Source organism: Streptomyces cyslabdanicus (genome assembly GCF_052663305.1).
In genome coordinates this window covers 1-101,719 of record NZ_JBQRUW010000019.1, presented here as the reverse complement: position 1 = coordinate 101,719, position 101,719 = coordinate 1, and the positions used below count along the sequence as shown (strand labels likewise).

Here is a 101,719-nt window from a genome sequence, read left to right as displayed (position 1 = left end):
CTGCCCCGCGACGCCATGCACGCACTCTCGCCGCACCGGGCCCTGACCCAAGTACATCCAGTACGAGGGCCAGGGCCCGGCACGCCGAGAGCACGCACCTGACGCCGCGAGGCCCGCCCTCCGGGCGGACGACGGGAGTTTGACGACAGGACCTAGGGCCGGCGGTTGACGGCACGGGTTCGTGCCCTTCGCTGCCATCACAGCCGCCGGTGTCGCGGGCCGCGCGCGGCCCGGCCCCATTCGCGGCACACCGGCGACCTATCGGGTGACCGCTCCCGTTCGGGCGGCGCCGCCGACCCGAAGACCCTGCCCGATCAGCGCTCCCGAACACCCCGCCGCTGCGCGGCAGGACACCGGCCGCCCCGGGTGTCATCCCTTCCGGGAAAACCGGTGTCGGCTCCCCGCGCACGGGTACGCGGTGGCCACCCCCGACGATCTGGAGCAAGACATGCAGCGAGGCAGTGACCGGCTGAGTGTCCACCGTGACGACGAGATGAAGCACGAGCTGAAGGGGCTGCTCAGGTCCGGCCATCCCACGCGGAGCGAGGAGTGGCACGACCCGGAGCCGACCGCCGAGGACGACCCTGAGGTGTGGGGCGGCCCGGTGGCGCCGGGCGGTTCCCGGGCGTCCCTGGAGACCGTCCGCCTGGAGCTGGCCAGGATCCTGGGCCGCAGCGCCTTTCCCGCGGGTCCGGGCGAGCTGACCCGCGAACTGCGGCGCAAGAACGCGCCCGACGCGCTGATCGAGGCGCTCGAGCGGCTGCCGCACAAGGCGCGCTACGTCAATGTGCAGGAGCTGGCCCGGGAACTGACACACACCGAGCGGCCCGTGAGGGAGGAGCGCCCCTAGGCCCGCGCCCGGGGGCGCCGCGGACGACCTCTCACGGTACGGCCGCGACGCCCCCGCCGGGGCGGGGTCGGTGCCCGGCGTGACGGCCGAATCGGTGAAGGGCGACGAAAGGACGTTGACGCATCATGCGCATTGCATTTCTGACCGCGCCCGAGGGCGTGGAACAGGTCGAGCTCACCGAGCCGTGGAAGGCGGTGAAGGGTGCCGGTCACGAGCCCGTGCTCGTCTCGACGAAGTCCGGCCTCGTCCAGGCCTTCGACCACCTGGACAAGGCCGACACGTTCCCCGTGGGCGCGGTCGTCGGCGAGTCGTCCCCGGACTCCTACGACGCACTGGTCCTGCCGGGCGGCGTGGCCAACCCGGACTTCCTGCGGCTGGACGAGAAGGCGGTGGCTTTCGCGGGGGCGTTCTTCGAGCAGGGGCGTCCGGTGGCCGCGATCTGCCACGCGCCGTGGACGCTGATCGAGGCGGACGTGGTACGGGGCCGGGTGCTGACCTCGTGGCCGAGTCTGCGCACGGACATCCGCAACGCGGGCGGCATCTGGGTCGACGAGCAGGTGAAGATCTGCGACCACGGCCCGAACCAGCTGATCACCAGCCGCAAGCCGGACGATCTGAAGGCGTTCTGCGCGGCGCTCCTCGACGTCCTCACCCAGAAGGCGGACTGAGCCTCCGGCGTCCGGAAGGTCCGCGTGAGGATGCTCGCGTGAGAGTGCTCAGGTGCGGGGAGTCGCCGACGCCCCGCATCCGCGTTCCCGGGCTCCCTCGCGGGTGCGGCCGGCGGCGACCGGGCGGCGCGGGTTGCGGCGCAGATACTCGCCCTCGAGTTTCGCCATGCGCTCGTTGTGGGCGCGCAGCGCGTCGTTCGAGCCGTACAGCAGCGTGTCGTGGCGCGTGCGGTGGATCGTCTCCAGCTCCTTCATCAGCTGCTGGTCGTCCAGCCGTCCCGGGTCGACTCCGGTCATCGTGGTGCCCCGTTCGTCGTGTTCGTACCTGCGGTCCGGGTACCCGCCCGGCGTGCGGCACCACCGAACGGTCTCTGGGGAGGGAGCCATGGATCTCGCCTTTCTCCATCCACTGTACGAACAGCCCGGTCCCTGGGCCTCCGTGTACGTCGACACCTCGCGGCACGCGGAGGACACGGCCCACCGGCTGGAGCTGACGGCCCGGGCCCTGGGGCGCGAGCTGGCGCGGCACGGCGCGGACGAGGCGACCTGCCGGGCGGTGGAGGAGGCCGTGAAGGAGCTCGGCCACGTCCCCGGTCCGCACGGGCGGGTGCTGTTCGCGCGGAATGGGTCCGTCGTGCTCGACCCGCTGCTGGCCCGTCCGCCGCAGGACGGCAGCCGGGCACAGTGGGCGCCGCTGCCGCGCGTGGCGCCGCTGCTGGATCTGGCGGGCGAGGATCCGATCGCGATCGTCGCGTACGTCGACCGGCGGGGCGCGGACTTCGAGCTGCGCAGCTCGCTGGGCGGGGAGGACGCGGGGACGGTGGTGGGGCTGGAGTGGCCCGTCCACCGGACGGTGAGCACGGACTGGGCGGAGCGGCAGTTCCAGCTGAAGGTGGAGAACACCTGGGAGCACAACGCGGTGGAGATCGCCGACGCGCTCAGCGTCTGCCAGGAGGAGACGGATGCCGACCTGCTGATCCTGGTGGGGGACGAACGGGAGCGGCGCGAGGTGCGCGGGCGGCTGCCGAAACGGCTGCACGACCGCGTGGCGCAGGCCGCCCACGGCACCGGCGGCAGACTGCCGGACGAGGACGTGGAGCGGATCCGCGCCCAGCACGTGCACCAGCGCGTCGAGAGCGGCCTTGACCGGTTCCGGGCGGCCCGGACACCGGACGACGAGGGCCGCTCCGGGGCCGCCGAGGGGGTGTCCGCGCTGGTGGAGGCGGCCCGCGAGCACCGTCTTGAGGAACTGCTGATCCGCCCGGACGGCGCCGACGCCCACCGCGAGGTGTGGATCGGCGAGGACGCCGACCAGCTGGCCGTGCGGCGTACGGAGCTGAGGACCCTCGGCGAGGGGAACTCCTGGCCCGCCCGGGCGGACGACGCCCTGCTCCGCTCGGCGGTCTGCCAGGGCGCGAGGGCCCTGTCCCTGGTGCCGGCGGCCCCCGCCGGTGACGACGTGCCGAGGGGCGGACTGGGCGCCGTCCTGCGCTGGAAGTGAGCGGGATCCGGCGGCGAGCGGGCGTTACCGCGCCCGCCGCACCCGCCGTTCGTCCCACACCGGCTCGGGGGTCTCGCGGACCCTGCCGTCACTGCCGAAGACCAGGTAGCGATCGAAGGAGCGGGCGAACCAGCGGTCGTGGGTGACCGCGAGGACCGTGCCCTCGAAGGCCTCCAGGCCTTCCTGGAGGGCCTCGGCGGAGTCCAGGTCCAGGTTGTCGGTCGGCTCGTCCAGGAGCAGGGCGGTGGCGCCCGCCAGCTCGAGCAGCAGGATCTGGAACCGGGCCTGCTGCCCGCCGGAGAGCCGGTCGAAGGTCTGTTCCGCCTGCCCGGTCAGTTCGTAGCGGCGCAGCCGGGACATGGCCGCGCCACGGTCCTGGGAGTGCTCCTTCCACAGGATGTCCAGCAGGGTGCGGCCCACCAGTTCGGGGTGTGCGTGGGTCTGGGCGAAGTGCCCGGGAACCACCCGCGCGCCGAGCTTCCACGCGCCGGTGTGCGCCACGTCCTCGCCGGCCAGCAACCGCAGAAAGTGGGACTTGCCGGAGCCGTTGGAGCCGAGCACGGCGACGCGTTCGCCGTAAAAGACCTCCAGGTCAAAGGGTTTCATCAGGCCGGTCAGCTCCAGGCCCTGGCAGGTGACGGCCCGGACGCCGGTGCGTCCGCCCTTCAGGCGCATCCGGATGTCCTGCTCGCGCGGCGGCTCCGGCGGCGGGCCGGCCTCCTCGAACTTGCGCAGCCGGGTCTGCGCGGCCTGGTAGCGAGAGGCCAGTTCATGGCTGACGGTGGCGGCCTGCCGCAGGTTCAGCACCAGCTTCCTCAGCTGCGCGTGCTTCTCGTCCCAGCGCCTGCGCAGCTCCTCGAAGCGGGCGAAGCGCTCACGCCGGGCCTCGTGGTAGGTGGCGAAACCGCCGCCGTGCACCCAGGCGTCGGCACCGGCCGGACCGGGTTCGAGGGAGACCATCCGGTCGGCGGCGCGGGCGAGGAGTTCACGGTCGTGGGAGACGAACAGCACCGTCTTGCGGGTCTCCCTCAGCCGCTCCTCGAGCCAGCGCTTGCCGGGCACGTCGAGGTAGTTGTCCGGTTCGTCGAGCAGCAGTACCTCGTCCGTGCCGCGCAGCAGCGCCTCCAGCACCAGCCGCTTCTGCTCGCCGCCGGACAGGGTGTGCACCTGCCGCCACTGCGCCCTGTCGTAGGGCACGCCGAGCGCGGCCATGGTGCACATGTCCCACAGCGTCTCGGCCTCGTAGCCGCGTGCCTCCGCCCAGTCGGCCAGCGCCTGCGCGTACTGCAGCTGGGCGGCCTCGTCGTCGACGGTCATGATGGCGTGCTCGGCCGTGTCGACGGCCCGCGCGGCCTGTCTCACCCGCGGGGGCGCGACCGACACGAGCAGGTCGCGCACGGTCGTCTCGTCCCGCACCGACCCCACGAACTGCCGCATCACACCGAGGCCGCCGCTGACGGTCACGGTGCCACCGTGCGGCTTCAGCTCGCCGGAGGCCAGGCGGAGCAGGGTGGTCTTGCCGGTGCCGTTGGGTCCGACGAGGGCCACGGCGGCCCCCTCGCCCACCCGGAAGGACACATCGCCGAGCAGCGGTCTCCCGTCGGGGAGGTCGTACTCGAGGTGCGCGGCTTCCAGATGTCCCATGGTCAGGCATTGTGGCGGCCGCCGCACGAGCTGGGCAAACCCTTATCCGAAGTCCACGGGCCGTCCCGCCGGGCCGCTCTCCCGCGCCGGGGTGACGACCGCGTCCGCCCACGTCAGGGCCGTCCATCCGGTGCCGACCGAACCCTGGAGGACCACCACGCCGGTGTTCTCCAGGGGGTGGGTGGCGGCGAACTCCGCGTCGAGGTTGCGGGCGCGGACCGCGGTCCACAGGCGGATGGCCGCGCCGTGACTGACCAGGGCGACGGTTCCGGCGCGGTCCGCGGCGGCCTCGGCGACGACGGCGTTGTAGCGGGCCAGCACCTCGGTGCCGCTCTCGCCGCCGGGCATGCGCGTGCGGGTGTCACCGTCGGCCCAGGACAGCAGCGTACGCATGTAGAGCTGTCCACGCTCGGAGTCGCCCGGCTCCGTCTCCAGGTCGCCCGCGGACACTTCGCGGATGCCGTCGCGGACGATCACGTCGAGTCCCTGGGCGGCGGCCAGGGGCCCGGCGGTGAGCTGGGTGCGGACCAGCGTGGAGGCGTAGAGCGCTTCGATGTCCTCGCCGGCCAGGGCCCGCGGCAGCGCCGCGGCCTGCCGCTCGCCGAGCCCGGTCAGACCCGGCCCGGGGATCCGCGTGTCCAGCAGGTGGCCCACGTTGGAGGGGGTCTGGGCGTGGCGGATGAGGAGCAGACGCATGCGAAGGGTCCCTACGACGGCCGGTGCCGCCCCGCGCGCACAAGAAACGGCGAGTTCAGGGTAGCGGCCCCGGCATGAGCCCCGGCCACGGGCCCGGCACCCGGATGTCCACATTCTGAAACCGGGGTCTCACCATACGGCATGAAGGCGTACCGTGATCCTCACCGCCCGGGGCCGCGGGCCCGCGGGCTCAGGGGACGAGAAGGGGTACCGCCATGCCGAAGCAGGAGACGGCCGTCTACACGCACGGGCACCACGAGTCCGTGCTGCGTTCGCACACGTGGCGCACCGCCGCCAACTCCGCGGCCTACCTCCTCGGCTCCCTCCAACCGCACATGAGGATCCTCGACATCGGCTGCGGGCCCGGCACCATCACCGCCGATCTGGCGGAGCTGGTCCCGCAGGGGCACGTCACGGGTGTCGACCGGGCGCCCGGCGTCCTGGAGCAGGCACGGGCCACGGCCGCCGGGCGGGGCCTGACCAACGTCGACTTCGCGGTGGCCGACGTCCACGCCCTCGACCACCCCGACGACACGTTCTGCGTCGTCCACGCCCACCAGGTGCTCCAGCACGTGGGCGACCCCGTGCAGGCGCTGCGCGAGATGCGGCGGGTGACGAGGCCGGGCGGGTACGTCGCCGTCCGCGACGCGGACTACGCGGCGATGACCTGGTACCCGAACGTGCCGGGTCTTGACGACTGGCTGGACCTCTACCGGCGGGTCGCCCGTGCCAACGGCGGCGAACCGGACGCCGGACGCCGGCTGCGGTCCTGGGCACTGGCGGCCGGCTTCACCGACGTCACGGCCACCTCCGGCACCTGGACCTACGCCACCGAGGAGGAGCGCGCCTGGTGGAGCGGGCTCTGGGCCGACCGCACCCTGGCCTCGGCGTACGCCGAGCGCGCCGTCGCGGTCGGACACGCGACCGAGGAGCGGCTGCGGGCCGTGTCGGCGGCATGGCGGGAGTGGGGCGAGCGGCCCGACGGATGGTTCGCCGTCCTGCACGGAGAGGTCCTGTGCCGCAAGGAAGCCTGATCCCCGCTGCCCGGCTTCCGGTCCGGGATCCCTTCGGGACCGCCGTGCCTCACTCGCGGGGAAGCAGGGGTCCCAGCGGTCCGAGGTCCAGGTTCAGGTCCTCGGGCCGCAGTCCGTAGCGGTCGCGCAGCTCGCCCATGCGGTCCTCCAGGAGCATGAGCGTGAGGCCGATCCGCTCCTCCTGCTCCTCGCTCAGGTCCCCCTCGTCGAAGCGGCGCAGCGCCTGCCGCTCCATGAGCTGGCGCAGCAGCTCCACCACGGTGAGCACGAGTTTCACCAGGTCCCGCTCGACGGTGTCGGGTTCCAGATCCAGGTGCTTGCGCCGGGCCACGGCTATTCCTCGAAGGGCGAGGGCACGTGCGTGTTCACCGAGCTGATCAGCGCGTTCAGGTCGATGCGGACGAGGTCCACGTCGGCGATGCGCAGGGTGACGTCCCCGGTGATGACGACACCGCCGGCGAGCAGCCGGTCGAGCAGGTCGACCAGGGCGATCTCACGGCGTTCGACGACCGTCATGTCTCCTCCCCCGCGAAGGAGTACGCCGCCCAGGGCCCGGTGAGTTCCACGCGCAGCCCCGGCACGTCGTCCTTCGTACGGTCGACGAGCTCCACGAACTCCTCGGAGTCGCCGCGCGGCACCAGGTAGGCGGCGTTGAGCACGTTCCGCCCCGCCGCGGCGGCGAGGGAGGGGTGCTGCGGGGCGTGCAGCCGGGACTCCTCGGCGAAGCCGGAGAGCTGCTCGTGCAGCCGGGTCGCGAAGGTCTCCGCCTTCTGCCACAGGTCCTCGCCCGCCCGGGTCTCCTGCCGCCGCTGCCGCAGGTAGTCCCGGCCCGAGGCGGCCCTGGGCACGGGCTGCGGGGTCTGCTGGGGCTGCTCGGTCTCGGCGTAGATCTTCACGCCCCACTCCACGCGCCCCTCCAGCCGGTCCAGGGTGCGGCGGATGTGGTCCTCGCGGGCCTCGATCATCGAGCGGACGGCGCTGTCGTCCCGGAAGACGGTGGCCAGCCTGAGCGGCAGCGGTGTGGTGACGACGGTCAGCGCGTCGATGACACCCTGGTGGGCTCGGGCGGTGGCGGCGAGCCAGTCGAGGTCCTCCAGATGGGCGCGCAGCGGCTCCTCCGCGAAGTCACGCTCGGGCACCTCGCTGACGACGGCGACCAGACCGTGGTGGTTGAGCTGCTTGGCCGGGGCACCCCCCACCCCGGTCAGCTGCGCCTGGAGGGGCGCGCCGAGTGGCCGGCAGACGGCGTAGACGTACCGCAGTCCGGTCATGGTGCCTCCTTGCGAGCGCGGTCCTCACCCACGCGGTCCTCATCCACACGGTCCTCATCCACGCGGTCCTGGTCCACGCGGCCCCGGTCCAGGCGTTCCGGCTCCGGGCGGCCACGATCCAGCTCCAGCTCCTCCAGTCGCGCCAGCCGCTCGCGCAGCTCCGCGTTCTCCCGGGCGAGTTCGTCGCGGCGGGCACGGGAGGAGAGTGCCGGGTCGCTCTCCCACCAGTCGATACCCATCTCCTTGGCCTTGTCGACCGAGGCGACGACGAGCCGGAGCTTGACGGTGAGCAGCTCGATGTCGAGCAGGTTGATGCGGATGTCGCCCGCGATGACGATGCCCTTGTCGAGCACGCGCTCGAGGATGTCGGCGAGGTTGGCCCCGCCGCTCGGGCCGTACGGTTCGGGCAGCCGGCTGGGCGTCGTCATCGGCGGCCCCCGCCCTCGGCGTACTCGTGGTCGGGTTCCTCTTCCTCTTCCTCCTCGCCCTCGGGCTCTTCCTCGTCCCGGGGCTCGTACTCCTCGTCCTGCTCGTCCTCCCCGTCTTCTTCCTCTTCCTCCTCGTCCTCGTACTCGCCGTTCTCCTCCTCGGCGTACGGGCCCTCCTCCTCGTCCTCGTGGCCGGCCTCCTCCTCGGCCACCGCGTCCTCGTGGCTGCGGACGACCTCGCCGTCCTGGATCTCACCGCGCCAGCTGTCCTCGGCCTCTCCCTTGAGAGTGATGAAGCGGACGTAGTTCTTCAGGTCCAGCCGGGTGCGGCGGCCCTGGGCCCGCCAGATGTTGCCGGTCTTCTCGAAGAATCCGCTCGGGTAGTACTCCATGACCAGCAGGATCCGGGTGAGGTTCTCGTCGAGCCGGTGGAAGGAGACGACGCCCTTCGTGGTGCCCTTCGCGCCCTCCGACGTCCACCGGATGCGGTCGTCGGGCAGCTGCTCGGTGGTGTGGGCCTTCCAGCTGCGGCTGGACCACAGCACCTTCAGCTGCCAGTCGGAGGTGGTGTCGTCGGCGCGGCTCGCGCTCTTGACGCCCTTGGCGAAGGTGCTGAAGTCCTGGAACTGGGTCCACTGGTCGTAGGCGGTGCGCAGCGGCACGCCGACGTCGACGGACTCGATGATGACGGTGGGCTTGTTGCCCCCGCCGCGCTTGCGCTTGGCCCCACCACCGCCGCCGAGGTTCTTCAGCACGCCCATGACGCTGTCCTTGGCGCGGGAGGCGCCCAGCTCCAGGACCGAGCGCACCGGGCCCTTGCCCTCGGCGAGCTTGCGACCGGCGTCGAGGGCGAGCCTGGCGAATCCCGGGGTGTTGCCCTCGGCGATGTCGTTGAGCATGCCGGTGGTCTCGCCGAGCTTGTGGCCGAAGCCGACCAGCAGCCGCTGGGCCTGGGCGGCGAGGTAGTCCTGGGCCTCGGCCTTGAGCCGGTCGGCGGCCTCGCTGTGGGCCAGGTCCCCCAGCGGGGTGTCCTTCGCCGCGCCGCGCGCCGCGCCGCCGGCCGCGGAGGTCGCGGTCCCGAGGGTCTCGGTCATCGGTCACCACCGCCCTTCGGCCGCCGGGAGCGGGCAGCGCGGTGCGTGTCGCCGGCGGCGGCCGTCTTCTTCGTGGCCGTCCCGCGGGTCGCGGTCTTCTCCGCCGCCGCCTTCTTGCCGGGAGCCTTCTTGGCGGGGGCCTTCCTCGCGGGAGCCGTCCTCCCGGGGGCCTTCCTCGTGGGGGCCTTCCTCGCCGCCTCCTTCCGGGCCGGCCCGCGCCGGTCCCCTGCCGCCTCCCCTTGACCCTCCTCGGCCTCGCGGCCTTCCCGGTCCTCGTAGTCGTCCTCGTACTCGTCCTCGCGTTCGCGCTCGTCCTCGCGCTCGTCCGGGTGAGCGTCCTCCCCCTCGGCCTCCTCGTCCGTGCCCGGCTGCGGCACGACGCCGGCGAGTTCGTCGCGGATCTGCGCGGTCCGCCCGTGCAGCCGGTCGGCGAGCGCGTTCATCTGCCGTTCGGCCACGGCCCCCGAGGCCGCCTTGCCCACACCCTTCAGATCCTCACGCAACTGGTCGCCGATCTCCTTGAGCTGCGGGTTGTTCGCCAGTTGCTGCTCGACGAGCTGTGCGATCCCGCCCGGACCGAGGTTCAGCTTCTTGCCGGCCACCAGGCTGCCCACCGTGAGGGCGAGTTTCGCCTTCTTGGTCCGTCCCAGGAGGTAGCCGGCCCCTATCGCGAGACCCAGTCCCACTTTGTTCATGGTGCCGTCCCCTCGCCTGTCCCCCCGCCTGTCCACTCACCCGTCCCCTCGCCCGTCCCGGCGGCTGAGCGCAGGCCGGTCTCCAGCCGGTCCAGCAGTTCGTCCTCCCGGCGGTCGAACTCCTCGCCGCTGATCTCGCCCGCCTCCAGCTTCTCCTCGAGTCGGGCCAGTTCGGCCTGTATCGCCGCCGGGTCGTAGTAGATGCGCTCGGCTTCGCGCAGTACCTGCCGGATCGCCCAGGCGCTTCCGCGCGCCGGTGCGAACGGCAGCAGCAGCACTTCGGAGATGAGTCCCATGACGTCACCCCGTTCCTGTGTCGGCTCCGGCCGTGGTGCTCGCGGGCTCGGCGGGGCCGGGTTCGACGAAGCTGTACGGCGGGAGCGGGCCGTTGATGCGCAGTTCGAGGTGGGGCAGGTCCTTGCGGGCCTGTTCGGCGGCGGTCACGAAGTCCTCGGTCGCTTCCCGGTCCACCAGGAACGAGGCGTTGACCAGCCAGCCGGTGGACGGGGGGCCGTCGCTGACCGCGGCCGCGTACGGTTCGAGGGCGTGCACGATCGCGCGGGCGTCGTCGGCCTCGCGGGTCTGCACGGCGGCCGCGACCAGCTCCCCGAGCCGGAGTTTGGCGTCGTAACCTCCGCCGCCGGAGCGCCGGTTGGCCTCCGCCAGCGACCGGATCTCGGGGTTCTCGGCCATCACGCGGTGCAGTACCGCGTCCTCGACGTGGTGACCCTTGACGTTGTACTCGACCTTGCCCTCCAGCGCCCGCAGCCGCTCGCGGTAGTGCTCGGCACGCTCGGTGAGCACGCCGGTGACGGCGGCGTCGTCCGGGGCGACGCTGCCGAACCGCATCGGCAGCACGCAGCCGGTCGCACCGGCCTCGCTGAGCACGGCCTGGTGGGCGAGCAGGTCCCGCCGTTTGGGCCGCAGCCCCTCGGGCGCGTCGCTGACGACCGCGGCCAGTTCGCCCGCCTCCAGCACGCGCACCGGGCGGGCCGGCTCGCCCACCCCGCCCAGATCCCGCGGCAGGGACGGGTGCGAGGCCGCGGTGATCGCGTAGACGTACGTGCTCACTCCCGCTCCTCCTTCCGCCGGGCCGGCCCGGTCCTACGGGGCCTCGGCCGCTCCCCGGCCTCACCCGCGCGCTCGCCCGCGTGCTCCTGGCGGCCCTGCTGGAAGGCGTCGGAGACGGTCTGCGCGGCGCCGGACAACGCCCCCTTCGCCTTGCCGCGCGCGCCGGACTCGGTGACCTCTCCGACCAGGTCGGGCAGGCCCGGCGCCCGGTGCGGGCCGGCCTCCAGGTCCAGCCGGTTGCAGGCCTCGGCGAAGCGCAGGTAGGTGTCGACGCTGGCGACGACGACCCGCACGTCGATCTTCAGGATCTCGATGCCGACCAGGGAGACCCGCACGAACGCGTCGATCACCAGCCCCCGGTCGAGGACGAGTTCCAGTACGTCGTACAGGCCGCTGCTGCCGCCTGCGCCGCCGGACGTCTGTGCCGGGACAACGGTCATGCCACCGGGCCTCCTCACCCGCATAAGTCTGTGTAGGTGTGCGTAGGTCTGTGCCCTGCGGGCCGCGTCCGCGCACGGGGTCTGCGGGTGCCTCCCGTGCCCGGGGCCGTGGCCGCTCTAGCCGCCGCCGGGGCGGCGGGCGTCGGCGCGGCCGCGTTCGTAGCGGTGCAGGCGCCGGTAGCCGGTCAGCTGCCCCCGCGGGTCGAGCGCGACCCGGTAGCTCGCCATGAGGCTCATGGTGTCCGGCACCCGGGCCAGCTCCACGACCTCGACCTCCAGCGACCAGCCGTCCTCCGTCTGCTCGAAGGACGTCACGGACTCCGCGGTCAGCCCGGTCAGCTCGGCGAACTGGGCCCGCGCCTCACGCAGCACCTCCGCGGTGTTGTCTTGCTCCACCATGGCCACCTCTTCCCCCTCGGGTGGCCGCAGGCTCCACGGCCAAACCTGGGCATAAACGGGCATCACTCACACATCGCTTCGAACCTCCTGGAACCCGCCGGTGCGCACCGTGCGCGCCTCGTCGCTCACCGCACGACCGCTTCCTCCACCAGCAGCCGCGCCGCGGCCACGATCGACTCGGCGTCGATGCCCGCGGCATGCAACTGCTCGGCGGGTGAGGCGGAGCCCGGCATCACCCGCACGGCCAGCCGCACCAGGCGCGGCACCGGGCGTCCGTCGGTGAACGCGTCGAGCACGGCGTCGCCGAGGCCGCCCTCGGCGTGATGGTCCTCCACGGTGAGCAGGCAGCCGGTGTCCTCGGCGGCCTTGCGGAGCGTGTCCCGGTCGACCGGCTTGATGGAGTACAGGTCGATCACGCGGACCGCGACGCCGTCCCGGCCGAGGGTGGCGGCGGCGGCGAGCGCCTCGTGCAGGGTGACGCCCGCGGCGACGACGGTCAGCCGGTCCTGTGCTGAGGAGCGCGGCACCTTGCTGCCGCCGACGGGGAAGTCCTCCCCGGGCCCGTAGAGCACCGGGCTCTCCCCGCGCGAGGTGCGCAGGTAGCGGACGCCCTCCAGGTCGGCCATCCGCGCGACGAGCTGCGCGGTCTGGTTGGCGTCGCACGGGTAGAGCACGGTCGAGCCGTGGACGGCGCGCATCATCGCCAGGTCCTCCAGGCCCATCTGGCTGGGCCCGTCCTGTCCGATCGCCGTGCCCGCGTGGGAGCCGTTGAGGTTGATCCCGGAGCCGCTGACGGAGGCCATCCGCACGAAGTCGTGCGCGCGGGTCAGGAAGGCCGCGAACGTCGACGCGTACGGCACCCAGCCGCGCCGGGCCATTCCGACGGCGGCGGCGACCATCTGCTGTTCGGCGATATAGCACTCGAAGTAGCGCTCGGGGTGTTCCTTGGCGAAGAACTCCGAGCGGGTGGAGTCGCCGACCTCACCGTCGAGGGCCACGACGTCGCCGCGCGCGGTGCCGAGCGCGGCGAGCGCCTGGCCGTAGGCGTCGCGGGTGGCGGCCTTTTCGCCCCGGGCCCAGCGGGGCAGTTCGAGGTTGCCGTCGCCCACGGCGTGCAGCGAACGGGCGGAGCGCGGCTCGTGCACGTGGACGCGGATGTCGCGGACGCCGCCGAGTTCCTCGACCGCCTCGTCGGGGTGCTTCAGTGGCTTGCCGTGCAGTCCCTCACGGTTCTCGGCCTCCTTGACGCCTTTGCCCTTGAGGGTGCGGGCGATGATCGCGGTGGGCTGCCCCTTGGTGGAGACCGCCTCGCCGTAGGCGCGGTCGACGGCGTCCAGGTCGTGGCCGTCGATCTCGATCGTGTGCCAGTCGAAGGCGCGGAAGCGGCGGGCGTAGGCGTCCAGGTCGTGGCCGTGGCGGGTGGGGCCGCGCTGGCCGAGCCGGTTGATGTCGAGGATCACGGTCAGGTTGTCCAGGTGCTCGTACCCGGCGTGCTCGGCGGCCTCCCAGATCGAGCCCTCGGCCAGCTCGCTGTCCCCGCACAGCACCCACACGCGGTAGTCGGCGTGGTCCAGCCGCTTGCCGGTGAGCGCGATCCCGACGCCGATGGGCAGGCCCTGTCCGAGGGATCCGGTGGCGGTCTCCACCCACGGCAGCCGTCGCGGGGTGGGGTGCCCTTCCAGGCGGCTGCCCAGCTTGCGGAAGGTGAGCAGTTCCTCGTCGTCGATGGCGCCCGCCGCCTTGTAGGCGGAGTACAGCAGCGGGGAGGCGTGTCCCTTGGACAGGACGAAGCGGTCGTTGCCGGGGTGCTCGGGTCGGCCGAAGTCGTAGCGGAGGTGGTTCGCGAGCAGGACCGCCATGAGGTCGGCGGCGGACATGGAGGACGTGGGGTGCCCGGAGCCCGCCGCGGCGGCGGCGCGCACACTGTCGACGCGCAACTGCTGGCCGAGTTCGACGAGTTCGTCGGTGTTCATGAGTCTCCCTCCGCGGGTATGTCGTCCGCCTTGACCGGACCGGGGGCGGGATGGGACCCGCCGCGCCCGGCGTCGGTCCGCGCTGCCGGTCCGGACGCGGCCGTCGTCCTCGCCTGCGGCTCGGGTCCGCCCGGTACGCGGGCCAGCTCCGGGGAGGCCGTGTCCAGGGGCACGGACCAGGACCGTACGAGGCCCAGCTGGACGGACTGGCGCGGCAGTACCGCGTCCAGCAGCCAGTCCGCGGCCACCCGGACGCGGTTTCCGGGCATCGCCGCGAGGTGGTAGGCGCGGGTGACCGCGCCGGCCACCGGCCCGGACAGTGGGACACCGAACGGGTCGGCGGCGGCCTGCGCACCGCCCAGGTCCACGACGAAACCCAGATCGCGGTGGCGGTAGGGGCGGCGCTCGCCGACGCCGAGCGAGGCGGCGACGTTGACCGCGGCCGCCTTGCCCTGCCGCCAGGCGTGCTGGGCGGTCATCGGGGTGCACCGGCCGGGTTTGTCCAGGTCGGGGACGGCGGCCGCGTCCCCGCACGCGAACACCTCCGGCCGCCCCGGCACCTGGAGGAAGGGGTCGACGACGAGCCGGCCCCGCTCCAGCGGCTGCCCGGTGTTCTCCACCAGCGGGTCGGGCCGTACGCCGACGCACCACACGAGGGTGCGGCTGCGGACGAACTCGCCGTCCGTCAGCAGCACCCCTTCGTGCGTGGCCTCCTGCACGGAGGTGCCCATGCGCACCTCGACGCCCCGCCGCCGCAGCACGCGGTCGGCGGTGGCCGAGAGCCGTTCGTCCAGCTCGGGCAGCACACGGGGCGCGATGTCCAGCAGCAGCCAGCGCGGCCGGATCCCCCGCCGGGGCGGGTGCCGGCGCACCAGCGAGTCGGTGAACATCTTCCCGTGCGCGGCGACCTCGGTGCCGGTGTAGCCGGCGCCCACGACGACGAACGTGCAGCGGTCCGTGCAGGTCTCGGGGTCGTCGTCGGCGCCGGCCAGTTCGATCTGGCGGGTCACGTGGTCCCGCAGGTACAGGGCCTCGGGCAGGCCGCGGAAACCGTGCGCGTGCTCGGTGACTCCGGGGATCGGCAGCAGTTTGTTGACACTGCCGACGGCGAGCACCAGCCGGTCGTAGGCCAGCGTGCCCTCGCCGCCCTCGGGGTCGGTGTAGCGCACGGTGCGCCCGTCCAGGTCGATGCCGTCGGCCTCGCCGAGGACCAGCCTTACGTGGCGCAGCGCGCCGGCGAGGGAGACGGCGGCCCGGCGCGGCTCCAGGAGGCCCACGGCGACCTGGGGCAGCAGAGGCAGGTACAGGAAGTAGTCGGTCGGGTTCAGCAGGGTGATGTCGGCCTTGCCCCGGGACATCCTCGACAGGGTCCGGGCCGCGCGGTAGCCGGCGAATCCGGCACCGACGATCACGATGCGGGGTCGACTCACGGTTCGCCTCCGGCGCGGTCGTGTACGTCGTATTCCTGGTACAGGTGGTGGGGGTGGTGCGGGACTTCCCGCGTCCCCTCGGCCTGCTCACCCAAACTTCCGCCGACACCGGATCGGCCGCCGCGCCCGCCGTGACGGCACCAGGCGGGGACGAGGACAGGGGCGGGCGCCCGCCGCCCGGGAGGGCGAGCGGACGCCCGGTGTCATGTCACGCTCCAGCAGCAGAGGACACGGAGTTCCGGCAGCGCGGAACGTGGAGTTCCGGCTGCGGGATCGCGGCGGGGTGTCAGGCCCGGCGGTCCGTTCCGGGGTCGGTCTCCCCGGGATGTTCCGGCCCGGCGGCCGGAGGCGGGGGCGGCACCGGCGGTACGGGAGGGTACGCCGCATCCGCCGCCCTGCCGGTCGCGCCCGCCGCCCGGCCCGCGGCACCCGACGACGTGCCGGTGCCGCCCGCCGGCGGGACGCCCCTGCCCTGTCCGGGCGCGAGGCCCGTGCCGTGCTCCGGCACGTGCCGCGTGTGCCGCGACGCCGACGGCCGGGCCGCCTCGCGCAGCGCGTAGGCCGCCGCGCCCAGGATGACCGCGGTGACCAGTGCGGCGGCCCAGCCGGGCAGGCCGATCGCGAGGGCCAGCCCCACGGTGAGTGCGAGGGCCGCGCCCGCGTACAGGGCGACGGCGCCGGACGCGGCGTACAGCGCGGCGGTGCGACGCTGCCTGCGGGTCTGCTCGCGCAGTTCGTCGCGCACCGTCTCACGCGCCACCTGCGCCAGCTCGTCGACCAGTTCCTTGTCCAAGTGCTCCAGGTGATCCAAGCCCTTCATGCGGCGCGGGTACCCGCGCAGGCGTACGCATAACACCGTCCGAGGATGTGGCGGAGGGGGTGGGCGTCACGGGCGATCCGGTGAAACGATCTCCTCGCCAGGCGGCCCCAACTACGCTCGTGCGCATGGAGATTCTGGGAACCACCCTGCGCGTCTGCGTCAACGATCTGGACACCGCCGTCCCGTTCTACGAAGGTCTCGCGGGTGCCAGAGCTCTCCGCTTCGAGCAGGGCGGCGTCCAGGTGGCCGCGGTCGGCTGCTTCCTGCTGATGAGCGGCCCCGAGTCGCAGCTGGAGGTGCTGCGCAAGGTCACGGCGACGATAGCCGTGGAGGACGTCGACGAGGCGCACCGGGTGCTGACCGGGCTCGGCGCGCACATCGTCGCCGGGCCGGTCCCGACACCGGTGGGCCGCAACCTGATCGCCCTGCACCCGGACGGGACGGTGTACGAGTACATGGACCGCCGGGGCTGAGCGGGCCCGGCGCTGTGCGGGCACGGCGATATTCCGTGGTCGGCGCGTCGCGGGCGCCGTAGAGTCGGCCGGTCACCCCCTGTGGCCCCTGGCCGAGCACGGAGAAGTACGGAGAGCCGATGAGCGAGCAGCACACCTACCGGGTGATCGTCCGGGGCACCTGGGACGCACTGACCGACGAGGCACGGGAACGGCTGCGCGCGCAGGCGGGCGAGCACGGCATGCTCAGCATGCGGTTCACCGAGGAGGGCTCGCTGTCGTACGAGCCGTCCCCGCTGAAGCACTTCTCGATGCGCTACGTCGTGGTATGCGACGCGGAGGACGGCGAGGAGATGGCGGCCGCGATCGCCGAGGACCGCGCGGAGAGCGCCCTGCGCGGCCTCGGATACGGCTTTCGTGACCTGCGGTCGACGGTGACGGACCTGGACACCATGAAGGTCAACTTCAAGCGCGCGTCTCGGCGGTGAGCGCCCACCGCTCGTGGTCGCGCCAGGCCCCGTCGATGAAGAGCATGTCCGGCGAGAAGCCCTCCAGGCGGAAGCCGCAGGCGCGGGCCAGCGCGATCGAGGCGGTGTTGAGCGGCTGGACGTTGATCTCCAGCCGGTGCAGCCGCATCGGGCCGAAGGCGTAGCCGATGACGAGGTCGAGGCCCTCGCGCATCAGGCCGCGCCCGGCGGCGTGCGCGAAGGCGCCGTAGCCGAGCGCGCCACACCGGAACGCGCCGTGCACGATGTTGTTGATGTTGACGAACCCGGCGAGGGCACCGGTGTCCCTCTCGCAGACCAGGAAGCCTGCCTTAGCCGGGTCCTCGATCAGCCGCCGGGCGTAGGTGGTGTACGCCTCGGCCGTGGCCGGCGGGAAGAGCCACGGGCGGTGCAGCTCCTCGCTCTCGCGGACCCGGGCGGTGAACTCGGCGCCGTCCTCCTGGGTGAAGGGCCGGATCCCCACGCGGGGCCCTTCGGCGACGTAGTGGACTGCGGTGTGCGGCATGCCGTCACCCTACGCGCGGCGCGCGCCCGGCCACCCCGCGGTCGGCGCAGGACGGTCAGCGCAGGGCGGGTTCGTCGAGCGTCAGCGTGCCCGCGTCGGCGTCGAGTTCGGCCATGACACCGAAGGGGACGGTCACCGCGCCCTCGCAGTGCCCGAAGCCGAACTCCTCGGCGACGGGCACCCCGAGTCCGCCGAGCCGGTCGGCGAGCAGGGCCCGCACCCGGTCGGGGGTCTCGCAGTCCTTCCAGGACCCGAGCAGCACCCCGCGCACCCCGTCGAACCAACCGGCGCGCAGCAGCTGGGTGAGGTACCGGTCCAGACGGTAGGCCTCCTCGCCCACGTCCTCCAGGCACAGCAGCCCCCCGGCCGCGCCGGGCCGCGCGTGCGGCGTGCCGAGGTCGGCGGCGAGCAGGGCCAGACAGCCGCCGAGGGTGACGCCGCGGGCCCGCCCGGGGACCAGGGCCGGGCCGCCGGAGACGAGGGAGCGGACCGTCTCGGGCGCGAACAGGGTCGCCCGCAGGTGCCGCTGCGCCCGGTCGTTCTTGACGAAGTCGACCCCGGCGGCCATCGGCCCGTGCAGCGTGACCAGGCCCAGCCTGGTGGCGAACGCCTCGTGCAGCGCGGTGATGTCGCTGAAGCCGACGAACACCTTCGGTCTGGCCGCCCGCATGGCCTCCCAGTCGAGCAGGTCCACCATGCGCTGGGCGCCGTAGCCGCCGCGGGCGCACAGCACCGCGTCCACCGACGGATCGCACCAGGCGCCCTGAAGGTCGGCGGCGCGGTCGCGGTCCGTGCCCGCCAGGTAGTCGAACGTGCCGTGCCGGGCCGTCACGTGCGGCGCCACCACCGGATCCAGGTCCCAGCCGCGCAGCACGTCCAGGCCGGCCTGCAACCGCTCCTCGGGCACGGGCCCGCTGGGCGCGACGACGGCCACGCGCGCGCCGGGAGCGAGCCGGGTGGGGCGGGCGAGTTCCTTCACGTGCCGAGCTCCAGGGTCGGGATGCCGGCCGGGTCCAGGCCGAAGACCTGAGCGTACAGCGACAGCTCCGCCTCGAGGGCCCGCACCATGGTGTCGGCCCGGCGGAAGCCGTGCCCCTCACCCTCGAACGCGAGGTACGCGTGCGGCAGCCGCCGACCGGCCAGCCGGGCGAGGAACCGCTCGCACTGGGCCGGCGGGCAGATCACGTCGTCCAGGCCCTGGAGCAGCAGGAACGGAGCCGTGATTTGGTCCGCGTGCTCGGCGGGCGAGCGCTCCGCGTACCGGCCGGGCACCTCGGCGAGCGGTCCGACCAGGGACTCCAGGTACTGCGACTCGAAGTCGTGGGTCTCCCCCGTGCCCCAGCCGGTCAGGTCGAGGATCGGGTAGATGATCGTGCCGCAGGCGTAGACGTCGGTCGTGGCCAGGGAGGCCGCAGTGGTCCAGCCGCCCGCACTGCCGCCCCGGATCGCCAGCCGCGAGCGGTCGGCGGTGCCCTCGTCGGCGAGGGCGAGCGCGACCGCCGCGCAGTCCTCGACGTCGACGACGCCCCACTGCTCGCGCAGCCGGTCGCGGTACTCGCGGCCGTACCCGGTGGATCCGCCGTAATTGACCTCGGCGACGCCGATGCCCCGCGAGGTGAAGTAGGCGATCTCCAGGTCGAGCACGAGGGGCGCACGGCTGGTGGGTCCGCCGTGCGCCCACACGACGTACGGCGGCAGTTCGCCGTCGGGCGCCGCGCATTCGGGGTGGTGCGGCGGATAGATGTGGGCGTGGATCTCCCGGCCGTCCGGCCCCGTGAAGGTGCGGGTCCGGGGCTCGGGGTAGTACGCGGGGTCGACCGGGTCCTCGTGCGCGGCGCCGATCACCCGTGTCCGGCCCGTCCGGGTGTCCAGCTCGACGACCTCGTACGCGCTGCGGGGGCCTGCGGCCACCGCGACGACCCGGTCGCCGTGCACCGCCGGCGACGCGTCGAACTCGGTCCAGGGGCCCGCCGCGTCGACGACCTCGCCCGTCTCCGGGTCGAGCACGCCGAGGGCGGTGGCGCCACGCCCGTGCACGACCGCGACCAGACCGCAGTCCAGCGGCGCGAACCAGCGCTGGCCCAGCTTCCACAGCGGGCCGCCGAACTCCTCCTCGCGGACGCACAGCGGCTTACCGTCGCGGTAGAGGTTCCACCAGCCGCCGCGGTCGCTCGCGTACAGCAGCGAGCCGTCGGCGGCCCAGTCCGCCTGGGCGATGGACTCCTCGGGGCCGCCGGCCACCGTCCGGGGCGTGCCGAGTGAGCCGTCCGCGCGCACCTGGGCCACCAGCAGTTCCGTGCCGTCCCAGGGCATCCGCGGATGGTCCCAGGCCAGCCAGGCCGCTTGCCGCCCGTCGGGCGAGAGCCGGGGGCCAGTCACGAACCGGTGCCGGTCGTCGGTGAGTTCGCGTACCGCGGCCCGGTCGTCGGCGGCCGAGCCGTCCAACGGCACGGCGGCGAGAACACGCCGCACGTCGGTGGGGGCCTCCCCGGTGAACTCCTCGAGCACGCACCACACCTCGCCGTGTTCCAGGCGCAGTTGGGGTTCGGCCCAGCGCAGTCCGCCGCCCACCGCCGAGAGCGGGCTGAGCGGGCGCGGCTCGCCGCCGGGCTCGTACCGGTACAGGCGCTGGTCGGCGAAGTTCACGAACACCAGCAGCGGCACGCCGTCCACGACGGCTCCGGCCCAGGGACGGCCGCCGTACTCGATGACGCGGCTGCGCACGTTCCACGGTGCGGGCAGCACCGTGGACCGCGAGCCGTCGGCGAGCCGCCGTACCAGCGCCCGGCGTCCGCCCTCGGCGGGCCGCGGCTCGGTCCACCACACCTCGTCGCCGACGAATTCCGGGAACTCCGGCCTGCCGTCGTGTGCGGCGGCGAGGGCCGCGTCGACGGGCGAGGGCCAGGAGCCGCAGGGCAGGATGCGCACGTTTTCCCCCATGGGTTCAGGCGGTCCGCAGGAAGCGGTCCAGGACGCGGACGCCGAAGTGCAGCGCCTCGACGGGGACACGCTCGTCGACTCCGTGGAACAGGGCGTTGTAGTCGAAGCCCTCGGGCAGCTTCAGCGGCGAGAAGCCGTACCCGGTGATGCCCAGCCGGGAGAACTGCTTGGCGTCGGTGCCGCCCCCCATGCAGAACGGCACGACGTGGCCTTCGGGCGCGAACTCCTTCACGGCGGCCCGCATCGCCGCGAAGGACGGCGAGTCGACCGGCGCCTGCAGCGCCACCTCGCGGTGCTCGAACTCCCAGTCGACGTCCGGGCCGGTCAGCCGGTCGAGGGTGGCGCGGAACTCCTCCTCGCCGCCGGGCAGATACCGCCCGTCGACGTGGGCGACGGCCTCCCCCGGGATCACGTTGATCTTGTAGCCGGCCTCCAGCATGGTGGGGTTGGCGCTGTTCCGCAGCGTCGCCTCGACCAGGTGGCCCGCCGGGCCGAGCTTGTCCAGCAGCGCGTCGACGTCCCGCAGATCCGCCTCGACGCCGTACACGGCGGCGAGTTCGGTGAGGGCCGCGCGTACGGTCGGGGTGAGCCGCACGGGCCATTCGTGGCTGCCGATCCGGGTGATCGCGGCGGCGAGCCGGGTCACCGCGTTCTCCCGGTTCACCTTGGAGCCGTGGCCCGCCCTGCCCCGGGCGGTCAGCTTCAGCCAGGCGGTGCCGCGCTCACCGGCCGCGATCGGGTAGATCTCGCGGCCGGCGCCGTCGTGGAAGGTGTACGCCCCCGACTCGCTGACGCCCTCGGTGCACCCCTCGAACAGCCCGGCGTGCTGGTCGGCAAGGAAGCCGGAGCCGTCCTCGGCGCTCGCCTCCTCGTCCGCGGTGAAGGCGATCACCACGTCCCGCCGCGGCCGGACGCCCTGCCGGGCCCAGGAGCGGACCACGGCGAGGATCATCGCGTCCATGTTCTTCATGTCGACCGCGCCGCGGCCCCACACGACCCCGTCGCGGACCTCGCCGGAGAACGGGTGCACGCTCCAGTCCTCGGCCTGCGCGGGTACGACGTCCAGGTGACCGTGCACGAGCAGCGCGTCCGCCGACGGGTCGGTGCCCTCGATCCGGGCCACGACGTTGGTCCGGCCCGGGGTGCGCTCCAGGAGCACGGGCTCCAGGCCCGCCCCGGCCAGCCGTTCGGCCGCGTACTCGGCCGCCGGGCGCTCCCGGCAGTCGCCGCCGCCCCGGTTGGTGGTGTCGATGCGGATCAGGTCGGAGGTGAACCCGACGACCTCGTCCAGCGCCTGCGCGTCAGCCATACTGCTCCTCGATCGCGGCCGAGGCGATCGTGGTGACCGCCTTGAAGGTGCGGATTGCCTCGTACATGGTCGCGCCGGTGTAGGCGACCTTGCGCTCCCCGATCCGGCTCACTCCGGGGACGACGGTGCAGGCCATGGCGAGGTGTTCGGCGTCGAACTCGACCGCGATGGTGAACGGGCCACGCTGGAACGGTTCGTGACGGACCGCCAGCTCGGCCGCCTGCTTCGCGGCCGCGCGGATGTCGGCGGCGGTGCGGGTCGGCGTACGGCACACGGCCGCGTACCGGGACACGTGGTCCTTCACGGCGACCTTCAGCGCCCCGGGCGCGTATCCGAGGGCGTCCTCGCAGGCCACGTCGTCCCCGGTGACCAGCACGACCGGCACCCCGTACTCGGCGACCACATGGGCGTTGAGCAGCCCCTCGCTGGCCCGTACGTCGTTCAGCCAGACCCCCGTGATGGAGTTGGCGAGGAAGGTGTGGGCGAGGACGCCCTCCATGCCGGCGCCCGCGTGGTAGCCGACGAAGGCGATCCCGTCCACGTCACCGTGCTGCACGCCCTCCACCATGGACAGCGACTTGTGCCGCCCGGTGATCATCCGCACCCGCTCGTCCATCTGCTCGAGGAGCAGGTTGCGCATGGTCCAGTGCGCCTCGTTGACGAGGACCTCGTCGGCTCCCCCGTCGAAGAAGCCGCGCACGGCCGCGTCGACGTCCGAGGTGAACATCGCCCGGCACCGCTCCCACTGCGGCGTCCCCGGCAGCACGTCGGCAGGCCAGGTCACACCGGTGGCACCCTCCATGTCGGCACTGATGAGGATCTTCATGGAGCGTCACGTTACGCGCCGATCAGCGAACCGGCTACGGAGAGGCGGTGAAAGTCGGCAGGTCCGGTCCTCAGCGCTCCAGGAAGTCGAACAGGTCCTCCCAGCGTCCGGTGATGACGTCCGGGTCGAAGCGCCGCACACTGCGCAGGGCCTGGTCGCCCATCGTGTCGCGCAGCTGCTCGTCGGACATCAACCGGACGAGGTGGCGGGCGAGTTCGGAGGTGTTGCCGGGGCGGGCGAGCAGGCCGTTCTCCTCGTGGGCGACGATCTCGCGGACGCCGGGCGCGCAGTCGAACGCCACACAGGGCACGCCGGTCGCCATGGCCTCCAGCAGGACCAGCGGGAAGCCCTCGCCGCGGGAGGACTGGACGAAGACGCAGGAGGCGCGCAGCGCGCCGGGCACGTCGTCGGTCTGCCCGGCGAAGTCGACGGAGTCCTCCAGGCCGAGTTCCGCGCACTGCTGCCGGAGCTGCGCCTCGGCCTCTCCGCTGCCGTAGACGCGCAGGGTCCAGCCGGGCTGCTTCGGCGCGGCCTCGGCCCAGGCGTCCAGGAGCATGTCGACGCCCTTCTCGTGGGACAGCCGGCCGACGCTCACCACCACCTTCTCGGTGCGCGGCGACGGTGTGCCGGGCGCGATGGGCAGCGGGTTGGGCATGAAGCCGACGTTGTTCATGCCCTCGACCCCCCAGCGGTCGGCGTCCTCCTGGGTGAGCGCCAGCAGCCGGTCGACGTCCTTGTAGTACCGCTTCACCCGCCCGAACCGCGACGACTTGCGGGCCGTCTCGAAGGACTCGTGGGTCATGCCGACGACGCGGTGCCCGGCGGTGTCCGCGAGGGCCACCCACTCCATCGCCCACACCTGGGGGACGACGATCATCGCGCCGGGCCGGGCGGCCTGGAACAGCGCGGAGAGCCGGCTCGCGGCGGACCGCATGTGGGTGTCGTGGCGGCGCACGGCCGGGTCGAGGCGGCCGAGCGGGCGACGCGGCCTGGGACGGCCGGGCGGGCGGCGGGCGTAGAGCGTCACGGTCCGGAACGGCGGCCGGTCGGCGAGAGCCATCGGGTGGTGGGGCGGGGCGATGCCGACGACGGTGACCCGGTGGCCGCGCTCGGCCAGCAGCCCGGCCAGCTGGATCTGCCAGCGGCCCACACCGCCGAGTTCGTTGACCTCGTTGCCCACGAAGAAGATGTCGCGCTCGGTCATCGGGTCTCTCCTGCGGCACCGAAGAAGCGGTCCACGATCTGCGCCGCGGCGTCCCCGCGGTCGTACTCGCCGTACTTGTCCACGAACTCCTTCAGCCGCGCCTCGTACTTCGACTGTACGGTGCCCAGGTCACGGATCACGGCGAACAGTTCGTCCTCGGTGCGGGGTACGGGGCCCGGTGCCTCGGTGAGCAGGTCGAAGTACGTGCCGCGGCTGTCCTGGGCGTACTCCTCCCAGTCGTGGGCGTAGAACACGAGGGGGCGCCGGAGCAGGGCGTAGTCGAACATCACCGACGAGTAGTCCGTGATCAGGCAGTCGGCGAGCAGCAGCAGCGGGGTGATGTCCGGTTCGGCGCTGACGTCGATCACACGTCCCGCGACCGACGGCGGCAGGGTGATCCGGTTCAGGTAGTGCGCGCGCACGAGGAGGGTGTGGTCGTCGCCGAAGCGGGCGGCGAAGTCCTCGACGTCGAAGGGGAACGCGAAGTCCCGTACGCGGCCGTCGGGATGGGCGCGGAACGTCGGCGCGTACAGCAGCACGCGCCGGTCCGGGGCGAGGCCGAGCCGGTCGGCCAGCCGCTGTACGTCGGCGGGCGGCGGCGCCCCCTCGCGGACCCGCACCAGGGCGTCGTTGCGCGGGTAGCCGGTGCGCAGCAGCTTCTCCTCGGGGATGCGGTAGGCGCGGGCGAGGGTGCGCACGTCGTGCTCGCCGCGGACCACGAAGTGGTCGAAGCGGTCCAGCGCCTGCTGGTAGGAGCGCTGGTCCGGCTCGGACATCATCCGGTGGGTGGGCTCGTCGAAGCCCATCCGCTTCAGCGCCGAGCCGTGCCAGGTCTGGATGTACGTCGTCTCCGGGCGTTTGGCCAGCCGCAGCGGGTAGCCCTGGTTGTCGATCCAGAACTCCGCCTGGGCGAGGGCCTTGAGGTAGCGCCAGGACCAGCGGCGCACGAGTTCCACGTCCTGTGGGAAGCCCGTGGGGCGTTCGCCGGCGTACGACCAGATCGGGGTGATCGGCGTCTTGCGGCGGCGCAGTTCCTCGAAGACGGCCCGCGGGCTGTCGCTGTACTGCTTGCCGAGGTGGCTCTCGAAGACGACCGTGCCCTTGCGGACGGGCAGCCTGCGCAGCATACGGTCGTAGACCTGGATTTTGCGGGCACCGGAATTCAGGTCGCGACGCACGGCCCGCAGCGTGCGGTAGGCGCGCTTGGCGGCCCGCGCGGGGCGCCCGTGCAGGTTGCGCTCCACGGCGGCGCGGCCGGTGCGGGCGAGGCGGCCGTGCTGGGTGAGCCGGAAGGCCAGGTGGCCCTTGGCGGACACCTGCGCCTCGAGTCGGTCGGCCATGAGCCGGGTCAGGCGGGGCCTGACGGGCAGGGACCCGGCGTGTTCCAGGTCGACGGCGCCGACGGTGAGCCGGCTGGTGGTGCGCTTGCCGTCGGCGGTGAGGTGCAGCCGCACGTCCCAGACGTCATCGACGATGCCGAGTGGTCTGAGCCGCCGGGCCAGCGGCACCTCGGCCCGCCAGGCGATCGTGTCGCCCTCGTGGCGGGGGGCGGGCACCGGGAAGCGGAAGGTCTGGAGGCTGCGGCGGCGGGCCCGGAACTCCAGCTCGGCACCGAGTTCGGCGCCGGGGGCGATGATGCGCAGCGGGTTGACGAGCTCGCCGGCGAGCACCAGGTCGCCACCGTGCACCGCGTACGCGGTGAGCCGGTTGCGCAGGGCCATCCGGTTCAGCGGTCTGGCGTGGTAGCCAAGGGTGGTGACGTCCAGGAGCTCGCGCATCTCGGGGTTGTCGAGGTAGCGGTCGGTCCAGTAGATCCGGCCGCCCCGCTCGGTCAGCGGCGCGGAGATCTTGTGCCGGTTGATGAGCGTGTCGATGGCCGGCATCAGGTCGGTCCAGTCCTCGCGCAGCAGCAGCTGGGCACAGATGGCGTGGACGCGGTCGAGCTCGGCGTACGCCGCCTCGGGGAAGTCCTGGACGTAGCCGCGGGCCAGTTCGGCGAAGCGGTGGCGGTACTCGTCGTCGAGGAAGGGGAGTTCCCGCAGGTACAGCACCAAGTCGTGCTTGAGGAACTTGACGTCCTTGCGCAGCTTCAGCTCGTCCTGGCCCCGGCGGTCCAGGATGGCGTCGATGCGGCGGTGGATCTCGACGCGGTCGGCGAAGTTGCTGATCTCGCCACGCCGGTTGCTGATCGACTTGACGGCGGACTTCTGGGCGACGTTCCAGTGGTAGACCGTGTGGGGGATGAGGGTGATCCGCTCCGCGGCCAGGTAGGCCTGCGCGGAGAAGAGCAGGTCCTCGTAGTGGATGCCCCGCGGGAAGGCGAGGTCGTTGTCGATCAGGAACCGGCGCCGGTAGCACTTGTTGGTCGACAGGGTGTCGAAGACGAACAGGTCCGGCAGCTCGGCGACGGAGTCCAGGGTGCGGGTGCTGCGGTACAGCCAGGGATACCAGAGGACGCGCTTGCCGTGCCGGCTGTCGGTGTGAACCCGGACACACAGGCCGGAGACGAGGTCGGCGCCGGTGCGGTCGGCGGCCTCGATCATGTTCCGGCACGCGTTCCGTTCCAGGGTGTCGTCGCTGTCCAGGAACATCACGTACCGGCCGCGGGCCGCCTTGACGCCCTGGTTGCGGGGCTCTCCGCAGCCGCCGCTGTTCTCCTGGAGCCGGATCGCCCGTACCCGGTCGGGGTGGGCCGCGGCGAGCGCCTGCGCGACCTCGTGGGAGCCGTCCGTCGAGCAGTCGTCGGCGATGATCACCTCGACATTGCGCAGTGTTTGCTCGAGGACGGAACCAACGGCTGTCGCAAGCCTCTCTTCGTCGTTGTAGACGATGACGACGACACTGACGTCCGGCTCCGGCGCGACGATCGACACGGCCACCTCTCGTCTCTGTTCCATGTGGTCTGTGGGGGTGATGGCTCAACCCTACAACGTGTAGGGAAAGCCCCGATTCCCACCCCTCCAAACTACGCCAATGCGACAATACGCCACCCTACTGACACGCAGAGTACGACCGGCGACCCGGGCCGGTCAGCGGGTGCGGCCTGCCACAAGGCACTGGGGTGGCGGTTCGGTTCGGACTCGGAGGGGGAGCGCACCGGCGTACGGTGCGCTCCCCCCGACAAGCCGGCCTCTGACGGACCGCTCAGTCCTCGTGTCCGAGTTGGAGATCCCGTTCCGTGCGTCCCCCGCCCGCCACTTGGAGCACCGTGGCGACGGGCGGGTAGCCGGCCGCGATCACGGTGTACTCGCCGGAGGACAGGTCGACGAACCGGAACGTTCCGTCGGGTCCGGTGGTGAGCGTGTCGACGACGTTGCCCGCGGCGTCGAGGAGGGTGACGCGCGCGTCCTCGACGGGCCGCCCGCCGCCGGCGCGGACGGTCCCGCGCAGCACGGCGCCGCCCGCGAGCTCGACGTCCTGGCGGGTCTCCCGCGCGGCCTGCACGCTGACCGGCAGCGCGGCCGGGCGGAAGGCGGGGGCGCTGGCGGCGAGGGTGTACTCCCCGGCGACCAGTTCGGTGATGGCGTAGCCGCCCTCGCGCCCGCTGCGGGTGCTGGCGACGACCTCGCCGTGCACATTGGTCAGGGTGACGGTGGCGTCGCGCACGGGGGTGCCGTCGGCGGTGCACACGGTGCCGGTGAGGCGTCCGGCGCCGCCGAGGACGACGTCGAGTTCGACGGGCCGCTCGCCGACGGTCACGGAGACGGCCTGCGGCTGGTGCCCGCCGGCCGCGGCGATCAGGACGTACGACCCGGTGCCCGGCGTGGACAGCGCGTACCGCCCGTCGTCGCCGCTCGCGCCCCGGCCGATCTGCTGTCCCCCGACGTCGATCAGGGTGAGCGCCGCGCGGGGCACGACGGTGCCGTCCGGGTGCTGCACGGTGCCGCAGACGGGAACACCGGCGGGGTAGGGCGAACGGGCCTGCGGCACGGATACGTTCAGCTGTTCGGCGGCGTTCGGCGGCGCGGACTCCGTGCCGGTCGCGTGGGTGTTGTGGGACACCAGCGGTCTCTCCTTGAGGAAGAAGGCGATGAGCAGGCCGAGGACGAGCACCGGCACCAGGTAGAGGAAGATCCGCGGCATGGCGTCCGCGTACGCCCGCACATAGGCGTCGCGCAGGGCGGGCGGCAGCGCCCGCACGGCCTGCGGGGTGATCGACTCGGGGTCGGGGAGGGCGGCGCCCGCGCGCGCGGGGACGCGGTCGCGCAGGGCGTCGGTGAGCCGGCCGGCGAACAGGGTGCCGAAGACGGCGGCGCCCACGCTGCCGCCGATCTGCCGGAAGTAGTTGTTGGCGCTGGTCGCCGTGCCGAGGTCGGCGGGGCGCACCGAGTTCTGCACGGCGAGCACCAGAACCGGCATCACCAGGCCGATCCCGGCGCCGAGGACGGCCATCCAGACGCTGTACTGGAGCCGGGACGTGTCGACTTCGAGCCGGGACAGCAGCCACATGCCGACGGCGGACAGGGCACTGCCGAGGAGGGGGTAGATCCGGTAGCGGCCGGTGTGGCTGATGAGCTGCCCGGAGACGACGGACGCCGCCACGATGCCGCCCATCATGGGCAGCATCAGCAGTCCGGACTCGGTGGCCGAGGCGCCGTCGACCATCTGGAGGAAGGTGGGCAGGTAGCTGGCCGCGCCGAACAGCGCGACGCCGATGACGAGCCCGACCAGACCGCTGACGTTGAAGACGGAGTCCCTGAACAGCCGCAGCGGGATGACGGGTTCGACGGCGAAGTGCTCGGCGACGAGGAAGAGCGCGGTGGCCGCGACGGCGCCCGCGCCGAGCCCCAGGATGGTCCCCGAGCCCCAGGCGTACTCGGTGCCGCCCCAACTGGTCAGCAGCACCAGGCAGGTGGAGGCGACGGCCAGCAGCAGGGCGCCCACGACGTCGAAGCGGGCCTTGCTCCGGGGCCTGGGCAGCTTCAGCACGACGGTGATCACGGCCAGGGTGACCAGGCCGAAGGGCACGTTGATGTAGAAGCACCAGCGCCAGGACAGGTGGTCGGTGAAGTAGCCGCCGAGCAGTGGCCCGGCGACGGAGGCGAGGCCGAAGGCCGCGCCGATGAGTCCCATGAACCGGCCGCGCTGCCGGGGCGGCACGATGTCCGCGATGATCGCCTGCACGCCGATCATCAGTCCGCCGGCGCCGACACCCTGCACGGCGCGGAAGGCGATGAGCTGGTCCATGGTCTGCGCCCGCCCGGCGAGCGCGGAACCGGCGACGAAGACGGCGATGGCGAACTGGAAGACGCCCTTGCGGCCGATCAGGTCGCCGAGCTTGCCGTAGACGGGCAGGCCGATGGTGGCGGTGAGCAGGTAGGCGGTGATCGCCCAGGACATCCGGTCCAGGCCGTGCAGCTCGCCGACGACCTTCGGCAGCGCGGTGGCGACGATCATCTGGTCGAGCGCGGCCAGCAGCAGCGCGAGCATCAGCCCGACGAAGACCAGCCGCACCCGGCGGGCACCGAGCCCCGAGGCGGGGGCGGGCGGCGGGGTGGGGATCCTGGGGGGCGCCGCGACCGGCTCGTCCTGCACCAGAGTGATCCCGCCCACGTACCGCTCCCTCGTCGCACCTGCCGCACGATTGCCGCGCAAAGCGACAACTGCGGGCAGGGCGACGAGTTACGGCGGGCGTCCGGTCCATGCGGAGATCCACTCGAACCGGTGAGCAGCCAACGATGCACGTCGGCTGAGGAGTTGCTCCGAAAAGGTTACTTCTCGACCTCGATGGCGAGCTTGGCGAGCATCGCGTCGTAGATCCGGGCGAGGCCCTTGGGGGCGAACGTCCTCTCGAAGAAGCCGCCGATGCCGCCGGCGCCCTTCCAGGTGGTGGTGATCACGACACGGGACCTGCCCTCGCCGGCCGGGGTGACGCGCCAGACGGTGACCATGGAGGAGTTGCGGTCCTTCTCGACCAGCTCCCCGTCGGTGGGCTCGGAGACCTCCATCAGGCAGTCGCGCACCCGCTTGCTGGTGGCCTGGAGCTTCCAGTGGACGAGGGTGCCCTCGCCGTCACCGCCCTCCCGCACCTCGTACTCGCTGAAGTGCTCGGTCAGCACCTTCGGACGGGTGCCGCTGTAGTCGGCGACCGCGTCGAACACCGTCTCCGCGTCGGCGGCGACGACCCGCTCCGTAGTGGCCTCGACCTGCGCCATGGCTTCCTCCAGGACATCCGTTCTCAGGCTTGGGGCAAGCCAATCACCCCTCCGCCCGGCCACCCAAATCGGGGACCGCAAGTGATCGAATCCGGCGCGGCGGGCGATCGGGAACGGCGTCCGTACGGTCGGCCGCACGATCAAGGGAACATGTGTTCTATTCTGGGGCCAGCACTACCGAGGAGGCGCCATGCGCTGGGACAACCTCACCGTGGACCCGGACGACTCCGGGGACCCCGGTCACGGCCGGGCCGCCGACGCCGCGCTCTTCGGGGCGGACGCGGTCACCACACGTACCTTCGACACCCCCGAGTTCCGTGGGATCACCTTCCACGAGATCCGGGCCCGCTCGATCATCAACCGGGTGCCGGGCGCCTCGCGCATGCCCTTCGAGTGGACGGTCAACCCGTACCGCGGCTGCACGCACGCGTGCGTGTACTGCTTCGCCAGGAAGACGCACAGCTACCTGGACCTCGACACGGGCATCGGCTTCGACACCCAGATCGTGGTCAAGGTGAACGCCCCGGAGCTGCTGCGCCGCCAGCTGGCCTCGCGCCGCTGGCACGGCGAGCACATCGCCATGGGCACGAACGTGGACTGCTACCAGCGGGCCGAGGGACGCTACCGGCTGATGCCGGGCATCCTGGCCGCGCTGCGCGACCACGCGAACCCGTTCTCGATCCTGACCAAGGGCACGCTGATCCTGCGCGACCTCGACCTGCTCACCCAGGCCGCCGAGGTCACCGACGTGGGCGTCTGCGTCTCGGTGGGCTTCACGGACGCCGAGCTGTGGCGCACCGTCGAGCCGGGCACCCCGGCTCCCGAGCGGCGCCTGGACGTCGTGCGGACCCTCGGGGAGCACGGCATCGGCTGCGGTGTGCTGATGGCGCCGGTGATCCCGTTCCTGAGTGACCGTCCGGCCCAACTGCGCGAGACCGTAAGGGAGATCGCGGCGGCCGGAGCCACCTCCGTCACCCCGCTGGTCCTGCATCTGCGGCCCGGCGCCCGCGAGTGGTTCATGGCCTGGCTCGACCAGCACCACCCCCACCTCGTACGCCACTACGAGCGGCTGTACGCCGAGGGCGCCTACGCCCCCACGTGGTACCAGCGCCGGATCACCCGTCAGGTGCACGACCTGGCAAGGGAGTACGGGATCGGGCCGGCGCGCTCGGGAGCGGCCCGGCGTATCCGACCGGCCGAGCCGACGCCGCCCACGACGTCCGAGCCGACTCAACTCACGCTCCTCTGAGATCATTCGAGCGCATCCCCCGGCCCAATTGGGTCAACAATCGTCAGAAAACGTTCTTCCGCTAGTTCTTTCCGGGACGATGCGGCGAGGATCGCGAGACCGCGGTCCGCAGCCTCTCCGTCCTGGGAGGACTCATGAGAAAGAGCGCTGCCGTGCTGTGCGGTGCCGCCGTCGTCATGGCCGGATCCCTCACGGCCGTCCCCGCCGACGCGAGCACACCGCGTCCCGCAGCCGGCACAGTCGCCGCGTCCGCCACCAAGGTCACCTGGAAGAAGTGCGGCACCGCCGGTCATCCGACCCTCCAGTGCGGGTCCGTGAAGGTGCCGCTCGACTACGCGCATCCGTCCGGGAAGAAGATCACGCTGGCGCTGTCCCGCGTCCCGCACACCGCCAAGACCTCTCAGGGCCCCCTGCTGGTCAACCCCGGCGGTCCCGGAGGCAGCGGGCTCTCACTCGCCGGGTTCGTCGCCTCCTCCCTGCCCAAGAAGGTCGCGGCCCAGTACGACGTCATCGGCTTCGACCCGCGCGGCGTGGGCAGGAGTTCCCCGGCGCTCGACTGCAGGCCGGGCTCCTTCAAGCCGGTGCGCCCGGACTCGGTGCCGAGCGCGCCCGCGATCGAGAAGGCCAACCTCGCCCGCGCGAGGTCCTTCGCCGCCGCCTGCGGCAAGAAGTACGCGAGCGTGCTGCCGCACATCAACACGGTCAACGCCGCGACCGACATGGACTCGATCCGCCGGGCGCTCGGCGCGAAAAAGATCAATTACTTCGGTTACTCCTACGGCACCTATCTCGGCGCGGTGTACGCCAAGCTCTTCCCCGAGCGGGTGCGCCGGCTGGTCCTGGACTCGATCGTGGACCCGACCGGCGTCTGGTACGAGGACAACATCCGGCAGGACTACGCCTTCGAGGCCCGCCAGCAGGCCTTCCTGGCATGGATCGCGCAGCACGACTCGACCTACAAGCTGGGCACGGACCCGGCCGGGGTCGAGGCCAGGTGGTACACGATGCGGGCGGCACTCGCCAAGAAGCCCGCGGGCGGCAAGGTCGGCGCCTCCGAACTGGAGGACACCTTCATCCCGGGCGGCTACTACAACGGCTACTGGCCCTACCTCGCCCAGGCGTTCGCGGCGTACGCGAACGACAAGAAGACCGCCCCGCTGGTCGAGGCGTACAAGAGCCTCGCCGCCGTGGACGCCTCCGGCGACAACGGCTACAGCGTCTACGCCGCCGTGCAGTGCCGCGACACCCCGTGGCCGCGCGACTGGCGGCAGTGGCGCAAGGACAACCTGGCCGCGTACACCAAGGCACTGTTCATGACCTGGAACAACGCCTGGTACAACGCGCCCTGCGCCTTCTGGCCGGTCTCCGCCAAGCGACCGGTGAACGTCGCCAACGGCAAGCTGCCGCCGGTGCTGCTGTTCCAGGCGACCGACGACGCGGCCACCCCGTACGAGGGCGGTGTCACGGTGCACCGCCTGCTGCGCCGCTCCAGCCTGGTCGTCGAGCAGGGCGGCGGCAACCACGGCATCACGCTGAGCGGGAACGCCTGCCTGGACAAGCACCTGGCCACGTACCTGACCAACGGCAAGGTGCCGCGCGGACACGGTGTCGCCGACGCGGTGTGCCGGCGGCTGCCCGACCCGAAGCCGCTGAGCGCGTCGGCGTCCGCCGCGTCCGCCGCCCCGACGGGCGGCGCGCGCGGGGCGGCGCTGCACAACCTCGTCCACTTCCGCGGCTGAGCGGACGACCCATCTCCGGCGGGTCACCACAGGCGGCCTGACGGGCCGTAGTCGACGACGACGTGGCGGGCCGTCGGACATGGCCCGACGGGCCGCCCGACGACCCGCCGGAGACGGACTGACTGAGGGCTGGCTCCCACCCGACTGGCCGTACGACAGAGACCGCGATCCAGCCGCCCCGTTCCCGCTCCGGGAGACCTGGGCCAAGGAGTGCTCGGCGACTCGCCCTGCACCGGCCCGCCCGGAGGCGGTCGCGGTACGGTGTGCGGCGATGGATGCCGACGCGCGGCCCTGGGACGTGGCGGCGCCGCTCGTACGAGCTGTGCAGAGCGGCGACGCCCTCGCCATGGACGACCTGCTGAAGCTGGTGACACCGTATGTCACCCGGCTGTGCGCCCCGATCGCCCCGGACGACACCGCGGACGCCGTGCAGGAATCCCTTCTCGCGGTGTTCCGGGGGCTGCGCGGACTGCGCGATCCGCAGGCGTTCTACGGCTGGGTGCGTGCGGTCACCGTGCGGGAGGCCGTCCGGGTGGCGCGACGCTCCGCGAGTGAGACGCCCGCAGACCCCGAGGAGATCGCCCGGCTGCGGGACCTGCTGCCCAGCGTCGGGGGCGAACTGAGCGTGGAGGTACGTGACTTGCTCGCCCGACTGCCTCTCCGGCATCGCACCGTACTCGTGCTGCGGGAACTCGAAGGATTGGACGAGCGGGCGACGGCCGAGCTGATCGGCGTGCCCGAGGGCACCGTGAAGTCACGGCTGAACAGGGCCCGTTCCTCCTTCCGGAAGGCGTGGACACGGTGAACGCCCCCGACCCGGTCACCCGGCTGCGCGTACTGGCCGCCGCACTGCGCGCCCCCCTGTACGCGGAGGCCCGGATCGCTCTGCCCTTCGAACAGGTGTGGGCGGTCATCGCCGACCTGGAGGGCGAGCTGCCCCATCTGATCTCCTTCGTACGGGAGTTCAGGGTCCCGCCCGGCGACAGTGAACACAAGGCGGCGCAGGCCGTGGACGTACTCGGCCTGCGCGGGCCGTTCGACGTGCGGCTGAGCCCCGGGTGGTGCCTGATGCAGTCCCGCCTGGTGACGATGGGAGTGGCCGCGGCGCCGGACGGCGACGGGACGCGGCTCGCCGTGTGCGGCGCGGCGCGGCCCGCCGCACTCGGCCCCGTGCAACGCGTCTACCGCCGCCTGCTCGGCACACGCCGCACTCGTGCCTTCTTCCGTGCGGTGGAGCGCCGCGCCGCCCTGCGCTGACCCCTCATCCGGTCCTGGCGACGAGCTTGCGCAGGGCCTCGGCCACCAGTTCCGGCCGCTCCTCGTGGAGATGGTGCCCCGCGCCCGGCACCACCCGTACAGTCAGATCGTCCGCGTCGGGATCGCCGCCGCGCACCAGGGCGGGCGGGATCACCCGGTCGCGCTCGCCGGCCAGGACCAGCGTCGGGACGGTCAGCCGCCGGCGGCGGTGGGTGCCCCGGAGACCCGCCGGGATGTCCCGCATGACGTACTGCCAGAACATCGCCTGCCCGGCGTGCGCCGAGGCCTGTGCCGCCTCGGTGAACTCCCTGAGATCCGCCTCCCGCCACACCGTGCGGTCGGCGACCGCACGCCGCAGCAGATACCGGGTGAAGGCCGGCCAGTGCCGCAGGACCAGCCGTCCGAGTACCGGGTACTCGATGAAGGCCGTGAACCACATCCGCCACAGATTCGGCAGGACGTCACGGTGACGCGTCCACGGGTGGGCCATGTTCAGCGCCAGGAAGGCACGGAACCGGTCCGGGTCCTGCTGACAGAGCCGGAAGCCCACCCCGGCACCCCAGTTGTGCCCGACCAGGGTCACCCGCTCGAGGCCGAGTTCGTCAAGGAGCGCGAGGATGTCGTCACCGAGTCCGTCCGTGTCGTAACCGCGCCTGGTCTGCTCCGACCAGCCGAAGCCGCGCAGATCGACGCAGATCAGCCGGTGGTCGTCGGCGAGCAGCGGGGCGAGCGCGCGCCACGCGTACCAGTGCTGCGGGAAGCCGTGCAGCAGCACCACGGGCTCGCCGCTGCCGGACTCGGCCATGTGCAGCCGGGCCCCGCGGACCGTCACCCACCGGTGCTCGGTCCCTTCCGTCCGGGGCATGGGGCGGTCGCTGTTGATCATGAGGGAATCCCTTCGCCGGATGCGAGAATCCACGTTCACCCCGCCAGGAGGCGCACCACCTCACGAAGGTTCCCTCGTGTTTGGACGCACGTTCTGCGAGTACGTACCGCCGCCGCGAACGCGTTCGTAACGATCGCTGTCATGACGGCGAGAGGAGAGCCGATCAGCCGCCGGGAGCGTCCGGCGAAGCCCGCCCTGTCCCGGCGCTGGATTGGTGGAGCGCGTCCTCTCGGCCTCGACCTCGAACTGCGCGAGGCCGGCGACCGTCTGCCCGCCTCCTCGGCCGTCCAGGTCGCGGACCTGGTCCGCCCCGAGTTCCTGATGGAGGCCGAGGTGTTCGCCGTACTGCCCGAGTGAGGTGTTCCCGGCGGCTCACCCGGATCGCGGCACGCGGGCGAGCGCGTCGACCGCCGCCTTCGCCAGGGCCGGGTGGGCGAGGGCCTCGGTGAGGACCGGGCGGGCCCGGACGTCGCCGAGCGCGCCCAGGCCCTCCACGCAGGCCAGGGCCACCCGGCGGTAGGGGTCGTGCGGGTGGAGCCGGCGCTCCAGCGTGGTGATCAGGGCAGGCACCGACTCGGGCGCCCGCAGCTCCACCAGCAGCCGTACCGAATGCAGCGCGTAGGCGACGCGCAGCTCGTTGGTGGCCAGGGCCGCCGCGGCGCGGGCGGTACGAGGGTCACCGAGCCGGGCCAGCGCGTACGCGGCGCAGACACAGCGCTGCGGGTCGCGGTGGTTCAGCAGCAGGACCAGGGACTCGAAGGCCCGCCGGTCCCCCGCGAGGCCGAGGCGGAACGCGGCCAGCTCCCTGGCCCACAGCGGCTGCCCCGGCGCCGTGAGCACCTCGGCCAGCTCGTCCGGATCCCGGGTGGCCACCAGATGCCCGTACGCCGCCGAGCCGCCCGACTCCTGCCGTAAGCGCTCCGTGAGCGACCGCAACTCTTCGTCCACGACGGCCAGCCTAGTGCCGCGGCGGGCAACGTTTGCCCGTCAAGGAGCGGCGTCCGGTGCGTGCTCTCGGTGTGCCGGCCGGAAGTCCTCGTACTGGATGTACTCGGGCTTTCGGCCGGTGCGGCGAGAGGGCGTGCCGGGCGTCGCGACGGGGCAAACGTCGCCCGCCGCGGCACTAGGCGCGCGGTCCGCCGCGCGGGGCCCGCATCACGAACGCGCGGGACATACCTCACACACCCAAAAGGGTGGCGCGCTCGTTACCCGCGGGTTAAGCTCAGACGAGCGAGACACCCTCTCGCCGCCTCTCGCAGTGGCCTGGTGACGCAGCCACCGCGAGTGTTGTCGGTTCGGTACCCCGAGTACCGCAGTACGACCCGGCTTCGGGACAGAGCCGGTCGGCCTTCGCCGGCCGCCGGGCGCGCAGGCGCCCGCGGCGACCGGCACCGGGCGCGTGCGTGCGCTCCCGGCCCGGCAACACCGCACCCCTTCCTTCCGCACCCGGTGCGCCCGTCGGCACACCCGGGACGCGTTCCCAGTCGTCACCCTCATTCCTGGAGTCCCGCGATGGCCACTCCCCTTTTCGACATCTCCCCGTCCCCGCTGAAGACGATCGCCGTCGTCGGCCTGGGCACCATGGGCACCGGCATCACCGAGGTCCTGGCCCGGGCGGGCCGCGAGGTCGTCGGCATCGACATCAGCGAGGAGGCGGCCGCCCGGTGCGTGGCCGCCCTGGAGAGCTCCACCGCCCGCGCCGTGGCACGCGGGCGCCTGACCGAGCGGGAGCGCGCGGACGCGCTCGCCCGCGTGCGCACCCGGACCGACCTGGCCGCGGCGGCCGACGCCGACCTGGTCGTCGAGGTGGCACCGGAGTCGTACGAGACCAAGCAGCAGATCTTCCGCGAGCTGGACCGCATCGTGCGGCCGGAGGCCATCCTGGCCACCGGCACCAACGCCCTGTCGGTGACCCGCCTGGCCGCCGACTCGGCCCATCCGGAGCGGATGCTCGGCCTGCACTTCTTCAACCCCGCGCAGGCCATGCGGCTCGTCGAGATCGTCTCCTCGGTGCTGACCGCCCCGCAGGCCGTCCAGGCGGTCACCGACCTCGCCCTGGAACTGGGCAAGGAGCCCGTCGCGGTCGGCGACCGGCCCGGATTCGTCGCCGACGGGCTGCTGTTCGGCTACCTCAACCAGGCCGCGGCGATGTACGAGGGGAGGTACGCCTCCCGCGAGGACATCGACGCCGCGATGCGGCTCGGCTGCGGTCTGCCGATGGGCCCGCTGGCGCTGCTCGACCTGATCGGCGTCGACACCGCGCGCACGGTCCTGGAGGCCATGTACGCCGAGTCGCGCGACCGTCTGCACGCCCCCGCGCCGATCCTGAAGCAGCTCAGCGAGGCCGGTCTGACGGGCCGCAAGGCAGGCCGCGGCTTCTACACCTACGAGGCTCCTGGCAGCGGCGTCGTCGTGCGGGACGCGCTGACCCCGCCGTCCGGTGACGTCCTCGCCCCCGGCCGCCCCGTCCGCTCCGTCGGCGTCGCCGGCTCGGGCATCATGGCCTCCGGCATCGCGGAGGTGTTCGCGAGGGCCGGGTACGAGGTCGTGCTCGCGGCCCGCAGCGCGGAGAAGGCGCAGGCCGCCAAGGCCCGTATCGGCAAGTCGCTTTCACGCTCTGTCGACAAGGGGCGGCTGAGTGCCGAGGCCGCCGCGCGGACCCTGGACCGGGTCACGGCGACCGGCACCCTCGACGACTTCGCCGACGTGGATCTGGCCGTCGAGGCCGTCGCCGAGGACCTGGTGGTCAAGCAGCAGCTGTTCGCGGCGCTGGACAAGGTCTGCAAGCCGGGCGCGGTGCTGGCCACCACCACCTCCTCGCTCCCCGTGGTCGCCTGCGCCCGCGCCACCTCGCGCCCGCACGAGGTGATCGGCATGCACTTCTTCAACCCGGCCCCGGCGATGAAGCTGGTCGAGGTCGTGCGCACGGTGCTGACGGCGGACGACGTCCACGCGACGGTCCGCGAGGTCTGCGCCAGGATCGGGAAGCATGCCGTCGACTGCGGGGACCGCGCGGGCTTCATCGTCAACGCCCTGCTGTTCCCGTACCTGAACAACGCGGTCAAGATGGTGCAGGAGCACTACGCGTCCCTGGACGACATCGACGCGGCGATGAAACTCGGCGGCGGCTACCCCATGGGCCCGTTCGAACTGCTCGACGTGGTCGGCCTGGACGTCTCCCTGGCCATCGAGAAGGTCCTCCACCGTGAGTTCCGCGACCCGGGCCTGGCCCCGGCACCGCTCCTGGAGCACCTGGTGGCCGCGGGCTGCCTCGGCCGCAAGACGGGCCGCGGCTTCCGCGAACATGCCCGGCGCTGACGGGCCGGGCGACCGGTGCGGGGACGGGTGCGAGTGGGGCGGCCTGCTGGAGCCGGCGGCCGCTCCCCCGTCCACCGAGCACGGAGGAAGGCGGGGACGTGCGCACCGGGCCGCGCGCATGCAGTACGTTCGGGTCATGCCCCAGCCCGCCAGGTCCACACGAACACCCGCCACGCCGGACGCGCCGGAGAGCGCCGCAGGCTCCCGCGCGGCCGCCCAACGGCTCAGGATGCGCCGGGAGCTGGCGGCCGCCGCGATGGAACTGTTCGCGACCAAGGGATACGAGTCGACCACGGTCGACGAGATCGCCGCGGCGGCCGGGGTCGCCCGCCGCACCTTCTTCCGCCACTTCCGCTCCAAGGAAGAGGCGATCTTCCCCGACCACGACGACACCCTGATCCGCGCCGAGGCGGTCCTCAACGCCGCCCCCGCGCACGAGCACCCGCTCGACACGGTGTGCCGGGGCATCAAGGAAGTCATGAAGATGTACGCGGCGCAGCCGGAGATCTCGGTCGCCCGCTACAAGCTGACCCGCGAGGTGCCCACGCTGCGCGAGGCGGAGATCGCCTCCGTGGCCCGCTACGAGCGCCTGTTCACGCGTTATCTGCTGGGCCACTTCGACGAGCGCGTGCACGCCGACGACGCCAACGACGACCCGCTGCTCGCCGAGGTCGCCGCCTCGGCCGTGGTCACCGCGCACAACCACGTGCTGCGGCGCTGGCTGCGGGCCGACGGCCAGGGAGACGTCGAGACACAGCTCGACCACGCCTTCGCGATCGTGCGCAGGACGTTCGGCACCGGGATCGGGGCCGGCCGGGCCACCGCGCCCGCGTCCGGGCCGTCGGCGGCGGTGTCCCGGGGCGAGGTGCTGGTGACGGTCGCCCGCACCGACGCCCCGCTGGAAGAGGTCATGCGGACGATCGAGGCGGCGCTGAAGGAGCGCTGAGGGGCCTCACGCCCCAGGTCCAGGTGATGACGGCCACCCCACGGGGTGGCCGTTTTGGCATGTCGGAGCCCCTTTTCGCCCGGCTCGACCGTGCCGTTCGATCGATCATCGCTCATTTGTTGCGTAAAGATTTCGTTTGAGCGAGAATTCTGGCACTCAGTGCCTTGCGGCGTGACACGCCGTGTCATACGTTGAAGGAGTCCGGGCGGCCGGCGCGCGGAGAACCGCACGCACGCCGGCTGTCCCAGCGAGCCGACGGCGGCCCGCCCGCCCGGACGCCTGCGTCACAGGCAACCTCCCGCGCCACTAAGCGCCGCCGAAGCCCCACCCGCCGAACCGACGGCACCGGGCCGGACCGACGGCCCCCTCCCCTCGCCCCTCAGCAGCACCGACGTAACCCTCAGCGCCCCTCCCCCGGGGCGCTCGACGCCGGAGGCAACACCGTGACCGTGAAGGACATCCTGGAGGCGATCCAGTCGCCGGACACCACGTCCGCCGACTTCGCCGCCCTGCCCCTGCCCGAGTCGTACCGCGCGATCACCGTGCACAAGGACGAGACGGAGATGTTCGCCGGGCTCCCGACCCGCGACAAGGACCCGCGCAAGTCCCTGCACCTGGACGAGGTGCCGCTGCCCGAACTGGGCCCGGGCGAGGCCCTGGTGGCCGTCATGGCCTCCTCGGTCAACTACAACTCGGTGTGGACCTCGATCTTCGAGCCGCTGTCGACGTTCGGCTTCCTGGAGCGCTACGGCCGCACCAGCGAGCTGGCCAGGCGCCACGACCTGCCGTACCACGTCATCGGATCCGACCTGGCGGGCGTCGTCCTGCGCACCGGCCCCGGCGTCAACGCCTGGCACCCCGGCGACGAGGTCGTCGCGCACTGCCTGTCCGTCGAGCTGGAGTCCAGCGACGGCCACAACGACACGATGCTCGACCCGGAGCAGCGCATCTGGGGCTTCGAGACCAACTTCGGCGGGCTCGCCGAGATCGCGCTGGTCAAGTCCAACCAGCTGATGCCCAAGCCCGGCCATCTGAGCTGGGAGGAGGCCGCCGCCCCCGGCCTGGTCAACTCCACCGCCTACCGCCAGCTGGTGTCCCGCAACGGCGCCGGCATGAAACAGGGCGACAACGTGCTCATCTGGGGCGCGAGCGGCGGACTCGGCAGCTACGCCACGCAGTTCGCCCTCGCCGGCGGCGCGACCCCCGTCTGCGTCGTCTCCAGCGAGCAGAAGGCGGACCTCTGCCGCGCCATGGGCGCCGAGGCGATCATCGACCGCGCGGCCGAGGGCTACCGGTTCTGGAAGGACGAGCACACTCAGGACCCCAAGGAGTGGAAGCGCCTGGGCAAGCGCATCCGCGAACTCACCGGCGGCGAGGATGTCGACATCGTCTTCGAGCACCCCGGCCGCGAGACCTTCGGCGCGAGCGTGTACGTCACCCGCAAGGGCGGCACCGTCGTCACCTGCGCCTCCACCTCGGGCTACACGCACGAGTACGACAACCGCTACCTGTGGATGTCCCTGAAGCGCATCATCGGCTCCCACTTCGCCAACTACCGCGAGGCCTGGGAGGCCAACCGCCTCATCGCCAAGGGAAAGATCCACCCGACGCTGTCCCGGGTCTACTCCCTGGAGGACACCGGGCAGGCCGCGTACGACGTGCACCGCAACCTGCACCAGGGCAAGGTCGGCGTGCTGTGCCTGGCACCCGAGGAGGGCCTGGGCGTGCGCGACGAGGCCCTGCGCGCCCGGCACGTCGACGCCATCAACCGCTTCCGGAACAGCTGAGAGGCGCACATGAGTGAGCGTCAGACACCGCGGGCGCACGGGGACAGGGACCGGCCGTGGCTCATGCGCACCTACGCCGGCCACTCCACGGCCGAGGCCTCCAACGAGCTGTACCGGCGCAACCTCGCCAAGGGCCAGACCGGTCTGTCGGTGGCGTTCGACCTGCCGACGCAGACCGGCTACGACCCCGACCACGTCCTCGCCCGCGGTGAGGTCGGCCGGGTCGGCGTGCCGGTCTCGCACCTCGGAGACATGCGCCGGCTGTTCCAGGACATCCCCCTGGAGCGGACGAACACCTCGATGACGATCAACGCCACGGCCATGTGGCTGCTGGCGCTCTACCAGGTCGTCGCGGAGGAGCAGGGCACGGACATCACCGGGCTCCAGGGCACCACCCAGAACGACATCGTCAAGGAGTACCTGTCCCGGGGCACCCATGTCTTCCCGCCGGGCCCGAGCCTCCGGCTGACCACGGACATGATCGCGTACACGGTCCTCCACATGCCCAAGTGGAACCCGATCAACATCTGCAGCTACCACCTCCAGGAGGCGGGCGCCACGCCGGTGCAGGAGATCGCGTACGCGATGTCCACCGCGATCGCCGTCCTGGACGCGGTGCGCGACGGCGGCCAGGTGCCGCAGGAGCGCATGGGCGACGTCGTCGGCCGCATCTCCTTCTTCGTGAACGCGGGCGTCCGCTTCGTCGAGGAGATGTGCAAGATGCGGGCGTTCGGCCGCGTCTGGGACCGGATCACCCGCGAGCGGTACGGCATCAAGGACCCCAGGCACCGCCGCTTCCGCTACGGCGTCCAGGTCAACTCCCTCGGCCTGACCGAGGCGCAGCCGGAGAACAACGTCCAGCGGATCGTCCTGGAGATGCTGGCCGTCACCCTCTCCAAGGACGCACGCGCGCGTGCCGTGCAGCTGCCGGCCTGGAACGAGGCCCTCGGCCTGCCCCGGCCCTGGGACCAGCAGTGGTCGCTGCGCATCCAGCAGGTGCTGGCGTACGAGTCCGACCTGCTGGAGTACGAGGACATCTTCGAGGGCTCGAAGGTGATCGAGGCGAAGGTGGCGGAGCTGGTCGAGGCGGTGCTCGCCGAGATCGAGCACATCCAGGAGCTGGGCGGCGCGATGGCCGCCGTGGAGTCCGGTTACCTGAAGTCCCAGCTCGTCGCCTCGCACGCCGAGCGCCGGGCCCGGATCGAGTCGGGCCAGGAGAAGATCGTCGGCGTCAACATGTTCGAGGGCACCGAGCCGAACCCGCTCACCGCCGACCTGGACACCGCGATCCAGACGGTCGACCCGGCGGTCGAGGCCCGGGTGACCGCCTCGCTGAGCCGCTGGCGCGACACCCGCTACCAGCCCCCGTTCAACCACCCGCGCCCGTGCAAGGCGCTGGAGCGGCTGAAGGAGGCGGCCAAGGGCACCGACAACCTCATGGAGGCCACGCTGGAGTGCGCCCGCTCGGGTGTCACGACCGGCGAGTGGGCCGGGGCCCTGCGCGAGGTGTTCGGCGAGTTCCGGGCGCCCACGGGCGTGTCCTCGGCTCCGGTGGCCGTCACCGCCGAGGAGGGCTCGGCGCTGGCCGCGGTGCGCCGCCGGGTGGAACTGACGGCCCGCGACCTCGGCGTCGGCAAGCTGCGCTTCCTGGTCGGCAAGCCGGGCCTCGACGGGCACTCCAACGGCGCCGAGCAGATCGCCGTACGGGCCCGCGACGCCGGGTTCGAGGTGGTCTACCAGGGCATCCGGCTCACCCCGGAGCAGATCGTGGACGCGGCCCTGGCCGAGGACGTGCACGCGGTCGGCCTGTCCATCCTGTCCGGCTCGCACGCCCAGCTCGTCCCGGACGTGCTGGAGCGGCTGCGCCGGGCCGGCGCCGCCGACATCCCGGTGATCGCCGGCGGGATCATCCCGAACGGCGACGCCGAGCAGCTCAGGGCCGCCGGAGTGGCCGCGGTCTTCACCCCGAAGGACTTCGACATCACCGGGATCATCGGCCGTATCGTCGACGAGATCCGCAAAGCGAACAAGCTCGAACCCCTGGAGGTCCCCGCATGACGGCCCACCCGTCGCCCGCCGCCGCCCCGCTGACGAGCGGCTCCGCCGCGCCCTTTCCCTCGGTCAACCGTCTCCGCCCCCGGCGCTCCTGCCTGGCCGTACCGGGCTCGAACCCCCGTTTCCTGGAGAAGGCACAGGGCCTGCCCGCCGACCAGGTGTTCCTCGACCTGGAGGACGCCTGCGCGCCGCTGGCCAAGCCGGAGGCGCGGCACACCATCGTCAAGTTCCTCAACGAGGGCGACTGGACGGGCAAGACCAGGGTGGTCCGGGTGAACGACTGGACGACCGAGTGGACGTACCGGGACGTCGTGACGGTGGTCGAGGGCGCGGGCCAGAACCTGGACTGCGTCATGCTGCCGAAGGTGCAGGACGCCCAGCAGATCGTGGCGCTCGACCTGCTGCTGACGCAGATCGAGAAGACCATGGGCTTCGAGGTGGGCCGCATCGGCATCGAGGCGCAGATCGAGAACGCCCGGGGCCTGAACAACGTCAACGGGATCGCCCAGGCCTCCGCGCGCGTCGAGACGATCGTCTTCGGCCCGGCCGACTTCATGGCGTCGATCAACATGAAGTCGCTCGTCGTGGGCGAGCAGCCGCCCGGCTACCCGGCGGACGCCTACCACTACATCCTGATGAAGATCCTGATGGCCGCGCGCGCCAACGACCTCCAGGCGATCGACGGCCCCTACCTTCAGATCCGCGACGTCGACGGCTTCCGCGAGGTGGCCGGACGGGCCGCCGCGCTCGGCTTCGACGGCAAGTGGGTGCTGCACCCCGGTCAGGTGGAGGCCGCCAACGAGGTGTTCTCGCCCTCCCAGGAGGACTACGACCACGCGGAGCTGATTCTGGACGCGTACGAGTACTGCACGTCCGAGGCGGGCGGCAAGAAGGGCTCCGCGATGCTCGGCGACGAGATGATCGACGAGGCCAGCCGCAAGATGGCGCTGGTCATCGCCGGCAAGGGCCGCGCGGCGGGCATGCGGCGCACGTCGAAGTTCGAGATGCCCACCGACTAGAAAGGGCCTGAGCGGCATGCAGTTCGGACGGACCTTCGAGGAGTTCGAGGTCGGGGCGGTCTACAAGCACTGGCCGGGCAAGACGGTCACGGAGTACGACGACCACCTGTTCTGTCTCCTGACCATGAACCACCACCCGCTCCACATGGACGCCAACTACGCCGAGAAGACGACCGACTTCGGCAGGAACGTCGTCGTGGGCAACTACATCTACTCCCTCCTGCTGGGCATGTCCGTACCGGACGTCTCCGGCAAGGCCATCGCCAACCTGGAGATCGAGTCGCTCCGGCACGTGGCGCCGACCTTCCACGGCGACACGGTCTACGGCGAGACGACCGTGCTGGACAAGTGGCCGTCGAAGTCGAAGAGCGACCGCGGCATCGTCCACGTGGAGACCAGGGGGTACAAGCAGGACGGCACGCTGGTGTGCACCTTCCGCCGCAAGGTGATGGTGCCGACCGAGACCTACACCAAGGAGCGCGGCGGGGAGCAGCCGGGCCGCCCGGAGCCGAAGCAGCAGGAGAAGTGATGGCCCGACTCGCCCAGACCGCCGGTCTGACGGACGTGCAGCAGGAGATCGTCTCCACCGTCCGGGACTTTGTCGACAAGGAGATCATTCCGGTCGCGACCGAGCTGGAACATCGCGACGAGTACCCGCAAGCGATCGTGGACGGCCTGAAGGAACTCGGCCTGTTCGGTCTGATGATCCCCGAGGAGTACGGGGGCCTGGGCGAGTCGCTGCTGACGTACGCGCTGTGCGTGGAGGAGATCGCCCGCGGCTGGATGTCGGTGTCCGGCATCATCAACACCCACTTCATCGTCGCGTACATGCTCAAGCAGCACGGCACACAGGAGCAGAAGGACCACTTCCTGCCCCGGATGGCGGCCGGCGACGTCCGCGGCGCCTTCTCGATGTCGGAGCCGGGCCTGGGCTCGGACGTGTCGGCGATCACGTCGAAGGCGGTGAAGGACGGCGACGAGTACGTCCTGACCGGCCAGAAGATGTGGCTGACGAACGGCGGCACGTCGTCACTCGTGGCGGTCCTGGTCAGAAGTGACGAGGGCCACCCCGAGGACACCGCGCCCCACAAGTCCATGACGACCTTCCTGGTGGAGAAGGAGCCCGGCTTCGGCGAGGTCCGGCCCGGCCTCACCATCCCCGGCAAGATCGACAAGATGGGCTACAAGGGCGTCGACACCACCGAGCTGATCATGGACGGGCTGCGCATCCCGGCCGACCGGGTGCTGGGCGGCACCACAGGCCGCGGCTTCTACCAGATGATGGACGGCGTCGAGGTCGGCCGGGTGAACGTGGCGGCCCGCGGCTGCGGGGTCGCCCAGCGCGCCTTCGAGCTGGGCATCGCCTACGCCCAGCAGCGCCACACCTTCGGCAAGCCGATCGCCCAGCACCAGGCCATCCAGTTCAAACTCGCCGAAATGGCCACCAAGGTCGAGGCCGCCCACGCCATGATGGTCAACGCCACGCGCAAGAAGGACTCGGGCCAGCGCAACGACCTCGAGGCCGGCATGGCAAAATACCTCGCCTCCGAGTACTGCAAGGAGGTCGTGGAGGACGCCTTCCGCATCCACGGCGGCTACGGCTTCTCCAAGGAGTACGAGATCGAGCGTCTGTACCGTGAGGCCCCCATGCTGCTCATCGGTGAGGGCACCGCCGAGATCCAGAAAATGATCATCGGTCGCAGACTGCTCGAAGAGTATCGGTTCCACGGCTGATTGTCCGGCTACGGGGTGTTTTCTTCGAGAAGAAGATCACACCCCGTCAGCGGTGTTCGGCTGCCGACTCGGCAGCTCGGCTTACCCAGTTGTGGTCCTTAACCGCTACGATCGCGGAAAGCCGCCGTCCCCCGTCGAAAGCGCGGCATCATCCGCTACGAAGGTCATCCATGCCCCACAGCCAAACCTCTGCACATCGTGACAGCCTGGCCGGCGTACGCCTTGCGCGCGGAGCATCGCCGTGGCTTCTCCCGACCGTCGCCACCGCGGCCGTCAGCCTCCTCCGCGCCCGCCGCTCGGGTGCCGCCAAGGCCGTAGCCGTTCCCGCCACCGCGCTGGCGGCGGGGATGCTGTGGTTCTTCCGTGACCCCGAGCGCGAGATCGCCCAGGGCCGGGTCATCTCGCCTGCCGACGGTGTGGTGCAGAGCATCATGCCGTGGAAGGACGGCCGCACCCGCGTCGCGATCTTCATGAGCCCGCTGAACGTCCATGTCAACCGCGCCCCGCTCTCCGGCACGGTCACCTCGGTCGAGCACGTCCCCGGCGGGTTCGTTCCGGCTTTCAACAAGGAGAGCGAGAACAACGAGCGGGTCGTCTGGCACTTCGACACCGAGCTCGGCGACATCGAGATGGTCCAGATCGCCGGCGCGGTGGCCCGCCGCATCGTCCCCTACATCCCGTCCGGCACCAAGGTCGAGCAGGGCGAGCGGATCGGTCTGATCCGTTTCGGTTCGCGCGTCGACCTCTACCTGCCCGAGGGTGTGGACGTCGCGGTCGAGGTCGGCCAGAAGACCGTGGCTGGGGTGACTCGCATTGACCGTCATTGATCCCGAGACGCAGGCCGGCTGGGTGCCGGAGGCGGACGAGGTGGACGAAGAGGAGGAGATGCCCCTCTCGCTGCGCCTGTCGATAGCGGACACCCTCACCCTGGGCAACGCGACCTGCGGCTTCATGGCGGTGTACTTCACCACCACCGGCATCCTGATCCCGCACCTGACCGGCAACGACGAGTCGGCGGGCATGGCCCGGCACAGCGCCGCCACGGCGGTCATCCTGATGCTGTGCGCGGCGGTCTTCGACCTGTTCGACGGCCTGGTCGCGAGGAAGCTGCGCTCCTCCCCCATGGGCGCGGAGCTCGACAACCTCTCCGACCTGATCAGCTTCGGCCTGGCGCCGGCGTACTTCGTCCTCGTCTACGGCATGGTCGCGGACGACGCCCACCAGAGGATGGCGGCGCTCGGCGCGATCGTGGTGCTGCTGGCGGTGGTCCTCCGGCTCGCGAGATTCTCCTGCGTGACGCTGAAGGACGGCATGTTCCAAGGCATGCCCTCGCCCTTCGGCGCGCTGACGGTGGTCTCCATCGTCTTGCTGGAGCTGCCCTTCGTGGCCACGCTGCTGGCGATCCTCGGCACCGCGTGGCTGATGGTGAGCCGCGTGGAGTACCCGAAGCCGCGGGGCCGCCTCGCGGTGGCCATGCTGTCCTGGATCGTCCTCTCGATGGGCCTCCTGGCGGCCTGGGCCTTCGACGCCCCGAGCGGCCAGCTCCTCCTCCAGACCGGCTGCGCCCTGCAACTGGTCATGGCCGCGGTGATCCCCCTGTTCGCCACGGCCCGCCGAGTGAACAACTTCCGCGACAACCGCCGCGAGGCGCGGGCGGCCCAGCCGTAACGCTCCGCTGCGGCCGCCGGATGGGAAGGGCCCCGAACCGTGAGGTTCGGGGCCCTTCCCGTGCCGTGGGACCCAACTGGACCTCCCCTCCGGGCCCCCGGGAGGGGAGCGGGGCCCGAGGGCACTGGGAGGTGCCGAGACCCCCGGGCGGGGTGCAGGTGCGGGGGGCCGCAGCCAGCCTGGGCCGCAGGGCCGCAGCCCAGTCGGGGCGCAGGGGTGAGGGGCGGAGCCCCTCGGGGTCTGGGGCGGAGCCCCAGGGAAACAGCTACCCCACCCCCACCGAGCCGGACATGCCGGCGGGCAAAACACCCGGGGCCGAGGCCCCGGGTGCAGGGGCGGAGCCCCGCCCGGGGTCTGGGGCGGAGCCCCAGGGAACAGCACCCTGACACCCACCGAGCCGGGCGGGTGGGTGGGTGGGTGGGCAAAGCCCGGGGCGGAGCCTCGCGGGGTGCAGGGGCGGAGCCCCGCCCGGGGTCTGGGGCGGAGCCCCAGGGAACAGCACCCTGACACCCACCGAAAGCCCGGGGCGGAGCCCCGCGGGGTCTGGGGGGGAGCCCCAGGGGGCGACAGGTCCCCGTAGGCGGGGGCCGGTCGTCAGGCCAGGTGGTCGCGGGCGATCCGCTCAGCCACCTGCTCAAGGATCCGCCCCGCATCCGCGATGCACTGGGCCACATCCGGCTCCACCTCGGTCAGCGCATACGCGCGCCGGATCCCCGCGCGCTCCAGAGCCTCCGGCTCCAGCGCCAGGCGCCCGCACACCGCGACCACCTCCTTGCCCGCCGCCCGCGCCGCCGCCGCCACCCCGGCCGGTGCCTTCCCGTGCAGCGTCTGCTCGTCCAGCGACCCCTCACCGGTGATCACCAGCGAGGCCCGCTCCAGGGCGGGAGCGAAGCCCAGCACGTCGAGCATGACCGAGATCCCGGCCTGGAACCGCGCCCCGAGCAGCATCGCCCCGAACCCGATACCACCCGCCGCGCCCGCCCCCGGCGACGCCGCGTACTCGGCGGCCCGGCCCCCGACCGCGCCGCCCGCGCCCTCCAGCACCTTCGCGAAGTGCGCGAGCGCCGCGTCCAGCGTGGACACGTCCTGAGCCGAGGCGCCCTTCTGCGGCCCGTAGACCGCGGGCGCGCCCTTCGGCCCGGTCAGCGGATTGTCGACGTCACTGGCGAGCACCAGCTCCACGGCGGCGAGCCGCTGGTCGAGCCCGGACAGGTCCGCCCGGGCGAGTGACGCCAGTCCCCCACCGCCGGGCGGGATCGGCTCCCCGTCCGCGTCGAGGAACCGCGCCCCGAGCGCGGACAGCATCCCCGCGCCCCCGTCCGTCGTCGCGCTACCGCCGACGCCGAACACGATCGTGCGCGCCCCCGCGTCCAGCGCCGCCCGCAGCAGCTCCCCGGAGCCGTACGTGGACGCCGTGAGCGGCGCGAACACCCCGGCCGGCAGCCGCTGCAACCCGCTGGCCTCGGCCATCTCCACGACCGCCGTGTCGCCGCGCAGCGCGAACGCGGCCGTCACCTCGTCCCCTAGGGGACCCTCGACCCGTACCTCCCGGCGCTCGAACCCGGCCGCGACCGCCGCGTCCACGGTCCCGTCGCCACCGTCGGCGACGGGCAGCGCCTCCACCTCCACGTCCGGCACGACCCGGCGCAGCCCGGCCGTCACGCGCTCGGCGACCTGCACGGCCGTCAGCGAGCCCTTGAACTTGTCCGCGGCAACCAGCACCCTCCGGGTGCCGTGCACTGCAGCGTCCGCCACCTTGACATCCCCTTGCTCTCCGGGCCCCGCACGTCAGGGCCAGTCGCGCCGCTGCGACCTTAACCGGCGACCGCCCCCGCCGTCATGCCCCGCCCGGCCCCCGAGAAGCCGCGGACGTGCCCCTGGCCGTGCCCCTGGACCCCGCGCGGCCGCCCCCGGAATCCGGTAGACCGGTTCTCATGACCACTGTGGGCGCCACGCCCGAACTCGCCGACCGCGTCCTCGGCGGCTGGCTCGGCCGGATCGCCGGCAACATGCTCGGCAAGCCGGTGGAGCAGGGCGAGGTGTGGACGCGCGACCGCATCGACCGCTACCTGCGCGCGGCCGACGCGCTCCCGCTCACCGACTACCTGCCCGAACCGGCCGGCGACGACCACCCGCCGCTGCGCCCCGAGTGGCGCGGCTGCGTCCGCGGCCGCATCCACGGCAGCTGCCGCGACGACGACGTCGACTACGCGATCCTGGGCCTGGACCTCTTGGAGACGCACGGCTTCGGCTTCACCACCGAGCAGGTCGGCGAGCTGTGGCTGCGACGCCTGCCGTACCTCCAGACGTTCACCGCCGAGCGGGCCGCGTACCGCAATCTCGCGAACGGGCTCAAGCCGCCCCTGACGGCCACGTACGACAACCCGTACCAGGAGTGGATCGGCGCCCTGATCCGCGCCGACATCCACGGCTGGACCAGCCCCGGCGACCCGCGCCGCGCCGCCTCGCTGGCCCGCCGCGACGCGGTGCTGTCGCACACCGGCAACGGTGTCTACGGCGCCATGTGGGCGGCGGCGCTGATCGCGGCGGCCTTCACCGCGCCGACCGTCCGCGCCGCCGTCGGCACCGCGCTGACCGTGATCCCGGACGGCAGCCGCCTGGCCCGCACCGTACGCCGGGCGGTCTCCCTGTACGAGGCAGGCCTGCCTTGGGAGGACGCGCTCGGCACGCTCGCGGACGAGACCTCTGGCCTCGGCTGGATCCACGCGGTCCCGAACGCCGCCGTCATCACGGCCGGCCTGCTCTACGGCGGGGGCGACTTCACCCGCACCATCGCGCTGACCGTCCGCGCCGGCCTGGACACCGACTCGGACGGCGCGACGGCCGGCTCGGTCGCCGGCGTCATGACGGGTGCGGCGGCCGTCCCCGCCCAGTGGAAGGACCCCCTTCAGGACACGGTCCGCAGCGCGGTCTTCGGCTTCGACGGCGTCCGCGTCAGCGAGCTGGCGGAACGCACCCTGCGCCTGCTCGACGCCTGACAGACCGCTCGCCACGGGCCCCGGTTCCCGGGGACTTCTGCTACGGCACGGTGCGCTCCGTCCGCTCTTCTCACACTTCTCCACAGAACGAACACACCACGGTCACCAATCCGCACCACACGCGGACGCTCGCCCCGCGAGCCGGGATCCTGGTCCGGAAACAGCCCCACCAGCCCTGACGGTCGGCGGAAACCAGGAGAACACCATGACGCTCACCCGTGTGCACCAAGGCTCGGCACTGCTGTCCACAACCCTGCTGGCGGCCCTCGGCCTGGTCGGCTGCGGCGGCTCCGGCGAGAAGGCGCCCGCGGCCGGCCCCGCGCCTTCCGCGACCGCTTCACAAGGGGGAGCCGCCCCCTCCGCTCCGCCGAAGGAGGCCCCGGCGAACCCGTGCGCGCTCATCTCCCTTCAGGAGGCGCAGGAGCTGGGAGGCACGTCCGTCAAGGGCGAGAAGAGCGAGGACACCGTGGGCGGCTGCAGATACACCCACGAGGGCGTACCGATCGCGTCCACCATCCAGGGGAACGAGGCCCGGCAGTTCATGGACGACATGCTCCGGGCAGCCGACCGCAAGCCGCTCACCGGCATCGGCGACGAGGCGACCGCCTACGACGACCAGGACCACGGGACGTTCGGGCTCCTGTTCCGCAAGTCGGGCACCTGGGTCGCGATGACCGTGGTGGCGGACCGGGCGGACAACGACCGGCGCCTGGAGGAGCTGGCCCGCAAGGTCGCCGCCCGGATGTGACCGCGCCGGACGCCGGTCCCGGTGCCTCGGGTGCGGGACCGGCGAAGCGGTGCGTCGCACCGGCCGTCACGACGCTCGTTACCCTTCTTGGGTGACCACCGCGGACTACGCCACATACATCGCCGGCCTCCCCCGGGTCCTCGCCGGTGCCGCCTGCGTCTTCCGTGACGCGCAGGGCCAAGTGCTTCTCGTCGAGCCCAACTACCGGGACGGATGGACGCTGCCCGGCGGCACCGTCGAGTCCGACGACGGGGAGACCCCGCGCCAGGGCGCGCGCCGCGAGACGCTGGAGGAGATCGGACTCGACCGCGAGCCGGGGCGACTGCTCGTCGTGGACTGGGTGCCCGGCACCGGGCGGCCGCCGCTGGTGGCGTACGTCTACGACGGCGGGCTCCTCTCCGACGACGACCTCAAGGCGATCCGCCTCCAGGAGGAGGAGCTGCTGTCCTGGCGCCTGGTCGCCCGCGACGAACTCGCCGCCCACCTGCCGGGCGCCCTCGGCCGCCGTGTCCTGACGGCCCTCGACGTCCTGACCGACGACACGGGTACGGCGGAACTGGAGAACGGCCACCGCGCCGGCTGACCACCGGCCCGCAGGACAGCCACGGGTGTGGTGACGCGCCGTTAGAAACGTCGGAATGGTGGAGCCCAAGGATGAACTGATCGGCGGCCGGTTCCGGCTGATCAAGCCAATTGGCTGATCGAATGCCCATCCAAGCAGAGGCTCTCCCCTGGGCCGAGAGTAGGACGCTTGCCCGTGAACAGGCCACTCGTCGCCATCCTCAGCGGTGCGGGCATCTCCACCGAGATGGGCAGTCCGGTCCGCTCAGTGATCAAGTGGATCTTCGAGCCTTTCTTGCCCCCATCTGTGATGTCCACTGCGTATCACAGCCGGATTGGACGGATCTCGAATTGATGGCGCACCGTTGATTTCATGTGGATCTCAGGAGCAGTCGCTCTCGTCACGGGTGCCAATCGTGGTCTCGGCGCCAGTTTCACCCAGGCCTTGCTCGCTCGCGGCGCGGCAACCGTGTACGCGGCCGCGCGGGACGCGAGCATGGTTTCGGTCAGCGATCCTCGGGTCAAGCCGATCGATCTCGACATCACCGACCGAGCTGCGGTCGCGGCAGTCGCGCAACGGTGTGGCGATGTCGACCTGCTGGTCAACAACGCAGGCGCGATGCTGCTGGGTCCGCTGATCACCGCACCGGACACCGGGGCCGCCCGTACCGAGATGGAAGTCAACTACTTCGGCACCCTCGAGATGTGCCGGGCTTTCGCACCGGTGCTGGCTCGCAACGGCGGCGGCGCACTGGTCAACATGCTGTCGGTGGTCAGTTGGTACACGGTGCCGTTCAACGCCTCCTACTGCGCGTCGAAGTCCGCCGAGTGGGCGCTGACCAACGCGGCCCGGGTGGAACTACACGGTCAGGGCACGCACGTGGTCGGCGTGCACGCGGGGTTCATCGACACGGACATGGCCGCTGACGTGTCCGAAGCGAAGATCGCCCCCGAGGACGTCGTCGCGCAGGCGCTCGACGCCGTCGAGAACAACGTGCCAGAGGTGATCACGGACGAGTGGACTCGACACGTGAAGTCCACCCTGCCGGTGGACCAGGACGAGCTTTACCCGGACCTGTTCCGCGCCTGGGCAGCCGGAGCGTCCCCGTGGGGGCGGGACTGATCAGGAAAGCGCGAGCGCGTCCGCGGAGCTTCTTGCCCTGGAGCAAGTCCCAGGGCCGCGAAGTTGACTGATCACCGGAGGCGGTGAGACGGGTGTCTTCGCCGGTGGGGGCGCCGACCGCGCCTCCTTCACTCACGCCCTCGCAACGGCCCGCACCCAGGTCACCCTCGCCGAGGGCGTCACCGACACCGGGCCCGGGCGCCATCGACGCCGCCGTACGCACCAACCTGCCGCCCGCCCGCCGTCCCCGCTAGAAGAGGGCCGTTCCCCGTTCGAAGTCCAGCAGGCGCCGCTTTCTGGGCAGGCCGCCGCCGTAGCCGGTGAGGCTGCCGCCCGTGCCGATCACGCGGTGGCAGGGGACGATGATGCCGATCGGGTTCTTGCCGTTGGCGAGGCCGACCGCGCGGGAGGCGCCCGGGTTGCCGAGGGCGGCGGCGAGTGCGCCGTAGGAGCGGGTATCGCCGTAGGGGATCTTCCTCAGCTGGTCCCAGACGCCGCGCTGGAACGGGGTGCCGTGCAGGCGCAGCGGGAGCGTGAACTCCTTCAGCTCGCCCGTGAAGTAGGCCTCCAGCTGGTCGACGACCTCGCCGAAGGGGCGGTCGTCGCGCTCGCCGAAGGACTCCGCGGGCGGGCGGTGGCGCTGGTCGGTCATGTACAGGCCGCACAGGACGCCGTCGTCGGCGACGAGGGTGAGCAGGTCGTAGGGGCTGTCGATCACGGTGTGCTGCTTCATGGCGGAACGTCCTCAGACGGGAAGGAAGTTGATCGGGTGGCTGTCGGTCGCCCACAGGTACTGCACGGCGTACGCCCGCCAGGGCCGCCAGGCCGCCGCGCGGGCGGTGAGCGCGGCCGGGGTGGACGGCAGGCCGAGCTCCTGTGCGGCGCGCCGGATGCCGAGGTCGGTGGGGAGGAAGGCGTCGGGGTCGCCGAGGGCGCGCATGGCGATGACGTCGGCGGTCCAGGGGCCGAAACCGGGGAGTGCCAGGAGGCGGGAGCGGGTCTCCTCCCAGTCGCTCTCCACGCCCAGGTGGAGTGTTCCGTCGGCGAGTTGACCGGCCAGGGTGAGCAGGGTCGTACGCCGGGTGCGGGGCATCGCCAGCGACTCGGGGTCGAGGGCGGCCAGCGCGTCGGGCGCGGGGAAGAGGTGGGTGAGGCCGCCTTCGGGGTCGTCGACGGGCTCACCGTGCGCGGCGGCCAGACGGCCGGCGTGGGTGCGGGCTGCGGCCGTGGAGACCTGCTGGCCGAGCACGGCCCGCAGCGCGAACTCGCCCTCGTCCACGGTGCGCGGCACGCGCCGGCCGGGGGCCTTGTCGACCAGGGGCGCGAGGAACGGGTCGGTGCGCAGCTGGTCGTCGATGGCGACCGGATCGGCGTCCAGGTCGAGCATGCGCCGGCAGCGGCTGATGGCGACCGGCAGGTCCCGCAGGTCGCCGAGGGAGAGGCGGCAGGCGATGTGGTCCGGCTTCGGGGTCAGCGCGACGATCCCGTGGCCGTAGGGCAGGCGCAGGGTCCTGCGGTACGCGCCGTCGCGCCACTCCTCGACGCCGGGTACGGCGGTGGCGGCGAGGTGGCCGAAGAGGTTGTCCGGGTTGAGGGGAGCACGAAACGGCAGGCGCAGGGACAGGGCACCGGGAGTGCCGGGGACGCCGGGGGTGCCAGGGACGCCGAGGGTGCCAGGGACGCCGAGGGTGCCCGGGACCGCCCTGAGTGTGCCGGGTTTGGTGGCGCCGCGGCGCCCAGGGGCGCGGTTGCGCAGGCCGCTGGGTGACAGGGCGAACACCTCGCGCACGGTGTCGTTGAAGGTGCGGATCGAGGAGAAGCCGGCGGCGAAGGCGATCTCCGCCATGGGCAGGGCGGTGGTCTCGATCAGCAGCCGGGCGGTCTGGGCGCGCTGCGCGCGGGCGAGCGCGAGCGGTCCGGCGCCCAGTTCGGCGCGGAGCTGGCGTTCGATCTGGCGGGTGCTGTAGCCGAGGCGGGCGGCCAGTCCGGGCACGCCCTCGCGGTCCACGACCCCGTCGGCGATCAGCCGCATGGCGCGGGCGACGGCGTCGGCGCGCTGGTTCCACTCCGGTGAGCCGGGACTGGTGTCGGGGCGGCAGCGCTTGCAGGCCCGGAAGCCGGCCTGCTGGCAGGCGGCCGCGCTCGGGTAGAAGGTCATGTTCTCCGGCTTGGGCGGCACCACCGGGCAGCTGGGCCGGCAGTAGATGCGCGTGGTCAGGACGGCGGTGAAGAACCAGCCGTCGAACCGCGCGTCCTTGGACTGGACGGCGCGCACACAGCGCTCGCGATGAGTGTGCATCCCTTTCTGCATGCGTCCAGCATCCGGCACCGGGCGGACCATGGCTGGCGGTAATCCGACATCGCCCTCGCGTGTCCTGGGACCGCGGCGATCGCATCGCCCTCGGGCGTCCTGTCCGATCGCATCGCCCTCGGACAGGACGGGGCCGTCGACGATCCTGGAAGGACGATCCTGGACGTATGAAGCAGCAGCCGCTCCTCACCTTCGGACACGGTACGGCGGACCGCGAACACCTCACGGACCTGATCCGCGCGGCACGGATCGCCTCCGTGGTCGACGTCAGGACCGCGCCCGGAAGCCGCCACAACCCGGACGTGGGCCGGGAGAGGCTGCTGCGGTGGCTGCCCGAGGCCGGGATCGACTACCGCTGGGAGGGGCGCCTGGGCGGATTCCGCAAGGTGCCTGCGGACTCGCCCGACACGGTCTGGCGCAACGACGCCTTCCGCGGTTACGCCGCCCACACGCGCACGGGCGAGTTCCTCGACGCGGTCAACGAACTCCTCGACGAGGCCGCGCACCGGCGGACGGCCGTCATGTGCGCGGAGACGGTGTGGTGGCGCTGCCACCGCCGGGTCATCGCCGACTTCGTGGTGCTCGCCCGCGGACGGCCCGTCGTCCATCTGATGCACGACGGGCGGCTCGTCCCCCATCGGCTCAGCGAGGGAGTGCGGCTGCGCGAGGACGGACTGCTCGTCTACGACGGTCGGCGGTCCTCGGACCGGCCCGAGGAGGGACGTGCGCGGCCCGGCAACGGTACCTAGTGCCCCAACAGGCAACGTTCGCCCCGTCGCGACGCCCGGCACGCTCCCCCAAGCTCTTCGAGCAGGGGGGACCCCCTCTCGCCGCACCGGCCGAAAGCCCGAGTACGTCCAGTACGAGGACTTCCGGCCGGCACTCCCCCAAGCTCTTCGAGCAGGGGGGACCCCCAGAGCACGCACCGGACGCCGCTCCTTCACGGGCAAACGTTGCCTGCCGGGGCACTAGGGTGGGGAGTGCGGTTCTGTGGTGGTGGGGTGGGGAGGGGAGGGACCAAGGACGGTTCTGAACCATGAGTGATGTACATCGACTCGAGCCCGTCCCGGCGAACCTGGGCAGCGGCACCGTGCTCGCGGCGTGGGAGCGGTTCGTGCAGGGCGAGGATCACGTCCCGGATGTCCGGCCCCTGGTGGCGATCTCCTGGCATCGCTGCCGGGAGCAGTACCGGGTCGATCCGCACCTCACCAAGGCCCCGCTGGCCGTCGCGGAGCCCGACCGCACTCCCGAGTACGACGTCGTGTTCGCCGAGCTGGGGTTCCGTGCCGCCTCCGTGGCGCACGAGGTGGGCAGTCTCGGCGGCGTCGTCACCGTCACCGACGCCACGGGCCGGATCCTGTCCGAGTGGGGTGACCAGGCCACGCTCGCCAGAGCCGGCGAGTCCCATCTGGCGCCCTGGTTCTGCTGGTCCGAGTGCGCGGCCGGCACGAACGGCATGGGCACGGCGCTGGAGGCGCACGGCCCGGTACCGATCAGGGGCGCGGAGCACTGGTGCCAGGCGTTCCACGACTGGGTCTGCGCGGGCATCGCGGTGCGCGACGTGGTGACCAAGGAACCGATCGCGGTCCTGGGCATCTGCTGCTGGCGCAGCCCGCTTCCCGCGTCCGCGAGCGGCTGGCTGGCGAACGCGGTCACCATGACCCAGTACCCGCTGAGGAGGCGTGCCCGGGACAGCGGCGCCGAGCTGGTCGCGGCCTGCGCCCAGGCCAGGGCACGTTCCGGTGCGGCGCTGGCCGCGGTGGACACCGCGGGCAAGGTGGTGATCGCCGACGACATGGCGAGCGTGCTCCTGGGCGTCCCCGCCCACACCCCGGCGGTCGATCCCACGCTGCGCTGGAACCCCGGACTGCCGGAGCTGATCGCGGCCGCCCGGTACGCCACCGCGCAGGCGGCCCACCAGCCCGACTGGGTCGGCTCGACGCAGATCTTCGCCCACCTCGCCGACGAGCCGACGTCGATCAGTATCCGGCCCGTCTTCTCGTCCGGGCGCCTGATCGGGCACCTGGTCGCGTTCGGTGACTCCGAGGGGGCGCGGCTGCCCCGGCCGGAGACGTCCGCGGCCCCTCGGACGCGGCCGCGCCGGCTGATCGCGACGCGCGACAACCGGCTGGTGCTGCTGCGGCTGCCGGAGGTCTCCTTCGCCGAGTCGCGGGGTAACGACGTGTGGCTCTCCACCGATCAGGGGCGGTTGCGGGCCGCCTCGGTGAGCCTGGACAAGCTCGAGGGCGAACTGGCGGACGCCGGCTTCCTGCGGGTGCACCGCCGCTACGTGGTCAACCTCGGCCGCATCCGGGAGGTCGAGCGCGGACTCAAGGGCGAGCTGTCCCTGGTCATGGACGACGGAACGCACGACATGGTGCCGGTCTCCCGGCGGAACGCGCCGGCCCTGCGGCGCGCGCTCGACATCTGAGTCCCCCGGCACGGCACCTGTTCCGAAAGGAGGTTCCCGTGACTGGCAGTCCTCCGGACGCCACCCCCGGCGGGACGAACCCCTGGGGCACGGGCAACCGCGACTGGTGGCCGGACCGGCTCGACCTGGCGGTCCTGCGGAAACACCCCGCCACGGCCGACCCCATGGGCGGGGACCTCGACTACGCCGCGGAGTTCCGGTCGCTCGACCTCGACGCCCTGGCACGGGACGTCGACGAGGTGCTGACGACGTCGCAGGAGTGGTGGCCGGCCGACTTCGGACACTACGGGCCCCTCGTGATCCGCATGGTGTGGCATTGCGCCGGGACGTACCGGGTCGCCGACGGCCGCGGTGGCGCGGGCGCCGGCATGCAGCGTTTCGCGCCGCTGAACAGCTGGCCGGACAACCGCAACCTCGACAAGGCGCGCCGACTGCTCTGGCCGGTGAAGAAGAAGTACGGCCGCAGGATCTCCTGGGCCGACCTGATGGTCTTCGCGGGCAACCGCGCCCTGGAGACGATGGGGCTCACGACCTTCGGCTTCGCCGGCGGCCGGACGGACGTCTGGGAGCCCGACGACAGCCGCTGGGGCCCCGAACACGCCTGGCTCGGCGACGAACGCCACGGCGGCGTCCGCCAGTTGGAGAACCCGCTGGCCGCCGACCAGATGGGCCTCATCTACGTCAACCCGGAGGGACCGAACACCGTCCCGGACCCGCTCACCTCCGCCCGGGACATCCGCGAGACGTTCCGCCGCATGGGGATGAACGACGAGGAGACCGTCGCGCTGATCGCGGGCGGCCACACGTTCGGCAAGACCCACGGCGCGGCCGACCCGGACGCCCACCTCGGCCCCGAACCCGAGGGCGCCCCCCTGGAGGAGCAGGGCCTGGGCTGGAGGAGCGGCTACCGCACCGGCAAGGGCGCGGACGCCATCTCCAGCGGGCTCGAGGGTACGTGGACGCCCACCCCGACGAGGTGGGACAACGGCTTCCTCGAGACCCTGTTCCGCTACGAGTGGGAGCTGGAGCTGAGCCCCGGCGGTCTGTGGCAGTGGATCCCGAGGGACGGCGGCGGGGCCGGCACCGTGCCGGACGCGCACGACCCGTCGAGGACCCACGCGCCGACGATCCTGACGACGGACCTCGCGCTGCGCTCGGACCCGGTGTACGAGCCGATCGCGCGGCGTTTCCTGGAGCACCCGGACCGGCTCGCGGACGCGTTCGCCCGGGCCTGGTTCAAGCTGACGCACCTCGACATGGGCCCGGTCCGGCGCTACCTGGGGCCGCTGGTCCCCCGGGAGACGCTGCGCTGGCAGGACCCGGTCCCCGCGGTGGACCACGAGCTGGTCGACGCCGCGGACATCGCCGCGCTCAAGCGCCGCGTCCTCGCCTCCGGGCTCTCGGTCTCCCAGCTCGTGTCGACGGCGTGGGCGTCGGCCTCGACGTTCCGTATCAGCGACAGGCGGGGCGGGGCGAACGGCGCGCGCATCCGTCTGGAGCCGCAGCGGAGCTGGGAGGTCAACGAACCCGACACGCTGGCCCGGGTGCTGCGCACCCTGCAGGGGATCCAGGAGTCCTTCAACGGCTCCCAGGACGGGGACAGGAGGATCTCGCTGGCCGACCTCATCGTGCTCGGCGGGGTCGCCGCCGTCGAGCAGGCCGCCAGGACCGCCGGCCACGACGTCCGGGTCCCCTTCGCTCCGGGACGCACGGACGCCACGCAGGAGTGGACCGACACGGAGTCCTTCGCCGCGCTGGAGCCGACCGCGGACGGGTTCCGCAACTACCGCGGCGAGGGAAGCCGACTGCCGTCGGAGCACCTGCTGGTCGACCGCGCGGCCCTGCTCGACCTGAGCGCGCCCGAGATGACGGTCCTCGTGGGCGGCCTGCGGGTGCTGGGCGCCAACCATCGGCGGTCGCCGCTGGGCGTCCTCACCTCGACGCCCGGATCGCTGACCAGTGACTTCTTCGTGAATCTGCTCGACATGGGCGCGGAATGGCAGCCGGCGTCCGCGGCCGCGGAGACCTTCGAGGGCCGGGACCGCGCCACCGGAGAGGTCAGATGGACCGCCGGCCGCGTCGACCTCGTCTTCGGCGCGCACTCCGAACTGCGCGCCCTCGCGGAGTTCTACGCGAGCGACGACGCACGGGAGAAGTTCGTACGCGACTTCGTCGCCGCGTGGGACAAGGTCATGAATCTCGATCGGTACGACCTCGGGTGACCCCTCTGCCGTGCCTCCCAGCGGCGGCACATCGGGTACGAGCGGTAGCCGGTCGCGGACGAACGGCAGGAGCCGCCCGATGTGATTCCTCCGGCGTAGCGTGCTCGTTACTGACGAATTCTTTACCCTTTTCGGCGTGATTTCCGAGGTCAATTCGGAGTCGGGTGAGGGGAGTGAAGTCCCGATGACGACCGCGCAGGAACGATCCGACCTGCTGGACAAGGTCGGGTTGGCCGCACAGAACAAGGCAGCGCTGGGTCAGGTGCTGGGAACCGGAACCATTGGGCAGGCCACCGAGAGGCCGGACGGCCGCATGCAGGCCACCATTCGCATCAACCCGGATGAGCTGGCCTGGGATCCCTCCATTCTCGTCATGCCTCATGGAGGCGATATCGAGCTCGAACTCATCAATGACGACCAGAACACCCACTGTGCGCTCCTGCCGAGCAACGGCGACCGGAAATTCATCTGGCTGGTCAACCAATCGCGGGGGCGGGCGAGCCTCAACCTCGACGGGCCGGGCTACTACTGGTTCGGCTCGCCCACGGGCAACGACGAGGGCAGGGGGCTGACCGGGGCCATCGTCGTCATGGGGGACGCTCCGCCGGAGGCCCGCCTCGACCGTCCCGAGCAGCCGCGGCCGTAGGAAGCCGTAGGAAGGAGGAGGTGGGGCGACATGACCGTCGAGTACGTGGACGCGGGCTGGGCCGTCGACCAGGGAAGCCTCAGCGGCAAGGTCGCGGGCGGGGACATCGCGCCGCCCGTGGTGGCCGGCGTCGACTACGAGCGTCTGCTCCGTACCCGCGAGGAACCCCAGAACTGGCTCACCTACTACGGCGCCTACGACGGACAGCGGTACAGCCCGCTGGACCAGATCACCACGGAGAACGTCAAGCGGATGGTCCCCTCGTGGGTCTTCCAGGCCGGCACGACCGGTCTGATCGCGGGCGCGTCGACCTACTCGTTCGAGGCCGCCCCGATCGTCGTCGACGGGGTCATGTTCCTCTCCGGCTGGGACGGCTGGGTCTGGGCCCTCGACGCGAAGACGGGTGTGGAGATCTGGCGGTACAAGCACGCGGTCCCCTTCGACGTGTCCCTGTGCTGCGGGAACGTCAACCGCGGGGTCGCCGTGGCGCAGGGGAAGGTTTTCTTCGTCACGGCGAACGCCCGTGTGCTGGCGCTCGACGCCACCACCGGCAAGCGGGTCTGGGACCGGACCTACGGTGACGTCCGGGCCGGGGAGAGCGCCACGCTCGCCCCGCTGGTCGTGAAGAACCTGGTCATCGTCGGGAGTTCCGGCGGCGAGTTCGGCGTACGGGGCCACCTCGACGCGTTCGACCTGGAGACCGGCGAGCACCAGTGGCGCTGCTACACCGTGCCGAAGCCCGGGGAACCCGGCTCGGAGACCTGGCCCTCCGACGGCGAGGCCTGGGCACGGGGCGGGGCGAACCCCTGGGTCACCGGCACCTTCGACCCGGAGACGAACCTGCTGTACGTCGGCACCGGCAATCCGGCACCCGACTTCGACGGAGCCGTCCGGGAGGGCGACAACCTCTTCACGGACAGCGTCATCGCCGTCGACGTGGACAGCGGTCAGATCCGCTGGCACTACCAGTGCACCCCGCACGACGTGTGGGACTACGACAGCATCGCCGAGTGCATCCTGTTCGAGCAGGACGGGCGCAAACTGCTCGGGCACTTCGACAAGAACGGCTACTTCTTCGTCCTCGACCGCACGAGCGGCGAGCGGGTCCGGATCACCCCCTTCGTGGACCGCATCACCTGGGGGGCGATCACGAGGGACGGCCAGGTGACGGCGAAGGCCTACCCGGACAAGGAGGGAATACCGGTCCACTTCTACCCGGGTCCGGCCGGTGCCAAGGAGTGGACCCACGCGGCCTACAGCCCGAGGACCGGGCTCTTCTACGTGCCGGTCCAGGACACCGGGGCCACGGCCACCCGGCGGCGCCGGGAGTTCAAGGAGAGCATTCCGTACTGGGGCGCGGGCGTTCAGGTGGACATCGAGGACATGGCGGGGTCCATCAGCGCGTTCGACGCGAACGGCGAGGAGAAGTGGCGCTGGCGCAACGAGCTCCCGATGTGCGCCTCGGTGCTGGCCACCGGCGGTGACCTGGTGTTCGCCGGTGAGCCCTCCGGGGAGTTCAACGCGCTCGACGCCCGTACCGGGGAGCTGCTGTGGCAGTTCCAGTGCGGCAGCGGCCATCACAGCAGCCCGACCACCTACATGGTCGACGGCAGGCAGTACATCGCCGTGCCGGTCGGCTGGGGCGGATGGGCCGAGGGGTTCCTGCCCGGCATGCTCGGCGCGGGGCACGGAAGCGCCCTGATGGTCTTCGCCCTCCCGGAGGTGTCGTAGACGTCGTAGCGGCGTGACCGGAGCCTGCCCCCGTCCGGGCAGAGAGGAGGTGGATCCATGGAGTCTCAGCTCGAAGCGCTCGAAGTGCTGGAAGCGCTCGAAGTGTGGGAGACACCCGAGTTCGAGGAGATCGCGGTCGCGGCCGAGGTGACCATGTACGTCGCCCGGCTGGAGGAGTAGCGGACCAGCGGACCAGTGGACGTGGGAGGGCACCGGACCTGCTCCGGCGCCCTCCGGCGGCTCGGGACGGCCACGGACGGGCCACGGACGGCCGGGACGGCCACAAACGGCCCGGCTGCGGACGGCCGTGGCCGCACGGCCGACCACGGACGGCCGGCCACGGGCCGGGACCTGCGACGAACGGAGTGCCGGCGTGTTGCTGCGCGTGCTGGGCTCGGCGGCGGGGGGCGGCTCCCCCCAGTGGAACTGCGGCTGCCCGGTGTGCGCCGCGGTCCGCTCCGGGGCCGGTCCCGCGCGCACCCAGTCGTCGGTGGCGGTCAGCGCCGACGGCCGCCGGTGGTTCCTCTTCAACGCCTCACCCGACGTCCGCACCCAGTTCGAGGCCTTCCCCGGCCTGCATCCGCACGAGGACCGGACGACGCCGCTGGAGGCGGTGCTGCTCACCGACGCCGAGCTGGACCACACGCTGGGCCTGCTCCTGCTGCGCGAGGCCCGCACCCTGCGGCTGTACGCCACGCCGGCGGTGCGCGAGACCCTGGGCGCCGGCTCGGGGATTCTGCGCACGCTCGAACGCTACTGCCCGGTCGAGTGGCGGGCGATGGCACCCGGCGCCGGCCTGGCCCTGGCGGACGGGCTGTCGTGCCGTGCGTTCGACGTGCCCAGCAGCAAGCGCGACCGGTTCGGAACGGGGGTGGACCAAGGCCGCGTCGTGGGCTACCGGCTGACCGACGAACGCAGCGGCGGGACGCTGGTGTACCTGCCGGGGGTGCAGTCGCTCACGCCACAACTGCGGGGGGAGATCGAGGGCTGCGCATGCCTGCTGATCGACGGGACCTGCTGGCGCGACGACGAACTCGTACGGCTCGGCCTGGCCGCCAAGACGTCCCGGGAGATGGGCCACCTGCCCATCGACGGCCCGGACGGCAGCCTGGCGCAGCTCCCGTCGCTGAGCGTGGGACGGACGGTCTTCGTGCACGTCAACAACACCAATCCGGTCCTTCTGGAGGACACACCCGAGCGGCGTACCGTGGAGGAGAGCGGCATGGAAGTGGCCGTGGACGGCCTGGAAGTCCAGGTGTAGAGCCGTGACGACAACAACGACGACGACAACCGGGCGAACCGGCGCCGACGACTTCGTCGAGGCGTTGCGGGCCCACGCGCGGCGCTACCACGACCAGCACCCGTTCCACGTCCGGATGAACGCCGGACGGCTGAGCCGCGGGCAGGTCAGGGGCTGGGTGGCCAACCGCTTCTACTACCAGGAGAACATCCCCCGCAAGGACGCCGCGATCCTGTCCAACTGCCCGGACCTGGAGGTCCGCCGCCGCTGGATCCGCCGGATCACCGACCACGACGGCACCGCCGTCGGCGAGGGCGGCATCGAGGCGTGGCTGCGCCTCGGCGAGGCCGTCGGACTGACCGTCGAGGAGGTCCGCGACCACCGGCACCTGGTGCCCGGGGTGCGGTTCGCCGTCGACGCCTACGTGACCTTCGCCCGGACCCGCCCGTGGGTGGAGGCGGTGGCGTCCTCGCTCACCGAACTGTTCGCGCCCGACCTGATGGCGGCGCGGCTGGCCGCTTTCGAGCGGTGGTACCCGTGGATCGACCCCGAGGGCCTCGCCTACTTCCGGGCCCGCCTGGAGCAGGCGCCGCGCGACTGCGAACACGCCCTCGAGGTGGTCACGACGCACTGCCTCTCCGCCGAGTCCCGGGCGCGCGCCGTCGACGCGCTGTCGTTCAAGTGCGACGTCCTGTGGAGCCTGATGGACGCCGTCGACCAGGCCTATCCGGAGTGACCACCATGGACCCGCCCCCTCCCGGAACGACCCGGACCCCGTCCAGGACCCGCCCCGGCGGCGAGGTGTCCGGCGCGGACCGGCCCCGTCTGGCGCGCCATGTCCGGCTGGCCTACTCCCGGGCCAGGCAGCGTCAGGTCCTGCTGCACCCCGAGACGGTGGTGGTGCTGAACGGCAGCGGCGCGGACATCCTCGGGCTGTGCGACGGACGGCGCACGGTGGCCGAGATCGTGGCCGAGCTGGGCGCGCGCTACCGGAGCGTTCCCGACGACGAGGTGCGGCGGTTCCTGTCCCGGCTCGTGGCCCGGCGCTGGGTGGAGCTGGCCGATGGATAGCCCGTTCGGGCTGCTCGCCGAGCTCACCTACCGCTGCCCGCTGGCCTGCCCGTACTGCTCCAACCCGCTGAACCTGGGCGACTACGGGGACGAGCTGGCCACCGACGAGTGGCGGCGGGTGCTGGCCGAGGCCGGCGAGCTGGGGGTGCTGCAGTGCCATCTGTCCGGCGGGGAACCCCTGCTGCGGCGCGACCTGGTGGAGATCGTGGCGGACGCCCACGACCTGGGCCTCTACACCAACCTCATCACCAGCGCCGTCGGGTTCTCCCGTCCGAGGGCCGAGCGGCTGCGGGCCGCCGGCCTCGACCATGTGCAGATCAGCATCCAGGCCGACGAGCCGGCCGTGTCCGACCGGATCGCGGGGATCCCGTCCTTCCGGCGCAAGATCGAGGCGATGGGCCTGGTCAAGGAGCTGGGCTGGCCGCTCACGATCAACGTGGTGCTGCACCGGTACAACATCGACCGCGTCGCCGAGGTGCTCGCTCTGGCCGAGAAGGCGGGCGCGGACCGGGTGGAGCTGGCCAACACCCAGTACTACGGCTGGGCCTGGCGCAACCGTGCCGCGCTGCTGCCGAGCCGGGCCCAGCTCGAGGCGGCGGAGGCCGTCGTGCGGGCCGCCCGCGAGCGGCTGCGGGACCGCATGGACGTCATCTACGTCCTCCCCGACTACTACAGCCGCTACCCGAAGCCGTGCATGAGCGGCTGGGCCTCCCGGCAGCTGACCGTGACGCCGAACGGTGACGTCCTGCCGTGTCCGGCCGCGCAGTCGCTGCCGTTGCCGCGGACCAGCGTCCGGGAGGACTCGCTGGGGCGGATCTGGGCCGAGTCCCCGGTGATGACCGCGTTCCGGGGGACCGACTGGATGCCGGAACCCTGCCGGAGCTGCCCCCGGCGGAAGGTGGACTTCGGCGGGTGTCGCTGCCAGGCGTTCCTGCTCACGGGCGACGCCGCCCGCACCGACCCCGTATGCCACCTGTCGCCCGACCACGACCTGGTCGCCCGGGCGGTCGAGGCCGCCAACGCCGGCTCGCGGGCCGCGGCTCTCGCGCTGGTCCCCCGCTCGCACCGGGCTCGCCGGCCGGTCGGCCGTCCGGGTGGAGCGGGTCGGTCCGCTCCCGGGAGCGGGTGAGCGGATCAGCCGCCGAACACCAGCGGCAGCACCGCGGCGGCGATGATCAGGCTGACCCCGCTCACCAGGTCCGCGTGAATCCGGACGAGGCGTGCCGCGGCCCGCCCGAGTCGCAGCCCGATCAGCGACATCGCCGCCGTGATGAGGCCGAAGACGGGGGCCGAGATCCACGGCGAGAGCCCGAGGATGCCGAGGCTCGCCCCGGCGACCAGGTTGTCCAGGCTCAGCGTCAACGGGATGCCGAACAGCGCCAGCGGCTGGTCCAGTTCCTCCGGCTCGGGTTTGCGGAGGGCCGAGACGACGAGGTAGAGACCGTACCCGCCGAGCGCGGCGGCGCCCACCAGGTCGGCGACGCCCCCGACGGCCTCCCCGACCTCGCGTCCGATCAGCAGCCCCACCAGGGGCATGACGGCGTCCCACAGCCCGAAGGTGAGCGCGACCTGCACCGCGCGTTTCAGTCCGAAGGGGACGGTGCCGAGCGCTGTCGCCACCCGGAAGTTGTCCAGGCTGAGGACGAAGCCCAGGCCCAGCATTTCCCAGATCACGGCGACGTCACCCCGTACGGGGTCAGCCGGCCCGCGCGGCGAACGCCTCGTAGGCCCGCTCGTCGAAGAGGACGAAGCGGACTTCCTCGACACGGGTGCCGGTCTCCCGCACCGTCTCCACCGCGATCCGGGCCGCGTCGTCCATCGGCCAGCGGTAGACGCCGGTGGAGATCGCCGGGAACGCCACGGTGCGGGCGCCCAGGTCGTCGGCGACGCGGAGGGAGGCGCGGTAGCAGGAGGCCAGCAGGTGCGAGCGGTCCTCGGTGCGGCTGTGCACGGGACCGACGGTGTGGATCACCCAGAGGGCGTCCAGTTCGCCGGCCGTGGTGGCGACCGCCTCGCCGGTGGACAGGCCCTTGCCGTACCTGGAGGCGCGCAGGGCGCGGCACTCCTGGAGGATCGCGGGGCCGCCGCGGCGGTGGATGGCGCCGTCGACGCCCCCGCCGCCGAGCAGGGAGGAGTTGGCGGCGTTGACGATCGCGTCGGCGCGCTGCCTGGTGATGTCGCCCTGGACGAGCGTGATGGCGGTGGTCATGTCTGGCGCAACCTCCTCCAGACGGCCTTCGCGGCGTTGTGCCCCGACATGCCGTGCACGCCGGGGCCCGGCGGGGTGGCAGACGAGCAGATGAAGACGGCGGGGTGCGGGGTGTTGTACGGGAACAGCGACGGTTTCGGGCGCAGCAGGAGCTGGAGCCCGGAGACCGCACCGGAGGCGATGTCGCCGCCGACGTAGTTGGCGTTGCGGGCGGCGACCTCGGGCGGTCCTGCGGTGGCGCGGGCGAGGACGCGGTCGCGGAAGCCCGGGGCGAAGCGTTCCAGCTGGCGTTCCACCGCGTCGGTGAGGTCGCCGGTCCAGCCGTTGGGGACATGGCCGTACGCCCAGAAGACCTGCTTGCCCGCGGGGGCGCGGGTGGGGTCGGCGACGCTGGGCTGGACCGTGATGAGGAAGGGCCGGTCGGGTGCGCGGCCCTCGCGGGACGCGGCGCGCAGCGCGGTGCCGATCTCGGCGCTGTCGGCGCCGATCTGGACGGTGCCGGCGCCCCGGGGCTCCCGCGCGGTCCATGGCACCGGGCCGTCCAGGGCGTAGTCGATCTTGAAGACGCCGGGGCCGTAGCGGTAGCCGTCGTAGTAGCGGCCGAGGCCCGCGATACGGGCCAGCGCGGTGGGCGAGGTGTCGAAGACGTACGCCCGCGCGGGCGGCAGGTCGTCGAGGCGCTTGACCTCGTAGTCGGTGTGCAGGGCGCCGCCGAGGTCCTTCAGGTACGCGGCGAGGGCGTCGGAGATCGCCTGGGAGCCGCCGCGGGCCACCGGCCACCCGCGGGCGTGTGCGGCGAGGGCGAAGACCAGGCCGACGGCGCCGGTGGCGAAGCCGCCGAGGGGGGCCATGACGTGGGCGACGAGGCCGGCGAAGAGCGCCCTGGCCCGCTCGTCCCGGAAGCGGCGCATCAGCCACGTGGACGGGGGCAGTCCGACCAGGCCGAAGCGGGCCAGGGTGACCGGGTCGCGCGGGAGCGCGGTCAGGGGCAACGACATGAAGTCGCGGGCGAGGGTGTCCCACCTGGGCAGGAACGGCTGGACCAGTCTGCGGTACGCGCCCGCGTCGCGCGGTCCGAAGGAGGCCGCGGTCTCGGCGACGGAACGGGACAGCACGGCCGCGGTGCCGTCCGGGAAGGGGTGCGCCATGGGCAGCTCGGCGTGCAGCCACTCGAGGCCGTAGCGCTCCAGGGGCAGGGCGCGGAACGCGGGTGAGTTGATGCCCAGGGGGTGTGCGGCGGAGCAGGGGTCGTGCCGGAAGCCGGGCAGGGTCAGTTCCTCGGTGCGGGCACCGCCTCCTATGGTGTCCCGCGCCTCGAACACCGCCACGTCGAAGCCGCGGCGGGCGAGCTCCACGGCAGCGGTCAGTCCGTTCGGCCCCGCACCCACCACGACCGCATCGAGCATCGACGGCACCTTCGGACCCCCTCGTCAGCCGATGGCCATTCGGCCCCAGGATATGCCGCACCCCCGACACCCCGGGGGCGGGGCGACCGCTCGGGGACGGGAGGCGTCGCAGGGGGTTGCCCGGGTACCGCCGGCCGGCGTCGGCCGGGCAGGGCGGCCCGGGGGTGGTGCTCGCCGGGATCAGGGCGCGGGGATCAAGACGCGGGGATCAGGACGCCGGAATCAGGACGCGGGGATCAGGACGCCGGAATCAGGACGCGGGGATCAGGACGCCGGAATCAGGACGCGGGGATCAGGACGCCGGGATCGGGCCCTCCGCGCCGGGTACGAGGGTGGGGGCGTCCGGGGCGGCGAGGAGGCCGGTGACGTGTCGCGCCGTCGCCGTGTCCCGGGCCGCTGCGAACGGCAGCGTGTTGCCGCCCGTGACGCGGAAGGGGGTGCCGGCCAGGGTCAGGTGGGTGCCTCCGGCCTCCTCGACCAGCAGAAGGCCCGCCGCGTGGTCCCAGGCCGCCTCCCAGCAGAAGGCCGTTGCGTCCAACTCGCCCCGGGCGATGGCGAGATACTCCAGCCCCGCCGATCCGCAGGGGCGCGGTGCGACACCGTCCGTCCACAGGCCACTCAGGGCCCGCTTCTGTGCGTCCGTCGTGTAGTCCGGGTGGGACGTGGCCACTTCGAGGGGCCGCCCCGGCTCGGGCGCACCACAGCGCAGGGGTACGCCGTCGAGGAAGGCGCCCTGACCGCGTACGGCCGTGGCGAGTTCGTCGCGCGCCGGCGCGTACGTCCAGGACGCGAGCAGGACTCCGCGCCGGGCGAGGGCGACCAGTGTGCAGAAGCCGGGGTCGCCGTGCACGAACTGACGTGTGCCGTCGACCGGGTCGACGATCCAGACGGGGGCGTCGCCCCGCACCGCCTCGTACACCGCCGGGTCGGCGTGCACCGCCTCCTCGCCGACCACGACGGAGCCGGGCAGCAGGGCGCCGAGCGCGTCCGTGAGGTACCGCTCGGCCAGCCGGTCGGCGTCCGTCACCAGGTCGTGCGGTCCGGACTTCTGGTCCACCTCGTGCTCCGCCAGTCGGCGGAAGCGGGGCATGATCTCGGCAGCGGCCGCCTTGCGGACCGCCTCCTCCACGTCGGCCGAGTGTCGTGCGAGAAACTCTTCGATGGTTTCCGTCTCTTCGATCATGCCTCCATGAGACCATGCCTCACTGACATTCCCCGCCGGGCCGGTGCACTCCGGATGGAATCGGCGTGAACACCCGTCATCGGACATCCCGGTACGGTCCGGTGGAGACCGGCGGCCGGCAGGTGGCGGACGCCGACCGGCACTGGACGGACACCGACCGGCTTCACCGGCCGACCGCGTACCCCTGCATCCCCCGCGGGTTGGCGGCCGCGGACAGGATGCCGGTCGCGGGGCAGCGGGCGACCGCGCACAGGCGCCCCTCGGACCACGGCCCGCCCACGGTCACGTCATGGCCGCGGCGCCGCAGTTCCGTGACGACCTCCGCGCCCATGCGGGACTCGACGGTGACGCTGCCGGGGCGCGTCCCGCGCGGGTAGAAGGAGCCGGGGAAGCTGTCGTTGTGCCAGTTCGGCGCGTCGACGGCGCCCTGGAGGTCGAGCCCGCCGCGGACGGGGGCGCGCAGCGCGACCGCGAGGAGGAAGTGCAGCTGCCACTGGTCCTGCTGGTCCCCGCCGGGCGTGCCGAACGCCATGACGGGCACCCCGTCGCGCAGCGCGATCGAGGGGGTGAGGGTGGTGCGTGGACGGCGGCCCGGCGTCAGCGAGTTGGGCAGGCCCTCCTCCAGCCAGGCCATCTGGAGCCGGGTGCCGAGCGGGAAACCCAGTTCGGGCACGACGGGGTTGGACTGGAGCCAGCCGCCGCTGGGCGTGGCGGCGACCATGTTGCCCCAGCGGTCGACGACGTCGATGTGGCAGGTGTCACCGCGTGTGCCGCCGTCGGCGGCCACGTCGGGCTCGCCCGGCACGGGGGACGTGGGGCTCTTGGCGAACGTCGGCTCGCCGACGCCCATCGCGTCGAACCCGCCCACCTCGGCGGCCACCCCGTGCGCGTGCGCGCTCAGCCGCGGCACGCGCCCGCCGGGGCTGCCGGGCCGCAGCTCGTACGAGGCGGCGGCGCCGACCAGCTTCCGCCGCTCGGTGTTGTACGGCGCCGACAGCAGTTCCGCCAGCGGCACCTCGGCGGCGTCCCCGTACCAGGCCTCCCGGTCGGCCATGGCGAGCTTGCAGCCCTCGATCAGCAGATGGACGTACTCGGCGGAGCCGTACGGGGGCAACTCGGCCGGGAGCAGAGCGAGTTGCTGGAGGAGCACCGGGCCCTGACTCCAGGGGCCGGCCTTGCACACGGTCCAGCCGTTCCAGTCGTAGGACGCCGGAGTCTCGTAGGTCGCGGACCAGGCGGCGAGGTCGGCCGCCGTCAGGGTGCCGGTGTGCCGTTCGCCGCTGGTGTCCAGCGTCGGCCGCCCGGCCTGCCGGACCAGGGCCTCGGCGATGAAACCGGCGCGCCACACCTCCCGCGCGGCCTCGATCCGCGCCTCCCGGCCGCCTGCGCCCGCGGTCTCGGCGAGCAGCCGCTGCCAGGTGGCGGCGAGCGCGGGGTTGCGCAGCAGCGCGCCGGGCCGCGGCGGGCGTCCGCCGGGCAGATACACCTCGGCGGACGAGGTCCACTCGGTCTCGAACAGCCTCCGCACGGTCTCGACGGTCTCGCCGACGCGTTCCACGGGCGCGTGCCCGTGCTCGGCGTATCCGACGGCGTACTTCAGGACGTCGTCGAGGGACTTCGTGCCGTGGTCGCGCAGCAGCACCATCCACGCGTCGAACGCGCCCGGCACGGCGGCGGCCAGCGGCCCGGTGCCGGGTACGAGGTCCAGGCCCAGCGCCCGGTAGTGCGCGACCGTCGCCCCGGCCGGGGCGACACCCTGCCCGCACAGCACCCGCACCTCGCCGCCGGCCGGTGCGAGCAGGATCGGCACCTCGCCGGCGGGCCCGTTCAGGTGCGGCTCCACGACGTGCAGCACGAAGGCCCCGGCCACGGCCGCGTCGTAGGCGTTGCCGCCGTCCTCCAGCACGGCCATCGCCGACTGCGAGGCCAGCCAGTGCGTGGAGGACACCATGCCGAAGGTGCCCTGGAGCGTGGGCCGGGTGGTGAACCGCATCTCTCACCTCGGTGTTCGCGCGTACCGTGACTCCGCTCGGCGTTGACCAGTCAGCAGGCTACCCATCGGCTGCGCTCACACTCCCGCGCCCTTACCGGCAGGCGCCTTCCAGGACTTGTCCGCCGATCATGGACGTGGGCAGTCAGCCATGGTGCCCGGGTGAGCATCATCGTCAAGTTTGCAGCCATGTCTTGGGCTCGGCTCAGTGCGCTACCGCGTGTTGTCAGGCATCGGACTCACCCTCGACTCACATCAGCGTGGCTGCGCTCCTGCCTTCGGCCCGCTCCGCGCACGCTGCGCCGACGCGCGCCCACATGGATAGGGCCGGTGGCCATGAGTCGATCACCGCATATCGCGGCCCGATCAAGAACATGCCCCCGCGGGGGATCGGCCGGCACCGGGATGGAGGGGGCGCCGTACGCGGTGCGGGTCCGTAGGGGCGTGCGCGGAGCTGGGGAGAGTGGTGGGTGAGGAAGTGGGCGGCTAATCAGTCGCGCTTGGGCCAGATCGGGCCCTGGTCGGTCCAGATGACGCCCTTGTTGCGGCACAGGCAGAAGGGGTGGCCGATCGGGTCGGTGTAGACCTGCCAGCCGTAGCCGTTGGGGCCGATGAACTCCTGCCTCAGCGTCGCACCGAGGTCGAGGACGCGGCGCTGCTCGGACTCGATCTCGTCCACCTCGAAGTCGAGGTGGAACTGCTTGGGGTGCTCACTGTCGGGCCACTGCGGAGCGCGATAGTCGTCCACCCGGATGAACGCCAGCTCGATCTCGCCGAACTGGATGCCAGCCCAGTCCTCGGAGCTGCCTTCCTTGATCGGACGGTCCGTCACCTCGGAGTAGAAAGCCGCCAGCTTCATCGTGTCCGGACAGTCGATAATGAAATCGGTGAGTCGCAGCATCCCGCGATCTTGTCACAAGCTCACACCCGACTTCGAGACAGGCCCTAAGCAGCTCCGCTGCCGCCTCGTCTCGGCCATTGAGGCTCCACCGCCCGCGCGCTAGGGTGCCACAGACGAGGGGGCGACTGAAGCGCGAGTCGAAGTGGCACAACCATCCAGGTTGGTATCCGGTGATGCCGATCGTGCCGCTACTCATCTTTGTGACCGTCGAAGACGACGCGATCACGCGGTTTCCCTTGGCCTCGGGGCTCGTGTTGTCGGCCGCTCAGTACGGGCGAGAGACGGCGAAGCGAACGAGTGCCAAGACTGGCTCGGACACACCTGGCTGTCAGGTAGGGACGGGGTACGGCCGGGCCGTCTGTGGGCGGTTCGAGGCAAACCGACGTTGACAGATGATGACAACTTGCTCCGGCATTCACGCAGGTCACAGGCTCAGCCACAGGAGGCCGCCGCACGTGGGGGACTTGGGCCATCACCTCCAGAAGTACTGAGCGTTCGCGCCTGGGAAGGGAGGCAAACAGATCAATGGCCGCGTCTCTACGAAGACTCTTCGCACTCTGCCTCACTCTTGGCGTGCTGACCGGCTGCGCAGCTGGTGATCAAGGCGGCGAAAACCCCTTTGCTCCGCCCGAGGTCTCCACCGAGCATCCCGATCAGGAGACGCCTTGCCCGCAGGACTCCCCGCGGCAGCAACCCCAGGACCCGACGTCCGCCACGGAGAAGTCAGGGGAGGGTGCCGCAGACGCACCAGGGGACAGCCGATCGCACACGGTTGGCCCTGGGGCGTCTTGCATTATTACCAGCGGCATCCCGTACATGCCGGTCGACCCGTAGAACCGGCACTCTGACCGCCCCTCACCACTTTCAACGCCAACTTCACTCTGCAAGCCCGGAAGGTAACTCCCTGGGGAATACGATGAGATGAAGGAGCTCGTCAACCAACCACTGACGGGCCCTTGCCGTGGGAGGGGAGCAACCGTGGTTCTGATTCTGGTCGTGTTATCGCCGATCATCGTGCCGTTGTGGGGCATCGCAACCGGCCTGTTCTGCATCCGCATCGGTCAAAAAACGGAATCAGTACGTCTGGGCTGGTTCTTCTTCCTCACGGTGGGCCTACTCCCCGTCGGGGCGACGTTCGCCCTCCTCGGTGCGATCATCCCCGCCATCGTCGTAGCGGCTATAGCTGGCCTTATCATCATCCTGATGATTTTGGACTGGTACGGCGACGACCTCTCCGACCCGGATCCCACCCGCGACCAGGTCACCAGGTAATACGGGACCGGCTCCCGAAATCTTGCCTCGGTGTCCGACCGGGACGGGCAGCCGGGAGCACATGGGGCCGTGCCACTCTCGCGCCAGAACGAGCGGGAACCAACGGAGACCCGATGGCAACAGCAGAGCACGAGCAGGGCGTGTCTGGCCGCGGTGGGCTGTGGTGCTCGGCTCGTTTGAGGGCCCAGTCGGACATCTTGCGTTTGATCACGCGGGGGTTGGAGTGCAGCCGCCGTGCGGGCAGCAGTCGTTCGGTGATCTCACGCAGGCTCTGGGTGATGAGTTGAAGTGGCTCTGGTTGGCCCGACCTGGTACATCAGGTCCCGCAGCGCGTGGTGGACCAGCGGGAACGCGAAGATCTCCTGTTCGACGCCGCGCGGGTGCTGATAACGCAGCACCAGCCCGGGGACGCCCTGGTGGTTCTTGATCTCGCCCAGGGTGTTCTCGATCTCCCACCGCTGGGCATAGAGGGCGGCAAGCTCCTGGGCCGGTGCCTGGTCGGGGTCGAGGAGGGTGGTGATCAGCCGGTAGACGGTGCCGTCACCGCCGCGTGGGCCGAGGATGTACTCGATCACCCACACCCGCTCGGGGTCCGCGCGCCGACAGTTGTCCCGCGCGGCGACGATCTCCGACAGGTAGGAGCCGTCGGCGAGGATTTCCAGGACTGGCAGCACCACGACGCTGTGCGGACCCGCCACAGCAGGTCCGCGCCGCCCGCCTTCGCGGCCCGCCACAGGTCGAGGCCGCAAAAGCCCCGGTCGGCGAGCACAAGCATGCCCTTGGTCAGCGCGGGGGTGCGTGCCACAACCGTGCACATGGAGCGGCCAACCACGGTCAATAGCGGGCGTCAGCCGAGATGCGCCGGTGAGCTGCAAGCTCTTCTGAGCCGGCTCCCGGGGCGGCACCTCAACCGCACCACGCCATACGCATGTTCGTCCATGGGGTGCAGCGGGCCCAACCAAGTTCGGGTCGCGCCGGTCACCCGATTCGGGCTACTCCCCGGCCGAGTCCGCCGCCGGGGCGCCCGCTGCAGCCGTTGGTCCGCCGTGGCGCTGGCCCCGCGGACCCGACCTCCGAGTGAGCAGCGAGTGAGGGACGTACGCAGAAGGAGCGCTATGGACGTTCGTCCAGTTCAGAGGCTCATCTCCGTACTCCTGCTGGCGCCTGCCCTCCGGAGCCGTGTGCGCAGGTTCGAATCCTGCCGGCCGCACCGGGCAGTGCTGGGACAACGCGCTTGCCGAGTCGTTCTTCGCGCCTTCTTCCGTCACGTGGGCAGGGGAGGGACGGAGGGCCGCTCTGCGGAGACGGTCTGTGTGCGTGCACATGGCGCCATGGTGCTCGTACGGAACGGGCGGGGTGAGCGAAGCGCGCCAGCAGTCAGGATGCGTTCAGGTGCCCGGTGGCACGGTCGGACAACGTGACCTATGAAACGTCGAAGAGCCAGGTGGTTCCGGAGGACGGCCAGACGCCCCGTGCGCGTCATCGGCCGCGCGGAATCAAGGTGCCCGAGGTCACCGTCTACTTCTGGATCACCAAGGTGCTGTGCACGACTGTCGGCGAGACCGCGGCGGACCTGCTGAACGAGAAGGCAGGTCTCGGGCTGACCGGTGTGTCGGTGCTGATGAGTGCCCTGCTGGCCGTCGTCCTGGTGGTCCAGTTCCGCTTCAGCACCTACCGGCCGGGCGTGTACTGGCCGGCGGTGGCACTGATCAGCGTCGTCGGCGCGCTGATCAGCGACAACCTCACCGACGCAGTGGGCGTGCCGCTGGAGACGAGCACCACGATCTTCGCGATCGTCCTCGCGGTCGTCTTCGTCGTCTGGTACCGGCGCGAGCAGACCCTGTCCCTCCACCACATCGACACCACCAGCCGCGAGTCCTTCTACTGGCTGGCGGTGATGTTCACCTTCGCCCTCGGCGCCGCGGCCGGTGACCTGGTGTCCGAGCGCATCGACCTCGGCTACTGGCTGTCCGCCGTCCTGTTCGCGGCAGCCATCGCCGCGGTGGCCATCGCGCACTTCGGGCTGGACCTGGACGCGGTGTGGAGCTTCTGGATCGCCTACATCCTGACCCGTCCGCTCGGCGCGTCCATCGGCGACTACCTCTCCCAGCCCACCGCTGATGGCGGCCTCGGCCTGGGCACCGTCGTGACCAGCGTCCTGTTCCTCGCGATCATCCTCGGGCTGGTCATCCGCCTCTCCGTCACCCGCAGGGACGTCGCCGAACCGGAGCAGGCGACGGGACACGCGGCCTGAGCCACACGTCGGTTTGGTGGGTCCGGCCGCACGCGTTCCGGCCAGATCGGCATGGCACGTGTGCCCGGCACTGTGACCGATCAACAGGCGGTGCAGCCAGGCACAATGGCGTCGTAAATCCGAACAGCCGGATCATCGTTGCCTGGAATTGCGACGACCGCCGAACCGCTGACGACATCGTCGACCCGCTGGGCGACGAGTGCCGCTTCTACAAGGTCGGTCTGCAGCTCCTACAGGGGCTCAAGTCAAAGAGGTCTTCCGGTGACGTGAGGCGCGTGTGTGCATGGATCCATGCTGCTCGTGGTGCGAGAGTGATCAACGGGCCACAGTCAGGATGTGTTCAGGTTCCCGCTGGCACAGTCGTGCGGTATGACCCATGAAACGCCTGAGAGTCCGGTGGTTCCAGAGGTGGACACCCGGCAAGGAGACCAGAGGCTAGTCGGCGAACAATCGACTGAGGCGGGCTCGCACCACCTCGCCGGCGCTCGATGGGGCCGACCAGCAGGGGCGCGGTCTGACCTGAGAAGCCGAAGGCTCCGAAGGCGGCTCATGCTCGCCTGCTGATGACTTCGGCACCGAGAGTCTGTCTGATCTCGGCGGCTCCCATGAGGGGCATCGGCGCCTTTCCGGCGCCTCCCCGCCAGGCGGCGCAGGCAGCAAAGGCGTGTTCTGCATCACACAGGAATATCTCAAGATCCCGCATAACAAGGTGTACCGCTCCCGGGTCATAACAGGCATACAGAAAGTCCTCGCGCAGGCCGAGGAAAGAACGCGTCACGGACTACGCCTCCGGCGGCGCGTCCCGAGTGGACTTGGCGAGCAATGGGAGTCATCCCAGCGCCCACCAGGTCCGAGGCCGCGCATGTCTACACACATGTAGACAGTTACCGTTCCGCAGATGTGAGGGGCGCCCCCTCTGTGCTGCCACCCGTCCATGTGAGGATTGCATGACAACTTCGACGACTACCGCAACTGCTCGTCATGCCGCGGGCAGCCGCCTATTGAACAAGGTGCCCGAGGTCACGGTCTGGTTCTGGATCATCAAGATCCTCTGCACGACCGTCGGCGAGAGTTTCGCCGACTACATCAACGAGACGCTGGGCTTCGGCCTGACCAAGACCATGCTGTTGTTCACCGCGGTATTCGCGATCGTGCTGACGGTCCAGTTCCGCACGAAGCGCTACATCCCGTTCCCGTACTGGCTCACCGTGGTGGTGGTCAGTGTCACCGGCACGCTGTACACCGACATGCTCACCGATAAGCAACACGTCCCGCTATGGCTCAGCTCGACGGTGTTCTCGGTCCTGCTGGCCCTCGTCTTCGGAATCTGGTGGCTGCGCGAGCGGACCCTGTCGATCCACAGCATCACGACCTTCCCGCGTGAGGCGTTCTACTGGCTGACCGTCCTGGTGACGTTCGCGCTGGGCACCGCCCTCGGTGACTGGACGCTGGAGCTGACCAACTGGACGCCCGCGCAGTCGGTGCTCCTGCCGCTGGGCCTCATCGCGTCGATCACCGCGCTGTGGAAGTTCGGCGCCAACCCGGTTCTTTCGTTCTGGCTCGCCTACATCCTCACCCGCCCTCTCGGTGCCAACATCGGTGACTGGCTCGCCTCCCCGAAGGCCGCGGCCAACCCCGGCGACCCGGTTGGTCTCGGCCTGGGCACCTTCGCCACCAGCCTGATCTTCCTCGGCGCCATCCTGGCCACGGTCATCTATCTGACGATCAGCCGCAGGGACGTCGGCGAGCCCTCCGAGACGACGCACGAGCCGTCGGTCACCAACGCGCGCAAGGAACGCATCGCGCTCGGAGGCTTCGCAGTAATCGCTGCCGGCACCGTCGCGCTGATGATCTGGGCCCACAACCAGCCCCACGTCACCTGCGACCCGACCGGTCAGAGCGAGACGATGCCGGCTTGCCCGAAGGCGGCTCTGACCGGCAAGCAGACGACCGAGGCAGTGGCGAAGTACGAGAAGCTTGCCCAGACGGCAATCGCTCAGGACCGGGCCGGGACGGTCGCGGCCTCCCATGCCACCGTGCAGAAGATGCGCGACGACTGGGACGCCGACGCCACCTCGTTGCAGGCGGTCAACAACACGACCTGGACCCTGCTCGACCACCAGATGGATGAGGTCCTCAAGACGTACGCCATCGACCACGGCAACATCCAGCCCGCTCCAGCCGCCGAGCAAGAGAAGCAACTCAACACCCTGCTGGGCGACCTTCAGAGCCACCGCTTCTGAGCAGGGCGGACTGCGTTGGTGGCCGGTTCGATGGGCCTGCACAGGACCGGTCACCAACTGCGCTGTACCGGTGCACCAAGGCCCAACGCCCTCCGCGTCGGCGTCACTGCGGCCCACCCGCCTGGAACGATGTGTCTCATGCAACCCCTGCCAGCACCCTGCCCCGCCGACCTGATCCCGGACACGACGGGCCAGGAGGCATTCAACGCCGCGTACAATGCGCCACCTCGCCGCATCTGTCATGACACCGTCGGCCGGGACGGCGGAGAGCAGGATGCAGATGGAGCAAGTCCATCTGGACCGAACAGCCCCTCCCCACCGCCTCAGTTTGATTCAACCTCGCACGTCACCTGACCTGCCGAGCTCTTCCAGGACGTGCCCCGCCGCTGCGTGCCTACCGGTTCAGCTGCACCACCGTTTGAACGACCGGCTGCCCGCCGCCGACCAGCGGTTCCGCCCGTCCCCAAGCTCCGGGCGCCCTGCCGGGGGCACTTCGCATGAAGTGCCCGAAGACCACGCCCGCAGCCGGGTCGTGCGAGGCCGCCCGGCGCCGACCGACAACGCCAGAAGCCCACGGCCTCTGAGCTGGTCAGAGGCCGTGGGCTTCTTCAGTCCCGCTGGTCAGCGAACCGCTGATCAGTACACCGTCCACTGACCGCGGTTGCCGGCGCTTGCCACGCCCATTGAGACTCCGCCGACCTCGCACTCTTCAGCTGCCGTACTGCGATGGGGACGACGGCAGACGGGACGCCAGCGGGAACCGCTGGGGTTCCTGCTGAGGAACTATTCCTTCACTCGTATCCCTCAGCCTTCAACCATCGGCCCAATGCACCGAGGTCCTCAGCCACCGACAACGCCTCGGTTCGAAACCTTTCGAAATCCTCAGGTGACCCGCGCGGTATCGATGGCCCGTCGCTGGTTGTCGCGTTGAGCATGTAGAGGCGGACGCGCTCCCGGTGCCAGGCCGCGAAACGCCGAGCCTCGTCGGGATCGAGTCGCCCTGACTGTTGCCATCGGCGGGTGAGATCCGCCGCCGCGCTGGGATCCATGCTGCAGAACCAACCCTCAACGAGTCGAGCCGCCACGGCAGCATCCTCGGTCGGTGTTGGCAGCTTCTTCTTGCTACCCCAGAACTTCATCCGCCCCCCACCCGTCAACCGGGCAACTGTACGGCCCCGGCCTATTCATGGCCAGGACGTGACCCTTCGCGGGTCGTCCGACACACCTCCGACACACTCTGTGCAGCTGGCGCCCTCTGACGAACTCCGCCGCAGGTCAGAGGGCTGCGAGGGGTGATCTACGCATTCACTCCGGAGCCGTTGCCTTGCAAGACTGCGTCAGGTGCCCAAGAGCGACTCGGTCGACACCGTTGGACCATCGAACGGACCATGGCCTGGCTCGCCGGCTGCCGCCGACTCCACCGTCGCTACGAGCGCAAGGCCGAGCACTTCCTCGCTTTCACGAGCATCGCCTGCACCCTCATCTGCTACCGCCGCATGAACCCCTGAATAACGCCGCAGACGCTGCCGTGTGCAGGAGTATGGCCAAATGATCAGATCCGAACTGATGCAGAAGGCAGCCCATCTCTGGCAGGAACACCTCGACGCCGAATTCCCAGCCAACCTGCGAGGCGTCGAGTTCGAAGACATCGACATGGTGCTGCTTGATGCGGATACCGCAGGTTGCGCCTACACGTGGATCAACAACGGTGGCGCCCTCGATCCAGAGCGCAGGGGACTGCTGCGAGATCGGGTGACAGTCGGGGTTTACGCAGCGAGTACTGTGTGAGGGGCCATGATGGTTTCGTACTCGACGGGCGTCAATCGGCCCAGGCGGATCTGGCGCCGTCGGCGGTGGTAGGTGCGTTCGATCCAGGTCACGATGGCGATCCGCAACTCGTTCCGAGTCCGCCAGGGGCGGCGGTCCAGAACGTTCTTCTGTAGCAGCGCGAAGAAGCTCTCCATGGCCGCGTTGTCGCCGGCCGCACCGACTCTGCCCATCGAACCGATCATGCTGTGACGTGCGAGAACGGACACGTACTTCCGTGAACGGAACTGCGATCCGCGATCGGAATGGACGATGCATCCGGCCACCTGGCTGCGGCGGGCGACCGCGGATTCCAGCGCGGCCACCGCGAGACGGGACTTCATCCGGGAGTCGATGGAGTAGCCCACGATGCGACCGGAGTACACGTCCTTGACCGCACACAGGTACAGCTTGCCCTCGCCTGTGGCGTGCTCGGTGATGTCGGTCAGCCACAGCCGGTTCTGTGCCGGGGCGGTGAAGTCGCGGAGTCCTGACGGATTGCTCGCGTCTACCCTCGCCTGTATGACTACCGATTGGATGGCGGAATGCCAACGTATGGATCGGGGGCGGCGCTTTGACGAGCTCAGCCGTCCACCCTCGAGGCAGGTCGCCTCCCCGCCGCCGCTGTCCGAAGCGGAGATCTGCGAAGCGGAGGCGGAGTTGGACATCACGTTCCCGGACCAGTACCGAGAGTACTTGCTCCGGCAGAGCGCCGGCGGCGCTGTGAACCGTCTATGCCGATCCGCGGCAGGCTGGGGCTGGCATGGGGACTCAAGCACCAACTACGACTTGCTCACTACTGACTTTCCGCATCCCGACTCCTACCGGGCTTACGAGGATGAGTTGGACGCGCGCGAGCCGCTGACGCAGGACTTCCCTGACCACAACGCCTACCGGGCGGCATGGGAGCAGTGGGACGCTGAGTACGGGGTGTTCCAGGAGCGCAAGACATCCGGCGCTGTATTCATCCAGGAAAACGGCTGTGGCTTCTCGACCCTGCTCGTTGTCACCGGTCCGCACCGGGGCCAACTGTGGTTCGACGGCCGGGCCACCTGCGACCAGATCCTTCCTCTGAACCTGGGCGGTCAGCCCGTGTCGTTCATGGACTGGCTCGCTCGCGGGTCCATGAATCTGGTCTGCTGGTGAACGCGGCGGGGTCGACACCTGCCGGGGACGCGACTCGCCACCAGCAGGGTCACACAGGTGTGCCGGAGGTCGTGGAAGCGGACCTCCAGGCCCAGCCGATCGGGGAACGGGTAGAGGGCCGCACGCCAGGGCAGGCGTCGTCCCAGAAGATCGCGCGCGTCACGCACACCCGGCGGACGTACTACAGCGACCAGGGGCGCCCGGGGAGACGGCGGACATCGTGGTACCCGCCGCGCACTGCGAGATCGTCTACGAGATCCCGATCAACCGCTGACCTGTCCGGCGGATCATGATGCTGACAGAGTGTGCCCGTGAGTTACAGCATCTTCCTGCTCCGGTTCGTGGACAGCAAGGTCGTCGCCCTGGACGCCGAACGCTTCCGGCGGATGACCGAGCCTTACGTGGTGGCGGGCAGTCCGGAGGAGGGCTTCTCCCAACTCCGCGCAGAGGATGGGGGTGAGGCGGACCTGTACCACGCGTCCCAGGCCGACGAGGGGATGTCGTCCGTGATGGCGACGCACTTCGCCCGTGGCGCGATGAGCGGCATGCTCACCAGGCTGGCGGCAGCCCTTGGGGCCTCGATAGTCCCCCAGGACGGTGGTGCGCTGATCTTCCACGCGGACGACCGCCGCCATCTTCCCGCACAGCTCCAGGAGAAGGCGATTGTCATAGAACCCACGGCGGACGCGTTCCAGGCCGCGCTCGACGCGCTCTGAGTACCTCCGCCTGGCCAGTGCCGGCGACGCGAGCAAGACCTGCCGGGAACGCCATCAGGACCGGGTGGCTGCTCGGACGGCGGTTCACGCCAGGGTGACGTGCATGCCGCCCTCGGCCAGGGCATCGAGGATCTCGGCGAACAGGTCGTAGGGCCGGCCGTCCGGTGTCAGGGTCCGGGACAGGTACGCGCGTGCGGTCACGGCGTTCCGCCACAGCAGGGTTGCGGGGGCGGTGTGACCGAAGGTGCCGCGCAGGCAGTCGTCGAGGGCGGCCAGGCAGCCGCCGAAGTAGCCACCCGGCCCGTTCACCGCCTCCCCAAGCGCCAGGTAGAGGCCCGGTTCGTCGGTGATGTGCCGACCGTCGAGTTCGTAGGCGTGATCAGCTGATCGGTCGCGGTGGGCTCGTCGGCAGGCCCGCTCGCGGACGAGATCGAGCCAGGCGTCGCGGCGCCGGGTGTCGAGGCTCGCCCAGGCACCCAGCGTGTCCGGCGGCCCGGCGAGCCACCGCTCCCAGATGGGCCGGGCGTATTCGGGAACCGGTGTGAAGAACTTTCCGTCGAGCTCCACGTCGATCAGGTCCATCCCGTAGGAGGATGGGCGCCAGGCGCTGACCTTGGTCCACAGCACCCGATCGGTGAGCGGCTCGCCCTGGTCGTCTTGTATCTCCAGGGCGGCCTCCTCCAGGTCCAGTGCCCGCCGGGTGCCCTTCAGCAATGCAGCCCGCAGCTGATCACCCTGGGCGAGCCCCCGCAGGACGAGCGGGGGCGCCACCTGTTCGGGCGGCAGGACGCGGGCGAATTCCCGGCAGGAGCCCAGCCATCGGTGCCCGTCGTGCACTCGGACAGGACCCCTGTGTCCCTCGGGCGGCCCTTCGTAGTCGTCCAGACCGGTGAGCACGAGACCGCCGGTCCTCAAGAGCTGCCCCGGGCTCTCCGCGTCCTCCAGCAGCCAGGGCTCAAGTGCGTCGTCGTCCGGCACCAGCCATACCCGAGTGCCGACCCAGCCCCGCACCTCGGCGCCTTCCGGTACCCAGCCGAACAGTTCGTACGTCCCGCGCTGGGGCTCCCCGAAGAGTCCGTCCACTGCTGCGCACACGCCCCAGACGTGGCCGTGCTCCGTCTCCCTCAGCGTGTATAGCCCCCGCTGGTCCCTGTCCTCACGCACGGCGGTCATCATGCCCAGACACAGCTCGGCGCAACGGCGCGAAGCCCCCCGGGGATCCCCCCGCAGCGGTCATGGAGCCAAGTCGAGCCGTGTGATGATGCGCGAGAAAGTGATCGGCCCTGGGGTGGGGCCGAGTGCACAAGAAGGGCGGGGGCCCATCGTGGGCAAGGGCGGGGAGTCCATACCGGACGAGGAGTGGGAACGCTTCCTTCGTGAAGCCGAGGCGGGGGCCGAGGGCGCGCCCGAGGAGCCGTCGGCGCGGGCGCGGATGGTGGCGCGGCGGCTGCGGGAGGAGACCGGTCGGCCGGAGCCGTGGCGGAGTCGGCAACCGGCCCGGCGGCAAGGGGGCAAGGTCTGGTACGCGGTCGGTCTGCTGGTTGCCGCCGCCCTGCTGGTCGTGGCGCTGGATCCGGGGCGGGTGGCTGGATGGTTCGGAGGTGGAGGCGCCGGAAGTGCGCCCCTCGCCGCGGAGTCGGAACGCCCGGATCAACCGCCGCCGACGGAAGCCGCGGCCCAACGTCCGACCGTGGAGCAGCCGTTCAGGGGGTCGCCCGCGGCACAGTGGGGTGACGGGACCGCTGGGATCGGCCTGCCCGAGGCACGGGCGACCGGCTGGATGAGCAAGGGGCAGGTCGCGCAGGCGCTCGAGAAGACCCAGGGCTTCCTCGTCGCGTCCAGCCTGGACCCCGATGTGCTGCGCGGGGAGCGACCGGGGAAGGCGATCGCGTTGATCAATCCTCATCAGCGGGATGTCCAGGACTACCTGGCGACCGCGTTCCGCACGCCCAGCCGGGAGAACGATCCTCTGCTGCTGTTCAGCCGGTTCGACAGGACGAAGGTCCGGCTTGTCGGGGATGTGGTCAGGACACGAGGGCGGATCACGTACCGAGAGGGCGAGCGCGGTGCCGTCGAGGTGACCACCGATGTCACGTACGTGTATCCGGTCGTACGCGCCGCGGCGGGAAGCGACGAGGTCGCGCGCACCATCGTGCGCCGCGAGGTCGTGATGAACTGGGACGACCCGGCGAAGGTCGTCGTCGAGCCGGGTACGTTCTCCCTCGTCTCCTACAAGGTGGACACCGCCAACGGTGGTTGCGACACCTTCACCGGCTACCTCACCCCCGAGTTCAGCGCGGAGCGCGCCGCCTCGCGTCCGGGAGACGGCCCCGAGGTCGACCCGTACGACCGGAGTGCCTCGATGGACACGCGCATGCGGGAAGCCGGCGATGCGGGGTGCGGGGCTGCCACACGGTCGTGAGCGGCGGTCGCGGGGAGCAGAGGCTCGCTCTTGGCCTGCGGTGATCGTCGCCGAGCACAGAGGGCGGGCCACGCTCCGGCCCGCGCGGGCCGGACTGGCAGGACCGTCCGCGGCGGGCGCACCATGGGGTGAGGAGACATGGGTGATGAGGCTCGCCCCCGACCGCACCCTGCGTGCTGATGGCCTCTGCGAGCAGCGGCCGCCGTCCGGTGGCCCGGTCCCGGTATGGAGGCATCGCGGATGTACGTGTACACGATGCGCAAGGCCCGCATGGCCCACGCCGACAAGGTCATCCTCGACGGCGTGACCCTCGCCTTCCTGCCCGGCGCCAAGATCGGCGTGGTCGGGCCGAACGGCATGGGGAAGTCGACCGTTCTGCGGATCATGGCCGGGCTGGAGCGGCCGACCAACGGCGACGCGTTCCCCGCGCCCGGCATCAGCGTCGGCATCCTGGAACAGGAGCCGAAGCTGGACGACACCACCACCGTCCAGGGCAACGTCGAACAGGGCGTGGCGCAGATCCGGGGCATGCTGCACCGCTACGAGGAAGTCACCGGCCGCCTCGGTCACACCGAGGGCGACGAGATGCAGCGGCTGCTCGACGAGCTCGGCGGCCTCCAGGAGGCCCTGGACCACGCCGGCGCCTGGGACCTCGACTCCCGTCTGGAGCAGGCGATGGACGCCTTGCGCTGCCCGCCGCCCGACACCCCCGTGCGTGAACTCTCCGGCGGTGAGCGACGCCGGGTCGCACTGTGCCGGCTCCTGCTGTCGCAGCCGGACCTGCTGTTGCTGGACGAGCCGACCAACCACCTGGACGCCGAGTCCGTGGCCTGGCTGGAGCAGCATCTGGCCGACTACCCGGGCACGGTCGTCGCGGTCACCCACGACCGGTACTTCCTGGACAACGTGGCCCAGTGGATCCTGGAGATCGACCGGGGCCACGCCTATCCGTACGAGGGGAACTACTCCACGTATCTGGAAGCCAAGGCGGCCCGCCTCCAGGTGGAGGGCCGCAAGGACGCCAAGCGGCAGAAGCGACTCGCCGAGGAGCTGGCGTGGGTGCGCTCCGGCGCGAAGGGGCGGCAGGCGAAGTCCAAGGCGCGGGTGCAGCGGTACGAGGAGCTGGCGGCCGAGGCGGCGAAGACCAGGAAACTGGACTTCGAGGAGATCCAGATCCCGCCAGGACCGCGCCTGGGGAGCCTGGTCCTGGAGGCGGACCACCTCACCAAGGGCTACGGCGACCGGGTGCTGATGGAGGACCTCTCCTTCTCCCTGCCGCGCGGCGGCCTCGTCGGCGTCATCGGCCCGAACGGCGTCGGCAAGACCACCCTCTTCCGGATGATCGTCGGTCAGGAACAGCCCGACGCGGGCCTGCTTCGCCTCGGCGAGACCGTCGAGATCTCCTACGTCGACCAGAACCGCGCCGGTCTGGACCGCGCCAGGTCCGTCTGGGAGGCCGTGTCCGGAGGGCTGGACCACCTGCGCGTCGGCGATGTGGAGATCCCCTCGCGCGCCTACGTCGCCACCTTCGGCTTCAAAGGCGCCGACCAGCAGAAACCCGTCGGCGTCATGTCCGGCGGCGAACGCAATCGCCTCAATCTGGCGTTGACGCTGAAGCAGGGCGGCAACCTCCTCCTGCTGGACGAGCCGACCAACGACCTCGACGTCGAGACGCTCGCCTCCCTGGAGAACGCGCTGCTCGGCTTTCCGGGGTGCGCCGTGATCACCGCGCACGACCGGTGGTTCCTGGACCGGATCGCCACCCACATCCTGGCCTGGGAGGGCGGCGCGAACTGGTTCTGGTTCGAGGGCAACTTCGCCGACTACGAGGCCAACAAGGTCGAGCGGCTGGGGCCGGAGGCGGCCCGCCCGCACCAGGTCACCCACCGCCGTCTGGTCCGTGGTTGACCGGCCCGACAGGAGCCTTCGCCATGACGCACCTCGATCAGGAGGCGGTGGCGGCCCTCCGCGCCGCCCAGCTCACCGTCATCAACGCCACCTGGCACATCTGCGAAGAACAGGCGGTCGAGCGGTTGGCCCACGTGCGCGGCCTGGCCTGCACCCCACTGTTCCCCGGGCACCCGGTGATCCGGGTCGTCACCTGCGACGGACGGTTGCTGGGCCGGGTCCGGCGGCACCGCGACGGCCGCACGGCTCGCTGGATCGCCGTCCCCGCCGGCACCGCCCGAGGGATCGGCGCCTACCGCACCGCGCACGGCGCCGCCCGTGCCCTGTCCCGCGACGCGGGCACGCCCCGCCACCGGGTCACCGACCGCCTCGCACCCGCCGCGGCGTCCGGCCGCCAGGCGAACCTGCCGCCGCTGGGAAAACGGCGTCCCTGAGGGTCACCGTGGCGGACGACGGGTGCACGACGGTGGAGCAACCGACCGCCAACCGCGGCAGCGCACCGCCAACGGCCCCTGCCGAACTCGCCGTTGGCAGCGACCGCGGTCACCTGTCACGATCAAGCGTGGTCAACCCTTCAACGGTCACCAGATGGACGGGCCGCCTCCACGACGTGATGGGCCTGGCGGCAGGCGCGCTGCTGCTGGCGCTCGGACTCAGAACCCACCGCCACGGAGGATCCGTGGGCTGGGTCATCGCGGGAGCAGCAGCGCTGACCCTGAGCAGCCTCTGGGCAGCCCGGCGCCGACGCGCTCGGCGTATGAACGCGATTCCACAACCGTAAAGATGCCCACGCCCGCATCGCGGCCTACGATCGCAACTTGCTCGGGCCGACGACAACTCGGCAGCGTGGCTGAGGCCGGTAAGGGTGACCCGGGGCCCCGGCCGCGCCCTCCCCTCGGCCGTTCCGCCTTGCCCCGGCCGTTCCCTCGGGCCGCACCGGCTGCCCCGCTCCGGCCGTCAACGGTCCGTCTCGGAGAGGAACACCGCCGCGTGCGCCGCCTGGAAGAGGGTGGTGACCTCCTCACCGCTGAGCCCCTGGGACCGCGCCTCGTCCATCCACGCGGCCAGCGAAGTCCGCAGCGGGGAGACGGGGCCCTCCTGCGCCGGTGCCAGGGAGCGGGTGATGAAGGTGCCTGCCCCCTGCCTCACCTCGGCGAGCCCCGCGCGCTCCAGCTCGCGGTACGCCTTGAGGGTCGTGTTCGGGTTGACCTTGGTGTCCGCAGCGACCTGAGCGGCCGTCGGCAACCGGTCCCCCGCTTCCAGGGCGCCCATCCGCAGCGCCTGTTCCACCTGTCGCACGATCTGGAGGTACGTCGCCACTCCGCTGCGCTTGTTGATGCGGAACACGACCATTCTTCTCACCTCCTGTTTCGTACTGCCGAAACCATACGCATGTCACGCACGGTTCCGTGCCCTACAACGGCTTCCTGGACACCCGCCACACCGTGAACACGGTGAGTGCCGCGGTAGCCGCGAGCAGGATGCCGGCCCCGGTCCACTGCATCGCCGACATCTGGCTGAAGTCGAGGTACTTGATGACGTCGTTGACGATCCCGTACTTCTTCATGCAGGCGTCCGCCGCCGCATCCGTCGGCTTGGCGCACGTTCCCCAGCCGTAGAGGCGGCCGTCGGCGGACCCGATCCAGCTGTCCAGTTCGTACGGATCGTCCAGCTGCTCGCGTATGCCGCCGCCATACGGGTAGCTGAACATCCGTGCCGGCGCGAGGTACGCGCGCAACTGTCCCCAGACGATCTGGACGGCCATGGAGAAGACGAACGTGACCGCCATCGCCGGGAGGACCCGGCGCACCAGCATGCCGATGGTGATCCCGGCGGCGGTGAGGAAAAGGCACATGGCGGGGAGCACCGGGCCCGTGTGGTCGAAGATGCTCCCCTCGTACCACGGGCTCGAGAACACCGCGCGGTAGGGCTTCCACCACCAGGTGAAGAACGCCGAGAGCACCGCACCGGCCAGCAGCGCCGCCGCGTAGCACCAGGCGAGCTTGGCCGTGAGCCACCGGCGGCGGGACACCGACTGGGTGGTGACCAGTTGCAGGGTGCCGCGCTCCTGGTCGCCCGCGATCAGCGGGGCGCCGAGGAAGACGCCGAGGAGGACCGGCAGCATGCCCAGGGCGGTGATGGTGAGGCTGATGCTCTCCGAGCCGGGTACCGGCATCGGCGGTTCCTTGTCCGGCCAGCCGATCGCTTCGAGAACTCCGGCCAGACGATTGCGCTGGTAGACGATCCACGCCGAGCCGAGCACGACCGCGGCGGCCACGGTGAGCAGCGCTGCCCGGTGCTGGCGCACGACGAGCCAGTTCAGCCCGCCCAGCAGTCGGCGTCCGGGCTCCCGGGCGGCCGTCCGGGACGTGTCGGTCAGGGTGGTGCTCATGAGGTGGGGGTCCCTTCGGCCTCGTGACGGGCGCCGGGTGTGTACAGGGGAGGCGCGTCCGGCGAGCGCAGATGTGCCAGCAGCACTTCCTCCAGGCTGGGCTCGCTGACGTCCCATTCGGGGCGCAACGGGCCGTTCGGCCGTATCAGCGCCTGGAACTGCCGTCCCTGGGACCGAAGTTCGACGACGGTGTGCGGGGCCAGCGAGGCGAGCGGGTTCTCGTCGGTGACAAGCCCCGTCACCAGCGCGTGGGCTGGGACGAGCGCGTCCGCGTCACCCACCAGCCGGACCTGGCCGCCGGCGAAGACCAACAGGTAGTCGCACATGTCCTCCAGTTCGGACAGCAGGTGCGAGGACATCACGACGGTGATGCCGCGCTCGACGGCCTCCGCCATCAGCAGGGAACTCAGGTCGTGGCGGGCCAGCGGGTCCAGATCGGCCATCGGCTCGTCCAGCATCAGCAGATCGGGCCGCTTGCCGAAGGCGAGCGCGAACGCGACGCGGGTGTGCTGGCCGCCCGAGAGCGTGCCGATCCGGGCATCCATCGGTACCCGGCCCGACTGGACGATCCGCTCGGCAGAGGCCATGTCCCAGGTGGGGTTGAGCTCGGCGCCCATGCGCAGCGTCTCCGCCACGGTGAACCCCTTGAACAGCGTTTTGTCCTGACCGAGGAACGCGGTCCTCGGCCTCATCGCCTTATCGCCCGCCGGGACGCCGAAGAGGCGCAACTCGCCCTCCGTCGGCTGTATCTGCTGGGTGGCGAGCCCCAGCAGCGTGCTCTTCCCCGCCCCGTTGGGGCCGACGAGCCCGCAGATGCGCCCGGCCGGCAGCCTGAACGAGCAGTCGCGCAGCGCCCAGCCGCGGCGATAGCGCTTCCCCAGACCGCGGGTTCCATGGCCCAGGCGCCGAGCGAGCCGCCCGGAGCGAATGTGTCCGTCATGCACATCCCCCCAATTCCACTAGTCAATTAATGGAATCATGGTCTTAACGGCGGGAGGGTGTCAAGGCGGGCCGGGAAACCCCCGGACGTACGCGGTGGTGCGGGAGAGTGCGCTGAAGTGTGGAGCGGCCCGTGGGCGCCTTCCGCCGGCAAACTCCGCCAAAGACCCGCAAGGGGAAGCGGCGCTACAGTCCCGGGCATGAAGCCAGGGAGATCAAGGCAGTTCGGCGCATCGTTCACCGGGATGGTCAGGCACATCGTCCGGCACCCTCTGCCGATCCTGGACACAGAGGCGCCGCACAGTGGCGACACCATCGATGATTTAGCCCTCGTGAAGGCCCAGCCCCACGGACTTCGTAGGCGCCGGCAGGTCGTTGTCGACACCCGCATGAGACCGGTCAAGGTATCGAGAAAGGCTCACACTCCATGTCGTTTCCCCCGCCGTCGTATCCTCCTCAGCCGCCCGTGTCCGATCCCGGCCCGGGACAGCCCTGGGGACCGCAGTGGAGCCCGGCGGGTCAGCCGGTTCCGCCGGGGCTGAACGGCTTCGCGGTCGCGGCGCTGGTGACCTCGCTGGTGTGCCTCGCTCCCCTCGGGTTGATATTCGGCATCGTCGCGCTGGTGCAGATATCCAGGAGGGGACAGCGGGGCAAGGGGCTCGCGATCGCCGGGCTGTCCGTCTCCGGCGCGGTGCTGCTGCTGACCGCCTTCATCGTGGCGACGGTCGACTTCAGGGTGTGGACGATTCCCGGCAGGGACGACAGCGGTGAGGTCACGGGCCGCGGGTGGACCACGATCTACTCGCTCAGGAACGGTGACTGCTTCAACCCGGGCACCGAGTTGCCGAAGGGGAAGGGTTCGTCGCTGGGTGACATCAGTGTGGAGCTGACGCCGTGCGACACGTCGCACCACTCGGAGGCGTACGCCTCCTTCACGCTCTCCGGGCAGGAGTTCCCGGGCCCCGACGCCATCGCCGCGATCGCAGGGCCACGGTGCGCGAAACTCTTCCTCGACTACTCGATCGACCCGCTGGCCTTCGGGCCGTTGCAGAGCTACTACTTCTATCCGGACGAACGCGGCTGGACCACCGGGAACCGCACCGTGCGGTGCTGGGTGACCCCGAAGGACGACACCGAACTCGACACCACGGTCAGGCGCGACGCGTCCGACGTGGACGACGGTCAGTTGGCCTTCCTCTCCGCGGTGAAGCCGCTGAACGCCGCGGGCGTGCTCCGTCCGGCGCGAGGTCCCCGGGAGGACCTCGACGGGGCCAGGGCCTGGGCCGGCCGGATGGCCGAGGCGCAGGCCGAGACGATCGGGCTGCTCAAGGACGCCGATCTGCCCGGGGCGCGGCGGCCGACGGAGCAACTCGTGGCGGAGTTCGAGGCGGGGCTGCCGTTCTGGCAGCAGGCGGCGAAGGCGTCCGACGCGGACACCTTCCTCGGGCATCTGCGGTCGGTGGACCGGCACAACGGAGACGCGTACGTCCTCGAGATACGCCGCCTGCTGGACCTTCCCCTGCCCACCACGCAGCCGAAGCAGGCATGAGGCGACAAGGCCGCTCCACCCCGGCACCCGTGTGACCTTGCCGCTGCCACCCGGCACCGCGGGAACACCTCAGGGGTGGTGAACTGCTGGCGGTTGACGCTGGTTGAGCGTGTTCTGGTGTGCATGAGTGAGCGTCGCGATGGCGGTATGCGGCGTGGGACAGCAGTTGGCGTAAGGCGACGGGAGTTCTGGTTTCGAATGCGTGACCTTTGACCGGTGTGGTCGTTGGGTGCGGTGTAGAGGTAGGTCGGTATCGGGCGGGGGTGAGGTCATGGGTGGGCTGCGTGAGGTGGCGGCGTCGTTCGTGGTGCCCGGCCCGTCCGGGGTGGCGATCCGCTCCGGCCTCAAGGGCCTGACCCAGCAGGATGAGAAGGTGTTGCGTCTGGTCGGCGGTCTGCTCGGCTCCCTGGCCTCGCGTGACCTGAAGGTGCGCTGCGCGGCGGGGCTGGACCATGACGGTGAGCGGTGGGCGCGGCGCAAGCGGGCGTTGACCGGGGACTCGTCGTCGCGGTGGGCGGGGAGTATCACCAAGGCCACGCACGATCAGTGGGCTTTGGCCCGGCGTGGTCAGCTCGCCCACCTCCACAGCCTGGAGGCAGGTGTCGACGCGATCAGGCGCCGCCTCGCGCAGCCCGTCGGGGCGAAGGGTGCCAAGGGGGTGCCGGGTGGTTACCGCTCCCGGCGGGAGTGGTTCGCCAAGTCCCGGCGGCTGCATGTGCTGGAGGACCGGCTGGCGGAGGTGCGGGCCGACTGGGAGGCCGGGCGGGTGCGGGTGGTGCGCGGCGGCAAGAAGCTGGCGCGCGCCCGGCACCACCTCAAGGCCGCCGGGCTTTCGGAGGCGCAGTGGCGGCTGAGATGGGAGGCCGAGCGGTGGTTTCTCCAAGCCGATGGCGAGTCCGGGAAGCGGTACGGGAACGAGACGATCCGCATCAGTCCCGGCGGTGAGGTGAGTATCCGGCTTCCGGCGCCGCTGGCCAACCTGGCCAACGCGCCCCATGGCCGGTACGTGCTCGCCTGCCGGATCGTTTTCCGCCACCGGGGCGAGCAGTGGGCCGACCGCATCGCTGCCCATCGTGCGGTGGCCTACCGCATCCACTACGACGTAGGCCGGAACCGCTGGTACGTGACCGCCTCCTGGCAGAACCCGCCCCTGACGACGGTGCCGCTTTCAGCGGTCCGTGCGGGTGGGCTGGTCGGGGTGGACATGAACGCCGACCACTTGGCCGCCTGGCGCCTGGACGCACACGGCAACCCCGTCGGCGCGCCACGCCGGTTCGACTACACCCTCACCGGCAGTGCGGGGCATCGGGACGCGCAAGTGCGCCATGCCCTGATCCGTCTGCTGCACTGGACCACCCGCCATGGTCTGGCCCTCGCGATCGAGGACCTGGACTTCGCCGCGGAGAAGACCCGGGAGAAGCACGGCAGACGCAAGCGGTTCCGGAAGCTGATCTCCGGGATGCCGACCGCCCGCCTGCGGGCGCGGCTGGTGTCCATGGCCGCCGAGCTGGGCGTCACCGTCGTCGCAGTCGACCCGGCCTACACCAGCCGCTGGGGCGCCCAGCACTGGCAAAAGCCCCTGACCAGCACGACGCGCAAGCCCACCCGTCACGACGCTGCCGCCGTGGCGATCGGAAGGCGCGCCCTGGGATGAGCGATCCGGCGTCGGACGGCACCGCCCCCATACGACCGGAGCGATCGTGTGGGGCATCGGACCGTCCAGGCCGGACCGGGCAGCCCGGGGCGTGAGGGACCCCGCCCCCGCATTCCCGGACCACGGACACGATCCGTGCCGCCCGGACGCGGAGCGAAAGCGGGCGACCAGTGTGCCCACAACCGTTCGGGGCACACGGCTGAGCACGAGTCCTGGCACCAGGACTCATTCCCGCTCAGTCTTTAGGAACGGTCCGTGGTGTTGGTGTGCTGCGGCAGGATCGGAGGTCGGACAGTGCACGGTGAGTACAAGGTCCCCGGCGGCAAACTCGTCGTCGTGGACGTGGAGGTCGAGGGCGGCGTGCTGCGGCACGTGCGCGTGGCGGGCGACTTCTTCCTGGAACCGGACGAGGCGCTGGACGCCGTGAACCGGGCGCTGGAGGGTGCCCCCGAGGACACCGACGCGGCGGGCCTGGCCGCCCGGATCGACGCGGCGCTGCCCGAGGGCACCGTGATGTACGGGCTGACGTCCGAGGGCGTCGGGATCGCGGTGCGCCGCGCGCTGGCGCACGCCACCGACTGGACGGACTACGACTGGCAGCTCGTCCACGACGGCCCGCAGTCCCCCGCGCTGCACATGGCACTGGACGAGGTGCTGACGGCGGAGGTCGCGGCGGGCCGGCGTCCGCCGACGCTGCGCGTGTGGGAGTGGGCCTCCCCCGCGGTGATCATCGGCAGTTTCCAGTCGCTGCGCAACGAGGTGAACCCCGAGGGGGCAGCGCGGCACGGCGTCGAGGTGGTGCGCCGGATCTCCGGCGGCGGCGCGATGTTCGTCGAGCCGGGCAACACGATCACGTACTCGCTGTCCGTGCCGGAGGCGCTGGTGCAGGGGCTGTCGTTCCAGGACAGCTACGCCTACCTGGACGACTGGGTGCTCGGCGCCCTCGGCGACATGGGCATCCGGGCCTGGTACCAGCCGCTGAACGACATCGCCACCGACCAGGGCAAGATCGCGGGCGCTGCGCAGAAGCGGATGGTGGGACCGGGCGGAGGGCCCGGAGCGGTGCTGCACCACGTGACCATGTCGTACGACATCGACGCCGACAAGATGCTCGAGGTGCTGCGGATCGGGCGGGAGAAGCTGTCCGACAAGGGCATCGGAAGCGCGAGGAAGCGGGTGGACCCGCTGCGCCGGCAGACCGGGCTTGGGCGCGAGGCCGTCATCGCGCGGATGGTGGAGTCCTTCCGTGCCCGGTACGGGCTGACGGCCGGCAAGGCGAGCGACGAGGAACTGGCCCGCGCTCGGGAGCTGGCGCGGACGAAGTTCGGTTCGGCCCGGTGGACGGCACGCGTGCCGTAGCGCCCAGCGTCCACGTACACCGTCAGCGGGCCCCGACTCCTCGGCGAGGGCGACGAGTTGCCCGGTACGAGCTGCAAGGGGCGTCCCCGGTCCCCCCGGCCGCCGCAGGCGGCATAAGCGGCAAACAGTACGTCAGGAGGGCGCGTCCGTGACCACGCGGGCACGGAGCGGAGTGCGGCTTCCGCCACACGGGGACTCGTGTGACACTGAGGTCCCGTCCGCAGTGTGGAGTCGCTCCGCACCCGCGTCCGTCCCCACACGAGAAGTGCGCCGTGCGTGAACTTCCTCTTCCCCTCGCGCTCACCGCGCGTCTGAGTCCGGTCGTCGTGCTCGCCTGCGCGGGCTGGGCGTTGACGTCCGGTCCGTTCGCCGCCTCCCCGGCCGCCGCCGGTCCCGAGACCGCGCAGCAGGAGGACCGCGGCACCGGCGAAGGGGCGTCCTCCGAGCCGTCCGCGCCGTCGTCGACCGCGGCGACCAAGACGTACGCGTCCGCCCCGGTGCCGTGCACCAGCATCACCGAGAAGACGATCACGTCCCTGGTGCCGGGTGCCAAGGCGTCGGGCAAGGAGATCCCGTCGACGGACACCAAGGTGCGCCGGACCTGTTCGTGGAACGCGCTCAAGGGCTACGACTACCGCTGGCTCGACGTGTCCTTCGAGATCATGGCGACGGACGAGGCGGCGCAGAAGTCGTACGAGCAGCGGACCACCGACAAGAGCGGCGGCGGAGCGGTGCCCGGCCTCGGGGACAGCGCCTACTCGGTGGTGAACCTCACCACCGAGAGCAAGCAGGACACCCGCGAGGGCGTGGTGCTGGCCCGCTCCGCCAACGCGATCGTGGCCGTCACGTACAACGGCAGCGACTTCGAAACGAAGAAGGCGCCGAGCACGGACGAGATCAACAAGGGCGCCATCAAGGCGGCCAAGGAGGCGATGGCCGCGCTGGAGAACGGTCGCACGGGCTGACCGTTCTCCAGCGCGGTGACGTGCCTCGGACGAGGACGTGCGTCAGACAGTGACGCGCGTGAGACGGTGAGCGCGTCAGGCCGTGACCCGCTGCCGGGTGCGTGTCGCCATCAGCAGCAGGTACAGGACCAGCGAGGTGCCCAGGCCCACCGCCCAGCCGTAGTCGGCGAGGGACCTCAGCGCCGGGATGGGCCGGCCGTCGATCAGCGGGTGGAAGTCCGCGCCGCCGACGGCCAGCACGCCGCCCACCGCGAAGGCCACGACCGCCCGCCAGTTCCAGCCGCCCTCGTACCAGTACCGTCCGCCGCCCGGTCGGTACAGGTCGGCCAGGTCCAGCCGGGAGCGCCTGAGGACCCAGTAGTCGGCGATGAGGATGCCGGCCACCGTGCCGAGCAGGCCGCCGACCAGGCCGAGCCAGGTGAAGATGTAGCCCTGCGGGTCGGCGTACAGCTTCCACGGGCACATCACCACGGCGAGTACGGCGGTGATGAGCGCGCCGGTGCGGAAACTGACCTTGCGCGGCGCGATGTTGGAGAAGTCGAAGGCCGGGGAGACCATGTTGGCCGCGATGTTGACCGACAGGGTCGCCACCAGCACGGTCACCAGCGCGTACACCAGGCCCACCACGTTGTCGGTCTTGGCCGCCAACTGCACCGGGTCCCACACCGGCTCGCCGTACACGGCCTGGGATCCCGAGGTGACCAGCACGGACAGGAACGCGAACAGGGTCATGGTCGTGGGCAGTCCGAGCGCCTGGCCCCGGGTCTGCGCCTTCTGGCTCCTGCCGTACCGGGTGAAGTCAGGGATGTTCAGCGACAGGGTGGACCAGAAGCCGATCATGCCCATCAGGGAGGGCGCGAACAGCTTCCAGAAGCCCGATCCCCAGCCCAGTTTCGACGGCTGGTCGAAGAGCGGGCCGAATCCGCCGGCCTTGCTGCTCATCCACCACAGCATCACGAAGGCGCCGACGAGCACGAACGGCGCCGCCCAGTTCTCGAACCGGCGGATGGTCTCCATGCCCCGGTAGATGACGGCGACCTGGATCGCCCAGAAAATGGCGAACGACAGCCACATCGTCCAGGCGTGGCCGCCCACCTTCGCGGCGTCCGTCCAGCCGCTCCCGATCAGCTTCCCGGCGAGGAAGTAGATCGCCTCGCCGCCGATCCAGGTCTGGATGCCGAACCAGCCGCACGCCACCAACGCCCGTACGACGGCGGGCAGGTTGGCGCCGCGCACCCCGAAGGAGGCGCGGGCGAAGACCGGGAAGGGGATGCCGTACTTGGGTCCCGCGTGCCCGGTGAGCAGCATGGGGACGAGCACGATCAGGTTGGCCAGGGCGATGGTGAACACCGCCTGCTTCCAGTCCATGCCGACGGCGATCAGACCGGAGGCCAGGGTCCAGGAGGCCGTGTTGTGGGCCATGCCGACCCACAGCGCGGAGAAGTTGTACGTGGTCCAGGTGCGCTGGGCGACCGGGACGGGCAGCAGGTCGGCGTTGGCGTAGGGGCCGCTGGGCGGCGGGGTGCCGGGGGCGATCTCCACGCGCCCGTCGGGGAGGGTGACCTGCGCGGACGGCGGTATGGCCGGAGGAGCGGTGTCGGTCATGGGCAGCCCAATCGAGGAGACGGGTCGAAACGGGGCGGTGCGGGCGCCCGGCCCCTCCCCGGGGAGGTGGGGAGGGGGGACAGAGGGGGGATGGGAACAGCGCTCGGGGACTCAGGAGTTGACGGCCGGGATGATCTGCTGCCCGTACGCGTCGATCACGGCTTCCTGCGCGTCGTGCATGTCGTACACGGCGAACTGGTCCACGCCCAGCTCGCGCAGCGCGTTCAGCTTCTCGATGTGCTTCTCGACCGGTCCGACCACGCAGAACCGGTCGACGATCTCGTCGGGCACGAACTGCGTGTCCGGGTTGCCGCTGCGCCCGTGGTGGGCGTAGTCGTAGCCCTGGCGGGCCTTGATGTAGTCGGTGAGTTCGTCGGGTACGGCGGCGGAGTGCTCGCCGTAGCGGGCGACCAGGTCGGCGACGTGGTTGCCGACCATGCCGCCGAACCACCGGCACTGGTCGCGGGCGTGGGCGAGGGCCTCGGGCGAGTCGTCGGCGGTGACGTAGGCGGGGGCGGCGACGCAGATCCTCACCTCGGAGGGGTCGCGCCCGGCCGCGGCCGCCGCGTCCTTCACCGCCTTCACCATGTACTCGGTCAGGTAGAGGTCGGCGAGCTGGAGGATGAACCCGTCGGCCTCCTCACCGGTCATCTTCAGCGCCTTGGGCCCGTACGCGGCCATCCACACGGGCAGTTCGGCTCCGGGCCTGACCCACGGGAACCGGATCACCGTGCCGCCGAGGTCGGCCTCCTCCCCCCTGCCCAGCGCCCGGATGACCTTCATCGCCTCGCTGATCCGGGCCAGGGTGTTGGGCTTGCGGCCGGCCACCCGCATCGCGGAGTCGCCGCGGCCGATCCCGCAGACCGTGCGGTTGCCGAACATGTCGTTGAGGGTGGCGAAGGTGGAGGCGGTGACCTCCCAGGTGCGGGTGCCGGGGTTGGTGACCATGGGGCCGACGGTCAGCTTCTCGGTGTTCGCGAGGATCTGACTGTAGATCACGAACGGCTCCTGCCAGAGCACGGCGGAGTCGAAGGTCCAGCCGTAGCGGAAGCCGTTGCGCTCGGCGCGCTTCATCAGGCTGACCACGCGCGAGGCCGGCGGGTCGGTCTGGAGGACGAGTCCGAAGTCCATGGGCGGCACTCCTAGTCGAGGTACTGGCAGGTGGAGCGCGGGGTGTAGACGCCGTGCCCGGCGCGTCCGGTGTACTCCCGCTCGGTGATGACGGGCTCGCCGCGGGAGAGCACGGTCTCCACCCGGCCGGTGATCCGCCTGCCCTCGTACGCCGAGTAGTCCACGTTCATGTGATGGGTCTCGGCGGACAGGACCTGCTCGGCGTGCGGGTCGTAGACGACGACGTCCGCGTCGGCGCCCGGCGCGATGGTGCCCTTCTTCGGGTACATGCCGAACATGCGGGCCGGGGTGGCGCAGGCGATCTCGATCCAGCGGCGGCGCGAGATGTGCCCGTCGACGACGGCCTGGTGGAGCAGGTCCATCCGGTTCTCCACGCCCGGCATCCCGTTGGGGATCTTCGAGAAGTCGCCGCGGCCGAGTTCCTTCTGGCCGGTGAAGCAGAAGGGGCAGTGGTCGGTGGAGACCACCTGGAGGTCGTTGGTGCGCAGACCCTTCCACAGGGCCGCCTGGTGCTCCCGGGGGCGAAGGGGCGTGGAGCACACGTACTTGGCGCCCTCGAAGTCGGGCTCGGCGAGGTTGTCGGTGGACAGGAACAGGTACTGCGGACAGGTCTCGCCGAACACGCTGAGCCCGTCGTCGCGTGCCCTGGCCAGTTCGGCGACCGCCTCCTGCGCCGAGACGTGCACGATGTACAGCGGCGCGCCCGCGACCTGGGCGAGCCGGATGGCCCGGTGGGTGGCCTCGGCCTCCAGCAGTGCCTTGCGGACCTCCCCGTGGTAGCGCGGGTCGGTCTCGCCGCGGGCCAGCGCCTGTTCGACCAGGACGTCGATGGCGATGCCGTTCTCGGCGTGCATCATGATCAGCCCGCCGTTGTCGGCGGCCCGCTGCATGGCGCGCAGGATCTGCCCGTCGTCGCTGTAGAAGACCCCCGGGTAGGCCATGAACTGCTTGAAGGAGGTGACCCCCTCCTCGACCAGCAGGTCCATCTCCTTCAGCGTCTCCTGGTTCACGTCGGAGACGATCATGTGGAAGCCGTAGTCGATGGCGCAGTTGCCCTCGGCCTTGGCGTGCCAGGCGTCCAGGCCCTCGCGCAGGGCTCCGCCGACGCTCTGGATGGCGAAGTCCACGATCGTGGTCGTGCCGCCCCAGGCGGCGGCCCGGGTGCCGGTCTCGAAGGTGTCCGAGGCGTAGGTGCCGCCGAACGGCATCTCCATGTGGGTGTGGCCGTCGACCCCGCCCGGGATGACGTACTTGCCGGTGGCGTCGATGGTCTTCCCCCACCCTCCGGGCGGGGGTGCCCCCATCTCGCTTCGCTCGGCGGTGAACGCCTCGGCGGCCGGGGTGCCGGAGGCGGCGAGGGCGGCGATGCGGCCGTCCTCGATCAGGACGTCGGCGTGGATCTCGTCGGCGGCGGTGATGACGAGGCCGCCGCGGATGACGGTGCGGCTCATGCTCCCTCTCCTTCCGGTCGGGTGTGCACGGGGGGCGCGGGTCCCCGGTCAGGGCGCGGTCAGCGGCGTGTACGTGCCCGGGGCGCGGTCGCGGTAGAACTGCCAGCGGTCGCGGACCTCGCGCAGCTTGGCCAGGTCCAGATCGCGCACGACGAGTTCGGTGTCCTTGTCGCTCGCCGGTTCGCCGACGAACTGCGCCTCCGGGTCCACGAAGTACGAGGTGCCGTAGAAGTCGTCGTCGCCGTACTCCTCGACGCCCACCCGGTTGATCGCGCCGACGAAGTACTCGTTGGCGACGGCCGCCGCGGGCTGCTCCAGCTGCCACAGGTAGCCGGACAGGCCGCGCGAGGTGGCCGACGGGTTGAAGACGATCTCGGCGCCGGCCAGTCCGAGGGCCCGCCAGCCCTCCGGGAAGTGCCGGTCGTAGCAGATGTAGACGCCGATCCTGCCCGCCTTGGTGTCGAAGATCGGCCAGCCGCCGTTGCCGGGCCGGAAGTAGAACTTCTCCCAGAAGCCCTTGACCTGCGGGATGTGGGTCTTGCGGTACTTGCCGAGGTAGGAGCCGTCCGCGTCGATCACGGCAGCGGTGTTGTAGAGGACGCCGGGCTGCTCCTCCTCGTACATCGGCAGTACCAGGACGATGCCGAGTTCCTTCGCCAGCGCCTGGAAGCGCCGGACGATCGGACCCTCGGGGATCTGCTCGGCGTACTCGTAGAACGCGGGGTCCTGGACCTGGCAGAAGTACGGTCCGTAGAACAGTTCCTGGAAGCACAGCACCTGGGCGCCCTGCGCGGCCGCGTCGCGGGCCGCCTGCTCGTGGACCTGGATCATGGATTCCTTGTCGCCGGTCCACGCGGTCTGGAAGAGGGCGGCACGGATCACCTTGCTCATCGGGACCTCCACTCGCTGGATGGTGCGGGGAGCGTAGAAAGCCGGCGGCTCCGCTTCGAGGTGCACCGTGTCACGTCTGCGGGGGCGGGACGTGCCACCGTGTCACTCCGGGTCCGTCCCATGTCTCACCGCCGTTCTCCCGGCTGTTCTTCCGGCTCACTCCTGTTGCGCGTCGTGCGCGAGGAGCGCGATGTGGACCGAGACGGCCTGTTCGAAGTCGTCGAGGTCCACCCCGAGGCACGCCTGTATGGACTCCAGGCGGCGGTAGAGCGCGGGCCGGGAGACGTGGTGGAGCTGGGCGGTGCGGGACTTGTTGCGGCCGGTGGCGAGGTAGGTGCGCAGTACGGGCAGCAGGTCGTCGTCGGCCCGCCGCAGCAGGCCGTCCAGTTCCCGCTCGGCGAAGGACTGCACGTGCGGGTCGTCGCGCAGCAGCCGGACGAGGCCGCGCAGGTGCACGTCCCTCAGGCGTACGACGGCCGGGAGGTCGAGGGCGGCGGCGGAGTCGGCCACGGCCTGTGCGACGTGCCGGGCCTCGCGCAGCCCGGCGGGCACGTCGTCCCAGACGGTGCGGGCGTCCGCGGCGGCGACGACCGCGCGGTCCGCGCCGGACCCGTCGCGCAGCCGGGTCGCGAAGTGCTCGGTGAGGGCGTCGGCGTCCTGGTCGCGGGCGAGGCTGAGCAGCACGGCGGTGGCGCCCTCGGTGAGCTCGGCGACCAGGCCGGGAAGGCCGAGCAGGCGCAGCAGCCGGTCGAGTGCGGCCACCTTGCCGTCCGGTACGACCAGCGGGACGAAGGTGCGCCGGTTGACCGGCAGCCCGGCGGCCCGCGCCCGGGGCAGCAGCTGCCGGGCGGGTACGGCTCCGCCGACGAGGTCCGTGAGCAGGCCCTGCGCGGACTGCTCCTCCCAGGAGCATCCGGCGCTGCCGCCGAGCATGCGGTGCAGGACGAGGGCCTCGGCGGCGCGGTCGGCCAGCAGCCGTCCGGTGGCGCCGTCGCCGCGGTGGCCGCACAGCACGATCCGTCCCCACCGCTCCCCGCGCCCGCCCAGTTCGGCCCGGATCCAGCCGTCGCCCTGGGCGGCGCCGGCCTGCCGGGAGATGCGTTCCCAGTCCCGCAGCACGTCGTCGACCGCCGACCGCTCCCCCGCCGTGGCCAGGACGCGGTGGGCGAGGTTGGTGACGACGACGGGGCAGGCGCTGTGCTGGGCGATCTCGTCGAGCAGCGCCTGGAGCGGGGCGCCCGCCGTGATCAGCGCGGTGAGGGCGGTGCGTACGGCCTCCGACAGGCTGACGGAGGCGAACTTGCGCCGCACCAGCCGGGACTGGACCTCCTCGGTCAGCTCGGCGAAGGGGAACGGGCGGTGCAGGACGACCAGGGGCAGCTGGCACCGCTCGGCGGCCCGGCGCATCACCTCCGGCGGCGTGGGGAAGGCCCGGCCCAGGCCCAGGACGACGGCCGCGGCCTCCGCGCGGTGCAGGGAGCGGATGTACTCGGCCTGTTTCGCCTCGTCACCGGCGAGCAGCACGCCGGTGGTGAGGACCATCTCGCCGCCGCTGAGCATCACGCCGACGTCGGCGGCCTCGGCGACGTGCACCCAGCGCACGGGCCGGTCGAGGTGGGCGGTGGCAGACCCCACCCCCAGCTCCCCCCAAAACCACCGCTCCCGGGTGAGGGAT

General features: G+C 71.4%; 91 protein-coding genes, 6 pseudogenes and 1 riboswitch. Of the genes and pseudogenes, 49 read left to right on the top strand and 48 right to left on the bottom strand.

Annotated features, from left to right (window positions below; all coding sequences use genetic code 11):
- Positions 1 to 448 precede the first annotated feature (448 nt).
- Positions 449 to 850, top strand: coding sequence for a DUF2795 domain-containing protein (locus ACTYVM_RS13780; protein ID WP_445526227.1), 402 nt, complete (start codon positions 449 to 451; stop codon positions 848 to 850).
- A 125-nt stretch (positions 851 to 975) separates the two neighbouring features.
- Positions 976 to 1,518 carry a type 1 glutamine amidotransferase domain-containing protein gene (locus ACTYVM_RS13775; RefSeq protein ID WP_445526226.1) on the top strand — a complete coding sequence of 181 codons (543 nt, stop codon included), beginning with the start codon at positions 976 to 978 and terminating at the stop codon, positions 1,516 to 1,518.
- 48 nt (positions 1,519 to 1,566) lie between these two features.
- On the opposite strand, the gene ACTYVM_RS13770 is transcribed toward ACTYVM_RS13775, so the two are convergent.
- Positions 1,567 to 1,815, bottom strand: a complete 249-nt coding sequence (locus ACTYVM_RS13770; protein ID WP_400027721.1) for a DUF6158 family protein — start codon at positions 1,813 to 1,815, stop codon at positions 1,567 to 1,569.
- A gap of 88 nt (positions 1,816 to 1,903) precedes the next feature.
- Here ACTYVM_RS13770 and ACTYVM_RS13765 point away from each other — a divergent pair, with 88 nt between their 5' ends.
- A complete protein-coding gene (locus tag ACTYVM_RS13765) occupies positions 1,904 to 3,019 on the top strand; it encodes a baeRF2 domain-containing protein (protein ID WP_445526225.1) in 1,116 nt (371 codons plus the stop codon).
- 24 nt (positions 3,020 to 3,043) lie between these two features.
- On the opposite strand, the gene ACTYVM_RS13760 is transcribed toward ACTYVM_RS13765, so the two are convergent.
- Entirely contained in the window at positions 3,044 to 4,663 is a 1,620-nt protein-coding gene (locus tag ACTYVM_RS13760) for an ABC-F family ATP-binding cassette domain-containing protein (RefSeq protein WP_445526224.1), read from the bottom strand.
- A gap of 42 nt (positions 4,664 to 4,705) precedes the next feature.
- Complete coding sequence (locus tag ACTYVM_RS13755) at positions 4,706 to 5,359, bottom strand: histidine phosphatase family protein (protein ID WP_445526223.1); 654 nt, start codon at positions 5,357 to 5,359, stop codon at positions 4,706 to 4,708.
- 215 nt (positions 5,360 to 5,574) lie between these two features.
- On the opposite strand from ACTYVM_RS13755, the gene ACTYVM_RS13750 reads away from it, so the two are divergent.
- Positions 5,575 to 6,393 (top strand): class I SAM-dependent methyltransferase, encoded by an 819-nt coding sequence (locus tag ACTYVM_RS13750; protein ID WP_445526222.1) that lies wholly within the window; start codon positions 5,575 to 5,577, stop codon positions 6,391 to 6,393.
- Positions 6,394 to 6,442: 49 nt separating this feature from the next.
- Here the strand turns inward: ACTYVM_RS13750 and ACTYVM_RS13745 are convergent, their stop codons facing one another.
- The 13 genes from ACTYVM_RS13745 to ACTYVM_RS13685 all read right to left on the bottom strand — a co-directional run bounded on the left by ACTYVM_RS13745 (position 6,443) and on the right by ACTYVM_RS13685 (position 16,014).
- On the bottom strand, positions 6,443 to 6,724 hold the full coding sequence (locus ACTYVM_RS13745) for a gas vesicle protein K (RefSeq protein ID WP_400027585.1): 282 nt from the start codon (positions 6,722 to 6,724) through the stop codon (positions 6,443 to 6,445).
- Between the two features lie 2 nt (positions 6,725 to 6,726).
- Entirely contained in the window at positions 6,727 to 6,909 is a 183-nt protein-coding gene (locus tag ACTYVM_RS13740; RefSeq protein WP_445526221.1) for a gas vesicle protein, read from the bottom strand.
- A complete protein-coding gene (locus ACTYVM_RS13735) occupies positions 6,906 to 7,664 on the bottom strand; it encodes a GvpL/GvpF family gas vesicle protein (protein ID WP_445526220.1) in 759 nt (252 codons plus the stop codon). Before ACTYVM_RS13735 ends, ACTYVM_RS13740 begins: the two co-directional genes overlap by 4 nt.
- Positions 7,661 to 8,092: a gas vesicle protein gene (locus tag ACTYVM_RS13730; RefSeq protein WP_445526219.1), complete on the bottom strand. Its 432-nt coding sequence runs from the start codon at positions 8,090 to 8,092 to the stop codon at positions 7,661 to 7,663. The genes ACTYVM_RS13735 and ACTYVM_RS13730 overlap by 4 nt, the downstream gene beginning before the upstream one ends.
- Positions 8,089 to 9,186 carry an SRPBCC family protein gene (locus ACTYVM_RS13725; RefSeq protein ID WP_445526218.1) on the bottom strand — a complete coding sequence of 366 codons (1,098 nt, stop codon included), beginning with the start codon at positions 9,184 to 9,186 and terminating at the stop codon, positions 8,089 to 8,091. The genes ACTYVM_RS13730 and ACTYVM_RS13725 overlap by 4 nt, the downstream gene beginning before the upstream one ends.
- Positions 9,183 to 9,881 (bottom strand): DNA primase, encoded by a 699-nt coding sequence (locus ACTYVM_RS13720; RefSeq protein ID WP_445526217.1) that lies wholly within the window; start codon positions 9,879 to 9,881, stop codon positions 9,183 to 9,185. The genes ACTYVM_RS13725 and ACTYVM_RS13720 overlap by 4 nt, the downstream gene beginning before the upstream one ends.
- Positions 9,878 to 10,177: a gas vesicle protein GvpG gene (locus ACTYVM_RS13715; protein WP_445526216.1), complete on the bottom strand. Its 300-nt coding sequence runs from the start codon at positions 10,175 to 10,177 to the stop codon at positions 9,878 to 9,880. The genes ACTYVM_RS13720 and ACTYVM_RS13715 overlap by 4 nt, the downstream gene beginning before the upstream one ends.
- 4 nt (positions 10,178 to 10,181) lie before the next feature.
- Positions 10,182 to 10,952: a GvpL/GvpF family gas vesicle protein gene (locus ACTYVM_RS13710; RefSeq protein ID WP_445526215.1), complete on the bottom strand. Its 771-nt coding sequence runs from the start codon at positions 10,950 to 10,952 to the stop codon at positions 10,182 to 10,184.
- Positions 10,949 to 11,392, bottom strand: coding sequence for a gas vesicle structural protein GvpA (locus ACTYVM_RS13705; RefSeq protein ID WP_445526214.1), 444 nt, complete (start codon positions 11,390 to 11,392; stop codon positions 10,949 to 10,951). Before ACTYVM_RS13705 ends, ACTYVM_RS13710 begins: the two co-directional genes overlap by 4 nt.
- 117 nt (positions 11,393 to 11,509) lie before the next feature.
- The gene (locus ACTYVM_RS13700) at positions 11,510 to 11,791 is read right to left on the bottom strand and encodes a gas vesicle protein GvpO (protein WP_445526213.1); all 282 of its coding nucleotides are present in this window, start codon (positions 11,789 to 11,791) and stop codon (positions 11,510 to 11,512) included.
- A gap of 125 nt (positions 11,792 to 11,916) precedes the next feature.
- Positions 11,917 to 13,764: a transketolase gene (locus ACTYVM_RS13695; protein WP_445526212.1), complete on the bottom strand. Its 1,848-nt coding sequence runs from the start codon at positions 13,762 to 13,764 to the stop codon at positions 11,917 to 11,919.
- Entirely contained in the window at positions 13,761 to 15,194 is a 1,434-nt protein-coding gene (locus ACTYVM_RS13690) for an NAD(P)/FAD-dependent oxidoreductase (protein ID WP_445526211.1), read from the bottom strand. Before ACTYVM_RS13690 ends, ACTYVM_RS13695 begins: the two co-directional genes overlap by 4 nt.
- Before the next feature lie 286 nt (positions 15,195 to 15,480).
- On the bottom strand, positions 15,481 to 16,014 hold the full coding sequence (locus ACTYVM_RS13685) for a phage holin family protein (protein ID WP_445526210.1): 534 nt from the start codon (positions 16,012 to 16,014) through the stop codon (positions 15,481 to 15,483).
- Between the two features lie 125 nt (positions 16,015 to 16,139).
- Here ACTYVM_RS13685 and ACTYVM_RS13680 point away from each other — a divergent pair, with 125 nt between their 5' ends.
- Both ACTYVM_RS13680 and ACTYVM_RS13675 read left to right on the top strand, forming a co-directional pair.
- Positions 16,140 to 16,487, top strand: a complete 348-nt coding sequence (locus ACTYVM_RS13680) for a VOC family protein (protein ID WP_376407377.1) — start codon at positions 16,140 to 16,142, stop codon at positions 16,485 to 16,487.
- A 119-nt stretch (positions 16,488 to 16,606) separates the two neighbouring features.
- Positions 16,607 to 16,954, top strand: a complete 348-nt coding sequence (locus tag ACTYVM_RS13675) for a DUF6204 family protein (protein WP_400027566.1) — start codon at positions 16,607 to 16,609, stop codon at positions 16,952 to 16,954.
- Here ACTYVM_RS13675 and ACTYVM_RS13670 read toward each other — a convergent pair.
- From ACTYVM_RS13670 to ACTYVM_RS13630, 9 genes are all read right to left on the bottom strand, one after another.
- Positions 16,932 to 17,477, bottom strand: a complete 546-nt coding sequence (locus tag ACTYVM_RS13670; RefSeq protein WP_445526209.1) for a GNAT family N-acetyltransferase — start codon at positions 17,475 to 17,477, stop codon at positions 16,932 to 16,934. The two genes, ACTYVM_RS13675 and ACTYVM_RS13670, sit on opposite strands and share 23 nt — an antisense overlap.
- Positions 17,478 to 17,532: 55 nt before the next feature.
- Positions 17,533 to 18,456 carry a S66 peptidase family protein gene (locus ACTYVM_RS13665; protein ID WP_445526208.1) on the bottom strand — a complete coding sequence of 308 codons (924 nt, stop codon included), beginning with the start codon at positions 18,454 to 18,456 and terminating at the stop codon, positions 17,533 to 17,535.
- Positions 18,453 to 20,417, bottom strand: a complete 1,965-nt coding sequence (locus tag ACTYVM_RS13660; RefSeq protein WP_445526207.1) for a prolyl oligopeptidase family serine peptidase — start codon at positions 20,415 to 20,417, stop codon at positions 18,453 to 18,455. Before ACTYVM_RS13660 ends, ACTYVM_RS13665 begins: the two co-directional genes overlap by 4 nt.
- A 4-nt stretch (positions 20,418 to 20,421) precedes the next feature.
- Positions 20,422 to 21,726, bottom strand: coding sequence for a M20/M25/M40 family metallo-hydrolase (locus tag ACTYVM_RS13655; protein ID WP_445526206.1), 1,305 nt, complete (start codon positions 21,724 to 21,726; stop codon positions 20,422 to 20,424).
- Positions 21,719 to 22,552, bottom strand: a complete 834-nt coding sequence (locus ACTYVM_RS13650) for a M55 family metallopeptidase (RefSeq protein WP_445526205.1) — start codon at positions 22,550 to 22,552, stop codon at positions 21,719 to 21,721. Before ACTYVM_RS13650 ends, ACTYVM_RS13655 begins: the two co-directional genes overlap by 8 nt.
- Positions 22,553 to 22,622: 70 nt before the next feature.
- Positions 22,623 to 23,756, bottom strand: a complete 1,134-nt coding sequence (locus ACTYVM_RS13645; protein ID WP_445526204.1) for a glycosyltransferase — start codon at positions 23,754 to 23,756, stop codon at positions 22,623 to 22,625.
- Positions 23,753 to 26,653, bottom strand: coding sequence for a bifunctional glycosyltransferase/CDP-glycerol:glycerophosphate glycerophosphotransferase (locus ACTYVM_RS13640; RefSeq protein WP_445526203.1), 2,901 nt, complete (start codon positions 26,651 to 26,653; stop codon positions 23,753 to 23,755). Before ACTYVM_RS13640 ends, ACTYVM_RS13645 begins: the two co-directional genes overlap by 4 nt.
- Positions 26,654 to 26,900: 247 nt before the next feature.
- Positions 26,901 to 29,309: an MFS transporter gene (locus ACTYVM_RS13635; protein WP_445526202.1), complete on the bottom strand. Its 2,409-nt coding sequence runs from the start codon at positions 29,307 to 29,309 to the stop codon at positions 26,901 to 26,903.
- 158 nt (positions 29,310 to 29,467) lie between these two features.
- Complete coding sequence (locus ACTYVM_RS13630) at positions 29,468 to 29,911, bottom strand: SRPBCC family protein (protein WP_445526201.1); 444 nt, start codon at positions 29,909 to 29,911, stop codon at positions 29,468 to 29,470.
- A 190-nt stretch (positions 29,912 to 30,101) separates the two neighbouring features.
- On the opposite strand from ACTYVM_RS13630, the gene ACTYVM_RS13625 reads away from it, so the two are divergent.
- The 4 genes from ACTYVM_RS13625 (at position 30,102) to ACTYVM_RS13610 (ending at position 34,156) form a co-directional block, all read left to right on the top strand.
- Entirely contained in the window at positions 30,102 to 31,160 is a 1,059-nt protein-coding gene (locus ACTYVM_RS13625; RefSeq protein WP_445526200.1) for an Rv2578c family radical SAM protein, read from the top strand.
- A gap of 134 nt (positions 31,161 to 31,294) precedes the next feature.
- Positions 31,295 to 32,899, top strand: a complete 1,605-nt coding sequence (locus tag ACTYVM_RS13620) for an alpha/beta hydrolase (RefSeq protein ID WP_445526199.1) — start codon at positions 31,295 to 31,297, stop codon at positions 32,897 to 32,899.
- 271 nt (positions 32,900 to 33,170) lie between these two features.
- Positions 33,171 to 33,704 carry an RNA polymerase sigma factor gene (locus tag ACTYVM_RS13615; protein ID WP_445526198.1) on the top strand — a complete coding sequence of 178 codons (534 nt, stop codon included), beginning with the start codon at positions 33,171 to 33,173 and terminating at the stop codon, positions 33,702 to 33,704.
- Complete coding sequence (locus ACTYVM_RS13610; RefSeq protein WP_445526197.1) at positions 33,701 to 34,156, top strand: hypothetical protein; 456 nt, start codon at positions 33,701 to 33,703, stop codon at positions 34,154 to 34,156. Before ACTYVM_RS13615 ends, ACTYVM_RS13610 begins: the two co-directional genes overlap by 4 nt.
- Before the next feature lie 4 nt (positions 34,157 to 34,160).
- Here ACTYVM_RS13610 and ACTYVM_RS13605 read toward each other — a convergent pair whose 3' ends face one another.
- Positions 34,161 to 35,042, bottom strand: a complete 882-nt coding sequence (locus ACTYVM_RS13605; RefSeq protein WP_445526196.1) for an alpha/beta fold hydrolase — start codon at positions 35,040 to 35,042, stop codon at positions 34,161 to 34,163.
- A 261-nt stretch (positions 35,043 to 35,303) separates the two neighbouring features.
- Here ACTYVM_RS13605 and ACTYVM_RS13600 point away from each other — a divergent pair.
- A pseudogene (locus ACTYVM_RS13600) lies at positions 35,304 to 35,399 on the top strand (RidA family protein); the annotation flags it as partial.
- Between the two features lie 15 nt (positions 35,400 to 35,414).
- Here the strand turns inward: ACTYVM_RS13600 and ACTYVM_RS13595 are convergent.
- The gene (locus ACTYVM_RS13595; protein WP_445526195.1) at positions 35,415 to 35,990 is read right to left on the bottom strand and encodes an adenylosuccinate lyase; all 576 of its coding nucleotides are present in this window, start codon (positions 35,988 to 35,990) and stop codon (positions 35,415 to 35,417) included.
- A gap of 564 nt (positions 35,991 to 36,554) precedes the next feature.
- On the opposite strand from ACTYVM_RS13595, the gene ACTYVM_RS13590 reads away from it, so the two are divergent.
- The 9 genes from ACTYVM_RS13590 (at position 36,555) to pssA (ending at position 47,569) form a co-directional block, all read left to right on the top strand.
- Positions 36,555 to 38,360: a 3-hydroxyacyl-CoA dehydrogenase family protein gene (locus tag ACTYVM_RS13590; RefSeq protein ID WP_445526194.1), complete on the top strand. Its 1,806-nt coding sequence runs from the start codon at positions 36,555 to 36,557 to the stop codon at positions 38,358 to 38,360.
- A 136-nt stretch (positions 38,361 to 38,496) separates the two neighbouring features.
- Positions 38,497 to 39,306, top strand: a complete 810-nt coding sequence (locus ACTYVM_RS13585) for a TetR family transcriptional regulator (protein ID WP_400027539.1) — start codon at positions 38,497 to 38,499, stop codon at positions 39,304 to 39,306.
- A 449-nt stretch (positions 39,307 to 39,755) separates the two neighbouring features.
- Positions 39,756 to 41,093 carry a crotonyl-CoA carboxylase/reductase gene (gene ccrA / locus ACTYVM_RS13580; protein ID WP_445526230.1) on the top strand — a complete coding sequence of 446 codons (1,338 nt, stop codon included), beginning with the start codon at positions 39,756 to 39,758 and terminating at the stop codon, positions 41,091 to 41,093.
- 9 nt (positions 41,094 to 41,102) lie between these two features.
- Positions 41,103 to 43,151: an ethylmalonyl-CoA mutase gene (locus tag ACTYVM_RS13575; RefSeq protein ID WP_445526193.1), complete on the top strand. Its 2,049-nt coding sequence runs from the start codon at positions 41,103 to 41,105 to the stop codon at positions 43,149 to 43,151.
- Positions 43,148 to 44,167 carry an HpcH/HpaI aldolase/citrate lyase family protein gene (locus tag ACTYVM_RS13570; protein WP_445526192.1) on the top strand — a complete coding sequence of 340 codons (1,020 nt, stop codon included), beginning with the start codon at positions 43,148 to 43,150 and terminating at the stop codon, positions 44,165 to 44,167. The genes ACTYVM_RS13575 and ACTYVM_RS13570 overlap by 4 nt, the downstream gene beginning before the upstream one ends.
- Positions 44,168 to 44,183: 16 nt before the next feature.
- Positions 44,184 to 44,696 carry a MaoC family dehydratase gene (locus ACTYVM_RS13565; RefSeq protein ID WP_400027533.1) on the top strand — a complete coding sequence of 171 codons (513 nt, stop codon included), beginning with the start codon at positions 44,184 to 44,186 and terminating at the stop codon, positions 44,694 to 44,696.
- Entirely contained in the window at positions 44,696 to 45,901 is a 1,206-nt protein-coding gene (locus tag ACTYVM_RS13560; RefSeq protein WP_445526191.1) for an acyl-CoA dehydrogenase family protein, read from the top strand. Before ACTYVM_RS13565 ends, ACTYVM_RS13560 begins: the two co-directional genes overlap by 1 nt.
- 170 nt (positions 45,902 to 46,071) lie before the next feature.
- A complete protein-coding gene (locus tag ACTYVM_RS13555; protein ID WP_281156604.1) occupies positions 46,072 to 46,728 on the top strand; it encodes a phosphatidylserine decarboxylase in 657 nt (218 codons plus the stop codon).
- Between the two features lie 22 nt (positions 46,729 to 46,750).
- Entirely contained in the window at positions 46,751 to 47,569 is an 819-nt protein-coding gene (gene pssA / locus ACTYVM_RS13550) for a CDP-diacylglycerol--serine O-phosphatidyltransferase (RefSeq protein WP_400027717.1), read from the top strand.
- A gap of 594 nt (positions 47,570 to 48,163) precedes the next feature.
- On the opposite strand, the gene ACTYVM_RS13545 is transcribed toward pssA, so the two are convergent.
- The gene (locus ACTYVM_RS13545; RefSeq protein WP_445526229.1) at positions 48,164 to 49,309 is read right to left on the bottom strand and encodes a glycerate kinase; all 1,146 of its coding nucleotides are present in this window, start codon (positions 49,307 to 49,309) and stop codon (positions 48,164 to 48,166) included.
- Positions 49,310 to 49,503: 194 nt separating this feature from the next.
- On the opposite strand from ACTYVM_RS13545, the gene ACTYVM_RS13540 reads away from it, so the two are divergent.
- The 4 genes from ACTYVM_RS13540 to ACTYVM_RS13525 all read left to right on the top strand — a co-directional run bounded on the left by ACTYVM_RS13540 (position 49,504) and on the right by ACTYVM_RS13525 (position 53,000).
- Entirely contained in the window at positions 49,504 to 50,568 is a 1,065-nt protein-coding gene (locus ACTYVM_RS13540; RefSeq protein ID WP_445526190.1) for an ADP-ribosylglycohydrolase family protein, read from the top strand.
- Positions 50,569 to 50,773: 205 nt separating this feature from the next.
- Positions 50,774 to 51,316, top strand: a complete 543-nt coding sequence (locus ACTYVM_RS13535; RefSeq protein ID WP_445526189.1) for a DUF3558 family protein — start codon at positions 50,774 to 50,776, stop codon at positions 51,314 to 51,316.
- Between the two features lie 91 nt (positions 51,317 to 51,407).
- Positions 51,408 to 51,899 carry an NUDIX domain-containing protein gene (locus ACTYVM_RS13530; RefSeq protein ID WP_445526188.1) on the top strand — a complete coding sequence of 164 codons (492 nt, stop codon included), beginning with the start codon at positions 51,408 to 51,410 and terminating at the stop codon, positions 51,897 to 51,899.
- Positions 51,900 to 52,250: 351 nt separating this feature from the next.
- Positions 52,251 to 53,000: an SDR family oxidoreductase gene (locus ACTYVM_RS13525; RefSeq protein WP_445526187.1), complete on the top strand. Its 750-nt coding sequence runs from the start codon at positions 52,251 to 52,253 to the stop codon at positions 52,998 to 53,000.
- A 250-nt stretch (positions 53,001 to 53,250) separates the two neighbouring features.
- On the opposite strand, the gene ACTYVM_RS13520 is transcribed toward ACTYVM_RS13525, so the two are convergent.
- Both ACTYVM_RS13520 and ACTYVM_RS13515 read right to left on the bottom strand, forming a co-directional pair.
- A complete protein-coding gene (locus ACTYVM_RS13520) occupies positions 53,251 to 53,733 on the bottom strand; it encodes a methylated-DNA--[protein]-cysteine S-methyltransferase (RefSeq protein ID WP_445526186.1) in 483 nt (160 codons plus the stop codon).
- Between the two features lie 12 nt (positions 53,734 to 53,745).
- On the bottom strand, positions 53,746 to 55,311 hold the full coding sequence (locus tag ACTYVM_RS13515; RefSeq protein WP_445526185.1) for an AlkA N-terminal domain-containing protein: 1,566 nt from the start codon (positions 55,309 to 55,311) through the stop codon (positions 53,746 to 53,748).
- A gap of 167 nt (positions 55,312 to 55,478) precedes the next feature.
- Here ACTYVM_RS13515 and ACTYVM_RS13510 point away from each other — a divergent pair, with 167 nt between their 5' ends.
- The 10 genes from ACTYVM_RS13510 to pqqE all read left to right on the top strand — a co-directional run bounded on the left by ACTYVM_RS13510 (position 55,479) and on the right by pqqE (position 65,781).
- Positions 55,479 to 56,060 carry a DUF488 domain-containing protein gene (locus ACTYVM_RS13510; RefSeq protein ID WP_445526184.1) on the top strand — a complete coding sequence of 194 codons (582 nt, stop codon included), beginning with the start codon at positions 55,479 to 55,481 and terminating at the stop codon, positions 56,058 to 56,060.
- 287 nt (positions 56,061 to 56,347) lie between these two features.
- The gene (locus tag ACTYVM_RS13505; RefSeq protein ID WP_445526183.1) at positions 56,348 to 57,742 is read left to right on the top strand and encodes a DNA-binding protein; all 1,395 of its coding nucleotides are present in this window, start codon (positions 56,348 to 56,350) and stop codon (positions 57,740 to 57,742) included.
- Positions 57,743 to 57,780: 38 nt separating this feature from the next.
- Positions 57,781 to 59,964, top strand: coding sequence for a catalase/peroxidase HPI (gene katG / locus ACTYVM_RS13500; RefSeq protein WP_445526182.1), 2,184 nt, complete (start codon positions 57,781 to 57,783; stop codon positions 59,962 to 59,964).
- A 136-nt stretch (positions 59,965 to 60,100) separates the two neighbouring features.
- Positions 60,101 to 60,610: an MSMEG_3727 family PQQ-associated protein gene (locus ACTYVM_RS13495; RefSeq protein WP_445526181.1), complete on the top strand. Its 510-nt coding sequence runs from the start codon at positions 60,101 to 60,103 to the stop codon at positions 60,608 to 60,610.
- Positions 60,611 to 60,640: 30 nt separating this feature from the next.
- Positions 60,641 to 62,341, top strand: a complete 1,701-nt coding sequence (locus ACTYVM_RS13490; RefSeq protein ID WP_445526180.1) for a PQQ-dependent dehydrogenase, methanol/ethanol family — start codon at positions 60,641 to 60,643, stop codon at positions 62,339 to 62,341.
- 57 nt (positions 62,342 to 62,398) lie between these two features.
- A complete protein-coding gene (gene pqqA / locus ACTYVM_RS13485; RefSeq protein WP_400027493.1) occupies positions 62,399 to 62,521 on the top strand; it encodes a pyrroloquinoline quinone precursor peptide PqqA in 123 nt (40 codons plus the stop codon).
- Between the two features lie 193 nt (positions 62,522 to 62,714).
- Positions 62,715 to 63,602, top strand: a complete 888-nt coding sequence (gene pqqB / locus ACTYVM_RS13480; RefSeq protein ID WP_445526179.1) for a pyrroloquinoline quinone biosynthesis protein PqqB — start codon at positions 62,715 to 62,717, stop codon at positions 63,600 to 63,602.
- Between the two features lie 4 nt (positions 63,603 to 63,606).
- Positions 63,607 to 64,317 carry a pyrroloquinoline-quinone synthase PqqC gene (gene pqqC, locus ACTYVM_RS13475; protein ID WP_445526178.1) on the top strand — a complete coding sequence of 237 codons (711 nt, stop codon included), beginning with the start codon at positions 63,607 to 63,609 and terminating at the stop codon, positions 64,315 to 64,317.
- 5 nt (positions 64,318 to 64,322) lie between these two features.
- On the top strand, positions 64,323 to 64,652 hold the full coding sequence (pqqD, locus tag ACTYVM_RS13470; protein ID WP_445526177.1) for a pyrroloquinoline quinone biosynthesis peptide chaperone PqqD: 330 nt from the start codon (positions 64,323 to 64,325) through the stop codon (positions 64,650 to 64,652).
- Entirely contained in the window at positions 64,645 to 65,781 is a 1,137-nt protein-coding gene (pqqE, locus tag ACTYVM_RS13465) for a pyrroloquinoline quinone biosynthesis protein PqqE (protein WP_445526176.1), read from the top strand. The genes pqqD and pqqE overlap by 8 nt, the downstream gene beginning before the upstream one ends.
- A 5-nt stretch (positions 65,782 to 65,786) precedes the next feature.
- Here pqqE and ACTYVM_RS13460 read toward each other — a convergent pair whose 3' ends face one another.
- The 6 genes from ACTYVM_RS13460 to ACTYVM_RS13435 form a co-directional block, all read right to left on the bottom strand.
- Positions 65,787 to 66,326 (bottom strand): manganese efflux pump MntP, encoded by a 540-nt coding sequence (locus tag ACTYVM_RS13460; RefSeq protein ID WP_445526175.1) that lies wholly within the window; start codon positions 66,324 to 66,326, stop codon positions 65,787 to 65,789.
- 22 nt (positions 66,327 to 66,348) lie between these two features.
- Positions 66,349 to 66,861 carry an O-acetyl-ADP-ribose deacetylase gene (locus ACTYVM_RS13455; protein ID WP_445526174.1) on the bottom strand — a complete coding sequence of 171 codons (513 nt, stop codon included), beginning with the start codon at positions 66,859 to 66,861 and terminating at the stop codon, positions 66,349 to 66,351.
- Positions 66,858 to 68,267, bottom strand: a complete 1,410-nt coding sequence (locus tag ACTYVM_RS13450) for a phytoene desaturase family protein (protein WP_445526173.1) — start codon at positions 68,265 to 68,267, stop codon at positions 66,858 to 66,860. Before ACTYVM_RS13450 ends, ACTYVM_RS13455 begins: the two co-directional genes overlap by 4 nt.
- Before the next feature lie 292 nt (positions 68,268 to 68,559).
- On the bottom strand, positions 68,560 to 69,450 hold the full coding sequence (locus ACTYVM_RS13445) for an inositol monophosphatase family protein (RefSeq protein WP_445526172.1): 891 nt from the start codon (positions 69,448 to 69,450) through the stop codon (positions 68,560 to 68,562).
- Between the two features lie 163 nt (positions 69,451 to 69,613).
- Complete coding sequence (locus ACTYVM_RS13440) at positions 69,614 to 71,443, bottom strand: gamma-glutamyltransferase family protein (protein WP_445526171.1); 1,830 nt, start codon at positions 71,441 to 71,443, stop codon at positions 69,614 to 69,616.
- A 487-nt stretch (positions 71,444 to 71,930) separates the two neighbouring features.
- Entirely contained in the window at positions 71,931 to 72,341 is a 411-nt protein-coding gene (locus tag ACTYVM_RS13435; RefSeq protein ID WP_445526170.1) for a VOC family protein, read from the bottom strand.
- A 978-nt stretch (positions 72,342 to 73,319) separates the two neighbouring features.
- On the opposite strand from ACTYVM_RS13435, the gene ACTYVM_RS13430 reads away from it, so the two are divergent.
- On the top strand, positions 73,320 to 73,613 hold the full coding sequence (locus tag ACTYVM_RS13430) for a hypothetical protein (protein ID WP_445526169.1): 294 nt from the start codon (positions 73,320 to 73,322) through the stop codon (positions 73,611 to 73,613).
- Between the two features lie 260 nt (positions 73,614 to 73,873).
- On the opposite strand, the gene ACTYVM_RS13425 is transcribed toward ACTYVM_RS13430, so the two are convergent.
- Positions 73,874 to 74,290 (bottom strand): transposase, encoded by a 417-nt coding sequence (locus tag ACTYVM_RS13425; protein ID WP_445526168.1) that lies wholly within the window; start codon positions 74,288 to 74,290, stop codon positions 73,874 to 73,876.
- Positions 74,291 to 75,030: 740 nt separating this feature from the next.
- Here ACTYVM_RS13425 and ACTYVM_RS13420 point away from each other — a divergent pair.
- Together ACTYVM_RS13420 and ACTYVM_RS13415 are read left to right on the top strand one after the other, a co-directional pair.
- A complete protein-coding gene (locus ACTYVM_RS13420) occupies positions 75,031 to 75,867 on the top strand; it encodes a COG4705 family protein (protein ID WP_445526167.1) in 837 nt (278 codons plus the stop codon).
- A 947-nt stretch (positions 75,868 to 76,814) separates the two neighbouring features.
- A complete protein-coding gene (locus ACTYVM_RS13415; protein WP_445526166.1) occupies positions 76,815 to 78,110 on the top strand; it encodes a COG4705 family protein in 1,296 nt (431 codons plus the stop codon).
- 791 nt (positions 78,111 to 78,901) lie between these two features.
- Here the strand turns inward: ACTYVM_RS13415 and ACTYVM_RS13410 are convergent.
- Positions 78,902 to 79,249 carry a hypothetical protein gene (locus ACTYVM_RS13410; RefSeq protein ID WP_445526165.1) on the bottom strand — a complete coding sequence of 116 codons (348 nt, stop codon included), beginning with the start codon at positions 79,247 to 79,249 and terminating at the stop codon, positions 78,902 to 78,904.
- A 204-nt stretch (positions 79,250 to 79,453) separates the two neighbouring features.
- Between ACTYVM_RS13410 and ACTYVM_RS13405 the strand changes: the two are divergent.
- Together ACTYVM_RS13405 and ACTYVM_RS13400 are read left to right on the top strand one after the other, a co-directional pair.
- Positions 79,454 to 79,618: pseudogene (locus ACTYVM_RS13405) on the top strand (transposase); the annotation flags it as partial.
- A 40-nt stretch (positions 79,619 to 79,658) separates the two neighbouring features.
- Complete coding sequence (locus ACTYVM_RS13400; RefSeq protein WP_445526164.1) at positions 79,659 to 79,898, top strand: hypothetical protein; 240 nt, start codon at positions 79,659 to 79,661, stop codon at positions 79,896 to 79,898.
- On the opposite strand, the pseudogene ACTYVM_RS13395 reads toward ACTYVM_RS13400, so the two are convergent.
- A pseudogene (locus ACTYVM_RS13395) lies at positions 79,877 to 80,401 on the bottom strand (IS3 family transposase); the annotation flags it as partial. The gene ACTYVM_RS13400 and the pseudogene ACTYVM_RS13395 sit on opposite strands and share 22 nt — an antisense overlap.
- 175 nt (positions 80,402 to 80,576) lie before the next feature.
- Between ACTYVM_RS13395 and ACTYVM_RS13390 the strand changes: the two are divergent.
- The 3 genes and pseudogenes from ACTYVM_RS13390 (at position 80,577) to ACTYVM_RS13380 (ending at position 81,778) form a co-directional block, all read left to right on the top strand.
- Positions 80,577 to 81,062 carry an SMI1/KNR4 family protein gene (locus ACTYVM_RS13390; protein WP_445526163.1) on the top strand — a complete coding sequence of 162 codons (486 nt, stop codon included), beginning with the start codon at positions 80,577 to 80,579 and terminating at the stop codon, positions 81,060 to 81,062.
- Between the two features lie 143 nt (positions 81,063 to 81,205).
- Positions 81,206 to 81,336: pseudogene (locus ACTYVM_RS13385) on the top strand (GntR family transcriptional regulator); the annotation flags it as partial.
- Positions 81,337 to 81,373: 37 nt separating this feature from the next.
- Positions 81,374 to 81,778 (top strand): hypothetical protein, encoded by a 405-nt coding sequence (locus ACTYVM_RS13380; RefSeq protein WP_445526162.1) that lies wholly within the window; start codon positions 81,374 to 81,376, stop codon positions 81,776 to 81,778.
- Between the two features lie 84 nt (positions 81,779 to 81,862).
- Here ACTYVM_RS13380 and ACTYVM_RS13375 read toward each other — a convergent pair whose 3' ends face one another.
- On the bottom strand, positions 81,863 to 82,954 hold the full coding sequence (locus ACTYVM_RS13375; RefSeq protein WP_445526161.1) for a barstar family protein: 1,092 nt from the start codon (positions 82,952 to 82,954) through the stop codon (positions 81,863 to 81,865).
- Positions 82,955 to 83,102: 148 nt separating this feature from the next.
- Between ACTYVM_RS13375 and ACTYVM_RS13370 the strand changes: the two genes are divergently transcribed.
- From ACTYVM_RS13370 to ACTYVM_RS13360, 3 genes are all read left to right on the top strand, one after another.
- The gene (locus ACTYVM_RS13370) at positions 83,103 to 84,200 is read left to right on the top strand and encodes a hypothetical protein (RefSeq protein ID WP_445526160.1); all 1,098 of its coding nucleotides are present in this window, start codon (positions 83,103 to 83,105) and stop codon (positions 84,198 to 84,200) included.
- 132 nt (positions 84,201 to 84,332) lie between these two features.
- Positions 84,333 to 84,396: riboswitch (Fluoride riboswitch) on the top strand.
- A 44-nt stretch (positions 84,397 to 84,440) separates the two neighbouring features.
- The gene (ettA, locus tag ACTYVM_RS13365; RefSeq protein WP_445526159.1) at positions 84,441 to 86,108 is read left to right on the top strand and encodes an energy-dependent translational throttle protein EttA; all 1,668 of its coding nucleotides are present in this window, start codon (positions 84,441 to 84,443) and stop codon (positions 86,106 to 86,108) included.
- A 23-nt stretch (positions 86,109 to 86,131) separates the two neighbouring features.
- The gene (locus tag ACTYVM_RS13360) at positions 86,132 to 86,542 is read left to right on the top strand and encodes a hypothetical protein (protein ID WP_445526158.1); all 411 of its coding nucleotides are present in this window, start codon (positions 86,132 to 86,134) and stop codon (positions 86,540 to 86,542) included.
- 523 nt (positions 86,543 to 87,065) lie between these two features.
- Here ACTYVM_RS13360 and ACTYVM_RS13355 read toward each other — a convergent pair.
- The 3 genes and pseudogenes from ACTYVM_RS13355 to ACTYVM_RS13345 all read right to left on the bottom strand — a co-directional run bounded on the left by ACTYVM_RS13355 (position 87,066) and on the right by ACTYVM_RS13345 (position 89,440).
- On the bottom strand, positions 87,066 to 87,461 hold the full coding sequence (locus tag ACTYVM_RS13355) for a GntR family transcriptional regulator (RefSeq protein ID WP_445526228.1): 396 nt from the start codon (positions 87,459 to 87,461) through the stop codon (positions 87,066 to 87,068).
- Between the two features lie 61 nt (positions 87,462 to 87,522).
- Positions 87,523 to 88,500 (bottom strand): ABC-2 membrane transporter-related protein, encoded by a 978-nt coding sequence (locus ACTYVM_RS13350; protein ID WP_445526157.1) that lies wholly within the window; start codon positions 88,498 to 88,500, stop codon positions 87,523 to 87,525.
- A pseudogene (locus ACTYVM_RS13345) lies at positions 88,497 to 89,440 on the bottom strand (ABC transporter ATP-binding protein). The gene ACTYVM_RS13350 and the pseudogene ACTYVM_RS13345 overlap by 4 nt, the downstream one beginning before the upstream one ends.
- 465 nt (positions 89,441 to 89,905) lie before the next feature.
- Here ACTYVM_RS13345 and ACTYVM_RS13340 point away from each other — a divergent pair.
- From ACTYVM_RS13340 to ACTYVM_RS13325, 4 genes and pseudogenes are all read left to right on the top strand, one after another.
- Positions 89,906 to 90,988: a DUF4190 domain-containing protein gene (locus ACTYVM_RS13340; RefSeq protein ID WP_445526156.1), complete on the top strand. Its 1,083-nt coding sequence runs from the start codon at positions 89,906 to 89,908 to the stop codon at positions 90,986 to 90,988.
- A gap of 271 nt (positions 90,989 to 91,259) precedes the next feature.
- Positions 91,260 to 92,888, top strand: a pseudogene (locus ACTYVM_RS13335) (nuclease/transposase family protein).
- Between the two features lie 48 nt (positions 92,889 to 92,936).
- On the top strand, positions 92,937 to 94,001 hold the full coding sequence (gene lplAB, locus ACTYVM_RS13330) for a lipoate-protein ligase LplAB (RefSeq protein WP_445526155.1): 1,065 nt from the start codon (positions 92,937 to 92,939) through the stop codon (positions 93,999 to 94,001).
- Between the two features lie 272 nt (positions 94,002 to 94,273).
- On the top strand, positions 94,274 to 94,966 hold the full coding sequence (locus tag ACTYVM_RS13325; protein ID WP_445526154.1) for a hypothetical protein: 693 nt from the start codon (positions 94,274 to 94,276) through the stop codon (positions 94,964 to 94,966).
- 75 nt (positions 94,967 to 95,041) lie between these two features.
- On the opposite strand, the gene ACTYVM_RS13320 is transcribed toward ACTYVM_RS13325, so the two are convergent.
- The 5 genes from ACTYVM_RS13320 to ACTYVM_RS13300 all read right to left on the bottom strand — a co-directional run.
- Positions 95,042 to 96,571, bottom strand: coding sequence for an NCS1 family nucleobase:cation symporter-1 (locus ACTYVM_RS13320; RefSeq protein ID WP_445526153.1), 1,530 nt, complete (start codon positions 96,569 to 96,571; stop codon positions 95,042 to 95,044).
- 111 nt (positions 96,572 to 96,682) lie between these two features.
- Positions 96,683 to 97,702, bottom strand: coding sequence for a TIGR03842 family LLM class F420-dependent oxidoreductase (locus ACTYVM_RS13315; RefSeq protein ID WP_400027448.1), 1,020 nt, complete (start codon positions 97,700 to 97,702; stop codon positions 96,683 to 96,685).
- 11 nt (positions 97,703 to 97,713) lie between these two features.
- Entirely contained in the window at positions 97,714 to 99,153 is a 1,440-nt protein-coding gene (hydA, locus tag ACTYVM_RS13310; protein WP_445526152.1) for a dihydropyrimidinase, read from the bottom strand.
- A gap of 48 nt (positions 99,154 to 99,201) precedes the next feature.
- Entirely contained in the window at positions 99,202 to 100,044 is an 843-nt protein-coding gene (locus ACTYVM_RS13305) for a nitrilase-related carbon-nitrogen hydrolase (protein ID WP_445526151.1), read from the bottom strand.
- Between the two features lie 156 nt (positions 100,045 to 100,200).
- On the bottom strand, positions 100,201 to 101,719 hold a 1,519-nt coding region (locus tag ACTYVM_RS13300), incomplete at its 5' end, for a PucR family transcriptional regulator (protein ID WP_445526150.1).

Bases quoted from the DNA above. Each gene is read 5' to 3' on its own strand.
- ACTYVM_RS13780 (WP_445526227.1), top strand. From the start codon at position 449: ATGCAGCGAGGCAGTGACCGGCTGAGTGTCCACCGTGACGACGAGATG.
- ACTYVM_RS13775 (WP_445526226.1), top strand. From the start codon at position 976: ATGCGCATTGCATTTCTGACCGCGCCCGAGGGCGTGGAACAGGTCGAG.
- ACTYVM_RS13770 (WP_400027721.1), bottom strand. From the start codon at position 1,815: ATGACCGGAGTCGACCCGGGACGGCTGGACGACCAGCAGCTGATGAAG.
- ACTYVM_RS13765 (WP_445526225.1), top strand. From the start codon at position 1,904: ATGGATCTCGCCTTTCTCCATCCACTGTACGAACAGCCCGGTCCCTGG.
- ACTYVM_RS13760 (WP_445526224.1), bottom strand. From the start codon at position 4,663: ATGGGACATCTGGAAGCCGCGCACCTCGAGTACGACCTCCCCGACGGG.
- ACTYVM_RS13755 (WP_445526223.1), bottom strand. From the start codon at position 5,359: ATGCGTCTGCTCCTCATCCGCCACGCCCAGACCCCCTCCAACGTGGGC.
- ACTYVM_RS13750 (WP_445526222.1), top strand. From the start codon at position 5,575: ATGCCGAAGCAGGAGACGGCCGTCTACACGCACGGGCACCACGAGTCC.
- ACTYVM_RS13740 (WP_445526221.1), bottom strand. From the start codon at position 6,909: ATGACGGTCGTCGAACGCCGTGAGATCGCCCTGGTCGACCTGCTCGAC.
- ACTYVM_RS13735 (WP_445526220.1), bottom strand. From the start codon at position 7,664: ATGACCGGACTGCGGTACGTCTACGCCGTCTGCCGGCCACTCGGCGCG.
- ACTYVM_RS13730 (WP_445526219.1), bottom strand. From the start codon at position 8,092: ATGACGACGCCCAGCCGGCTGCCCGAACCGTACGGCCCGAGCGGCGGG.
- ACTYVM_RS13725 (WP_445526218.1), bottom strand. From the start codon at position 9,186: ATGACCGAGACCCTCGGGACCGCGACCTCCGCGGCCGGCGGCGCGGCG.
- ACTYVM_RS13720 (WP_445526217.1), bottom strand. From the start codon at position 9,881: ATGAACAAAGTGGGACTGGGTCTCGCGATAGGGGCCGGCTACCTCCTG.
- ACTYVM_RS13715 (WP_445526216.1), bottom strand. From the start codon at position 10,177: ATGGGACTCATCTCCGAAGTGCTGCTGCTGCCGTTCGCACCGGCGCGC.
- ACTYVM_RS13705 (WP_445526214.1), bottom strand. From the start codon at position 11,392: ATGACCGTTGTCCCGGCACAGACGTCCGGCGGCGCAGGCGGCAGCAGC.
- ACTYVM_RS13700 (WP_445526213.1), bottom strand. From the start codon at position 11,791: ATGGTGGAGCAAGACAACACCGCGGAGGTGCTGCGTGAGGCGCGGGCC.
- ACTYVM_RS13695 (WP_445526212.1), bottom strand. From the start codon at position 13,764: ATGAACACCGACGAACTCGTCGAACTCGGCCAGCAGTTGCGCGTCGAC.
- ACTYVM_RS13685 (WP_445526210.1), bottom strand. From the start codon at position 16,014: ATGAAGGGCTTGGATCACCTGGAGCACTTGGACAAGGAACTGGTCGAC.
- ACTYVM_RS13680 (WP_376407377.1), top strand. From the start codon at position 16,140: ATGGAGATTCTGGGAACCACCCTGCGCGTCTGCGTCAACGATCTGGAC.
- ACTYVM_RS13675 (WP_400027566.1), top strand. From the start codon at position 16,607: ATGAGCGAGCAGCACACCTACCGGGTGATCGTCCGGGGCACCTGGGAC.
- ACTYVM_RS13670 (WP_445526209.1), bottom strand. From the start codon at position 17,477: ATGCCGCACACCGCAGTCCACTACGTCGCCGAAGGGCCCCGCGTGGGG.
- ACTYVM_RS13660 (WP_445526207.1), bottom strand. From the start codon at position 20,417: ATGGGGGAAAACGTGCGCATCCTGCCCTGCGGCTCCTGGCCCTCGCCC.
- ACTYVM_RS13655 (WP_445526206.1), bottom strand. From the start codon at position 21,726: ATGGCTGACGCGCAGGCGCTGGACGAGGTCGTCGGGTTCACCTCCGAC.
- ACTYVM_RS13650 (WP_445526205.1), bottom strand. From the start codon at position 22,552: ATGAAGATCCTCATCAGTGCCGACATGGAGGGTGCCACCGGTGTGACC.
- ACTYVM_RS13645 (WP_445526204.1), bottom strand. From the start codon at position 23,756: ATGACCGAGCGCGACATCTTCTTCGTGGGCAACGAGGTCAACGAACTC.
- ACTYVM_RS13640 (WP_445526203.1), bottom strand. From the start codon at position 26,653: ATGGAACAGAGACGAGAGGTGGCCGTGTCGATCGTCGCGCCGGAGCCG.
- ACTYVM_RS13630 (WP_445526201.1), bottom strand. From the start codon at position 29,911: ATGGCGCAGGTCGAGGCCACTACGGAGCGGGTCGTCGCCGCCGACGCG.
- ACTYVM_RS13625 (WP_445526200.1), top strand. From the start codon at position 30,102: ATGCGCTGGGACAACCTCACCGTGGACCCGGACGACTCCGGGGACCCC.
- ACTYVM_RS13620 (WP_445526199.1), top strand. From the start codon at position 31,295: ATGAGAAAGAGCGCTGCCGTGCTGTGCGGTGCCGCCGTCGTCATGGCC.
- ACTYVM_RS13615 (WP_445526198.1), top strand. From the start codon at position 33,171: ATGGATGCCGACGCGCGGCCCTGGGACGTGGCGGCGCCGCTCGTACGA.
- ACTYVM_RS13605 (WP_445526196.1), bottom strand. From the start codon at position 35,042: ATGATCAACAGCGACCGCCCCATGCCCCGGACGGAAGGGACCGAGCAC.
- ACTYVM_RS13590 (WP_445526194.1), top strand. From the start codon at position 36,555: ATGGCCACTCCCCTTTTCGACATCTCCCCGTCCCCGCTGAAGACGATC.
- ACTYVM_RS13585 (WP_400027539.1), top strand. From the start codon at position 38,497: ATGCCCCAGCCCGCCAGGTCCACACGAACACCCGCCACGCCGGACGCG.
- ACTYVM_RS13575 (WP_445526193.1), top strand. From the start codon at position 41,103: ATGAGTGAGCGTCAGACACCGCGGGCGCACGGGGACAGGGACCGGCCG.
- ACTYVM_RS13570 (WP_445526192.1), top strand. From the start codon at position 43,148: ATGACGGCCCACCCGTCGCCCGCCGCCGCCCCGCTGACGAGCGGCTCC.
- ACTYVM_RS13565 (WP_400027533.1), top strand. From the start codon at position 44,184: ATGCAGTTCGGACGGACCTTCGAGGAGTTCGAGGTCGGGGCGGTCTAC.
- ACTYVM_RS13560 (WP_445526191.1), top strand. From the start codon at position 44,696: ATGGCCCGACTCGCCCAGACCGCCGGTCTGACGGACGTGCAGCAGGAG.
- ACTYVM_RS13555 (WP_281156604.1), top strand. From the start codon at position 46,072: ATGCCCCACAGCCAAACCTCTGCACATCGTGACAGCCTGGCCGGCGTA.
- ACTYVM_RS13540 (WP_445526190.1), top strand. From the start codon at position 49,504: ATGACCACTGTGGGCGCCACGCCCGAACTCGCCGACCGCGTCCTCGGC.
- ACTYVM_RS13535 (WP_445526189.1), top strand. From the start codon at position 50,774: ATGACGCTCACCCGTGTGCACCAAGGCTCGGCACTGCTGTCCACAACC.
- ACTYVM_RS13525 (WP_445526187.1), top strand. From the start codon at position 52,251: ATGTGGATCTCAGGAGCAGTCGCTCTCGTCACGGGTGCCAATCGTGGT.
- ACTYVM_RS13520 (WP_445526186.1), bottom strand. From the start codon at position 53,733: ATGAAGCAGCACACCGTGATCGACAGCCCCTACGACCTGCTCACCCTC.
- ACTYVM_RS13515 (WP_445526185.1), bottom strand. From the start codon at position 55,311: ATGCAGAAAGGGATGCACACTCATCGCGAGCGCTGTGTGCGCGCCGTC.
- ACTYVM_RS13510 (WP_445526184.1), top strand. From the start codon at position 55,479: ATGAAGCAGCAGCCGCTCCTCACCTTCGGACACGGTACGGCGGACCGC.
- ACTYVM_RS13505 (WP_445526183.1), top strand. From the start codon at position 56,348: ATGAGTGATGTACATCGACTCGAGCCCGTCCCGGCGAACCTGGGCAGC.
- ACTYVM_RS13490 (WP_445526180.1), top strand. From the start codon at position 60,641: ATGACCGTCGAGTACGTGGACGCGGGCTGGGCCGTCGACCAGGGAAGC.
- pqqA (WP_400027493.1), top strand. From the start codon at position 62,399: ATGGAGTCTCAGCTCGAAGCGCTCGAAGTGCTGGAAGCGCTCGAAGTG.
- pqqD (WP_445526177.1), top strand. From the start codon at position 64,323: ATGGACCCGCCCCCTCCCGGAACGACCCGGACCCCGTCCAGGACCCGC.
- pqqE (WP_445526176.1), top strand. From the start codon at position 64,645: ATGGATAGCCCGTTCGGGCTGCTCGCCGAGCTCACCTACCGCTGCCCG.
- ACTYVM_RS13455 (WP_445526174.1), bottom strand. From the start codon at position 66,861: ATGACCACCGCCATCACGCTCGTCCAGGGCGACATCACCAGGCAGCGC.
- ACTYVM_RS13450 (WP_445526173.1), bottom strand. From the start codon at position 68,267: ATGCTCGATGCGGTCGTGGTGGGTGCGGGGCCGAACGGACTGACCGCT.
- ACTYVM_RS13445 (WP_445526172.1), bottom strand. From the start codon at position 69,450: ATGATCGAAGAGACGGAAACCATCGAAGAGTTTCTCGCACGACACTCG.
- ACTYVM_RS13440 (WP_445526171.1), bottom strand. From the start codon at position 71,443: ATGCGGTTCACCACCCGGCCCACGCTCCAGGGCACCTTCGGCATGGTG.
- ACTYVM_RS13435 (WP_445526170.1), bottom strand. From the start codon at position 72,341: ATGCTGCGACTCACCGATTTCATTATCGACTGTCCGGACACGATGAAG.
- ACTYVM_RS13415 (WP_445526166.1), top strand. From the start codon at position 76,815: ATGACAACTTCGACGACTACCGCAACTGCTCGTCATGCCGCGGGCAGC.
- ACTYVM_RS13410 (WP_445526165.1), bottom strand. From the start codon at position 79,249: ATGAAGTTCTGGGGTAGCAAGAAGAAGCTGCCAACACCGACCGAGGAT.
- ACTYVM_RS13400 (WP_445526164.1), top strand. From the start codon at position 79,659: ATGATCAGATCCGAACTGATGCAGAAGGCAGCCCATCTCTGGCAGGAA.
- ACTYVM_RS13375 (WP_445526161.1), bottom strand. From the start codon at position 82,954: ATGATGACCGCCGTGCGTGAGGACAGGGACCAGCGGGGGCTATACACG.
- ettA (WP_445526159.1), top strand. From the start codon at position 84,441: ATGTACGTGTACACGATGCGCAAGGCCCGCATGGCCCACGCCGACAAG.
- ACTYVM_RS13360 (WP_445526158.1), top strand. From the start codon at position 86,132: ATGACGCACCTCGATCAGGAGGCGGTGGCGGCCCTCCGCGCCGCCCAG.
- ACTYVM_RS13355 (WP_445526228.1), bottom strand. From the start codon at position 87,461: ATGGTCGTGTTCCGCATCAACAAGCGCAGCGGAGTGGCGACGTACCTC.
- ACTYVM_RS13350 (WP_445526157.1), bottom strand. From the start codon at position 88,500: ATGAGCACCACCCTGACCGACACGTCCCGGACGGCCGCCCGGGAGCCC.
- ACTYVM_RS13320 (WP_445526153.1), bottom strand. From the start codon at position 96,571: ATGACCGACACCGCTCCTCCGGCCATACCGCCGTCCGCGCAGGTCACC.
- ACTYVM_RS13315 (WP_400027448.1), bottom strand. From the start codon at position 97,702: ATGGACTTCGGACTCGTCCTCCAGACCGACCCGCCGGCCTCGCGCGTG.
- hydA (WP_445526152.1), bottom strand. From the start codon at position 99,153: ATGAGCCGCACCGTCATCCGCGGCGGCCTCGTCATCACCGCCGCCGAC.
- ACTYVM_RS13305 (WP_445526151.1), bottom strand. From the start codon at position 100,044: ATGAGCAAGGTGATCCGTGCCGCCCTCTTCCAGACCGCGTGGACCGGC.